81 protein-coding genes, 1 tRNA gene and 1 riboswitch are annotated in these 90,488 nt (G+C 47.8%); of the genes, 40 read left to right on the top strand and 42 right to left on the bottom strand.

From position 1 onward, the window contains the following. The first annotated feature begins 540 nt into the window (after positions 1-540). The 11 genes from QNJ26_08370 to QNJ26_08320 all read left to right on the top strand — a co-directional run bounded on the left by QNJ26_08370 (position 541) and on the right by QNJ26_08320 (position 12,567). The gene (locus QNJ26_08370; GenBank protein ID MDJ0985546.1) at positions 541-1,578 is read left to right on the top strand and encodes an SDR family NAD(P)-dependent oxidoreductase; all 1,038 of its coding nucleotides are present in this window, start codon (positions 541-543) and stop codon (positions 1,576-1,578) included. 63 nt (positions 1,579-1,641) lie between these two features. Next, on the top strand, positions 1,642-2,790 hold the full coding sequence (locus QNJ26_08365) for an NAD-dependent epimerase/dehydratase family protein (GenBank protein ID MDJ0985545.1): 1,149 nt from the start codon (positions 1,642-1,644) through the stop codon (positions 2,788-2,790). A gap of 91 nt (positions 2,791-2,881) precedes the next feature. Further along, positions 2,882-3,925 (top strand): DUF2304 family protein, encoded by a 1,044-nt coding sequence (locus QNJ26_08360; protein MDJ0985544.1) that lies wholly within the window; start codon positions 2,882-2,884, stop codon positions 3,923-3,925. A gap of 22 nt (positions 3,926-3,947) precedes the next feature. Continuing rightward, complete coding sequence (locus QNJ26_08355; protein ID MDJ0985543.1) at positions 3,948-4,904, top strand: sulfotransferase; 957 nt, start codon at positions 3,948-3,950, stop codon at positions 4,902-4,904. Then, the gene (locus QNJ26_08350; protein MDJ0985542.1) at positions 4,886-5,833 is read left to right on the top strand and encodes a lysylphosphatidylglycerol synthase transmembrane domain-containing protein; all 948 of its coding nucleotides are present in this window, start codon (positions 4,886-4,888) and stop codon (positions 5,831-5,833) included. Before QNJ26_08355 ends, QNJ26_08350 begins: the two co-directional genes overlap by 19 nt. Positions 5,834-6,041: 208 nt before the next feature. Then, complete coding sequence (locus QNJ26_08345; protein ID MDJ0985541.1) at positions 6,042-8,330, top strand: tetratricopeptide repeat protein; 2,289 nt, start codon at positions 6,042-6,044, stop codon at positions 8,328-8,330. A 163-nt stretch (positions 8,331-8,493) separates the two neighbouring features. Then, complete coding sequence (locus QNJ26_08340; protein ID MDJ0985540.1) at positions 8,494-9,267, top strand: DUF4198 domain-containing protein; 774 nt, start codon at positions 8,494-8,496, stop codon at positions 9,265-9,267. 271 nt (positions 9,268-9,538) lie between these two features. Continuing rightward, positions 9,539-10,147: a cobalt transporter CbiM gene (gene cbiM, locus QNJ26_08335; protein MDJ0985539.1), complete on the top strand. Its 609-nt coding sequence runs from the start codon at positions 9,539-9,541 to the stop codon at positions 10,145-10,147. A gap of 46 nt (positions 10,148-10,193) precedes the next feature. Further along, entirely contained in the window at positions 10,194-10,700 is a 507-nt protein-coding gene (locus QNJ26_08330; protein MDJ0985538.1) for a hypothetical protein, read from the top strand. Positions 10,701-10,776: 76 nt separating this feature from the next. Beyond that, positions 10,777-11,535: a cobalt ECF transporter T component CbiQ gene (cbiQ, locus tag QNJ26_08325; GenBank protein ID MDJ0985537.1), complete on the top strand. Its 759-nt coding sequence runs from the start codon at positions 10,777-10,779 to the stop codon at positions 11,533-11,535. A 135-nt stretch (positions 11,536-11,670) separates the two neighbouring features. Then, complete coding sequence (locus QNJ26_08320; protein ID MDJ0985536.1) at positions 11,671-12,567, top strand: ABC transporter ATP-binding protein; 897 nt, start codon at positions 11,671-11,673, stop codon at positions 12,565-12,567. Between the two features lie 382 nt (positions 12,568-12,949). Here QNJ26_08320 and cobT read toward each other — a convergent pair whose 3' ends face one another. Continuing rightward, the gene (cobT, locus tag QNJ26_08315) at positions 12,950-14,038 is read right to left on the bottom strand and encodes a nicotinate-nucleotide--dimethylbenzimidazole phosphoribosyltransferase (protein MDJ0985535.1); all 1,089 of its coding nucleotides are present in this window, start codon (positions 14,036-14,038) and stop codon (positions 12,950-12,952) included. A 294-nt stretch (positions 14,039-14,332) separates the two neighbouring features. Next, positions 14,333-14,539, top strand: a riboswitch (cobalamin riboswitch). Between the two features lie 187 nt (positions 14,540-14,726). Here cobT and QNJ26_08310 point away from each other — a divergent pair. From QNJ26_08310 to QNJ26_08220, 19 genes are all read left to right on the top strand, one after another. After that, on the top strand, positions 14,727-15,785 hold the full coding sequence (locus QNJ26_08310; GenBank protein ID MDJ0985534.1) for an iron ABC transporter permease: 1,059 nt from the start codon (positions 14,727-14,729) through the stop codon (positions 15,783-15,785). Between the two features lie 3 nt (positions 15,786-15,788). Further along, a complete protein-coding gene (locus QNJ26_08305) occupies positions 15,789-16,562 on the top strand; it encodes an ABC transporter ATP-binding protein (GenBank protein ID MDJ0985533.1) in 774 nt (257 codons plus the stop codon). A 3-nt stretch (positions 16,563-16,565) separates the two neighbouring features. Then, positions 16,566-17,549, top strand: coding sequence for an ABC transporter substrate-binding protein (locus tag QNJ26_08300; GenBank protein ID MDJ0985532.1), 984 nt, complete (start codon positions 16,566-16,568; stop codon positions 17,547-17,549). A gap of 120 nt (positions 17,550-17,669) precedes the next feature. Further along, positions 17,670-19,049, top strand: coding sequence for a cobyrinate a,c-diamide synthase (locus QNJ26_08295; GenBank protein MDJ0985531.1), 1,380 nt, complete (start codon positions 17,670-17,672; stop codon positions 19,047-19,049). 5 nt (positions 19,050-19,054) lie between these two features. After that, complete coding sequence (locus QNJ26_08290; GenBank protein MDJ0985530.1) at positions 19,055-19,675, top strand: precorrin-8X methylmutase; 621 nt, start codon at positions 19,055-19,057, stop codon at positions 19,673-19,675. Positions 19,676-19,701: 26 nt separating this feature from the next. Next, positions 19,702-20,433: a precorrin-2 C(20)-methyltransferase gene (cobI, locus tag QNJ26_08285; protein MDJ0985529.1), complete on the top strand. Its 732-nt coding sequence runs from the start codon at positions 19,702-19,704 to the stop codon at positions 20,431-20,433. Beyond that, positions 20,420-21,475: a nucleoside recognition protein gene (locus QNJ26_08280; protein ID MDJ0985528.1), complete on the top strand. Its 1,056-nt coding sequence runs from the start codon at positions 20,420-20,422 to the stop codon at positions 21,473-21,475. Before cobI ends, QNJ26_08280 begins: the two co-directional genes overlap by 14 nt. Before the next feature lie 3 nt (positions 21,476-21,478). Beyond that, a complete protein-coding gene (gene cbiD, locus QNJ26_08275; GenBank protein MDJ0985527.1) occupies positions 21,479-22,591 on the top strand; it encodes a cobalt-precorrin-5B (C(1))-methyltransferase CbiD in 1,113 nt (370 codons plus the stop codon). Positions 22,592-22,617: 26 nt separating this feature from the next. Then, positions 22,618-23,859, top strand: coding sequence for a precorrin-6y C5,15-methyltransferase (decarboxylating) subunit CbiE (gene cbiE, locus QNJ26_08270; protein MDJ0985526.1), 1,242 nt, complete (start codon positions 22,618-22,620; stop codon positions 23,857-23,859). 3 nt (positions 23,860-23,862) lie between these two features. Then, on the top strand, positions 23,863-24,642 hold the full coding sequence (gene cobM / locus QNJ26_08265; GenBank protein ID MDJ0985525.1) for a precorrin-4 C(11)-methyltransferase: 780 nt from the start codon (positions 23,863-23,865) through the stop codon (positions 24,640-24,642). Then, positions 24,643-25,710: a cobalt-precorrin 5A hydrolase gene (locus QNJ26_08260; GenBank protein MDJ0985524.1), complete on the top strand. Its 1,068-nt coding sequence runs from the start codon at positions 24,643-24,645 to the stop codon at positions 25,708-25,710. Beyond that, complete coding sequence (gene cobJ, locus QNJ26_08255; protein ID MDJ0985523.1) at positions 25,602-26,495, top strand: precorrin-3B C(17)-methyltransferase; 894 nt, start codon at positions 25,602-25,604, stop codon at positions 26,493-26,495. The genes QNJ26_08260 and cobJ overlap by 109 nt, the downstream gene beginning before the upstream one ends. A gap of 15 nt (positions 26,496-26,510) precedes the next feature. Further along, positions 26,511-28,019 carry a cobyric acid synthase gene (locus QNJ26_08250; protein ID MDJ0985522.1) on the top strand — a complete coding sequence of 503 codons (1,509 nt, stop codon included), beginning with the start codon at positions 26,511-26,513 and terminating at the stop codon, positions 28,017-28,019. Positions 28,020-28,167: 148 nt separating this feature from the next. Continuing rightward, the gene (gene cobU / locus QNJ26_08245) at positions 28,168-28,698 is read left to right on the top strand and encodes a bifunctional adenosylcobinamide kinase/adenosylcobinamide-phosphate guanylyltransferase (protein ID MDJ0985521.1); all 531 of its coding nucleotides are present in this window, start codon (positions 28,168-28,170) and stop codon (positions 28,696-28,698) included. 189 nt (positions 28,699-28,887) lie between these two features. Continuing rightward, the gene (gene cobS, locus QNJ26_08240; protein MDJ0985520.1) at positions 28,888-29,616 is read left to right on the top strand and encodes an adenosylcobinamide-GDP ribazoletransferase; all 729 of its coding nucleotides are present in this window, start codon (positions 28,888-28,890) and stop codon (positions 29,614-29,616) included. Beyond that, the gene (locus QNJ26_08235) at positions 29,610-30,737 is read left to right on the top strand and encodes a pyridoxal phosphate-dependent class II aminotransferase (protein ID MDJ0985519.1); all 1,128 of its coding nucleotides are present in this window, start codon (positions 29,610-29,612) and stop codon (positions 30,735-30,737) included. Before cobS ends, QNJ26_08235 begins: the two co-directional genes overlap by 7 nt. Beyond that, positions 30,737-31,693 carry an adenosylcobinamide-phosphate synthase CbiB gene (gene cbiB / locus QNJ26_08230; GenBank protein ID MDJ0985518.1) on the top strand — a complete coding sequence of 319 codons (957 nt, stop codon included), beginning with the start codon at positions 30,737-30,739 and terminating at the stop codon, positions 31,691-31,693. The genes QNJ26_08235 and cbiB overlap by 1 nt, the downstream gene beginning before the upstream one ends. A gap of 452 nt (positions 31,694-32,145) precedes the next feature. After that, entirely contained in the window at positions 32,146-32,676 is a 531-nt protein-coding gene (locus QNJ26_08225) for a cob(I)yrinic acid a,c-diamide adenosyltransferase (protein ID MDJ0985517.1), read from the top strand. Beyond that, positions 32,676-33,974, top strand: a complete 1,299-nt coding sequence (locus QNJ26_08220; protein MDJ0985516.1) for an NADH:flavin oxidoreductase — start codon at positions 32,676-32,678, stop codon at positions 33,972-33,974. The genes QNJ26_08225 and QNJ26_08220 overlap by 1 nt, the downstream gene beginning before the upstream one ends. Positions 33,975-33,986: 12 nt before the next feature. Here the strand turns inward: QNJ26_08220 and QNJ26_08215 are convergent, their stop codons facing one another. Further along, a complete protein-coding gene (locus QNJ26_08215) occupies positions 33,987-34,217 on the bottom strand; it encodes a hypothetical protein (GenBank protein ID MDJ0985515.1) in 231 nt (76 codons plus the stop codon). A 73-nt stretch (positions 34,218-34,290) separates the two neighbouring features. Continuing rightward, the gene (locus tag QNJ26_08210; GenBank protein ID MDJ0985514.1) at positions 34,291-34,641 is read right to left on the bottom strand and encodes a hypothetical protein; all 351 of its coding nucleotides are present in this window, start codon (positions 34,639-34,641) and stop codon (positions 34,291-34,293) included. Between the two features lie 222 nt (positions 34,642-34,863). Between QNJ26_08210 and QNJ26_08205 the strand changes: the two genes are divergently transcribed. Together QNJ26_08205 and QNJ26_08200 are read left to right on the top strand one after the other, a co-directional pair. Further along, positions 34,864-35,316 carry a hypothetical protein gene (locus QNJ26_08205; protein MDJ0985513.1) on the top strand — a complete coding sequence of 151 codons (453 nt, stop codon included), beginning with the start codon at positions 34,864-34,866 and terminating at the stop codon, positions 35,314-35,316. Positions 35,317-35,730: 414 nt separating this feature from the next. Beyond that, complete coding sequence (locus QNJ26_08200) at positions 35,731-36,240, top strand: hypothetical protein (protein ID MDJ0985512.1); 510 nt, start codon at positions 35,731-35,733, stop codon at positions 36,238-36,240. 246 nt (positions 36,241-36,486) lie between these two features. Here the strand turns inward: QNJ26_08200 and QNJ26_08195 are convergent, their stop codons facing one another. The 17 genes from QNJ26_08195 to QNJ26_08115 form a co-directional block, all read right to left on the bottom strand. Continuing rightward, entirely contained in the window at positions 36,487-37,413 is a 927-nt protein-coding gene (locus QNJ26_08195; GenBank protein ID MDJ0985511.1) for an NAD(P)/FAD-dependent oxidoreductase, read from the bottom strand. Positions 37,414-37,479: 66 nt separating this feature from the next. After that, a complete protein-coding gene (locus tag QNJ26_08190) occupies positions 37,480-38,514 on the bottom strand; it encodes a GTP-binding protein (protein ID MDJ0985510.1) in 1,035 nt (344 codons plus the stop codon). Positions 38,515-38,517: 3 nt separating this feature from the next. Continuing rightward, entirely contained in the window at positions 38,518-38,763 is a 246-nt protein-coding gene (locus QNJ26_08185) for a thioredoxin family protein (GenBank protein MDJ0985509.1), read from the bottom strand. A gap of 353 nt (positions 38,764-39,116) precedes the next feature. Next, positions 39,117-39,413 carry a hypothetical protein gene (locus QNJ26_08180; protein MDJ0985508.1) on the bottom strand — a complete coding sequence of 99 codons (297 nt, stop codon included), beginning with the start codon at positions 39,411-39,413 and terminating at the stop codon, positions 39,117-39,119. 80 nt (positions 39,414-39,493) lie between these two features. After that, positions 39,494-39,895, bottom strand: a complete 402-nt coding sequence (locus QNJ26_08175; GenBank protein ID MDJ0985507.1) for a hypothetical protein — start codon at positions 39,893-39,895, stop codon at positions 39,494-39,496. 126 nt (positions 39,896-40,021) lie between these two features. Next, positions 40,022-40,957: a uroporphyrinogen decarboxylase family protein gene (locus QNJ26_08170; GenBank protein MDJ0985506.1), complete on the bottom strand. Its 936-nt coding sequence runs from the start codon at positions 40,955-40,957 to the stop codon at positions 40,022-40,024. Positions 40,958-41,184: 227 nt separating this feature from the next. Beyond that, entirely contained in the window at positions 41,185-41,781 is a 597-nt protein-coding gene (locus QNJ26_08165; protein ID MDJ0985505.1) for a DUF2284 domain-containing protein, read from the bottom strand. Positions 41,782-41,795: 14 nt separating this feature from the next. Then, positions 41,796-42,134, bottom strand: coding sequence for a hypothetical protein (locus tag QNJ26_08160; protein MDJ0985504.1), 339 nt, complete (start codon positions 42,132-42,134; stop codon positions 41,796-41,798). Positions 42,135-42,147: 13 nt separating this feature from the next. Beyond that, entirely contained in the window at positions 42,148-44,214 is a 2,067-nt protein-coding gene (locus QNJ26_08155; GenBank protein MDJ0985503.1) for an ASKHA domain-containing protein, read from the bottom strand. A gap of 172 nt (positions 44,215-44,386) precedes the next feature. Beyond that, complete coding sequence (locus QNJ26_08150; GenBank protein MDJ0985502.1) at positions 44,387-45,058, bottom strand: corrinoid protein; 672 nt, start codon at positions 45,056-45,058, stop codon at positions 44,387-44,389. Between the two features lie 30 nt (positions 45,059-45,088). After that, a complete protein-coding gene (locus QNJ26_08145; protein MDJ0985501.1) occupies positions 45,089-46,165 on the bottom strand; it encodes a uroporphyrinogen decarboxylase family protein in 1,077 nt (358 codons plus the stop codon). A gap of 461 nt (positions 46,166-46,626) precedes the next feature. Then, on the bottom strand, positions 46,627-48,513 hold the full coding sequence (locus tag QNJ26_08140) for a hypothetical protein (protein ID MDJ0985500.1): 1,887 nt from the start codon (positions 48,511-48,513) through the stop codon (positions 46,627-46,629). 80 nt (positions 48,514-48,593) lie between these two features. Further along, positions 48,594-49,256 (bottom strand): response regulator transcription factor, encoded by a 663-nt coding sequence (locus QNJ26_08135; GenBank protein MDJ0985499.1) that lies wholly within the window; start codon positions 49,254-49,256, stop codon positions 48,594-48,596. Continuing rightward, positions 49,249-51,507, bottom strand: a complete 2,259-nt coding sequence (locus tag QNJ26_08130; GenBank protein ID MDJ0985498.1) for a PAS domain S-box protein — start codon at positions 51,505-51,507, stop codon at positions 49,249-49,251. The genes QNJ26_08135 and QNJ26_08130 overlap by 8 nt, the downstream gene beginning before the upstream one ends. Further along, positions 51,476-52,078, bottom strand: coding sequence for a 4-vinyl reductase (locus QNJ26_08125; GenBank protein ID MDJ0985497.1), 603 nt, complete (start codon positions 52,076-52,078; stop codon positions 51,476-51,478). The genes QNJ26_08130 and QNJ26_08125 overlap by 32 nt, the downstream gene beginning before the upstream one ends. Then, positions 52,079-52,603 (bottom strand): 4-vinyl reductase, encoded by a 525-nt coding sequence (locus QNJ26_08120; GenBank protein MDJ0985496.1) that lies wholly within the window; start codon positions 52,601-52,603, stop codon positions 52,079-52,081. Between the two features lie 415 nt (positions 52,604-53,018). After that, positions 53,019-54,002 (bottom strand): hypothetical protein, encoded by a 984-nt coding sequence (locus tag QNJ26_08115; GenBank protein MDJ0985495.1) that lies wholly within the window; start codon positions 54,000-54,002, stop codon positions 53,019-53,021. Positions 54,003-54,326: 324 nt separating this feature from the next. Between QNJ26_08115 and QNJ26_08110 the strand changes: the two genes are divergently transcribed. Both QNJ26_08110 and QNJ26_08105 read left to right on the top strand, forming a co-directional pair. Continuing rightward, positions 54,327-56,285, top strand: a complete 1,959-nt coding sequence (locus QNJ26_08110) for an FAD-dependent oxidoreductase (GenBank protein ID MDJ0985494.1) — start codon at positions 54,327-54,329, stop codon at positions 56,283-56,285. Between the two features lie 159 nt (positions 56,286-56,444). Continuing rightward, complete coding sequence (locus tag QNJ26_08105; GenBank protein MDJ0985493.1) at positions 56,445-57,455, top strand: GTP-binding protein; 1,011 nt, start codon at positions 56,445-56,447, stop codon at positions 57,453-57,455. Between the two features lie 155 nt (positions 57,456-57,610). Here QNJ26_08105 and QNJ26_08100 read toward each other — a convergent pair whose 3' ends face one another. The 7 genes from QNJ26_08100 to QNJ26_08070 form a co-directional block, all read right to left on the bottom strand. Further along, a complete protein-coding gene (locus QNJ26_08100; protein MDJ0985492.1) occupies positions 57,611-58,189 on the bottom strand; it encodes a hypothetical protein in 579 nt (192 codons plus the stop codon). Positions 58,190-58,645: 456 nt separating this feature from the next. Beyond that, positions 58,646-59,635 carry an AAA family ATPase gene (locus tag QNJ26_08095; protein MDJ0985491.1) on the bottom strand — a complete coding sequence of 330 codons (990 nt, stop codon included), beginning with the start codon at positions 59,633-59,635 and terminating at the stop codon, positions 58,646-58,648. Continuing rightward, positions 59,628-59,858 (bottom strand): hypothetical protein, encoded by a 231-nt coding sequence (locus tag QNJ26_08090; GenBank protein MDJ0985490.1) that lies wholly within the window; start codon positions 59,856-59,858, stop codon positions 59,628-59,630. The genes QNJ26_08095 and QNJ26_08090 overlap by 8 nt, the downstream gene beginning before the upstream one ends. A 67-nt stretch (positions 59,859-59,925) precedes the next feature. Further along, positions 59,926-60,882, bottom strand: coding sequence for a TIGR03905 family TSCPD domain-containing protein (locus QNJ26_08085; protein MDJ0985489.1), 957 nt, complete (start codon positions 60,880-60,882; stop codon positions 59,926-59,928). A 207-nt stretch (positions 60,883-61,089) separates the two neighbouring features. Then, complete coding sequence (locus tag QNJ26_08080; GenBank protein MDJ0985488.1) at positions 61,090-61,857, bottom strand: DUF1638 domain-containing protein; 768 nt, start codon at positions 61,855-61,857, stop codon at positions 61,090-61,092. A 35-nt stretch (positions 61,858-61,892) separates the two neighbouring features. Then, the gene (gene cobO / locus QNJ26_08075; protein MDJ0985487.1) at positions 61,893-62,420 is read right to left on the bottom strand and encodes a cob(I)yrinic acid a,c-diamide adenosyltransferase; all 528 of its coding nucleotides are present in this window, start codon (positions 62,418-62,420) and stop codon (positions 61,893-61,895) included. A gap of 231 nt (positions 62,421-62,651) precedes the next feature. Further along, positions 62,652-63,347: an FAD-binding oxidoreductase gene (locus QNJ26_08070; protein ID MDJ0985486.1), complete on the bottom strand. Its 696-nt coding sequence runs from the start codon at positions 63,345-63,347 to the stop codon at positions 62,652-62,654. A 219-nt stretch (positions 63,348-63,566) separates the two neighbouring features. Between QNJ26_08070 and cbiR the strand changes: the two genes are divergently transcribed. The 3 genes from cbiR (at position 63,567) to QNJ26_08055 (ending at position 65,900) form a co-directional block, all read left to right on the top strand. Further along, entirely contained in the window at positions 63,567-64,382 is an 816-nt protein-coding gene (gene cbiR, locus QNJ26_08065; GenBank protein ID MDJ0985485.1) for a cobamide remodeling phosphodiesterase CbiR, read from the top strand. Between the two features lie 119 nt (positions 64,383-64,501). After that, the gene (locus tag QNJ26_08060; protein ID MDJ0985484.1) at positions 64,502-65,224 is read left to right on the top strand and encodes a DUF169 domain-containing protein; all 723 of its coding nucleotides are present in this window, start codon (positions 64,502-64,504) and stop codon (positions 65,222-65,224) included. Positions 65,225-65,246: 22 nt separating this feature from the next. Next, on the top strand, positions 65,247-65,900 hold the full coding sequence (locus QNJ26_08055; GenBank protein ID MDJ0985483.1) for an NAD-binding protein: 654 nt from the start codon (positions 65,247-65,249) through the stop codon (positions 65,898-65,900). 173 nt (positions 65,901-66,073) lie between these two features. Here QNJ26_08055 and QNJ26_08050 read toward each other — a convergent pair whose 3' ends face one another. The 13 genes from QNJ26_08050 to rimO form a co-directional block, all read right to left on the bottom strand. After that, positions 66,074-66,877: a heme ABC transporter ATP-binding protein gene (locus tag QNJ26_08050; GenBank protein ID MDJ0985482.1), complete on the bottom strand. Its 804-nt coding sequence runs from the start codon at positions 66,875-66,877 to the stop codon at positions 66,074-66,076. Next, positions 66,874-67,884 (bottom strand): iron ABC transporter permease, encoded by a 1,011-nt coding sequence (locus QNJ26_08045; GenBank protein ID MDJ0985481.1) that lies wholly within the window; start codon positions 67,882-67,884, stop codon positions 66,874-66,876. The genes QNJ26_08050 and QNJ26_08045 overlap by 4 nt, the downstream gene beginning before the upstream one ends. Further along, positions 67,881-68,801 (bottom strand): cobalamin-binding protein, encoded by a 921-nt coding sequence (locus QNJ26_08040; protein MDJ0985480.1) that lies wholly within the window; start codon positions 68,799-68,801, stop codon positions 67,881-67,883. The genes QNJ26_08045 and QNJ26_08040 overlap by 4 nt, the downstream gene beginning before the upstream one ends. Positions 68,802-69,049: 248 nt before the next feature. Then, on the bottom strand, positions 69,050-69,982 hold the full coding sequence (locus QNJ26_08035; protein MDJ0985479.1) for an alpha/beta hydrolase: 933 nt from the start codon (positions 69,980-69,982) through the stop codon (positions 69,050-69,052). Positions 69,983-70,067: 85 nt separating this feature from the next. Then, entirely contained in the window at positions 70,068-71,333 is a 1,266-nt protein-coding gene (locus tag QNJ26_08030; GenBank protein ID MDJ0985478.1) for a glycosyltransferase, read from the bottom strand. Positions 71,334-71,387: 54 nt separating this feature from the next. Continuing rightward, positions 71,388-72,380 carry a GNAT family N-acetyltransferase gene (locus tag QNJ26_08025; protein ID MDJ0985477.1) on the bottom strand — a complete coding sequence of 331 codons (993 nt, stop codon included), beginning with the start codon at positions 72,378-72,380 and terminating at the stop codon, positions 71,388-71,390. Positions 72,381-72,597: 217 nt separating this feature from the next. Continuing rightward, complete coding sequence (locus QNJ26_08020) at positions 72,598-73,608, bottom strand: Gfo/Idh/MocA family oxidoreductase (GenBank protein MDJ0985476.1); 1,011 nt, start codon at positions 73,606-73,608, stop codon at positions 72,598-72,600. Beyond that, the gene (locus tag QNJ26_08015) at positions 73,601-75,253 is read right to left on the bottom strand and encodes a Gfo/Idh/MocA family oxidoreductase (GenBank protein MDJ0985475.1); all 1,653 of its coding nucleotides are present in this window, start codon (positions 75,251-75,253) and stop codon (positions 73,601-73,603) included. Before QNJ26_08015 ends, QNJ26_08020 begins: the two co-directional genes overlap by 8 nt. Before the next feature lie 222 nt (positions 75,254-75,475). Beyond that, the gene (locus tag QNJ26_08010; protein MDJ0985474.1) at positions 75,476-76,729 is read right to left on the bottom strand and encodes a hypothetical protein; all 1,254 of its coding nucleotides are present in this window, start codon (positions 76,727-76,729) and stop codon (positions 75,476-75,478) included. Between the two features lie 359 nt (positions 76,730-77,088). Beyond that, positions 77,089-77,163: transfer RNA gene (locus QNJ26_08005), tRNA-Val, on the bottom strand. A gap of 65 nt (positions 77,164-77,228) precedes the next feature. After that, complete coding sequence (locus QNJ26_08000) at positions 77,229-78,434, bottom strand: hypothetical protein (protein MDJ0985473.1); 1,206 nt, start codon at positions 78,432-78,434, stop codon at positions 77,229-77,231. A gap of 409 nt (positions 78,435-78,843) precedes the next feature. After that, positions 78,844-79,824, bottom strand: a complete 981-nt coding sequence (locus QNJ26_07995) for a polyprenyl synthetase family protein (GenBank protein ID MDJ0985472.1) — start codon at positions 79,822-79,824, stop codon at positions 78,844-78,846. Further along, positions 79,821-81,167, bottom strand: coding sequence for a 30S ribosomal protein S12 methylthiotransferase RimO (rimO, locus tag QNJ26_07990; protein ID MDJ0985471.1), 1,347 nt, complete (start codon positions 81,165-81,167; stop codon positions 79,821-79,823). The genes QNJ26_07995 and rimO overlap by 4 nt, the downstream gene beginning before the upstream one ends. Before the next feature lie 859 nt (positions 81,168-82,026). Between rimO and QNJ26_07985 the strand changes: the two genes are divergently transcribed. Next, positions 82,027-85,329, top strand: a complete 3,303-nt coding sequence (locus QNJ26_07985; protein MDJ0985470.1) for a tetratricopeptide repeat protein — start codon at positions 82,027-82,029, stop codon at positions 85,327-85,329. A gap of 137 nt (positions 85,330-85,466) precedes the next feature. Next, the gene (locus tag QNJ26_07980; protein ID MDJ0985469.1) at positions 85,467-85,880 is read left to right on the top strand and encodes a hypothetical protein; all 414 of its coding nucleotides are present in this window, start codon (positions 85,467-85,469) and stop codon (positions 85,878-85,880) included. A 186-nt stretch (positions 85,881-86,066) separates the two neighbouring features. Here the strand turns inward: QNJ26_07980 and QNJ26_07975 are convergent, their stop codons facing one another. Continuing rightward, positions 86,067-86,276 (bottom strand): hypothetical protein, encoded by a 210-nt coding sequence (locus tag QNJ26_07975; protein MDJ0985468.1) that lies wholly within the window; start codon positions 86,274-86,276, stop codon positions 86,067-86,069. Positions 86,277-86,655: 379 nt separating this feature from the next. Here QNJ26_07975 and QNJ26_07970 point away from each other — a divergent pair, with 379 nt between their 5' ends. Next, the gene (locus QNJ26_07970) at positions 86,656-88,776 is read left to right on the top strand and encodes a SpoIIE family protein phosphatase (protein ID MDJ0985467.1); all 2,121 of its coding nucleotides are present in this window, start codon (positions 86,656-86,658) and stop codon (positions 88,774-88,776) included. A gap of 169 nt (positions 88,777-88,945) precedes the next feature. Here QNJ26_07970 and QNJ26_07965 read toward each other — a convergent pair whose 3' ends face one another. After that, a complete protein-coding gene (locus tag QNJ26_07965; protein MDJ0985466.1) occupies positions 88,946-90,232 on the bottom strand; it encodes an adenylate/guanylate cyclase domain-containing protein in 1,287 nt (428 codons plus the stop codon). Between the last annotated feature and the right edge of the window lie 256 nt (positions 90,233-90,488).

Genomic DNA, 90,488 nt, shown 5'->3' with positions numbered 1-90,488 from the left:
ATTTCTCCAATACGCCAACGGTGAGCGCAGCGAACGATATATTACCTGAATCTTGCACGAGTCGGAGGCTTTCATATGCAAGGCACTTAAGGGCGAAGCTATAGTGAGCTATGCTTCGCCCTTAATAACACAGCAGATGGAAGCCTCCGGCTCGCCGCGTTGTTCCAAGGGTGAAAATTAATGCGATAAAATGATTATCATCTTTTATACCTGATTAGTATTTTGAATGTCTTCTATAATTCGTCTAGCCAGCTATCATTAGACTATAATAAGAATTTCGCATTAATTTTCATGCAAGATTTAGGTAACGTGATAGATAGAGTCTTTTGCATATCAAGTCAAGCGGCTTTGCCCCATCATCGTGTCGGATGTCCGCGGCACCTAAAAAAACGGTTCGGCTTAAAATTCATTTGCCTGATATGGCTTTAAATGTTAAGTTTCGGCACTTTAAACGGCAAGCGGCTCTGTCGCCAAGGACGTCAGTCTTAATCAATTTAGCCGCAACCGAAGCGTTTTTCATCCCCGGAAAAGGATATCAAATTGGACCTAAAACATACGCGTATTTTGGTCACAGGCGCCTGCGGAACGGTCGGCAAAGAGTTGGTCCACCAACTGTTAAACAGGCAAAACGTGGCTGAATTGATCGCCCTTGACAACAATGAAAGTGATTTGTTCGACCTTGAGCAGCAATTTGGCGGCCACGATCAGGCGACCTTTTTCCTGGCGGATGTTCGCGATCGCGACAGACTCAACGACAAAATGAAAGGCATTGATTGGGTCTTTCATACGGCGGCCTTCAAGCATGTGCTCCAGTGTGAAAGATCCCCGTTTGAAGCAGTGCAGACCAACATCCTGGGTGTTCAAAACGTCATTTATGCAGCGATTGCCAAAAAGGTCGAGCGGGTTATTTTCACAAGCTCGGATAAAGCGGTCAACCCGACCAATGTGATGGGGACATCAAAATTAATGGGCGAACGCTTAATCACCGCCGCCAACAGCAGCCAGCGGGATGCAGGCCCTATTTTTGCCTCCACGCGATTCGGTAACGTCTTGGGCTCCAGCGGTTCGGTGATTCCCATTTTTCATGATCAAATCCGTCGCGGCGGACCGGTGACGCTGACCGATCCGGAAATGACCCGATTCATTATGAGCATCACAGAGGCGGTTCGATTGGTCATTGATTCGGGGATCTTGAGTCGGGGGGGCGAAGTATTCGTCACCAAGATGCCGGCCATCCGTATACAGGATTTGGCTGAAGTCATGATTGATAAACTGGCCCCTGTGTATGGCCACCGGGCCAGTGATATCGAAGTCAAAATTATTGGCCATCAGCCGGGTGAAAAGTTATATGAAGAGCTGTTAAACAGGGAAGAAACCAGGCGCTCATGGGAGCTTTCGCGCTATTTTGTCGTCCTGCCGGCTTTCAGGGAAATCTACCGAAATATCGATTTTGAATACCCGGACATCATATCTAAAGAAGTCACCAGCGCATACCACTCGGGTACTGAACAGCCACTATCAAAAGCCCAGTTGGCTGCGTTTCTCCAGAAACACCATCTTCTGGAACTGGATAAATAGGATAACATGTTAGCATGCATCCGATCATTAGGATGTTAAATAGGCAAGTATAAAGGATCGTTAATGCGTGTACTGATATTGGGCGGAGACGGCTACCTGGGATGGCCCACTGCCATGCACTTGAGCGCTCGCGGTCATGAGGTTGCCGTAGCGGATAATTATTTGCGCAGAAACTTGTGCCAGGAATTGCAGTTAGAGTTCCTGCATGATGTTCCTGATCTCACCAAACGTGCAGACCTCTGGCAATCGATTTCAGGGCATAAGATTGCCGTTCATGTCGGAGACCTCAACGATTGGGATTTTGTCGCCGAGGTGTTTCAAAAATCCAGCCCGCAGGCCATCATCCACTATGCCGAGCAGCCCGCAGCCCCTTATTCAATGCTCGATCGTCAGGCAGCCACCCTGACGCTGAGCAACAACTTAATGGTAACGGCCAATGTTATTTTTGCCGTGCGGGAATATTGCCCGGATGCCCATATCGTCAAACTGGGCACCATGGGTGAATACGGCACCCCCAATATCGATATCGAAGAAGGATGGCTGGAAGTTGCGCACAAGGGCCGCCAGCAAAAATTTTTATATCCGCGCCAGGCCAGCAGTCTTTACCACACCACCAAAATAATGGACACCGATTTGCTGTGGTTTTACGTGCGCACCTGGGGTTTGCGGGTCACCGACCTGATGCAGGGGCCGGTTTACGGCATGTTCACCGATGAATCTTCACAGGATGACCGCCTGCTGCCTTTTTTTAATTATGACGAAATCTTTGGAACGGTGTTAAACCGTTTTGTGGTTCAGGCCGTGGCCGGATACCCGCTGACGGTTTATGGTAAGGGCGGCCAAACCCGCGGCTATTTAAATATAAAAGACACCTTGAATTGTGTTCGCTTAGCAGTGGAAAATCCGGCTGACCTGGGCGAATTGCGCATTTTTAATCAGTTCACCGAAACCTTCAGCGTCAATGACCTGGCAGAAAAAGTCAGGGAGGCGGGCAAGCAGGTCCAATTAAATGTCCAAATCGAGCATATTGAAAATCCGCGCACAGAGGCTGAAGAACATTACTATAATCCGGTTCATACAGGCCTTTTAGACCTGGGATTGACACCGCATTATTTATCTGAAGAAGTCCTATTAGATATGATTGAATTTGTTATGCGGCATAAAAGTTCAATACAGACAGACCAGATGCTGCGAAATGTGAAATGGAATTAACAATTAATGATAAGTGATCCATCAAGATGCTCAAAGATTTCCCAAGTAACGCCAGAAGCAACACTTGTAGTTATCATTTAGGAATTTGAAGATGTCGACACTAAGATTACTGGGCTGCAGCATCGGCATTTTAGGGTTATTTGTAACCTTTTATGTCTATCGTGGGCACCGCTGGAATCGGCTCAATTTTATATTTTTTATGTTGTTAAATATAAGCCTGATTGCCGTGACCATTAACCCGGATATATTAAATGTGCTTCGCGATGCTCTGGCATTGCATAAGGCTTATCGGGGTAGAATAATTGCCCTGTTGATTGTCAGCAATATTTTCTTATTGTTCTACATTTTTTTTACAAAACTGAAGGTTGATAATATTCATTTTCAATTCGATCGGCTCGTCCGCTCTTTAGGATCCAGGGAAATCGAAAAAAGCGCAGACCTTACCGAGCATATCAAACCGATTATGGTCCTTATACCGGCGTATAATGAGGCGGAAAATTTAGAGATCTTGCTGCCCAGAATTCCGAAGCAAATTGAAGGCATGGATGTCGGAACGCTGGTGGTCGATGATGGCAGTGATGATCAAACGTTTTCCATCGCCCAAAGCAGTGGCGCGTGTGTGGTTAAAAATCTGATTAACAGGGGCGGTGGTGCCGCGCTGCGGCTGGGATACGATATTTTGCAAAAAGCAGATGTTCGCTATTGCATCACCATGGATGCCGATGGCCAGCATCTGCCCGAAGAAATCACCTATCTCCTATCGCCCATTATGGAAGACCAGTATGATTGTGTGATCGGCTCCAGAATTTTAGGCAACAGAGAATCCGCCAGCCGTTTAAGAATCGCAGGCGTTTATGTCTTCGGTCGTATTATCACTACGCTATTGGGCAAAAAAATTACCGATCCTTCGAGCGGTTTCAGGGCTTTTGGAATGGAGGCCGTCAGCTCCATCCGGCTGCACGAAGATCAATATCATACCAGTGAGCTCATTATTGAAGCCGTCAAACAGGGCTTGCGCATCGGTGAAGTACCCATAACCATCTTGAAACGCAAATTCGGCAAAAGCAAAAAGGGAAAAGATCTTATCTACGGCTTTCACTTTGCCCGCATCATTTTGAAAACATGGTGGCGATAAGATCTTTCTCACGGATGAATTTATGGTAGATAAAGTACCGCAAGATGCGTTTGTTTTTATTGTCGGTTCGCCAAGATCGGGGACGACCATTCTTGGAGAGTTGCTGGACAGACATCAGCATGTCAGCCAATGGTACGAGCCCTATTTCATCTGGGATCATTTTTTCAGAACAGCACCTGATGATGAAAGAACAGAGGCTGACGTAACACCGGAAATCAAGAATTGGATTTACCGCAACTTCACCCGGTATAAAAGACGGAGGAAATGCGCAGTTCTGGTTGATAAATCCCCCAGAAACAGTCTCAAGATACCCTTTATAATTGCCATATTTCCGCAAGCGAAATTTATTCATCTGTTGCGGGATGGCAGAGATGCAACTCTTTCGATAAACAAAAAATGGCTGCAACGACAAAATATCGTTCACAATCCACTGGCAAAAGGGCGCTTTGATTACGAAAAGGCCTTTCATATTGTGCATGAGTTTTTAAGATTTCAGCCCTATTTAACAGATAAGGTAAGGGCATTTTGGTTTGAAACGAACGGACACCTTATCAATAAGAAAATGCACCTAAATCGATTGCGCTGGAACGGAAAAGTCGGCTGGGGTCCTCGTTTTAAAGGTTGGACACATATTTATGAAAAATCCTCGTTATTAAAATTTAACGCCAGCCAATGGCTACATTGCGTACAACGCATTGAAGCGGATTGGAAATTAATTCGACAAAGCAATCGACTTGCCGTCCGTTATGAAGATCTGATCCAAACACCTCGTCCAAAAATTAGAGAAATATTAGACTTTTTAGGCTTAGATACCGACAATGCGTTTTACAGTTCACTCCCTAAGTTAAAGGCTGATAACTATAACAACTGGAAAACGGGATTCTCGAAAGAAAACTTAAAAGAAATTAGCCCCATTTTAACTCCCCAGCTTAAAAAGTGCGGGTATGCAAAAACAGATGAATGGATAGACGCTATCTAAAACTAATCTTAAAATTTACTATATCCTGTCTTTTTATCGGATATCTTTTTTTTAAGATCGATGCCTCTTTGGTGGTGACAGCCATCGGCAGTATCAACGTTGGCCTTTACGCGATTTCTACACTCCTTGCTCTGTTTTCTGGCATCATCGTGGCTGGTAAGTATTATTTTCTTATTAAAGGAAGCCCAATTAGCCATAGGTTATCATCACTAGTAAAAATAAATTTCATTGCGCTGTTTTATGCGCTCTTCCTGCCCTCAGCCATCGGAAGGGAAGCTGTCAGATGGCTAAAAGTCACCCGCAATAAAAAAGGCAGGGCACAATTTTTTGCAACGATTGTATTCGAACGGCTAACCTTTATTCTGGTACTTCTCATCTGCGGGATGATTCCGCTATTTTTCTATAGTTCAAATTCTGAGATCGAAATCTTAGGAAGTCGTGTCTTACCATTCGCTGCCATCGGGATATGTCTGGTGTTGTTCTGTATATTGTTTTATATTTTTTCACCAATACAGGATCTGATAAAATCGGTGGTTCACTCAATATTGCGAAAAATTCAGACACAAATAGATGTTGACGCCTATTTTGAGAAAAATCACCTCGATAGAATGAATGCCAACGCTTTTTTTTTGATTTTTGGGCTTAGCATTATCTGGCAGATATTCTTTATCTGCCGACTGCTGATTCTTTTCAGAGCCGCATCAATTCCGTTGGGCTTTATGGATGTTACCTGGATCGGTTCACTGGTACTGTTACTGCAAACAATCCCCATTTCTTTTGCCGGCATCGGCCTAAGAGAAGGCGCTTACGCCTATCTGTTTACGCTATTCAATTTGCCGCCTGAAAAAGGGGTGCTCATTGGGCTCTTATTTTTTTCCCAGATGCTGATCATTGCCTTTGTAGGGGGAATTTTTGAACTCTTTGAGTGACAGGTGAAGCCTATTTATTGAAATTGTATTCTATGTAAAACTTTAAGATAAAAAGAAAGAAGCAGGCGCAGCGGAAGGGCCTGTAGTTAGAATGATGACCCACTCCAACAAGTTAAACATAAAGCACTCTATTATATGGTTCGCGGGGGTAATTCTTGTTTTTTCCCTGATAGGATATTTTAGTTATTCCAACACACTTGAAAGCCCCATGGTGCTGGATGATATCGGCCGAATTGTAAAGAATCCTGACGTTCGGATAACCGAGCTGACTGCCGATAATTTAATAAAGGCTGCCATTGGTGAAAAATCAACCGAAGCCAGACCTGTTGGCAATATTAGCTTTGCCTTAAACTATTATTTTCATCATTATCAGCTCTGGGGCTATCATGTTGTTAATATTATCATTCATATTTTAACGGGTATCGTTCTCTATGTCTTTATTAAAATAACCATTAGCCTGCCATCTGCTAACATAGAAGATCATACCATTTACAGCATCGCTTTCTTTGGCGCTCTGCTCTGGCTGGTGCACCCGCTACAGACCCAATCGGTCACTTATATCGTGCAAAGGCTGAACAGCCTCGCGACCCTGTTTTATGTGCTTTCGTTCTGGCTTTATGTAAAAGGGCGGCTGGCGGAAACTAAAAAAGGAAAATTGTTCTGGTTCACATGCGCCGGTCTATCGTGGATTCTTTCACTGGGATGTAAGCAAAACACTGCCATCCTGCCATTTTTGATATTTCTCTATGAATGGTATTTTCTGCAGGACCGAAATTTAGATTGGTTAAAACGAAGCTTAAAATACGTTCTGGTTGTACTGGTTCTTTTTGGGATCTTATCTTTTATATATCTGGGAACGGATCCGGTCGAGAAATTATCTTCAATCGGAGATTATTCCAAAGGGGAATTTACCATCCTGCAAAGAGTGCTGACCCAGCCCCGGGTGGTCATCTATTATTTAAGTCTCATCTTTTTCCCCTATCCGTCCCGGCTTAATCTGGATTACGACTTTCCGCTTTCTTATTCTTTGGTCGATCCGGTTACCACGTTAATTTCATTAAGCCTGATCATTGGCCTGCTCATACTGAGTGTTTATCTGTCCCGCAAAGAGCGTTTGATCTCCTTTTGCATTTTATGGTTTTTCGGCAACCTGGTCATAGAGTCATCCGTTATACCCCTTGCCATTATTTTCGAACACCGCAATTATCTGCCCTCCATGTTGGTGTGTTTGATCCCGGTCCTAATTGCATATCGATATATAAAGTGGGAGTGGATCAGGGTAGGGATTCTTGGCGTATTTGTCATAATGCTATCGTTCTGGACCTACCAGCGAAACCAGGTATGGGAAAACGGCATAACCCTTTGGTCCGACGTAGTTAAAAAATCTCCCAACAAGGCCAGACCGCACTTTAATTTAGGTGCTGAGTATTCGCACCTGGACAAAATAGACGAAGCGATTCCATATTATCAAAAAGCCATAGAGATTAATCCGAATAAAGCCCAAGTCTATGTAAATCTGGGTGACGCCATGGAAAAGCAAGGCAAGCCGGATGAGGCTTTTGAGCACTATAAGAAGGCTTTGCAATTGAAACCCGATCTGGCGGAAGCGCACAACAATATGGGCGCCCTCCTGGCAGCAAAAGGTAGAGCAGATGAGGCCACAGAATTTTATAAAAACGCTTTGGAAATAAGACCATACTATGCTGTGGCGCATTTCAACTTAGGCGGCGTGTTGGTAGAGCAAGGTAAAATAGATCAGGGTATTTCACACTATTTTAAAGCCATTGATTTGCAACCTGATTATCCTGAAGCATACAGTAATCTGGGCAGCGTGTTTCTAAGTCGTGGTGATACAGAAAAAGCGATCAAATATTGCAGTATCGCTCTGCAAATGGACCCAAACCTGGTTGAAGCCAACAACAATCTGGGCATTGCCTTGATGCAGGAGGGCAAAATAGAAGCGGCGATCAGCCAATTTCAAAAAGCGTTGCAAATAAATTCAGACTTCGTGAAAGCCGAAAACAATCTTAAAAGAGCTCAAGCCATTAAGGAAGAAATCGAAACGGAAATTTCACGACTTCAGATATTGGTGAAAGATGTGCCGGACAATGCGGAATTGCACTTTCAACTGGGAAATCTTTATTTTCGCAAGGGCGACCCATCTCAAGCCGTGCAGCAGTATAATAAGGCGCTTCTGCTGGACCCTAAATTTTTGCAGGCCCTCAACAATTTGGCTTTGGTTACGGCGGCCAACAAGGAATATTACAAAGCATTGACGGTATTTTTAGATATACTGAATTACGCACCGGATGATGCCGAGACCCACTACAATATTGCCTGTATGTATTCGCGGTTAAGACACGTGGATGATTCGATTAAGTGGCTGCAAAAAGCGATTGAAAAGGGATACTCCAATTGGGAAAGCATCAAAAACGACGCTGACCTGGATAATATCAGAGGCTCTTTAGCGTACAAGGAACTCATACGAGGAAAATAATACCTGAATATTGCATCAAAATAGATGACAATATTTTTTTTGTGTTTAAATTAAATAACCCTTATTTAGATTTCTTATCTATTTTCACCCGGGGGGCGAGTCATCCAGGTGCTGCCTGAGTCTTGCATAAAAAATAACAAGGAAAATTATGAAAGGAAAGGAAATGAGCAAAAGATTGTTCTTCGTTGGTATTTTTTTCATGACACTTTTTTCCGCAAATGCCTCCTTGGCGCACTACGGCATGCTGATTCCATCTGATTCGATGGTGATGCAGCAAGACAAACGCACGATAGATATCACCCTTTCCTTTTCCCACCCTTTTGAAATGGTGGGTATGGAATTGGTTAAGCCAAAAGCATTTCAGGTATTTGTGGGCGACAAAAAGCAAGACCTATTGCAATTGCTGAAAGCAACCCGGGTAATGGGCCACAGCGGTTGGCAGGCAGCATTTCCGGTCAAACGCCCGGGCGTGTATGTGTTTTATATGGAACCGCAACCCTATTGGGAGCCGACCGAGGATTCATTTATCATCCATCATACCAAAACGGTAGTGACCGCCTTTGGCGACGATGACGGCTGGGATAGCGAAATCGGGTTAAAGACCGAGATTGTGCCGTTGGCCAAACCATTTGGTTTGTACGCCGGCAATGTCTTTCAGGGAATTGTTAAACTGAATGGCAAGCCCGTACCCTTTGCCGAGGTAGAAGTCGAATATTATAACCGCGACAATACATATTCGGCACCAACCGCGTATATGATTACCCAGACCATTAAAGCCGACGGCAACGGTGTATTCACCTACGCTGCACCGGTAGCCGGATGGTGGGGTTTTGCCGCTTTGAATCCTGCAGATTTTAAACTAAAACACAATGGACAGGAAAAAGACGTGGAGCTCGGGGCCGTCATCTGGGTGAAGTTTCACAACTGGCAAAAATGATCTTAAGCTTCTTGATTAAATTCCTCTTGGAAATCCAGCACCTGAACCTTCCGCAAGAAGACTTTGATACGTCGCATTCGGCTGGCTTGACCGACTGAACTCTGAACGCCGGCTCGTGTTGAAGGCAGTTAAAACGCCAGATATACAGTGCTTTCACACTCAGAGATTGACAAGTTGCTGATTCGTATCAATAGTGATTGTCAAAGAATACCATCTCTACAGTATGCCATCATCCCAATACAGCAATAGTTAAGTAATACGGAGCAATGTAATGCATATTTCAGAAGGGGTTTTATCCGGTCCTGTACTCATATCCGGAGGGGCACTGGCGGCAGTTGGTACGGCCATCGGGCTCAGAAAACTCGACTATGACCACATTGCCAAAGCCGGAATGCTGTCGGCCGCATTTTTTGTCGCTTCGCTGGTTCATGTGCCCATCGGACCTGCCAATGCTCACCTGGTTCTCAATGGTTTAGTGGGTTTGCTTCTCGGTTGGGCCGCTTTTCCAGCCATCCTGGTGGCGCTCGTTCTGCAGGCTGTGCTGTTTCAATTTGGCGGCATCACTGTTTTGGGGGTCAATACCATTATTACGGCGTTACCGGCGGTGCTGTGCTATCTGGTTTGCAGCCCCTTTCTTCATAAAAAATCAAAACTGGCACTGTCGGCAGCTTTTGCCTGTGGATTTTTATCTGTTATGTTGAGCGCCCTTGTGCTGGGGTTGGCGCTTGTGTTTACCGAAGAAAATTTTTTCGAAGTCTCGGCCATCGTTATTGCAGGTCACATTCCCGTAATGATTATTGAAGGCCTTATCACAGCCATGTGTGTGGCTTTTCTCAAGAAAGTTCAACCCACACTGCTACCCGGTTTTCCTGAAGAGTAGAAACCCTATCAACTTTTAAATTATAACAGGTGAGCGAAACATTCCGATGAAACCCAATTTCAGTAAACATAACTTGGCAAAGACGATTTTCTTCTTATTTTTTATTATCTGCTTGGCATGGATTTTACCCGCGCCTGGAACTGCCCACCGGGTGAATCTTTTCGCCTGGATCGAAGGCGATATGATCCATGTCGAGAGCAAATTCAGTGGTGGCAGACATGTAAATGCCGGTAAAATTACCGTCTTTGATTCTGAAGGAAGAGAGCTGCTGAGCGGCATGACCAATGAAACTGGTGAATTTTCGTTTAAGATACCAAAGAAGACCGATCTTAAAATTATTATAGATGCCGGCGAGGGCCATAGGGCTGAGTGGACAATAAGTGCCGCTGATATTGAGATGCCCGCCTCTAAAAATAGGCCAGCCGCAGAAAAAGGCCTGCCTGTTAAAAACATCCTTATCGGCTTAGGCTGTATCTTCACCTTGGCGGCTGTCGCTGCCGCAACCCGTAAACGTAAAATAAAAGAACAAAACCACGAAAGCACGACAAATTAAATGCTACGAAATCTTTCCCTTTACCATTATGATCTTTATCTTGTGCATATTTGTGGATAAGTAAAGCGATTGAAATATGATCAGTGAACCCTTTGCAACCGGCAGCTCAGTCATTCATCGGCTGGATCCCAGAATTCGTGTCGCTCTGACATGTGGCTATGCGTTTGTGGTTGCCTTGTCGTATCAATTCTCCGTTTTGATTGTCGCCCTGGTGGTCGCTGCGCTTTTGGTCGTCATTTCTCGCATCAGTCTCATCCAGGTCATCAAAAGGTTGCTTTTGGTCAATGTTTTCATCTTTTTGTTGTGGCTGTTATTGCCGTTTACTTTTCAAGGAGATGTTCTGACACATATCGGCTCTTTTGCTGTTTATCGGCCCGGGGTGGTGCTTGCCGCCCAGATCACATTAAAGTCGAATGCAATCCTGCTGGCACTAATTGCTTTAGTGGCAACCATGTCACTCGCCACACTGGGCCATTCGCTTTATCGTTTGCATGTTCCTGGAAAAATCGTGCAACTTCTACTGATGACCTACCGCTATGTGTTTGTCATCGAGCAGGAATATTCCCGCTTGGTAAGAGCGGCTAAAATCAGAGGGTTCCGTCCGGGCACCAATACCAATACATATCGAACCTACGCTTATGTTGTGGGCATGCTCTTTGTCCGCGCGGCCTCCCGGGCCGAACGCGTGCACCAGGCCATGCAGTGTCGGGGGTTTAAGGGTAAATTTCACAGTCTGCAGGAATTTCAGGTCAATTCGACAAGTTGGATTTTTGCCATAGCCATGACAGTTGTCATCGTCTGGCTGGCATTGATGGAATGGTCAAGTATTGTTTAGTAGCTTATGGTTGAAACCGTGAAATCTAAATATCTAAAATATTGAAATTATTATATTCTTTAGCAATTTCGGTCATTCGTATGTTTGTCGTAAAAAAACGAATCTCAAACTCCCATAGAAACAGGTTACATTGTCATGCAACAAAACAATTTACTGATAAATCTTGAAGGTATTTCTTTCAAATATCCGGGCGGCCCGCAGATACTCGACCAGCTCGATTTTCAATTGCATCAAGGCAGCCAGATCGGTTTAATTGCTCCTAATGGCAGCGGCAAGTCTACCTTATTGCACATTATAATGGGGCTGCTGAAGCCTATATCCGGTAAAGTGGAGATCTTCGGCCGGTCTGTTAAAGAAGATAGCGATTTTACCGACGTTCGCCGGCGCATCGGTCTTCTTTTTCAGGATGCTGATGATCAGCTGTTTAGCCCGACCGTACTCGAAGATGTTGCCTTTGGCCCCTTAAATCTGGGCAAATCAAAAAGCGATGCGGTTCAGATCGCGCGTAAAACACTGAATTTCTTAGGTTTGGATGAATTCGAGGACCGCATCACGTTTAAATTGTCAGGTGGTGAAAAGCGTCTTGTGTCTTTGGCCACTGTCCTGGCTATGGAACCTGAAATTCTGTTGCTCGACGAACCCATGAACGGCCTGGATATGAAGACCAAAGCAAAACTGACTGACATTTTGCGCGACATCGATCTTTCCTTCATTCTGATTTCTCATGATTTTGATTTATTATCCGCAACTGCCGGGGCCATATACACGATGCAAGACGGAAAAATCCTGGTAGATCAAGAATTACATCTGCACGAGCACGTACACGCACACGAACACGGGGTCTATCCGCATCAGCATGCGATATCAGAAGACGCTGAACCAACGCATGCCGCACATGATCACACCCATGACCGCAGATTCAGGACGGAAGATCGGCGACAGGGTTTGCCGGACAGAAGACAGAGAACAGACGACAGACGGCAGATTTCAGAGGTCAGAGGTCAGAAGTCAGAGGACCCGTCTTCGCTCTAAGGAGCTTCCGTCTTCGTTAAAACTTCGCCGGACAAGTCGCCGCGGCAAGCAGAAGACAGAAAACTAAATAGTAAAACCGGCTTTTAAGGGTCTTTGATTCGTCCGAAGGAAAAAAACCTAAACTCGTTTCAAAACGGTTAGGTTTTGGTTCAGGGTCCCGCATGGATACGGGATTTCACATCTATTTTTAATACACTAATGTATTCAACAAGCGCGAGGAATAAAGTTAAATTACGAAACCGGCTTTTAGGGCTTTAGATCTTGATCGAGGGCAAGGCTTGAGCCGCTTCAAAAGTGGAGTGTACACGTCAGTACTCGAGCATTTTGAAGCGGCTTATAACGCAGCCATTCGGTCAAGTGATGAGGCCTTAAAAGCCGGTATTTATTTGTTGGCGACACCGGCTTCTTCAAAAGTTAACACCTCCTTAAACATGCGAAGCGCACTTTCGATAACCCCCATTGCCAAGGCGGCACCGGTGCCTTCCCCCAGGCGCATGCCCAGATCCAGGATGGGCTCAAGGCCCAAAGTCTTTAACATGATGCGATGGCCGACCTCTGCAGAACAGTGCCCGGCAAACAGATAATCTTTTACCGTTGGACACAACGCGTGCGCAATCAGAGCTCCGGCGGTTGAGATAAATCCGTCGACAACGATGGCCCGTTGGTGATAGGCGCCGGCAAGGATGGTTCCGGCAATACCGCCGATTTCAAAGCCACCGACTTTGGCCAAAACATCCAGTCCGTTTTCAGGATCGGGGATATTAACCTCGATTGCCTGCCGCACGATGTCACGCTTGCGCGCCAATCCAGCATCATCAACGCCGGTGCCGCGGCCGACCATTTCATCCAGCGAGGCCCCACACAAAACGGCACCGATGGCCGCTGAGGGTGTGGTGTTACCAATGCCCATATCGCCGGTACCCATAATATCAGCACCCGCTTCAATCCGTTTGGAAGCCTGCTTAAAGCCAATGAGCATTGCTTTTTCCGCATCCGGCTGGGACATGGCCGGTTTTTTAATAAAATTATCCGTTCCGCTGCCAACCTTTTCAACAATTAAACGGTCGGCGCCAGGCATATCACTGACATCCAGCGAAGGTATGATCCCCATATCCACCACCCAAACATCTGCACCCACCTGACGGGAGATGGCATTTATGCCGGCCCCACCGACCAAAAAGGTCTGGACCATGGCGGGGGTCACCTCCTGGGGGTAGGCGCTGACACCCTCCGTCACCACGCCATGATCCCCAGCCATTATCAAAACTGCTTTTTTATCAATCGAGGGTTGCAATGTTTGCTGGATACCACAGAACCGTTCGGATATGTCATGCAGTCGCCCCAGGGCCCGGGTGGGCATCACCAGTTGTGCAGTCCGCTCTTGCGCTTTTTCAATCCATCCCTGATCAACCGGCTTAATTCCATCAATTATTTCATCCAGTTTCATCGTTCTTAAAATTTCCTTTCTCATGCATTCTTAACCACGAAAAGTGAATAATAATAAATTGGAGATTGGAAAACCAAATGGTTCTTCTTAATAAAAACTTAAAGGCCTTAGATTTTGTTTGATAGCTCCCGCATAATGCGGGATTTCACATCTATTTTTATTAAATTGAAGGTGTTCAAAAGGCGCGGAACGGCGAGAAAGCGGAGCGTACACGTCAGTACGTGAGCATTTCGAGACGTTGCGCAACGCAGCTATCGGACAAAATATGAGGCTTTGTCAAGTGAATTTTGTTGACTTAGAGCCGCTTTTCCCTTAATGGATACTGTCAGGGAATAAGGTGCGCAAGCTTAATAGGGAATCCCGTTAAATCCGGGAGCGGTCCCGCCGCTGTAACCCCGCTCTTTTCATCGCTGTTGAAAAGAGGACCCATTTAGCCGCGGACACCACTGTTTCGAATAATCGGGATGGGAAGGTTGCTAAATGGGCGGGGGAGCCAGAAGACCTGCCTTGCCAAATCGCCAATGATTTGAGACTGTTGTCAAGGGTTTATGTTTGCTGAGCACAACATATGGCAAATATGAACAACGTGCGACGGTTTCGCTCTGCGAACGACAGAGCTGGGGCAACATAAAATAAGGGTCAAGTAAACTGGGTGCAGCCCTTCAGGCATTTAACGCTTGAAGGGTTTTTTATTGGGAGCATGACCGCTTTAATGGATACACATTCAAACAGCTTTGGCAATTCCCTGCGAAACGCTACGATGTCACAAATTGTCGTTCTGGCAGCCATTTTAGGCGGGGCCATCGTGATATCCACTGGTATGGGATATATCCAACTGCCGGTACTGGATGTGATTAAGATTGTATTCGCCAAATTATCTGGTCAGACCCAACTGATCGAGGGGATGGATAAACTGTTTCCGGTGGTGGTATTGGATGTGCGCCTGCCGCGAATTCTATCGGCGGCCATTGTGGGCGCCGGTCTGGCCATATCCGGGGTGGTATTTCAGGGCATTTTACTAAATCCCCTGGCCGATCCCTATACACTGGGTGTTTCCGCCGGGGCAGCTTTCGGCGCATCAATGGCGATTTTACTGAATATTGGATTTATGGGAAGCGTATCCGTGCCCCTGTTCGCGTTTATCGGCGCGGTGATCACCCTTTTATTTGTCATGTACCTGTCAGCATCCGGCGGCGGTGTGTCGTCGACCAATTTAATATTATCCGGAATTATTGTCGCAGCCATCCTATCTGCCGGCATTAGTTTTTTAAAATATATTGCCGACGAACAGGTGGCGGTTATCATTTTCTGGCTGATGGGCAGTTTCGGCTCCAAAGCCTGGTCGGATGTGGGGCTGACGTTTTTATTTGTAGGCGGCGGCTTTTTAATCTTTATGTTTTTTGCGCGGGATTTAAACCTGATGTCCCTCGGTGATCGCTCGGCCGCTTCCTTGGGTGTGGATACCCAAAAAGTCACTTATATACTCCTGGTCATAGCTTCTTTGATTGCCGCCATCTGTGTGTCGGTTTCAGGTATTATCGGCTTTGTCGGGCTATTGGTCCCCCACATGATGCGTTTGCTCACCGGGCCCGATAATCGACGCTTGATTCCGATCTCTCTGCTGGCCGGAGCGATTTTGCTGTTGGCTGCAGACACCCTTACCCGCGCGGTGCTGCCTTCGGAAATACCGATCGGGGTATTGACGGCTTTAATCGGCGGGCCCTTTTTTTGTTACATTTTCCGCAAGCAACAAAAAGCCAAAAAGATCTGAGCCATGCCGTTTGAACTTGACCGTATCCAATTTTATTACGCCGATAAGAAAATTATCGACGACTTTACGATAAAACTGGAACCCGGAAAATTTTACGGCATCATCGGACCCAATGGCAGCGGCAAGACAACCATTCTGGATGTTTTGTGTAAACATCGCCGGCCGCAAGCGGGCGAGGTGCTTTACAATGGGAAAAATATCTCGCGATATTCAAAAAAACAATTGTCCAGAGAAATTGCTTTGGTGCCGCAAAATTTTTATATCAATTTTCCATTTATGGTCGAAGAGGTCGTCATGATGGGCCGTTATCCGCATATCGCCCGGTTTTCGGCCGCCTCAGTCCGGGACCAGGATATTGTTGCAGATATCATGGCACAAACCGAAATCGAAGGGTTCAAAGGCCGATTTATCACCGAGCTGAGCGGTGGCGAAAGACAGCGGGTGATCTTTGCGCGGGCCTTGGCCCAGGATACGCCAGTGCTGATTCTGGATGAGGCGACTTCTAATCTGGATATCAATTTTTCTCTTAGTTTGCTCAGTTTATCCGAACAGCGGGTTAAACAGCAGGGCCAAACCGTGATTGCGGTCATGCAGGATATTAACCTGGCCGCCATTTACTGCGATTACCTGATATTTATGAGACAGGGAAAGATCGCGGCTCACGGTTTGACGGCCGATGTCTTAAATCCGGAGACCATTGCAGCTGTTTTCGGTGTTTCGTCAAAAGTATATCAGGAAACATACAGCGGCGCCTTACAGGTGGTTTTTAAAAAATAACCGATGAATCAAATCCCTAAGATCATATACGCCCTATTGGCGGCAGCCATGATATTGGGCCCCAACATTGCCGTGGTGTGGGGCGGCCAGTTGAGAATTGAATCTGCAGATGCGGTCATTGATCAGGCCGGTCGCAAAATTACCTTCCAACGGCCCTATCATCGGATTATATCCTTATATGGCGCCCATACTGAAAACCTTTTCGCGTTGGGGCTTGATACGGAAATCATCGGCGTATCACGACATGAGGATTATCCACCGGGAGCATTGAACAAGCCGGTTTTTTCTTACCATGATGATTCAGAAAAATTTTTAGCCGCCCGCCCGGACCTGATTTTGGTGCGCCCCATGATCGATCGCGGCTATCCGCAGTTAATCGCCCGGCTCGAAAAAAGCGGTATTACGGTGGTTTCCCTGCAACCGGGCGCCATTGATGAGATGTTCATCTACTGGCAAATTTTAGGATCCCTGACGGGCAGATCCGAGAGTGCTGCCCGCATGGTTGCCAATTTTCAGAAAGCGATTTTTGATTTCAAGGCCTTGACCGCTTCGATTGCCCGCCGCAAAGGCGTTTATTTTGAAGCCATCCACAGCAAGATGAAAACGTTTTCACCGGATGCCATGGCGATATTCGCGCTGGAAACGGCCGGCGGCATCAATGTGGCCGCGGATGCCACGCCGGTTCGAAAAACCAATATCGCCTATTATGGCAAAGAACGCATATTGGCACGTGCGGCTGAAATTGACGTTTATCTGGCCCAGTCAGGTGCCATGAACCGTCCGAGTGTATCGCTGATTAAAAACGAGGCCGGCTTCCAGATTATAAAGGCCGTTCAGAACGACCAGATCTACATTGTTGATGAACGTATCGTTTCCCGGCCGACATATCGCTTGCTCAGCGGTATTGGTAAAATTGGTGAAATTTTGTACCCGGAAGTGTTCGATGAAAGGGCACACACTATAATGACGCAAGCCAGACGGTTTTAAAAATGGTGTTTGGTATTTCGTGTTTCGTGTTTTGTGTGGGATCATCAGTGTCGATGATTTCCTACCAAACAACAAATACCAAACACTAAATCCTAAATACCAAACACAAGGAGAACCCATATCAAAGGTATTGTCATCGCCGGCACCCAAAGCGGCTGCGGCAAAACAACTATCAGTCTGGGGTTGATGGCCGCATTGGTAAAACGGGGGTTAACGGTCGCACCATTTAAGGTGGGACCGGATTTTATCGACCCCGGCCACCATAGTCGGATCACCGGGGCCGTGAGCCGCAACCTGGACGGCTGGATGCTCTCAAAGACATATAATGTGGCCTGCTTTCAGGATGCCGCCCGGACTGCGGATGTTGCCGTCGTTGAGGGGGTTATGGGCCTGTTTGATGGCTATGATGGCAAAACCGAAGCTGGTTCCAGTGCCCAGATGGCCAAATGGTTGGGGTTACCGGTGGTGCTGGTTGTGGATGCACGCAGCATGGCCCGCAGCGCAGCCGCCCTTGTTTTGGGTTTTGAGAGATTCGACCGCGACCTGAACTATGCAGGGGTCATATTCAATAAACTCGGCAGTCAGCGGCATTTAAACTATTTGAAAGAAGCGTTGGAAGGCAAGGTTGGCATCCGGTGTCTGGGGGGTATCGGGCGAGATCAGCAAATCAGCATACCGGAAAGACACCTGGGGCTTTTTACGCCGGAAGATCATCCATTGACCGATGAGGCTGTCGCAAAGCTGGCGACCTCGATAGAGGATAATATCGACATTGACCGCTTGTTGGAAAATCTGCCGACAGTTGCGATTTCAGCTAAAGAGGCCGACCCGCAGCGCACAGCAGAAAAACCGTGTGTCCGTATCGGGGTGGCCAGAGATAGTGCGTTTTGTTTTTATTACGCAGACAACTTAGAGCTGCTGGAGGCCACCGGGGCTGAACTGGTTTTTTTTTCGCCGATGGTCGACACCCGCCTGCCGGCCAATCTGGACGGGCTCTATTTTGGCGGTGGTTATCCTGAACTGGCGGCCGAACGACTGGCGGATAACGCTAGTCTACGCATTCAGATTCTGGAGAAAAGCCGTGCGGGCATGCCGATTTATGCCGAATGCGGTGGATTCATGTATCTGTGTGGAGGGCTAATGGCCCAAAATCAAAAGCACTATGCCATGGTGGGGTGTTTTCCCTTTATCCCCCGGATGTATTCGCGCTTAAAAGCCCTGGGGTATCGCGAAATTACCTTAACCGCCGACACCATTATCGGGCCTGCCGGCAGTGTGATTCGCGGGCATGAATTTCATTACTCGGCTTTAGAGCAAATCGAAACGAAATACCAGTCCGTCTATAAATCATCGGACCGCGCTGGGGTTGATAAGCCACCGGGCGGATATGTGACGAATCGTACCCTCGGCAGCTACACCCATTTGCATTTCGGCAGTCAGCCGCAGGTCGCCGAACACCTTATAACCGCCTGCAGTGGGTATCAGAACGAAAGGAAATAGTGGCCATGAAACCGGGTGAAATCGAAGCCCTGAGTTTTAACATCATTGATCAGGAGGCCGGGCCCCATGGGTTTTCCACCCAGCAGTGGTCCGTAGTTCGGCGGATGATCCATACCAGCGCCGACTTTGATTATATCGATGGCGTCCGCTTCCACCCGGATGCGGTGGCCGCCGGCCTAGCGGCCATTCGGAACGGGAAATCGATTATAACCGATACGAATATGGCCAGAGTTGGCATCCGTCAGAGCGATTTGAATCCATTCGGCACAAGCGTTAAATGCTATATGACGGATACCGCCGTTGCGCAAAATGCAAAAAGCGCTGGAATAACACGGGCGCATGCTGCTGTCGATGCAGCAATTGCGGATATGGCGGGCGGCATTTATGTGATCGGCAACGCCCCCACCGCATTGCTGCGTCTGATCGAACAGGTTAAAGCTAAAAAGGCCCGACCGGCATTGGTCATCGGACTGCCGGTTGGATTTGTCAATGCCGCCGAGTCCAAAGCTGAATTGCTCAAACTGGACGAACCGCCCTATATTACCAATGTGGGGCGCAAAGGCGGCTCGAATATCGCGGCTGCCGTGGTCAATGCCTTGGCGATCCTGGCCACAAAGGCATCGTGATACCGACAGGAGAATAAGAGGAAAACATGAGCTCACAAACAGGAACATTATTTGGAATTGGCGTTGGGCCCGGAGATCCGGAACTGGTCACCATCAAAGCGGCCAAGATACTGGGCCGGGTGGACATTGTTTTTGCCGCCGCATCAACCCGCAATCACCACAGTCTGGCCAGAGACATCGCCAGACCCCACGTGCCTGAGACAACACCGATCAAATTACTCAAATTTCCCATGACACGGGATAAAAAGGAAACCCACTCGGCCTGGGAGATGCATGCCCGCACGATCATCAATGCGCTCGAAGAAGGCAAAGACGTGGCTTTTCTGACCTTGGGCGATGCCATGACTTACTCCACCCTGGGATATATTGTTCGATATATCAGCACTACGGCACCGCACCTCACAATTGAAACCATTCCGGGCATATCTTCTTATCAGGCCGCTGCGGCTAGGCTCAACACGCCCCTGGTGGAAGGGGAAGAGTCGCTGATGGTGGTTTCCGGCGCCAAGGGCGGCGATCGCTTGAGAGCGCTTGCCGGCGAACCGGAGAATATCGTTTTTTTAAAAGCCTATCGTAATGTCAAAGATATCACAGAGGCCATATCGGAGAGCGGCGCCTATCAACAATGTGTCGGGATTAAAAACTGCGGACATGAAAATGAAGAGATCATTTCGGATGTTGAAGAACTCAACAAACAGGCGCCAAATTACTGGACGCTAATCATTGCCAAAAAGAAACGGGAAGATGACCCATCATAAGGTTAAATCCGACTACAAACCGCTGCTGGTGTCGTTTTTCATTTCTGCGGTTATCCTTTCGATCGGGTTTTTCCTGATCGATGACCTGAGTGCTGACCGGATGATATCGCGGCTTTTATGGCCGCTGACCCGCTTGATGTTGTTTATCAGTCTCGGTTTAATGGCCGGACAAATCATCGAAGCCACCGGATGGACAAACACCCTGGCCGCATTTGCGAGACCGCTGTTTCGGTTCAGCCGCCTGGGCCATCGCTGCAGTGCCGCATTTACGGCTGCATTTCTCTCGGGTGTTACCGCCAATGCAATGCTGCTGGATTTTTACAAGGAAGGCAAAATAAGCCGCCATCAACTCTTTCTAGCCAATTTTATGAATCAGCTGCCGGCATTTTTTTTACATCTGCCAACCACATTTTTCATTGTCATCCCGCTGACCGGGTGGGCCGGTGGCCTTTATTTTCTGTTAACCTTTATCGCGGTTGTGCTGCGCACGCTCTGCCTGGCGGTTTACGGCCATTTCAGGCTTTCAAAAGATCATATCACTTCTGGAGAAGACAAGGATAATAAAATCACGCAGACGTCTAAAAAAGCCCAACACATCTGGCAGGGGGTTAAACAGAAATTTCCCGGTCGCATTAAAAAAATCGCAATTTATGTCGTCCCCATTTACATTCTGGTCTTCATTCTCAACGATATGGGACTATTTAAATTGGCGCGCCAATGGCTGGGGGGATATGTTGCCACATCATTTATTCCGATGGAAGCATTATCCGTAGTGATATTGAGTTTCACCGCCGAGTTTACATCGGGTTTTGCCGCCGCTGGGGCGTTGCTGGATGCCGGCATTTTAACAGTCAAGCAAACCACCATTGCCCTGCTGATCGGAAACATCGTGGCCTTTCCCATCCGAGCGCTGCGGCATCAGCTGCCGCGCTATATTGGCATATTTTCGCCCAAAATGGGTGTCCAATTACTGGCAATAGGGCAGTCGTTAAGAATTAGCAGTATCATACTGGTTGGAATACTGTATTATTTGATGGCTTGATGAATGAGACGCAAATTAAAAAGTGGCTTTACTACTGGAACCGCCGCTGCAGCAGCGGCAAAAGGCGCCTTGGTTTATCTGCTGAAAAACAAAGCGCCGAAAAGCGTCAAGATCGAGCTGTTAACCGGTCAACAAATGACCATTGCCATCCACGATTGCGAACGACTGTCAAAACATAGCGCCCGATGCACGGTGATTAAAGATGCCGGTGATGATCCGGATGTCACCCACAAGGCTGAAATTGGCGCAATGGTGACGCTGGAGAAGCCGCCTTCGGACAGCAGTTTGGCAAGCAAAGGCCATACGGCTGTTCAGATAACCGGCGGCACCGGAGTCGGCAAAATAACAAAACCGGGGCTGGAGATGCCGCCAGGGGAGCCGGCGATTAATTCCGGCCCTCGCAAGATGATCCATCAGGCCATTCACGAAACATTAAGCGAACATAATATTCAGCGTGCGGCGGCGGTTGAGGTTTTTGTGCCCAAAGGAGAGGAAATTGCCAAAAAAACCCTGAATGCGCGCCTGGGCATTTTGGGCGGAATTTCCATTTTGGGAACCACCGGGCTTGTTCGCCCCATGTCCCATGATGCATTTATCGCCACCATTGAGTCCGCTCTGTCGGTTGCGCGCGCGTCGGGAAACAAGCGGGTGGTGCTAACAACCGGGCGGCGCAGCGAGCGGTATGCCCAGCAGTTATGGCCGCATTTAGCGGAAGAAGCCTTCGTCCAAATTGGAGATTTTTTCAAACAGTCTCTGGAAATGGCTGCCGGCTTAGACATTGTGCAGATCACGCTGGGCGTCTTTTTTGGCAAGGCGGTAAAAATGGCCCAGGGTGTCCCGCATACCCATGCTGCAAAATCAAGACTGACGCTCGATAAACTTGCAAATTGGACGCTGCAGGTCACCCAGGATTCAATGCTGAGCGCCGGTATTTCAGCCGCCAATACAGCGCGGCATGCGTTTGATATGATTTACCCAAATTACCCTGTGGTAGTCGCTCATGTGGGCAAAAAAGCTATTTCAGCAGCAAAAATGTTTGCAGGCCAGACGGCTCAAATTCAGTGTGTCATTTTTGATTATAGTGGAAAGGTGGCGTTTGACTCGACCAAAGATTAGAGGATTGTATTCTTAGGAAGAAAACTATGAAGCGCATCAACATTATCGGTATGGGTATGGGCCCTGAAGATTTAACCGCCCGGCATCGCCGCATTATTGCAAAGGCCGATATTTTAGTAGGCGGTCGACGACTGTTGGCGCACTTTAAGGATCTGCCCACCCAAAAAAAACCGATCCGCAAAAACATCGACAGTATCATCGCGTTTATCAAGAGAAAATGCAAAAACCAAAAAATAGTGGTTCTGGCATCCGGTGATCCGCTGTTTTATGGTATCGGCCACCGGTTGACAGATGCCCTGGGCGCCCGAAACATTCGTATATTTCCCAATATCAATTCTGTGGCAGCGGCTTTTGCACGCATCAAAGAATCATGGAACGATGCGCGGGTCATCAGCCTGCACGGCCGGCCAAACGAAGGCGAGCTATTTCGGGCCCTGGAAAGCGAAAATAAAATTGCGGTTTTCACCGATCCCATTAAAAATCCGGCCTGGCTGGCAAAGCGCCTGATTGAAAAGGAGTTTTTAAATTTTAAGATGTGCGTGCTCGAAGCTCTGGGCAGCGATGCTGAACGCTTTCGCTGGTACCCTCTGGATAAAGCGGCCGGGATGGTATTTATTGATCCCAATATGGTCGTGCTCAAGCGCCGCCCTCTGAAACCCGGCGCCCGTCGGCCAGTTTGCCTTGGCGCACCGGAAGCCCGCTACGACCATCACGGGGGGCTGATCACCAAATCGGAAATAAGAGTCATTGCGCTTTCAAAATTAAGGCTGGCAACAGACCACACCCTCTGGGATCTGGGGGCCGGCAGTGGCGCGATCTCGATCGAGGCCTCCCTGTTCATTAAGAAGGGAAAAATTATTGCTGTCGAAAAAAATCCTGTTCGGGTTAAACACATTCAAGATAATAAAAAACAATTCAACGTGCAAAACCTTGAAATTGTGCAATCGGTTTTGCCCAGAGGTCTGTCGACTTTACCACGGCCCGACCGCATTTTTATCGGCGGGGGCGGCCAGGATATCAAGGCCATTGTATCGGCTGCGGCCAAATACATTAAATCCGGCGGGCGCATGGTCATCAATACGGTTTTGATCCCCAACCTGCAGGATGTGCTAACGGTACTGGACCAGCTCAAATTTGAAACCGATGTCATTCAGGTACAAATTAACCGCAGTCAACAGATGCCATGGGCCCAGCGGTTTGAAGCCCAGAATCCGGTCTGGATCATCTCCGGAATTCGCCCAGCCAGAAACAGCAAACGAAAGAAATAGGTAATGCCAACTCCCTCCCAAAAGCATCCTGTATTATTCGTTGGTGCCGGCCCAGGTGATCCGGAGTTGATAACGGTCAAGGGCCAAAAAGCATTGGCCGAAGCCGATGTGGTAATATATGCTGGGTCTCTGGTCCCCGAAGCAATCCTCAAATGGACTCGAACGCAAACCGAAAAAATCAACAGCGCCTCACAGCATCTTGAGGAGATCATCGCCGAAGTAGAAAATGCGCATGCCGCCGGCAAGCGGGTGGTGCGGTTGCACACCGGCGACCCCAGTTTATATGGCGCCATCCTGGAACAGATGGCAGCGCTGCAAAAAAAATCGATCCCTTACAAGGTCATCCCCGGTGTGACGGCGGCCTTTGCAGCGGCGGCGGCCATGGGGATCGAATATACGCTGCCGGATATATCCCAGACGCTTATCTTAACGCGCATGGCCGGCAGAACGCCCGTCCCGGAATCTGAAAATCTGGCCGCTCTGGCGCAACACCAATCGTCGATGGCGATTTATCTGAGCATCTCTTTAACCGAAAAGGTCGCGGCAATTTTATCCGAAGCGTATGGCCCGGATGCCAGCTGCGCGGTGGTGCACTGTGTCAGCCAGCCTGAAGAACGGATCATTTTAACCCGCTTAAAAGATCTGGTGAAAACAGTTCAAAAAGAAAAGATTACCCGCAATGCGCTCATCATCGTCGGCAAGGTATTAGATGTTGACCGCAGCAAATTGAGGCATAAGTCCAAATTATACGATAAAAATTTCAAACACCAATATCGCAAATAAATGACGCCCACAGATGAACATAAAGCGGCCATTTGGGCCATTACCCCCAACGGCGTCGCCATCGCAAAGCAACTCACAGCTGAGCTGTCGCGGGCAGATCTTTACACATCCGCTAACATTCGCCCGCATAAACAGCCAGCTTTGACCTTTGATAAATTGTCAGAAGCAGTGGCTCAGAATTTTCATCAATACACCGCCCATATTTTTATTATGGCCACGGGTATCGTCGTCAGAATGATTGCGCCGCTTATCGAACATAAAACCGAAGATCCGGCAGTGGTGGTTATCGATGACCGGGGCCGGCATGCGATCAGTCTGCTGGCCGGGCATATTGGCGGAGCCAATGATTTAACTGGCCGGGTGGCTGGGATCATTGACGCCCACCCGGTGATCACCACTGCCACCGATGTCAATGCCAAACCGGCTATCGATGTTTTGGCCAAAACAAAAAAACTGGCCATCGAAAATCCAGCGGCCATAAAAGCGGTCAATATGGCGTTGTTGACCGATCAGAAAATCGGTTTGCATGATCCTTTTGGTATTATGCAAAATGACATACCGAATGCCATTCAGTTGGATGAAACCGATCTCATCAAGTGGGAAACGCATGCCGACCGTGCTGCAGCAGTCTATATCGGCGACCGGCAAATCGATCTGGCATCCAATGTGTTGCGCTTGCGTCCGGCTAGCCTGGTTGCGGGCATTGGCTGTAATCGCAACACACCCATGCATGAGATCAAAGCCCTGTTGGATGATACCTTTAACAAGTATCATCTGGCCGGTAACAGTTTAGCGCGCCTGGCCAGTATAGATGTCAAAGCGGATGAAGCCGGTCTACTCGATCTGGCAAAGGCCCTTAAGGTGGCGCTTGATTTTTTCAGTCGCGACGAACTCAACCGGGTAAAGGACATTCAGACACCTTCAAAAATGGTTGAAAAACATGTTGGAGTCAAAAGCGTATGCGAAGCAGCAGCAATTCTGACATCACAGAGGGGAACCCTGATCGTTCCCAAACAAACCACCCCGAACGTCACCGTGGCCATCGCCAGAAAAACCTTTTTATCGTAGGGATCGGCCCTGGCAGCCTGGAACACTTGACGGGCCGGGCCGTTGAGGTGCTCAAATCGGTCAGCACAGTGGCCGGCTATAAAACTTACGTTGAGTTGGTTCAACCACTGATTGCTGACAAGCAAATCATCAGCACGGCCATGACCCAGGAAGTACAACGGGTTGAAGCGGCAATCGAGACGGCTTGCAGCGGCATTTCGTGCGCCATTATTTCCAGCGGCGATCCGGGGATCTATGCCATGGCAGGATTGGTCTTTGAAATCTGTCAGGCAAAAAAGATTGCGATTGTTCCGCCGGGAATGACCCCGGATGAAGAAGCACTGCAAATTGAAGTCATTCCCGGAGTACCTGCGCTGTGCGCCGGCGCTTCTTTGCTGGGAGCGCCTTTGACCCATGACTTTGCGGCTATCAGCTTAAGCGATCTATTGACCCCTTGGGAGGTGATTGAAAAACGAATTGAAGCTGCCGCCAAAGGGGATTTTGTGGTTGTTCTCTATAATCCTAAAAGTAAAAAAAGAACCTGGCAGCTGGAAAGAGCCCAGCAGATTCTGCTTCAATATCGAACAAAACACACACCGGTTGGCATTGTGGTCAGCGCCATGCGCAAACATCAGGATGTCCGAATCGTGGCGCTTGAAAAACTTCATGAAGCCCACGTGGATATGCAGACCACCGTCTTTATCGGTAACAGAGCATCCAGTCGATATCTCAATTTTATGATAACCCCAAGGGGATATGCACAAAAGTATGGTGTCGGCGCGGATAAGACAACACTCGACAAATAAGGGATATTTTAGAAATTGGCAGTCACAGGTAAAACAAAGGGACGCTGTCTGGCGGTTTTCGGAACCGGATCGGATGTCGGCAAAAGTGTCGTTGCTACGGCCTTATGTCGCATGTTTGCAAACCGGGGTATGCGCGTAGCGCCGTTTAAAGCCCAGAACATGTCCAACAACTCGGGGGTTACACCCGAGGGGTTGGAAATGGGTCGTGCCCAAATCGTGCAGGCGGAAGCAGCCAAAATTCCACCCCATGTCGACATGAATCCGATCCTGCTTAAACCCACCAGTGAAATTGGATCCCAGATCGTCTTATCCGGGATCGCCATTGAAAACAGTACTGCGGCTGCCTATCACCAAAAAAAAGACCAGCTATTTAAAGAAGCCTGTGCCGCCCTGGATCGATTACGTCAGGAATATGAGCTGATCATCCTGGAAGGCGCCGGTTCCTGTGCCGAAGTAAACCTCATGCCACACGATATTGTTAATTTCCGGATGGCCGAATATGCTCAAGCGCCTATTTTGCTGGTAGCCGACATCCACCGCGGCGGTGTCTTTGCCCAATTGGTCGGCACCCTTGAGTGTCTGAGGCAATCACAGCGCGCCCGGGTAAGCGGCTTTGTCATCAACCGCTTTCGCGGCGATATCTCTCTTTTTGAGAACGGGGTGCGTTGGATTGAAGAAAAGACCCGCAAACCGGTTTTCGGTGTCCTGCCCTGGTACAACCATATCCAGATTGAGCCTGAAGATTCGGTTGTCATCGAGAACCCCAAAAAAGCAAATGTTGAAAACAGTCATAATCCGGCGGTTGGGGTCATAAGACTGCCGCATATCTCTAACTTTACCGATTTTGATCCACTGATGACTTTAGATCAGCTGGACGTCCATTTCCTGGAAAAAATACAGCCCCTGACTGGATTTAAAGCGGTTATTCTGCCCGGTTCCAAAAATACCCGCTTTGATCTGGACTGGATCCAGACTTCCGGTTGGGCCAAAGCACTGTTGGAATATGTCAGCGCCGGCGGTCATGTGCTCGGAATTTGCGGTGGTTATCAGATGATGGGTAAGAGCGTGCATGATCCCACAGGCCTGGAAGGTCAACCTGGCTCCAGCGAAGGACTGGACCTGTTGCCGACTGAAACCATATTGAAAGCGCCCAAAACGACCACCCTGACGCAATTTTCCTGGGACGGTCGGTCCGGTGCGGGATATGAAATTCACATGGGTCAAACGGTTAGATCCGCTGGAACCCCGCTGTTTAGCGTCACGGAGCGTAACCAAATTCCATGCCATGACGAAGATGGATGTGTCTCTGACGATTTAAAGGTCATGGGCACCTATATTCACGGATTGTTTAACAATCCGGCCATCCTAGAATCCTGGCTCAACCATATCGGATTAAACGACATCGATGCCCTTAGTGTTGGCGGCATTGAAGTCCGCAACAAAGAATACAACCTGCTGGCCGAGCATTTTCAGAAGCATATCGATGTTGAAGGTATAATGAAGCTAATCGCAAATCAGGAATAAAAAAGGTGTCAAACTCTGGCTACTGGCTTCTGGTCACTGGCTTCGACTCGGCTGAGCTCGTCGCAGGCTGGCCAGGAGCAAGAGGCGAGTAGCCAGCAGCCGAAATATTGTTACCCGTAATCACTATTAAAAGATCGGAATTGGTAAAGTGAAAGACATTGTCTTTGTGATCGGCGGCTGCAGAAGCGGCAAAAGCGCTTATGCTTTGCAGGCAGCCGAAAAGATACCTGGAGATAGAAAAGTTTTTATTGCCACCTGTGTACCTCAGGATGAAGAAATGGCAACACGGGTGGCCAAACACCAAAAAGAACGCAGCCAAGATTGGACAACGGTTGAGGAGCCGCTCCATCTTTCGGAGGCCATTGAGGCAAACAGCCCGCAAGCAGATGTGCTGCTCGTCGACTGTCTGACCCTGTGGATGAGCAACCTGTTGCTGAAAATCGGGGATGAAAAACAAATCAAAGAATCTATTCACCGATTCATAGACTCACTCGAAAATGCTCCGCATCCGATTGTGCTGGTTTCCAATGAGGTTGGAACCGGCATCGTGCCGGAAAACAAACTGGCCCGACAATACAGAGATCTGGTAGGATCTTTAAATCAGGCGGCGGCTCAAACCGCTGACAAAGTGGTTTGGATGGCGGCGGGGATTCCGGTGATTATTAAACCGCCGGGGTAACTTTCTGGGATGGGATGCTTTAAGCTAGTATTCATTATTTTCTAAGATGATAGGTTTCAGGTGTCAGGTGTCAGGGTTGGTTAAAAGAGCTGACACCTGAAACCTGACACCTGAACAGCCAACGGCGGAACTGAAGAAACTGATATCTGATAAACGACAACCAACACCAAAAAGGTAGAAAACAGGCTGATGCGCAACCTGATAGCCGCCCTGCAATTTATGACCATACTGCCGCTGGGGAAGGCCCGCAGCTTTGAACCGCCCAAGATGGTGCCCTATTTCCCCCTCGTGGGCATCTTGCTGGGCCTGCTATTGGCGCTTTTCGATACGCTGATCGCCAAAATCTGGACACCGCCGGTGGTCGCCCTGTTGGATGTCATCTTACTGGCAGTGTTAACCGGTGCGTTTCACCTGGACGGTTTAGGCGATACGGCTGACGGTCTTTTTAGCCCCCGTTCAAAAGATCAGGCGCTTGAGATCATGAAAGACAGCCGCATCGGCGTTATGGGCCTGATTGCCATTTTGTTTGGATTGGCGCTTAAGTGGGGCGGCATTCTGAACTTGGATGCAAACAGAAGTCTGCTGCTGATCATTGTCCCAGCATACGCCAGAGCCGGCATCCTTTTTGGCATGCAGTTTCTGGATTATGGCCGCACGGACGGTACGGGCCTACCATTTTTCAAAGAGAGCTTAAAATGGACAACCCATTGGGGATTGCTCATCCCGGTCGGACTCTCATTTTTATTGGGTTGGAAGGCGATCTGGCTGAATCTCATGTTTGCAGTGATTGTCGGAGCCATTTTATTATTTTACCGCAAACGGATGGGGTGTATTACCGGTGACATGTTAGGCGCGATGACCGAGGTCACCGAAGCGGGGTTATTTTTAATGATGTCTATTGGAGGTTTATTATGCTAAAGGGTCATGGCGGTAATCGAATTGAACTGGCAAAACAACTGGGCTGCTCTCCACAACAAATCATTGACATGAGCAGCAATATCAACCCGCTTGGCCCTCCCCCGGGTTTAATCAGATACTTAACAAACCATATCGATGCCATCGGCAGATTCCCTGAAGTAGACAGCAGGGAAATATCAATGGTTTTTAGCGATCAGAACCATATTGATTCGGATCGGGTGTTAGCCGGTAACGGCACTACTCAGTTCATCTATACACTCCCGCAAGCGCTGGGGATAAAAAAAGCGCTAATCGTCGGTCCGACGTATTCCGATTATGCCGATGCCTGTCGGCTAAATCATGTCGAGACGTTTTTTATGATTGCAGAGGAATCACAAAATTTTCAGCCAAACCTGAATGCCATAGAAAAGGTTTTGGATGATGTCGATTGTGTATTTATTTGCAACCCCAACAACCCAACCGGTTCACTCATACCGGCAGATGACCTCAAGGCACTTTGCCGGGCCCATCCGGACACGATTTTTATCGTCGATGAATCCTATTTGTCATTTATAGAGGGCGCTGACGAAAAAAGCATTCGTCGGCAGAATCTGGCCAATCTGATTGTTTTGATTTCCATTTCCAAAATATTTGCCATCCCCGGTTTGAGGATTGGGTTTGTGGTATCATCTGGGCAACGGATTAGACAATTGAAGCGGTATCTGCAGCCATGGAGTGTCAACAGCCTTGCCCAATTGGCAACTGGTTATCTCATGGCCCAAAAAGATGAGATGGACGTGTTTCTGAAAAAAACAAACCAAATGATCAAGGTGGAACGAAACCGATTTTTGGCGGCATTCGAAGATATCGCCGGCATTACGGTATATCCAAGTAAAACAAATTATTTTGTTGCACGCTTACACCATAATTTAAATGCAGACGAGGTTTGCTGGCGTTTGGCCGAACACAGCATTATGATTCGAAATTGCAGCAATTTCAAAGGATTGTCTGAACGTCATATCCGTGTATCCTTGAAATTGCCGCAACACAATGCCATGCTCGCTCAAACGCTAGTCGAAATGCTTCAAGAAATAACAGGCCAAAGCCGGGCAACAGAAAAAAGAGTAGGTATTGGCGGATAATGGATTTTTTCCCTGCATGGGTGGTTTTGCCGGCTGCTTTTGCGCTGGACCTCTATTTGGGTGACCCAAGATTTTTACCGCACCCGGTACGATGGATGGGAAAGTCCATCGAAAGCCTTGAAGCGCCTTTCCGCAGACTGCCTCTGACCGTTACCCTTTCCGGTGCAGTTTTTACGGCAACACTGGTATTCGGCATCTGGGGCCTGACAGCATTGCTGCTTTTTGTGGCGCAGACCTTTCAACCCATGGTAAAAATCAGTATTGAAATTATTCTTATTTATTACTGCCTCTCGGCGCGATCTCTCCAGGATGCTGCCATGGAAGTCAGCCGCTGTCTCCAGCAGGAAAGGTTGGCGGACGCCAAATCGAAAGTGGCTTTGATTGTCGGCCGGGACGTAAATAATTATCGAGCAGACGGCGTTGCCCGGGCTGCTGTAGAAACAGTCGCTGAAAATCTGGTTGACGGCGTGATTGCACCTATCTTCTTTGCGGCCATTGGCGGCGCTCCTATGGCAATGGCCTATAAAATGGTCAACACACTAGACTCTATGATTGGTTATAAAAATGAAACATACGCGCATTTTGGAAAAACGGCGGCAAGGCTGGATGATATTTTAAACTATGTGCCGGCGCGACTCTCGATTCCAATCATTGCGCTGGCATCTGAGCTTCTTGCCGGTAAAGGCACACGCGCATTTAAAACCGCTGTGCGGGAAGGCCGCAATCACTCCAGCCCCAATGCCGGATTACCGGAGGCGGCATTTGCGGGCGCTCTGGCAGTTAAACTAAACGGACCCAACACATACAACGGCAAACTTGTCGACAAACCCTACATCGGTGTTCGTTTCGGCCAGACTAAAATTGAACACATTAAGCGATCTTGTGACATCATGATGCTGTCGTCGATACTGTGGCTGGGCATCGTCTGGGGAATAAAAGCCGTGTTTAGTGTTTAGCAATCAGACATGCTCATACAGAATCATATAACCAATACGACACACCAAACATGACACTCTTTATCGACGTGTATCTTTCGTTGAGCAAATGCTACAAAGGCCTATATCCGTTTAATATCGGAATGACTTCGTTTATCTATCCGGTTGATTTTGTGCCCGGTGTAAAAATGCAGGCACCATCAGCAAAAGGAAAATTTGATTAGAATTGGCGCCAAAGCCGCCGATAAGGTTCAAAGGCTAAAAGTGCCTAAAGTGAACTAAAATGCCACAACTTTAGTCACTTTAGATCACTTTAAACTTTAGCTCGCTTAATGATTTTGAGCATTTATCGGAGACCGTGTTGTACTCTAATTTAAAAAATCAGATGCGAATTCCGCTTGCGGGGCAAATCAGTTGCATGTTTCTGATGAAATGGTTATGTATCTTTAATCCTTGGAGCAGAGGAAACTCACATGGATAAAAACGAAACGAGAGGATACATTCAGGTTTACACGGGGAATGGCAAAGGTAAAACGACGGCCGCCATCGGCCTCTCCATTCGGGCGGCAGGTGCCGGATTAAAGGTTTATATTGCGCAGTTTATCAAAAGGGGGGACTACAGCGAAATTAAAGCACTCAGACGCTATTCCGATTTGATTACCGTCGAGCAATTCGGACTGGGCCGTTTCACGGACGGGAAGCCTTTGCCCGAGGATATTGCAGCGGCTCAGAAAGGTCTCAAGCAGGTTAAATCCATCCTGGCTTCAGAAGAATACAAAGTCATCATCCTGGAGGAGGCCAATGTGGCCGTCAAATATGGACTCCTCCGGGAACAGGACCTCCTCGGACTTATGGTAAATAAACCTTATGATGTAGAGATGGTGATCACCGGAAGACATGCTTCTTCGCGAGTGATTGAAATCGCCGATCTGGTTACCGAGATGTTGCCCGTAAAGCACTATTTCGAAAAAGGTGTCCCTGCCAGAGTGGGGATAGAAAAGTAATGACGAGGTTTTTTGAACAAAGCGAAATAAATGGCATGGTGTTAGACAACCGATTTGTACGCTCGGCAACCTGGGCAGGTCTGGCATCGGATGATGGTGCCAGCACTTCCAAATTAGTTGATTTAATGGCAAGACTGGCGGCCGGCGGTGTCGGGCTGATTATAACCGGCCATGCCTATGTTCGCCCGGATGGGCAGCACTCTCCCTGGCAGTTGGGTATTCACAATGATGAGATGATCCCTGGGCTTAAGGCCGTGACGCAAGCAGTCCATGAAAACGGCGCTAAGATTGTCTTACAGCTGGGGTATGGCGGCGCCTACCTGTCGAAATCGCGGATCAGGAAAATGACCGTTGTCGATTATAAAGAGCTGGCTGCCGCCTACGGCATCGCTGCGATGAGAGCCAAAACAGCGGGTTTCGACGGTGTGCAGATTTTTGCAGCCCACGGATTTTTTCTGAGCCAGCTGCTCTGCCCCCGCTATAACGACCGCAGCGATGCATACGGCGGCAATATCCGCAATCGCGCCAGAGCGCTTTTGGAAGTCCTGCAGTCCGTCCGTCATCACACCGGTGAAGACTATCCGGTTTTGGTGAAACTCAATTGCCAGGATTTCGTCGAGAACGGCCTTACTTTGGAAGATTCTCTGCAGGTGGGGATGATGCTCGAGGAAGAAGGAATTGATGCGATTGAATTAAGCGGCGGGCTCTTAAACAATCCGAATATCATGCAGAGTAAAATAGATACGGATGCGGTCGAAGCTTATTTTGAGAATGAGGCCCGGGCCTTTAAGGGAAAAATCACGGTCCCGTTGATCCTGGTCGGTGGCATAAGATCTTTAGCGGTTGCCACGCGTCTTTTAGAAGACGGCGTGGCCGATTATATTTCCATGTCACGCCCATTTATCCGGGATCCCGACCTGATTAATCGTTGGAAGGCCGGCGATTTACTGGAGGCAGAATGCATTTCATGCAATAACTGCTTTGAACAAATCAAGCAGGGTAAGGGCGTATCCTGCGTGCCACTTGAGGCAGAGCCGGTGGAATCGTTTTTCCCGCAGATTTCAAAAACGGTCCCGGCCAGCCTGCCGCATCCACCCGGTACCGGCTATCAAGTATCCATCGGCCTGGAACAATGGGATGCCAGCTTTATCCCGGTGGTCAAGATTCAAATTGTTCAGGAAGAAAAAATAATGGATCGCGGCCCGTCCTTTCCGCTGGGTTCAGAAGATCACTTAAAAGTTAGTAAGGCCATATCCGAGCTTTTGAAGGAATACGCGGCCGATGCCACAAAAAAATAAATCTGCAGTGGTTCAAGCCGTTTTTAAAAATCGATCGATACAGGCTTTTAACGCCTCGGTGCTGGGCGTAGCGTCAAAAACCAGCTTGCCCTCTATGACAATGCAGGGGACGGGCGCCGGTCTGCCGAGGGCCTTTGAAAAATCTTGGTATCTCTTAGCACCCGCTAAATCCTTGGTGACAATTTTTTCCCAGTTCAAGCTGTCGCCATATTCTAACGCTACCGCTTCGACCACACGGGTCATGTAAACACAGGGGACTCAGTGCTCGCCTTCGTGGAAGACCTCCAGGTGAATTTTGTCAGCAGCCATCTGATTGCTAATTTTCCTCGGAATTGATTTGTTTGTTGAGTACTTCATCAAGGGCCTCTTCCAGTTCAAACTGCGGGGGTATTGCGTCAAAGAAGAGCTCCCCGTTTATCCACAGAGAAGGAACCGGTGCCAGTCGGAGATTTTTGTGAACGCCTTCTTCGCCAAAAAGCATATAGGAAAGCTCCAAAAAACGCTTTTTGCCTTCACCTTTGAGGATATCGACCCGATGATAGGTGACCCGGTCGGAATAAGCCGGCAACACCTCTTGAACCATTTCGTCCATATAAAAACAGGGCAGACAGTAAACGGCTTTGTACATCACTTCTATCACAATTTTCGCTTTGCCTTTAGATGGCATGATCGCCCTTATATATGATCATTGTTATTACTAAATACGTACGCAAAAAACGGTCGGTCATCCACTGCGATGGATGGCTAAATAGATATCACAGGCGGTCAGCATTTTCAATGCGACCGTATCGTAAGAATTACGTCTCGGATCGGTGGATGCTGGCATTTGTTTGACATCAGACGCCCTTTTAAATAAATTGATGTACCTGCTAAAATTAAGGTAAACACCATGAATACCAGTCAAATCGAAAACAGAATACATACCCTAGTTCAGCAGGAGGGCAGAAGACCGCGAATCCTTCTGGCGCCTCTGGAAGGTGAACCCTTCAGCCGTTGGACAAAACCGCTGGCCGCTTATTTGGCCGAATGCGGATTTGATGTTGATATCGGTCCAGCGAACCAGGCTCCCTTACAAGCCGCCCGATTGGCAATTGACAATGATGTCCATATTATGTGCGTCTGTGTAAGCGATGTCACCTTTCAGCCGTTGGTCATCAAGCTGGCCGAGACACTTCAGGCAGACGAGGGTGGAGATATTCGACTGGTGGTGGGCAGCACAGGCTTACCGCCAAATCACGAAGAATTATATCGAGCTGGTGTGGATTTAATTGCTAATTTGGATAAAGCCGATATCCATCTGATTGATCAAATACTTGATCTCATTGAAATATCCAAAGGATAACCCAAGCACTCATTTAGGATCCGATATCTTCATCAGATTTTTGGATTTTTTTCTATCGTATCGACTCCAAAATTCAGCCGCTTCACAACCCAGCATAGCTGCTGCCGCCAGATCTTCAGTCGCCTGCCGGGTATTGCCCAGTTTATAAAAACATACACCTCTTGCAAAACCGGATCGTCAGTATCCGTAATGAACTATGCTAAATTGTATAATATTAATCTTGGAATGTGGTCAATAAACTTAAAGCTGATTTTAGGAATCAAACCATCGAATCACAGAATCCAATGGCAGCGCCAATAGGACACCGTTCAAATGCCAGCTCCTTGACATTTATAGATTTAAAGCGCTAATTAAAACAGGCAGAGGATATAAATTCACGGTCAAGCCCTGATGGCATCCTAATGCGGAGGGAAAATGGCAGTCATTGAAAAGTTTCTAGGTCAGCGTGTCGAGATCCCGGAGGATCGAAGATATCATTTAAAACAGGGTTTATGGGCCCAGGCGCAAGATCAGGACCTTGTTTTCGGCCTGACCCAACCCGCATTGATTCTGGCCGGCGGCGTCAATGATCTGGACTGGCTGGTCGAAGATCAGGTCTCCGTCACGGATGGTCAGGATGTGGTATTTGCGATTACCGGTAAGATTTTATACATCTCTACCCCCGTTGCGGGAATTGTTTTTTTTAACCCGGAAGCAAAACAAAGCCCTTCACTGGCTTTAGCAGATCCATACGGCAACGGATGGTTATTTCGTATCCGACCCGATGCCGATAGAAATGATGCCTGGCAGACTTTGGCAGATGCGCAAGCCTATATCGAGAATTTAAAGGGCACAGAGGGATTTAAAAACCCGGATGGGCTGCAAGGGGGTGTTTCAGGAATTTGCAAGGCGGTTTATTCAGGCATCCGGGAGCAAAAATTCTAGGAGCGGTCTTAAAAAGGTATCTAACGCCCAAGGGCATTGTTAAAAACCGATTCAAAATACTCAAATACTAACGTGTATACTCCGTTTTTGAATCGGTTTTGCGCCGCGCCCTTGGACGTGATCTACTATTTTTAAGACCGCTCCTAATTCTTACGGATATGGAGGCATTAGCAGGAGCCGTTCGCAATGTCCAGGGCCTGCCGGCTTAACTGGTTAAAGCGGTATAAAAATGAAAGCCGTACGCGATTAGGCTTGGTTTAATTTTTCTAGATATTCGGCTGCATATTTGGCAGTCCGGGCACCATCGGCACAGGCGGTCAGCACCTGCCACATATCGGTGTCCCGTATGTCACCGGCTGCAAAAAGCCCGGGAACTGATGTCATGAGTTGATCATTGGTAACCAGATAGCCTTCTGCCGTTTTTTCAACCTCCAGTTTAAGTACCGATATGTTCGGCCGCCATCCGATGGCGAGGAAAATCCCATCAACCGCCAAGTCCTGCTGTCCTTTTTCCTTTGATGCCACCGCAATCGTTTCGACAAACTCCTGACCGTCGTATCCGCAAACCTCCGTGTCTGTCATCAAGGTAATATTGCTTTGCTCCTCGATCTGGTCTTTATGAACGGCATCCATTTTAAGGGTATTGCTGCGGCAGATGAGAAGAACTTTATCGGCAGTCCGAGCGAGGGTGATCGCATGCTGGGCAGCAGTATTATCGCTGCCGACAACCGCCAGGGTGGCATTTTTCCCTCTGTATAAAGGACCGTCACAAATCGAACAAAAATGAACGCCTCTTAAAGTGGCATTGGCAACCGCCAATCTTTTGGGCACCCGCCCGGTGGCAACAATTGCGCTCCAAGCCGTATATTCGTTGCCATCAACATCGACACCGACAAAGACATTATCCTTATGGCTGAAGTTTTCCAAACGCGTCAATGTAAAGTTAGCCCCTTCTTTCTGGGCCTGCTGGAATGCCCTCGTGCCAAACTGCGTGCCGGTAGCCCCTTCCATCAGTCCGGGGAAATTCGCCAGATGTTCGATCATATACGAACTGCCCCCCGGTATATCGCCAAAAACTATTGTTTTTAATCCCAGGCGTTGTCCGTATAATGCGGCCGCAATACCGGCGGGCCCTGCACCCAATATCATCAAGTCATAAGGGTTTTCAGACATTGTTAGTCCTTTGTTATTTAAACTGGCAACAATTGCTGTGATCGTAAAAATTAAGTTGCTGCTTACTCAGGATTGCGTGTACGGTTGAAACACGCCCTTGCCAGTCCAATCACCTGTTTTGGACGCCTCTTCGATGCCTTCCATCGATTCGGGCGGACCGATAAAAACAACCATGTTTTTGTGTTTGATGCGATCCCTGGGCACTTTGGTTTTTTCCATGGACCAATCGCCCATGACATAGCTGAATAAATACATATCCCCTTTTTCTTCCACAAATCCTTTGGCTCTGATAACTGAAGGCGGCAAAGCCTCTGCCAAGGCGCTGATCTGCTTCAGATCATTTCCGTTCCAGGAATAGGTCACAGACATGAGCGTATCTGGCGGCGTAATTTCAAGATCCGGGCTGTCCAGGAGATCATCAATAAATTGGTCCAGGGCATTCTCCGAAAGAACAGGCATTGCTGCCTTTTCGGGTTCCGGTGCTAGTGTTTCAAATGGTTCCTGAACGGCGAAATCAAAAAATTCTTCCAAGGGGATGTCGGCGTAGGTCGTGTCAAAAAATGAGGGATCGGGATGAAACTGCCGAATAACATTTTTCGTTTCCTGGATCGTTTCCGGCGAGGCGTTATCAATCTTATTCATGATAAATACAGTGGAAGAAGCAATCTGTTTTTCCAAAGAGGCATAGACGCCGTAAGCATCTAGAAAGTGGGCCGCATCGATCACGCAAAATTGTTCCATGAATTCAAAGCGGTCATTAAATATGGGCAGTTTCAAATCTCTTTTTAAATCAGAGGGGTTAGCCACACCCGTTGATTCTATCAGCATTACATCCGGTTGTATTTTGGTGTTGAGCTCATAAAGACCTTTTATAAAATCGGTTTTGACACAAACGCAGAAAATCGAGCCCTTGCTGATTTCCATCATATCAATATCATCGCCTTCCACCAGGGTACCATCCACGCCAACTTCACCAAATTCATTAACCAGCAGGGTCAGTTTTTTATCCTTGGGAAACTGCTGAATAATGCGATTCAGAAAGGTGGTCTTACCACTGCCTAAAAAACCGGTAATCAAATATACACGGGTGACATCGGACATGCTTTACATCTTCTCCGTAATCTTTTGCTTGATTTGGTTGGGGCTCAGCACTTTGCCGGTTGAAATCACCTCGCCATCAATCACCAGCCCTGGTGTCATGAACACCCCCATTTTGGCAAAGTAATTGACATCTCCTATTTTTATAACTTCGATATCCCCTGGGGAATCCAATTCGGCCACCGCATTTTGGGCGTTTTCATACAACTGGTCACAGCGCTTGCAGCCGGGCCCTAATACTTCGACTTTCATGTAAATCTCCTCTTTGATCGTGTTACGTCCATTAAAAATGCTACAAAAGTTGTAACAATTATGGTTTCAGTGTTCAGGGGTCAGGTTCAAAGGTTCAGGGTTCAGTGTTTCTGGCAGCTACAGCATACGACGTGCTTCTTTCGGCCTGCCTTCGACATGAGCTCATACAGAATGTAGCTCCAGTCGAAGGTAGTCGAGCCGAGGGCTGCCCGATTCGCCGGTTTTCATCTGTCATCTGACCTCTGATATCTGTCTTCTGTTAAACAACTTTCGAATCTTTGAACGCTGAACCTTTGAACCAAGCGTTGTTTAAAAAACTCAACTATCCAAAATATAATACCGCCGCTAATGGGTCACTCATACAAAGGTACTGCACTAGCCTTATCTTGCAGCAGTAGAAGATTCTGGCAAAATTTACAGACACCCAGTGATCCGTTAGCGCGGGTGAGTTTTTCCCAAAGACTGAAATAGATTGCCATATTTTCTGAATCTATCTTCTCGTTCAATGCATCCGGTTCTTCCAACTGCCGGATGCGATCGGATTTTCCGCAATAGGGGCACATGATGCCAAATAGTGCCATATCCGTTTGGGGCAAGCCGTGTTTGAGGACAAACGTTTTCAGTTCTTCAACCGCTTCATTTATTTCCAATATGAATACATCTCCCCTTCTTAAAAATTAAACAAGCCGGGCCTTTTGCAGGGCCCGGCTTGCACATGTTTATGCGGTTATCATTCGACTTTGGAATCGGTGCGTGTCGCCAACCCGGCGCCTGCTTTTTTCAGATTCTCCTGAATTTTATCGAACTCAAATCCTTTTTCGCGCAGGGACTGGATACGATCACGCATGTCGTCATTGGGCGCCCGTTTGGCCATCTCATCGATCAATTCCTCATATTGCGGAATGATACTCTCAAAAACCAGATCCCGCTCGATACAGATGGTCGGCAACACTTTACCCTGAAGCTCCATAAACTTGCCGATGCCGTCTTTGTTTTTGATCGACCACTCTTTGTATACGATCATATCCTGTACATCAGATGGCAAGGCGGCTATGGACTCCATCATGTAGCCGCAGGCAGCGCACTGCACACTGTCCAGTGTCAGAACATCAATGGTAATTTTGTCTGCCATGATCCGAATCCTCCTTTCTATGAGTGTTTACCAAGATTCCGGATACTTGGCATAATATTGTTCAAACCATTCTTTGGCTTCGATTGCCTGATCCATATGTTCCACCGGAACATCGTAAGGCATATCTCAGCCAGGGGCGAAGGTATAACCTTCTTGCCCACCTGCAGCCAAGCTGACAATCGCATCCTCTCGGGGAGACAACAATCCGAGGCTCAGGGCCAGCGTCAGCTTTAGATTGCCGCCAAAGCCAACCCCGTGTTTGCGCGCCAGGTCCCTCACAAAATTCATATTGAGCTGTTCATCAATGGCAAAACCGTGGGTACCAATCTTACAGACATCTTCCATGACTTTGGTACAGTCGCCACAAATGAAAAATGATGAGGTCGCTCCGGCATCATGAATCGCTTTAATGGCGGGTTGCGAATTGGGGGTGACAAATTGCTGGAAGGTCTCGGATTTAATCTGGGAGGCCACCGGATCGACGATGGCAATTATCTCTGCACCCATTTCGGCATAGAACTTTGCAGCTTCCGCGCCGACTTCACCGGCAAATTTGATCACATCGGCGGCAAATTCTGGATTCTTGTAAACATCGGTAAAGATGCGCACACCGGCCAGATGGGAAGCCAGGGTCAAAGGACCGCAAAAAAGACCCATAAAGACGCAATCGAGTTCATCCAGTTGGGGTTTGGCAATTCTGGCGGCTTCATAAAGCACCGGCCAACGACCCGATTCTTTGGTGGGCATTTGGAGCCCGGCATCTTTGGGAGTCTTATCGGAACAGGGGTGATTCGTAACAGAGGGTACATTGTCGGGCCACCATTTCAGGTCACAACCAATGGAATTGGCTTCGACGGAAAGATCGAATACCAGAGGAATCCCGTCCGCTTTGTATCTCTTGGCGGCATTAACGACTCCTTTCGCCAGCAGTTCGGGATCCTGTAGCATTTTGTCAGCAGGTTCATTGATCAAAAAGGCGCAGTGAACCCCTGCGTATGGCACCCAGGGTGGCTTTTCCGTTCTTTTCCCCCGATAGGCGTCGATCAACAATTGTTTGGCCATTGGGAATCTCCTTTCTTTTTAATTAGGGGTCACGTTTCTACATAAAATTGTATAAACGTTTTATTCATCACCTCCTTTCATGGTCTAATTGCCATTGTTAGGTAAAAATCCCAGACATCGTTAGTTGCAGATTCTCTGCAGTGATCATGAATGTTGGACAATTAATACTTAACATCATTCTCGATCAAAATTGTCAAGAATCATTTTCGGTTATTACCGCCAGGGGCTTATTCTAAAAGAATTATGCCGTAGTAGCTGTAGGTTTCACATGTTTTGGCGGCAACCGTTGAAGTCGTTCCCAAATTTTTTAAGGTGCCAATGACATCAATGGAAAATGATTCCACCGACGGTCTCTTTTCCTGCGGAAACCGGCAATCATCCGGGTATGCGCATTCCTTACAAAGCGCGCAGCACTCCCCTACAAGACTAAACGCCTTGTAATAGCCCTCAAGAAACAACATGCGCTCCAGGCTGATGGTACCCTTCCAGCAGCGAACTTGAGAGGTTCGCTTGCGTTCATTGTTCATGTAAAAGTCCGAACAATTGGTGGTTCCCACCAGAAGCAACGCGGTGGAATACTCAGACAGAATCGCACGAACTTTATCCGGATCCGGTGTGGCCGGGGGGCAGCACCAGTTCGTATTATACTGGTTACAGCCGTAACGGCATTTCAGATGGACCCATTCGGCTACCTTTATTTTATCGATACTGAACGGGAATATTGCATTGAGGCCATAAGACCGGCCTTTTTCCAGCAGGCGTTCGGTTAAGGCCTGAGAAATACCTTCACCGGCTTTAAACGGTACCACTTTTGATTTAGGCATTACTTGTTGCACTCCTAACACGCTTCGAATTTGATATGAACTTCCTGCGGAAGTGCCAGCTCCAGCGCCACTTCAGCCACTTTGATGATCGCCGCCGGAATCGCACAGGACAGGTGGCAGCCCGACTTTTCAGTTGCGACATAAACCGGATTGCGGCTCAGCGGTGTGAAAAGCTCTTTAATCGATAAAGTTGTTAGGCGCTCGGCCAGTCTTTGAATCTGCTCGCAATCCGAACCGGTAATTTCGAGCGAAACCTGGCGAGCACCTGTTTTGCGGGCCTTGATAACACACGCAAAGCCGCAGATGCCCGGTTCAACTGTTACACATATCCATTTCGGTTTTTGAGAAGCCAAGGTGCACCGCAATCTATTGTTTTAGAATTTCCTCGGGAACAACACCTGCCAGATGTGGAAATTCGTCCGTCATATGCGGTATCTGCATAGCCTCCATGAATTCGGTCTGGAAGTCGCCTTCGACAGTCAGCTCAATATATTCCACATTACGCGCTACCCAGTTGGCTTCCTTGCGCTTGTCTTTATTTAACAATGCCGCGCGACATCCATCACCGGCAGCATTACCCACACTTTCGATCATTTCGATCTCGCAGTCCGGAAAAAGCCCCATAATCAGGGCCTTTTCCCGATCGACATGGGTGCCAAAGGCACCGGCGATTTTGATCGTATCCACCTTCTCCATACCCATGCGTCGCATCATGAGCTTACAGCCGGCATATAAGGCGCCTTTGGCCAGCTGAATCTGGCGGACATCTTTTTGGGTAACCACGATGTCCTTATCGATGCTCGATTCCTCCGCCCAGGCCAGAACAAATTCCGGCTGGTTGGTATCCGGATTTAATCGGTAACGGGGATGTCCGTCTAAGGCTTCTTTATTAAATGCGCCACTTTTAATAATCACCCCAGCACAGTAAAGCTCGGACAGCAGGTCGAGAATACCGGAACCGCATATGCCTTTGGCCTTCATATCCTTGGCTTCCGAATATTTGCGCCAGGCATCTCGACCGATGACTTTATAATCCACCTCTTTTGTATCAGGATCAATGGTGATCCGTTCCATGGCCCCGGGCGCCGCCCGCATACCGAAAGCAATCTGGGCCCCCTCCAAGGCCGGACCGGTGGCACAGGAAGAGGAGATCAACTTCTCTTTGTTCCCCAGCACCAGCTCGCCATTGGTGCCGATATCAATAATCAGTGCGATTTCGTCTTTTTTGTACGGCTCTTCGGCCAGCATCACACCGACGTTGTCCGCCCCCACAAATCCGGCTTCATTGGGAAGCACAAATACATAGGAAGCGGGATTGATGTTGATGCCCATGTCACGCGCCTTGATATCCAGACTGTGATGGATCACCGGGGGAAAAGGGGCCAGGCCCACGTGCTCGGGATTGAGATTTAAAAAAATATGATGCATGGCGGTGTTACCCCCAATGGTCACATCCTCAATATCTTCTTTGGTCAGGCGCAGATAGGTCTTGCCCTCCTCGGGCACTTCCACAAATTCATCCGGCCCTTCTTCACCTTTCTTCTTCTTGATTTTCTTCTTGGGCGGATAGGTGTTCTGGATGGCCTTATCGACCAACGAGTTCAGTCCCTCGATGATGTCATCGTTCATGCGCTGCAGCCCATCGGTGGAGGTCATATGGTAGGTGATGCGCGCCATGACGTCCTCGCCATATTTGCACTGCGGATTCATCATGGAGACCGTATCGACGACCTCCATCGTGGTCAGATCACAAAAATAGGCCGCCACGGTGGTGGTGCCCACATCGATCGCCAGTCCGTAAGTTTTCTCGGCCTTACCGGGTCTGAAGCGCACAACTTCTTTGTCGTTCCAGACACTGACCGTCACACTCCAATCGCCGTCACGCAGTGCCGCGGGCAACTGCCTTAGGGCAAATATGTCAACCGCCAGATCCTTAAGCCCATGCTCTTTTTCCAGTACCCGGCAGACGCGTTCAAAATCCGCCGTGGGTTCTTCAAATGTCGGTGGTTCCACTGTTACCGTGTAGATTCTTACGGCCGGGTTATGCTCAATATGAATGTCTCGGGCCGCTTTGCTGACCACCTGTTTGCCAGCGCGAGATTCCTCCGGCACGAAGACCAAAAGATCGCCCTGAATTTCAGTGACGCAGGCCAATCGATGACCGGTCTCTTTTTCTTTGGGGACGATAAATTTTTCTTCCTCTTCCTGCCAGCCGCTCACGTTGGACATTTGGGACTCGATTCCGTATTTCTCAAAACGACCTTCTTCGATGCGGACTTTACACTTGCCACAAACTTTCTTTTCACCGCACAGGGCCTCGATGTCCACCCCTAGCAACCGGGACGCTTCTATCAAATTGATGCCCTTAGGCACCTCTCCTCTTCGCCCGGACGGTTGAAAAATAACCATCGCGTTGTTATCCTTGTCTCCCATGCGCTCAAATCCTCCTTCATTTTGAAATTAGCAGGCTGTCAGCACGACTGACGGCTATCTGATCTGAATATAGGGCAATCCCCTTGCGGAACATATCTCGGGTATGGGAACCCCGGCAGAGCGCCCCGATAATGGCGGATGCCCGCCGGGATTTCCAAACGGAAGCGATGAATTATCCTTCCTTCTTTTTTTCAAATTCCCGCAGGCGACCGATCATCTTGATGCCTTCCGCCACCGCATTTCCGGCAGATTCGGCATATCCATCCGCACCAAATAGGTTGGCGACATCCTGGGTCACCGGCGCCCCGCCTAACATGATGGCCACATCCGGGTTCTTATCTTTGATCATCTTGATCACTTTTTTCATACCCAGCATGGTCGTCGTCATCATGGCTGACATGGCCACGACTTCGGCGTCCGTCCGCAACTGCTCCTCCACAAAATTCTCGAGGGGCACATCCCGGCCAAGGTCGTAAACCTCCCAACCGGCGACATCAAACATCATTTTAACCAGATTTTTGCCGATGTCGTGCACATCTCCCTGAATGCTGCCAATCACCACCTGCGCCACCGAACCTGCATCTGTCTTGGGGACATGGGGTCGCAGTATGTCCAGACCCAGATATAAGGCATCGGCGCACATAAGCACCTCGGGGACAAAATATTCGTGGCGTTCATAAAGATCTCCGACGACCTCCATTCCGGCAGCCAAACCATCCATGATCATCTCTAGCGCCGGGAGTCCATCATCAACAGCCTGCTGTGAGGCTTCCTTCACCTGTTCCTCTTTGTAATTGATCACACCGTCTTTCAGTGCTTCCAATAATTCTTCTTTGCTCGGCATTTTTATTCTCCTTATCGGTCTATTTTAAATTTAAAGCCGCCCAACAGCTGGTGTCGGTCCGACATTATACTCGCGGGCCGTCTTTTCCATTGCCCTAAAGTTTTCTTCTTTGATATCCGGCCAGAGATCGCAACCCGGCCAGACCGCATCGACTTTGCCGTCAATATTGGTCCTGATACCCTCAATAGCCTGCTCGACGGTTGTTTCTTCCGCACAGGGTAGTCCGAAAACATCGTAATTACCGAGGATCAGGGCATCATCACCTAATTTCTGACGTGCTTCTAAAAGATTGTTTTTGACGTCGAAACTGACCGCCTGAGCGCCCGAGTCAGTCACAATCTTCCACATCATCTCCACCAGCGGATCGGTGGAACCGCAAATATGCAACACTTTCGGTGACTCCCAGGCCGACAAAATCCGTGTGAGTCGAGGTGCGATCATCTCCTTGAAGGTCTTGGGACTCAAAAGGTCTGCAGCCACCCCGGGCTCCCTCAATGTGATAAAATCCGCTCCAGCAGCCTGGAGTGCTTTTCCGATATTAATGATCATATCCGAAAGCTTGTCCAGAATGTCCTCTACGCGGGCTGTGTCTTTGAAAACCGCTTTCAGAACCTTGTCCAGTTCAATGGTCTGGCCGCACTGGGTAAAGGGACCCAATTGCCAGGCACCCAGGGCCAGATCCGGTGCTTCCTTTTTGACAATCGCGATGGCCTCGGGTATCAAATTCATTGGATATTTATCCATGATATTGTCGATGTCATCCTGGGAAATTTCGACTTGATCCACTTCCGTCCAATTTTTATAAGGAATGGTCGGATAAAGGATATCCTCCGAATCTTCGTATAAACTGATTTCATTACCCAGGGCTTCGGATTCCCAGCACATATCAAAGGGAACCACCACAGAATCCAAATTGAACATACGGGCGGATTCAATTGCAGAACGAGCCATCCGCTCTGCATCCCGGTGGACCGATGGAAAGTTGTAGCCCAATTTTTTGATGGCAGGCAGCAGGACCATACCCATCCCAGAAAAAAATGGCATCTTGTCTACGGGTTCACGATTAAAAAATCGCTGTACTCGTTCTATGGGAGTCAGCTCAGCCATAATTAAAGCTCCTTTCTTTGTTAAATGTTAAATTTAGCTTTATAGTGGTTATCAAAAAAACGTTCCGATATTGAATGGTTTTTTTCTACAACCGTACACGCTTTTATGCCGCACTTCCGTATTTAGGAACATTATTATGGAAAGCGATATAAATTCGCTTTTTTAGCAAAGGCTCCCAAAATTATCTCATCTTCTTAACCGATTTAAACATATCTTGAAAATCGTCTAAAAGATGATTTTTATGGTGATAGGAGATGATTTTCATTTGAAATCTAAAACTTACATCAAAATTGAAACCGAAATACTGCGGCGGGTTTCAGGAATCTGGCATGGCAAAACAAAGCAGATCGGAGGGATCGGCCAGCCGATCTAAATGGAAAGGCACCAGATCCTTTTTTTCAGGGGGATTGCATTGAAAGAGGCCGGAACATTTTTCAAAAATCACTGCCCATTACCCATTATTAACCATCGGCGATACGCGCCAGCAAATCGTTAGCGGTTATGACACCATATGCGGCAATAGGAAAAGAAGCGGTCTGGTCTGCTTTAATCAGCGATTCCAATTTGTTTATCCCGGCCGGGGTCAGACGATATTTGGTCTTTTTATTTTTTTTTACCCATTTGTTTTTTACGAGGATGGCCATGACCTCGTTAAACGTTCTGGCCAATGTGTACCGGTAACCGAAATTGCCAAAAGTTTTTCTTAAATGCTGTGGCACTAGCACATCCGGTTCATTTTTCGACAGGCAATCGATTAACTCCGTTTTGCTGAGACCCCCATTTTGATTTTCTACAAAAAGGATAATCAAATACCAGAGTGATTTGATGGCGTGAGACTTTTTAACATCTAAACACCAGCTTCTGACCTGGTTTAGAATTTCCTTGAGTGCCTGGGCATCAACGGTATCACCGGGATAGGTTCGAACATAAAATGAGGTTTCAATATTCAAAAGTTTAAATATTTTCTGCTTTATTTTTTCAACATCAGGATCATAGTTCATATAGTCATAGGCAATTAAATACGGCTCAAAACCGCTATTTTTATCTAATTTTAACAGGGGAGACGGAATTTTTTTTAGATTATCCCTGGCGGCAAGCAGTTTTTGGATGTCCGATCCATACAAGGGATAAGTATAGAGGTGGACATGAACCGTTGATTCCCCATTTTTAATGCACCCCAGCGCCAGTGTGGATGTAATGCCAACATCATCGATCGTTGACTCAGGCGAAAATAGCTGAACGCTTAGTCGGGGCTGGATTTTTCCCTTTGCCAGCAATGCGATCGAGGTGTTCATTTCCGAAATGGTGCAACCCCTTCGCAGGCGCCGCGATAGTTCATCGGTCATTGCATCTGCGCCGATAAAGGCCGTCCGAATATTGGCCTCAGCCATTTGTGCGACGAGTTGCTCGGTTAAGCCCTTGGGTCTCAGGAAACAGGAATATCTGATTTTTCGACCGGCTTTTCTACTTAAGGTTTGCAAATAACGACAAATTTTAACCGCCCATTCCGGATTGATATTAAAGGTATCATCCCAGATATCGACATATTTAACCTGGGGATTTTTTCTTAAAAACCGGCTAAGATCGTCTACAAAAAAATCACTTTGAACCGCACAATGAAAATGATTTCCGAACTGACTCGCAATTGCGCAGAATAAACATCCTCCGCGGGATTTTTTGGCCCAGACACAGGCTCTTTGCAGCGTCACCGCAATAGATTTCTCCCCATATTTCACAAAGGAAAAAATATCTTTTTCAGATAAATCTTCAGCGCAAAAATCAGTGGCAACCAGCGCCTTTCTCCGAGGCAGCCAAAAGACAATATTGGGGATTTTGAGCAACTGTTTCAGGAAATCTCGATTCCAGTTGTTGGCCATGGTGCGCTTATCCAGCAAGGGCAAAAGGTCGGGCAATACGTTTTCAGCGGCTCCTCGGACGATGAAATCAGGAGCGACGTCGATCACCTCGTTCACAAAAGTGGAGAATCTAAAATCCATCAGGTTTTTGTAATTGTTGGAGGCTTCATTGCCCCCCAGGATGATGGGAGCCTCAGATATGGTTCTCAAGCAATGAACGACCTTCGGTAACATAAACCAGTTAACGGTATAAGGCGCTGAAATTAAGATAACATCCGCATCTGACAGCTTTGCCTTGTTAAAAAAATCAGCTAAAAAATCATACCCCACCAGATTGATTTCTTCTAACGGAAAAAAGATACAGTCGGACCCGATCGCCTCACCACAAATGGGTTCGTATGCCAGGTCCTCAACAATCCCTTTGAGCGCTGAATAGGCTAAACTCGTCTGCCGGGTAAGGGTGATGATGCCTATTTTTTTATTTTTATTCATATCATTATGTTGGGGTTTTCAGGGCAATAGACCAGGAAACATCGCCGGATGTGAAACCATATGACTGAAAGGGACGATCTCTATAATTCCGGGTCAACCAATCCGAGCTGGATGGCAAAATGGACCAGTTTGACCGGCGAATAGATTTCGAGTTTTTCCATGATTTTGGCCCGATGGGATTTGATCGTACTGATGCTGACACACAGCATATCAGCGATTTGCCGGGTGGAATGCCCTTCGGCAATCAACTGGAAAACCTCCCGTTCTCTATTGGACAGGCGTTTATAACGCTCCGCACTGGCGGTTCCTTTACGGGGGGATCGATAGGTGTCCACAACCACTTTGGAGATCGAAGGGCTTAAAAAGGTCTCGTTGTTCATGGCAGCGTGAATCGCAGTGATAATATCCCGGCCGCTGGAATCTTTGAGAAGATAGCCGGACACACCCGTTTCTAAAAGTTCATGGATATAATGTTCATGGGAATACATGGACAGAATCAAAACCTTCGATTTCGGAATCTTTTTCTTTATACGCTTTACGGCCTCAATGCCATTCATCTGGGGCATGGCGATATCCATAATGATGATATCAGGCTTTAGCTCCAGCGTTTTGTCTACCGCTGATCTGCCATTGTCCGCCTGGCCGACGACCTTCAAATCAGGCTGGTCGTTCAGCAAACTCGCTAAACCCTGGCGCACAATCGTATGATCATCAGCGATAAGTATGCGAACTGGATTAGCCATGACTCAATGACTCAGTAAAAGGTATCTCAATCCGGATTCGGGTTCCTTCTCCCGGTTGACTGCGCAGCTGGAATTTCCCTCCCAGATGAGAAGTCCGCTCCCTCATGCCCAGCAGGCCCAGATTGCGTTTATCGGTTCCAATGATCTGGGTGTCAAAACCAACACCGTCATCCTCTGCCCGGAAAATGATCTTGGGATAGCTTTTGATAATGGAAAGCCGGAAGTTATACGAACCGGAATGCTTCAGGGAATTGGTCAGGGCTTCCTGGCTGAAACGGTAGAAAACCGTTTCCATGTCAGGATCCAGGCGGTGATCAAATCCCACCATGCTAAAATCGATATTGTGGCCTGTATGATTTTTGATTTCCTTGAAATACAGATCCAGCGCCGGTTCAAGACCCAGATCACTTAACAGGGTCGGGTGCAGATGGTATGAAAGGTGCCTGATTTCCGAAGAAGTTCGCCGCACCATCGTAATGATTTCGCCGATGGCTTCCCGGAGACCTTCTTCTTGCGGTGGCACATTTTCTTCCAGTCGTTCCAGGGACAGTTTCACGGCGGTCAGAGATTGCCCGGATTCATCATGCAACTCTCGAGCAATACGACGTCGTTCCTCCTCCTGGCTTTGAAATAGTTTTGCCGTCAACCGTCTTAACTCATGCCGGTCGCGACGGATCGTCTCCCGCATCTGGGCATTCACGATGGCCCCCCCCAGAAAGTTGCCCAGCGAACCCATCAAATGGAACTCATATTGGGTCAGTCTGCGGGATGCGGGGATGTCGAGTCCCAAAAACCCCACCCCTTTGCCTTTGAAGGTAATCAGAAAAGAGGTCAGCCAGGGTGAAAAGTTTAGTGCTTTGGACTCAAAACGGGCTTTAAAGGTCGGGAAGATGGGTTCTGGTTTTAAAATCATATCATCTTCAAGAAGGGCTTTGCTCAATAGCGGATCTTTAAAAAATACCGCTGGGTTGGCTTCAGTGTCTTCCGCATTAAAACCATATTTGGCAATGACCTCGGTTTTTTCTTTTTCGCGATTGATCAAAAAAATGGCCCCTCGATTGAGTTCTAAGACCTTCAATACGTTTTTGAGCGCCTCGCGCAAAATCAGGTTCAAGGCCATATTGTGATTTAAGGCCACCGCGATGCTGTTTAAAATCGAAAGCTCCCGGTTGCGCTGCTTAAGCGCTTCTTCAGTGCGTTTACGATGGGTAATATCCTTGATGATCCCCTCATACTCGACATCGCCGGTTTCAGGATTTTGGTATCTTCGGCTGGAAATCAGGGCATGCATCGCAGCGCCATCCCGTTTTTTAAATTCAACTTCATAATCTTTTACCTGGCCCCGCCGGTTGATGGTCGCCAGAAATCGATCTCTATCCAGAGAGTTGCGATAAAAATTCTGGGCCGATATCGTTTTCAGCATTTCTTTTTTGGATGGAAAGTTTAGCATTTCGACACCGGCTTGATTAATATCCAGAATCTGGCCCTGCTCGTTGGTGGTATAGATCATATCGTGGCTGCCTTCAAAGATGCGACGATATTTTTTCTCACGCTTGGCGACCTCTTCCTGAAGTTGTTTCAGCTCGGATATATCTTTAAATATTTCAAGACCTCCGGTAACACGCCCGGCAGTGTCTCGAAACGCCGAGGTTGAGCAAATAATGGGTATCTGCTGGCCGTCGATGTTGGTGATCTCATATTCCCGATTGTGGATATCCCTGCCTTTTACGATCGCCTCCTTTAGGGCACAGTCAGACTCGCAGATCGAGTTTTTGAACACATCTTTACAGTACATTCCCACTGCATCATCGGCCGAAAAACCGGTAATTTTTTCGGCCGCCGGGTTGAAGTAAGTAATACGCCATTCTTCATCGGTGGTGAAGAGTCCGTCCGGAATCCGGTTGAATATCTCCACAAAGCTTTCTTCTTTCTGATAGATATGCTCAAGGGCCATGGCATTGTATTGACGGATTTGTTCTGAAAGAAAAAAATGCCAGCCCTCGGGGTGCATTCCCCCCTGCTTCTTGAAATAGCTGCAGGCAATGCATGAGGATATTTTTTGAAAAAAATCGTCTTTAACATCTTCCGCACAGTGGGTTCTGGGAATCAGCCAGCACTCTACCGACTCTTTCCCATGAGCCGGGCACAACACTTTGGAACAGGATAAGTATTTCCAACAGGTCTGCTTTTTTATAAGCTTTTTATCCTTAACTGTGACCTCAATCAGATGATCTTCGAGCAATAAACTCACAATACGGGTCTCCTTTCACCCGGCAACTCGGCTCTTGAGCTGCGAAGGCAAAACAGCCATCCGGATAATCACCGCCGTAAACCAGGTCCATGAAAGCAGCGGTGACTCCGCGCAGCATGTAGCATTTTTCCGATTTTGCAGCACCGTATTGCTCCAGGTAGCCGCTGGCCTCATAAGAGTCGCTGGCGCGAATGATCAGTTTTTCACCCGGAACCAACTCCTCGACTGCCAGGTCCCCCCAGCCAAACGCTACGGCCACGGCCACAAAACCGAAAATCTGATCTTTTTTATTTTCAACCATGGGCGCAACAACCTGCTGCCACTCCCAGGAATCTCGTATGCCTTGAAACGTCGCATAGCCGCACTCCTGGGCAGCTGCAATCAAAAGTGCCTTTGCTTCAGTTTCACGCTGTTTACCCATTTTGATTTCGAAGTCAAAGCTCAGCCGGTTGTAATAGTTCACCGAAAATAGCGAGAGATAGACCCCGAAAAGAGGGATGATCCCTTTGGATTCCCTTATTTTGCTGCCTTCCATGACCGCATGGATAATCTTGCTGACATCTATGGCCACTTAACGCTCCTTAACATGAAAGACACACTCCGCATCCCGCTTCATTTTGCAGTGGCGTTCCGCCACGCTATAAAAACCAAGGGGGCGCTGGTAAATCGCCTCCAGCGCGCCGGCAATCCATCCCCGCGTAAAGTGGCAGCCCGGCGTTTCGCGCCGCCCGTGTTTGGCGAGCCACCCGGTGACATGATGGCTGGAGGTACTCGCAATATAAGCCGCATGGGGTCTGACCTTCCTGAAATGGATGATCCCCAAACCGCAATTCTGATAGAGCAAAGAGGCCATTTCCAGCTTCGACTTAAGGGTTCTGATTTTTTCATATTGGCTAGAAAGATGCTGCAAACTATTATAATTGGTTTCCTCAGCCGAACGGTACAGAAGCTCGACACCTTCGGCGCCCAGTGTCTCTTCCAGCGTTTTCTGTAAATTGATATTGTAGTGATGGCAGTGCAAGGCAACGGGTTGCCCCGAGATCACGACCCGGTGCCCGTCCCGGTTAAATTCGTTTTGCCAGTTAAAAATAGTCATTTCCCACCTGAGTGAAGGATAATGAAAGATGGCATCATTTTATGTCACGCTGATATCAGGCAAGGTCTTCCTGCAGAACGATAATCAGTGCAAAATATGCCGGCTCGCGCCAAATCCTTATTAACACTGATAATGTTAATCGGCAAGCCGATTTTCATCCAAACGGAAAATTGGCTGTCCCTCCATTCCATAGAGGAACATGTGCCGCTGTTTGCAGATCAAGTCCTGGTTTCGGGAATTATCTGCTCTTCGGGTGAAGAGGGCTCTGAGCAGCGCCCGAAGGTGACATTATGGTGAGGGTGAAAAGGGCGAGGATCTCAAGAAATTTGCTAATCGATCCTCGCCCGACACGACTGAAGAAGGTATGCAACTGAGGGTCACAAACGCATCATTCCATATTCCACATCCCCGGCGCCTACAATTTTTCCAGGTCACTGGGTTTTTCCCAGGCCAGCTTGAGCTGTTCGGCAAACTCCGGAAACAGCTTGAGCAATGGATGGTTTGGATCTTTGGGCAGCTCTTTGGTTTCATTAAAAACCGAGGTGGCTAAAAATGCATCAGCCGCCGCAACTGCTGATACGACCCGTGGTGCACCTGCCATGGGCCCGGTAAAAATTAAATCGTTGTAATAAAATGCCGAAAGGGCTTCCACAGCAGCATCAAAACCGGCCCAACCCTTAAATTCAAACATATCCTTAAACCGCTGCAATTCCATATAGGAACCGTTGCTGGGCGCACTGGCGGTCGCAAAACCCCATTTTTCCTTTATTAACTGATTCGAAATTCCGCACAACGCATTGGCGGGCGCATTGAGGGTTGTCGTGTCGACAATGATGCTTTCAAATTTAGCGTCGGCCTTTTCGATGGCATCGAGCAATTTTTGGGCGCCCTTAATCCTGCCATTGGGCGTCTGATCATCCTGATCAAAGGCAACCAGAAGGACGTGCTTGACGCCTATCTGGGCTAATTCCTTGACTTCCGTTTCTAAGTCTTCCTCCCAGACGGTAATGCTGTTGTAGAACATCCGATCCAGCAGCCCCTTCTCGGCACAATAGGCTGCGCCTTCCAGTTTGGCCGGCATCATAATGGCGTCCACGCAAAAAGGCATGTCGCTTACCGAGGAAACAAAATCCACATATTTTTTAAATTTTTCACCCGGGCTGGCGACAATGTCAGCCATAACGGGCACTCCCGTTTCCTTCCACAGTTTTTCGGCCCCTTTCAGCAATTCTTCTCCGCGCTTTTCATTAAAGCCTTTTCTGCGGCTGCCCTTGTCAAACAACTTATCGCTTTCCTGAAAAATGGAGAAGCAGCAGACTGTGGGGTATTCTCCCGGCTGACCGCCGACTTTCACTCCACCGACGTCATAAATCTCTGGCTCTTTTTTAAAACGTTGCATTGCCCACCTCCTTTGGTCTTTAAAAAAAAAATTCTGAAAACCACCCCGTAGGGCCCTGTTACGTTAAGCGAAATATGAACGCAACGCGTACTGGAATATACCCCGGGGGTCATCCTCCCCACTGAATTCAAAAAACCTTGTATTGTACGTCAATTATCTATTATCAAAACTTTTCCTTTTTTATATCGTCTAAAAGATGATTTTTAGAATGAATATAGATGATTTTATAAGCAAAAAAATCGAATGCATTGACATCGGTTATACGGTATGCGAAAAATTTTACCGGAAAATCGAGTGAGTTATTAATATTATGGAGGCAATAGCATGTCGGATATAATTTTTAGTTCATGGGGCGGAGAAATTGTTGAAAACCGCGGTGATGAAACGCAGGAACAGAAATCAATCAACGACCTGGATTTGCCCGAATATTTCAAGCAGGACGAAAAAATCAAAGCATTGATGGGCTGGAAAGGAATTGTCCTGCGTTCCCGTGAAGTGGATATCATTGATCTGTGCCGGGAGTATTTTGAGGCCGTTCTGGCGCATTCAAAAACCTGTGACAAATGCAACTACTGCAAAACGGGCTGGGAGGAGATGCTCGAGGTCTTTGAGGATATGGCCAACGGGGAAGCCACCGAAGAAGATCTTGAGTTTTTGCAGTCGGCTGCTGAAGCAATCGTCAGCAATGCAAAATGCAGCATCGGCAAATCCGGACCGGCGCCATTGTTTGATGCCCTCAAATATTTTGCCGATGATTTTTCGCAGGTCATCAGCGGCGAAAAACAGATGGCAAAGGGAGACTATTATTCAAAACTGACGGCCCCCTGTCTGGACGCCTGCCCGATTCATCTCGATATTCCCAAATACGTCGAGTTGATCAAAGATGCCAAATTTGCAGAATCCCTCACGGTCATTCGCGAACGTCTGCCCATAGCGGGCATCGTGGGGCGTGTCTGTTTCAGACCCTGTGAAAAGCATTGCCGCCGCGGGAATCTGGATGAACCCATTTCGATAAAAGCGCTCAAACGCTTTGTGGCGGATCATGAACTTTCCGAACAAAAGGAACCCGAATACGAAATCACACCCTCCGAAAAAACCGGGAAAGTGGCCATTGTGGGCGCCGGGCCCGCTGGAATTACCTGTGCCTTTCACCTGGCCCGCAAAGGACATCAGGTGACGATTTACGAGCGCCTCGATGAGCCCGGCGGCATGTCAGCTGTGGGGATCCCCGACTACCGTCTGCCCCGCAATATCCTGCAGGTTGAGGTGCTGCAAATTCAAAAAATGGGGGTCGTCATCAACTACGGTCAAACCATCGGAAATGATCTGACACTTTCAGAGCTTGATAATCAGTTTGATGCGGTATTTATCGGTATGGGCGCGCAGCACAGCACTCAAATGGGTATCGAGGGAGAAAGCGATGAATATCAGGGATTTATCCCAGGGCTTAGTTACCTGCGAGAAGTGAATGCCGGCCGCGATCCGTATCCACAAGGCAAAAAAGCCGTAGTGATCGGCGGCGGCAATGTTGCCATTGATTGTGTTCGCTGTTGCCTGCGAACCGACAATGAAGATATTCATCTGGTGTACCGACGGACCCGCAACGAGATGCCGGCCGATGAAGTCGAGATTCACGATGCCGAACAAGAACAGGTGCAATTTCACTTCCTGACTGCGCCGGTGCGGATTCTGGCTGAAGCGGGTAAAGTGGTCGGCCTCGAATGCATCAAAATGGAACTGGGAGAACCGGATGACAGCGGCAGACCACGACCGGTTCCGGTTGAAGGTTCGGAGTTTGTTTTCGATTGCGATACCATCATTTCGGCTATCGGGCAGCAGGTCGATCTTTCAATGCTTGCCGGAATGGACGATGTTGAAACAACAAAATGGAATACCATTGTCGTTGACGAGTACACCAAGCAGAGCAGCCGTCCAAAAATTTTCGTTGCCGGTGACTGTGAAACCGGACCGGATGCTTTGATTACCGCCTGTGCTGGTGGCCGCCGGGCAGCATACAGCATCGATCGATTTATTAATGGGCAGCCTCTCGATTACGATAACAATCACTATTTTGATAAGCTTTTCGAAACTGTAAAAGTCTATGACCCGGATGAAGAAATTCTTAAGGTTGAGAGCAAACCGGGATTCAAGCCAAATATGCTCCCACCGGACGAGCGAAAATCAACCTTTGATGAAATCGAGCAAGGCCTCTCGGCCCAAGAAGCCGTGGCCGAAGCCGAGCGATGTTTGCGGTGCTACCAGGTTGCAACCATCGCTGTCTAATGTTGTGTCCTATAATTAATTCACAAAGCCCAGATTGATTTTATCAATTTATTTCAACACTAAAGGTGTCAGGCTCTTGTTATCAGAGGACAGTGTTCAGATGACACCTAAACCGCCACCGGCGGAACTTATGAAGGATTGATATAGCGGAAAATGTCAATGAGCACACCGCTTAGCCCTCGGTCAGACGATAAAGCCGATATTCTACTTTTATCGGGCTTTTTAGGTGCCGGCAAAACCACCTTACTCAAAAGAATCCTTTCCTGGGAAGCTGACCTATCCGATACCGTTGTCATGGTCAATGAGTTTGGCGACGTCGGGATCGATGGCGCCTTGCTTAAAGATTCCGGTTCTGACGTGATCGAACTGACCAGCGGATGCATCTGCTGCACGCTTAGCGCCGATCTCCATCAGTCGCTGACGCGCATATGGACCCAATTCAAACCCCGCCGCATTATAGTAGAAGCCTCAGGCGTAGCGGACCCCAAATCGATCACAGCGGTTTTGCAGGACCCCCAGATCGGTCGATATATGGAGTTGAAAAAAATTATTACGGTGTTGGAAGCCGATATTTGGGCCGCGCGCGACGTATTCGGCCAACTTTTTTACAACCAGCTTGAAATGGCCCATTTAATCCTTTTAAATAAAATCGATTTAATGGCAGCCGAAAAAATTCCGCAGTTTCTGGAAGAAATCCATAAGGCCATACCCGACTCCCAGGTGGTGCCCACGATACACTGTGGAATCGATCCCGAAACCCTTTGGACTCAAGCGCAACCGAAAATGCCCGCATTAAAGCCGATTGATTTTTTCCAGCCGGCTTCGTTAAACGCCGAGTCCCATCTATATGATCCTCATGCGCCCAGCGAAGCGCACGACAGCCATGAGGCCAAGTCGGTTGACTTTGTAACCTTTTCTTTCCGGGATTCAAGAATCTTCGACGAGATCCGCTTTAAAAATTTTATCCGCCAATTACCTTGGGAGTTATTCCGGATTAAAGGCACGGTGCGTTTTGCCGATCGCTTGGAAATGCTCAATTTTGTCGGCGGTAAGAGCGAATGGTCCCCATGGGAAGGTGAAGTCGAAACCCGGCTGGCCTTTATCGGATGGAAAATCGATAAACAAAAAACCCTCAAAAACCTAAAACGCTGTTTGGTTGAAGCTTCCTAGTAATGACGATGGTTTCAGGTGTCAGGTGTCGGGTGTCAGGGAGCATAAGTCTAAAATTTGAATACAACGAAAACATTCGGCCGTTGTGGCTACTGATAGCAAGGGTACGACATTGGCCACCGAAGGCCTGACACCTGAACACTGAAACCTGAAACCTATTTAAAAAGCACCCCTGCCGCAGCCTTGCCCAGCATTTGCTCAAGCCTTTCCTCGGTTCCCTGCTGAACAATTTCCTTGATGACCGCAAATTTCCCGAGTACCGCTTTGCGGTAGCCCAGCGCCAAAGATGCGATCAAAAAACTAAAATCGGAATGATATTCAGCCTCAAATTTAGTTTGCAGGTCTGGTAGGGCCTGATCCAGTTGATAAATTTGCTGTAAAATATCCATGAGCTGACTATCGGACATCTTTTTTTCAGTTATGCAACGGACCTGATCACAATAGTTGATTTCAGAGACCACCCGCTGGGGTGGGACCTTCACCCCAAATCGCTGCCATTGCTGCAGCAATGCTTCACGTGAGCGACGATTTTCCATAGTACGCTTAACACCTATTTTTTGACTCCAGAGACCATAGGCACGGCATGCAAAACCGCGGTAAGGATAGATGCCGCAATGGCCATCGCTCAAAAATGAACATCCGGTGTGGCGCAGGGGTGTTGTCAAATAGAATTCAACGAATTTTCGCAGAATATCACGTCTGGCTGCTTCAGGCAGATCATTGATAACCGCCACCCACTGTATCGCCTCCAAGCCTGTTATTTGGGGTAGAAAAGTACAGCAGACACCAGGTTGATCGCAGCGACATTGGGTCTCAGGTAAACTGTCGTATAAATTCTGCAGATCTGCAAACAGGGGTTTCACTTCATTTATAGCAGCGTTTATTTCTTCGATCGTAATCATTTTCAACTATTTTTGATTATCAATACAGATCAGATGCTATCAATCATCTGAAGATAGTTTTATTTCAAATGAATATTAATTTTTAGTTTTTAACCCCACTTATTTCGCCTCGGTTATTTTTGAACTGATAGAAGCTATCTCAAAAATAGTAGATTACGCCCAAGGGCGCGACAAAAATCGATTCAAAAACGGAGCATACACGTTAGTATTCGAGTATTTTGAATCGGTTTTTAATCCGCCACGAATATTGGCGGACCATTGGGTGCTAGATGCATTTTTGAGATAGCTTCAACAGCATTTATATAGCCTAAGCAGCCTCTCGTCCATCACAAAATAAAACTTCATGAACGAGGATCCATCCCAGCGGGTTCTGACGCCGTGCACTGTATTCGCCAGGGCGATTGTGCTACGCAGGTGCGTAATCATAATCAGCTGTTTGCTGTCGGCCACGTCTTTGAGAAAAGCCTGCATCGACTTGTGGTTGGTATAGTCCAAAGAGGGCTCTACTTCATCCAGCAGAAAAAAGGGGCTTTCAAGTTGATGAAATATCGCCAGCTTCAGTGCCAGACTGGTAATTGATTTTTCACCGCCGGATAATTGATGTGCCCGGCGCAGGCGATTGCCAGGGAGGTTGACTTCGATCTCCAATCCCTTTTGCCCATCTTTTGAAATCACTTCCAGCCCAACGTCTCCAAGCGGAATCAGATAAGCCATATAGCGCTGAAATAAAGGACCAATAACATCTTGCAGGCAGCCAAGAATTTCGGCTTCGGATGGCAGATTCAGCATTTGCCGAATGTTGTCAAACCGCTGCCAGGGGTCCAGCTGCAGGATGTCATTAATTTGTTCCTGCCGGATGATGGTCGATAGACAGTGCTTCAGATGATAGGCATCTAATTTTTGCCGATAGGCATCGCGTTCATAGCGGGTTTTATTAATCCAGTAACGATCTTCCCCATTTTGGGTTCTTTCGCGGGCCAGTCGGATGCCGGAGGCGTCCTTATTGTCTCCCTCTTTAAGAAACAGCTCCACTCGAATTTTGGGTGCCGGCGGATAGTCCTTGCTACCGGCAAAAAACAACTCTTGCTGTTCATAACAGCGGATGCGGTCCAGATCATTTTCGCCCAGTGCCCAAACAATCGCATCCAGAATATTAGATTTTCCGACACCGTTATTTCCGATAATAACACCGATGCCGGGCTGAAAGCTCATGTTGGTTTCTTCGGAAAAGGATTTAAAGCCTTCAATGTTCACATCTTCTAAATAGATATTATTCATTTTGATTCTTGTCCTTATACCGTCTGCGAATTTCATCGATGAGCTCTTCCTGCATGGGGATAAGGGATTCATAAACCAGTTCGCCATCCAAAGCAACGCTGGGCAGGGACTTGGCCTTCAGTTCCCGAAAGCGCTGCACCCCTTCACGGGTGCGCAAATCCCATTCATGCACTTCGATGATGTCTTGGATGTCTTGTGGTAAAACCTTTACCGATTCCGCCATATAGACGCAGGCCGCTCATTGGCGAAAATCGGTCAATAGCACATCCACCAGCACGGGTTGTGTCAAATCATCCTCCTTGGATTTCAGCCTGCATGATCTTAAATTCGATCAATTCATCAGAAACTTCCAGCAAACCCCAGGATAGGCCCTTTGCGTCCATAGCCGGCCCGAGACTGATGAAGTCTTTGCCGGCAATATGCCAATGTCCCCAGCGTTTGAGCTGGCTAAAAATAATAATATCGGCTTGAAATTGGGGTACCATCGCCTCCAGTGCCGGAAAAACGGTTTCATCCTGCATGAAATCGGTCAATCCACACACCATGTTCATTTCCAGGGCAAAGGGTTCAAAGTCAGAATAATCGGGTAGTCCTTGAATGTAATCGCCGAAAAAGACAATCCCTTTTTTTTGCTTCATTTGAAAGCGCAGCACCTGAGGCAACCGCAGCAGCCAATCCCTTTGCTTTTGTTCGAGTGGCGGCATGTTCTTTTGTTCTTGAACCTGGGCATAGCGCCAGTCGTTTTCCCCCTGGATCGCTATCATTTTGTGTCGACGTATTTTCTGAATTAATGCTTTGTTTTGATCAGAATTCCCGGTCAAGTTACCAACGCAATAAAGTGTCTCTATTCTGTTGGCTTGGGTGTGATCAATAAATTTCTGTAAAATAACGGGATTGCCATCTGTAGCACTGATCAGGCCGATCCGATCCCTGTCGGCAGGATCTATATGTACTCGAAAAGATTCGGCGGGGTTCAGGTTGCCGTTTTTAGCGGCAGTTAGGGCAGTGGCTAGTTGATCGGGGCAGGATGTTCCATTGCGACAGTCAATTCCGATCAAGTATTCCAAGGCTTCTGCCAATGGTTTTCCTTCTAAAAGACGTGCCACCAGCTGAGCGTTGCCCGGGCAGCCACCCCCCACAAAACGAATTTCCTCAAGATGGTCGTTGTTAAGCTTAAAATGAATCTCAGGTGGGCAAACACCCTGAGTTGGATAGATAAAACGTTTTGTTCTGGTTTTCTCAGGCATATCGGACACCATACAAGCTGGGGGTTTCGCCCCAATTGGAATGGGTGCTAAATGATCGGTTTGATTTTTTTACACGACACCCAGTAAGATGGAAATCGTCTAATAGTTGATTTTTTTACAGAAAAAAGATAGTTTTAGCAAGAGACAAAGCATGGGGGGATACACAGAGGGATCTCATAAATTGATACATAACGAAGCGAATCTGAGTCAATCGATTTTAGAAAGCAGGCAGGTCTTAGCCGAATCCCAGGTCTTGTGGAGGATGCTGAGCGTGCCCTTGCACACTTCGGTACGCAAATCGAACAAATCATTAAAGGCCTCTGAATTTTGTTTCATCTCTTCGAGGGACATAATGGGTGTCGAAATCAAAAGCGATCGTTCATAGTGTTTGAATATCCTTTTGGCCATTTCAGGGCTCAGATTGCCAAACTCCTGTTCAAACATGCGCTTCCAATGGGTAGTCCAGCCTGGTATCATAAAAAATGTCCCCGCTACCTGGCATTGTTCCTCATAATAGCGTTCACGCCCGCCAATCAGCAGACCAATACAATCGTCAACCGGATGATCTTCATCCATGGGAATAAAGATCGGAACACCGGCATCCGACAGCAGCTCATCAGGTTTTTCCAAAGCATTGCCGCACAGGCCGTATCCCAGCATCAGGGCGTCCACGTGGGCACCAAATGCAAGCGCTGCTTCAATTAAGCCCTGCTGGAGGGTGTCTTTGCGATTGTGCAAAGCCAGTTCCAGCACGCCGACCAGGACTTCAAGCTGATGGTTGCCGGCAGCTTTAAACTGGTCCAGACTGCTGATCCGTTCTAAGCGGTCGCCGATTTGGGATTCCAAGGACGCGATCAAATGCTGGGAGCGCAGATCATCCAAAATACTAATCCGGCCCACGTCGCTGTCTTTGCCAAGCAGATCGGCAAATTCCAGCTCCAGAATTTCACAGGTCAGAATCCCTAAAATGCCCATACCCGGGTATCCCCTGATAATAGTATCTGTTTAAATTAATATTCGATCCCTTTTTGGGCCTGGATGCCCCGATCATAATGATGCTTGATGGGGTGCATTTCGGTCACCAGGTCGGCCATCTCCAATAGCGCCTGCGGGGCATTACCACCAGTAAGAATTAAATGAAGTTCCGGATACTTCAGTGTGATGGCTTTTTTGACCGCAGTTAGGTTGAGAATATGAAAATTAATGGCAGTAATAATTTCATCCAGTATGATCAAATCAAATACACGACTTTCGATAGCTTCGCGGAATGCCCACAGGCCTTGATAAGCCAGATAGATGTCAATGAGTTCGCAGGCCCGGCTCTTAAAAAACACACCTCGGCCAAACTGCTTTAATTCAATCGGCAAATTGATAGACCTTAAAGCCTTTAATTCACCCAGGTCTTTTCGCCCTTTCATAAACTGCAAAATCAACACATTCATCCCATGTCCTGCCGCGCGAAAGGCGGCTCCAAATGCCGCGGTGGTTTTTCCTTTTCCGTTGCCCGTATGAATTAAAATTAATCCTTTACGTTGCATGTAGATGCCCTCTATTTACCGCTCCGATCCGTACCGATGATGTCAGCTTGACGATCGACCGATTTTGAGGATGACCACTGCAGATTTGTGATGGGAAATCAATTCGCCACAGTGCTTTTACCGCCACCGGTATATCACGGCCGTCCCGGATCGGAAAGCGATTATTTATATTTAATAAAAGGGAAGATGGTAGGATTTTAGCCGGTATGCAGGATTCCGTTAACCCCTGAATTAAAAGAATACCTCAGTAAAAACATAAGAGCCCGTATATAGTTCATCGACCAGCAAAGTGACTTCACGGATCATTTCACGTTCTCCGCACAGATAAAAATCATATGTTTTGTGTGGCAGATTCGCTTTGATGCAGTCGGCTACATGACCCTGAAACATTCCCTCGGGTTTCGGTCTCGCGTTTTCAGGCGATGGCAAACACGGAAAATAGGTTGATTGAATTTCTTCAAAAAAAGATTGATAGTAAAGTTCATCAGCGATTCTGGCTTCATGAAACAGGGTAAAGTTCTTAATGCCGGACCGCGCGAGAGACACAAACGGGGCAATCCCGGTGCCGGTGGCAACAAAGATGGGCTTGCGCGGAGAGGGTTTAAAGGTGAAATATCCGTGCGGACCGGTAAATTCAAATCGGGCGCCTATCTCGGCATTGGCAAGAATCGGAGAAAATTGGCCTTGCGGCACATGAAAGACGCAAAGGGCCAAATGGGGGTCTTGCGGTGTGGAAAGCAAAGAATAATATCTTTCGATTGATTGGTGGATAAAACAGATGGTGTGACCGGCTTCAAACTCAAATGATTCCGGTCGGCTCAGTTCGATTTCAAAAACATTCTTTGATAACCAACGACGGTTTAACAATTCGGTGGACAGAACCGGATTGGCATTTTGTGGCGATGCTGTTTCGATTTCTTTACCCATGGCGCATATCTCCTAAATGGCGGAAATTGAAACAAATGCGATTGAACAGATCGCTTCTTGCATTTTATATGCATCCCTCGTTTAAGTGTCAAGTGTTATGGTATGGATACTGAACCGTTTGCTTTGCATAATAAGATCAGGAATGGTAAGGATGCGCTTGCTGATAGCCATGGACGATGTTATTTTGGTTTTAGAAGCTAGCACCAGACGAGTTTACCCATGATGTCGTATCCTGCATTAAAAAAATCGTATAAAGGGCTGTACCCATTTAGACTGGGAACGACGTCGTATATATATCCGGCTGATTATATCCCAAATATCAAAATGCTGGGGCCCTATCTGGATGAGATCGAGCTGCTCTTATTTGAAAGTTTGCCACCGCAATCACTGCCCACCAAGGCCGTCATCGATGAACTCTGCCAAATTGGCGGAGAACACGATCTGCGTTATAATATTCATCTGCCAATCGATGTATCCATCAGTCATTCAGACCCTAAAAAACAACAACAGGCTGTCGATACCCTATTGGCAGTTATAAATCTTGTCAGACCTCTTTCTCCCACGACCTGCACGCTGCATATTCCATATTATCAAAATTCATATATCAGAAATCATCTAAATAAATGGCAGAAAAGAGTGCAGCGGAATCTGATCAAGATACTAGAAAGCGGAGCGCAACCGGAATTAATCGCAATTGAAACTCTGGATTATCCATTTAATTTGCTTGAACCCATCATTGAGAATTTAAATTTAAGCGTTTGCCTGGATCTCGGGCATCTCATGGCTGGTGCGTATGATATGAAAACCGTATTTAATGCCTATGGTCACAATACGGTAATCATCCATCTTCACGCTTTTGCCAAAAACCGCGACCACATGGCCTTGAACCATTTATCCCCGAAACATGCTCAAACGATATTCTGGATATTAAATAATTTCCAAAAAACAGTATCCATAGAGGTATTTTCGTTCGAAGACCTGCAGGCCTCTCTGGATTATTTAGATCAATTTTGCCATATTGACAACAGGCAGTAGCGTTGGGGCAAGGAATGCCGATTCCATTTTAGATCCTTTGGCTGGTTGTGTGTTATATGATTATTTGATATTAGATCTAAATCTATTTTGAATTAAATTTTACTTAAGAGGAATCCGGCATGCATGATTTCCAAACCATTTCTCAAAACTTGATTAACAGTTTATCGCTGCAATATGAGCCTGTCGGTGTCAATCTGTATAATGAAACAGGCACCCTACCCGCAGATCTGACCTTCACCCAAAAGGAGTACAAAAGCTATTGCCATGCCCTGGTGGCCGCCGGTGAGGGTGAAGTCTTGCTTCTCAAAAAGGAACAGATGGGCTGTAAATTAGGGACCTCCGTTTTGGGTATGGAAGAAGACATGGAGGCCTACCTGGATGACGGCGTTCTGGAAAAATACGGTGTGGGTCTTTTTGAGACCGAGGAAGCATCGGCTGAAACCATTTTAAAATCATCGTATCTGGAAAAGGGTAAAACCAAAACGGCCCTAATAGCGCCCCTGTCATATCTTAAACAAGCGCCACAAGTAGCGGTTTTTACTGCCAACAGCGAACAAGTGATGTGGCTGCTTTACGCATTGAACTATGAAAAAGGCGGACACATGAACCTGCCTCAATCCGGGGGCGCTTTGGGCGGCTGCGCCGATATCACAGCCATGCCTCTTTTGGAAGGGGTGGCGAACATAACGTTTTTGGGATTGGGGTGCAGACTAAAATCTTCCGTGGACCCCTGCGACTTGATGTTGGGCGCACCCGGGGATCAGCTGGAAATGATTCATAATCATGTTCTGGATATGGCCAAACCGATCGCCATGCTTAAAAAACAAGGCGCCAGTTCTTGAAAATAAGCCGGGACAATCAATCGTGGACAAATTTTGGATCATCGGCGGCGGTAAATTTGGCTTTAGAGCGGCCCAAGAACTCCGCAAAATTGATTCCACCCATCAAATAACAATCGTCGATAAACAAAAAGCCGTTTGTAGGCAGTCGGACCGCTTGGGATTTGAGACTGTTTGTACAGACGGCGTAAAATACCTTGAATACCATTTGACGCGCACCCATTCTCCGGACTGGATTGTCCCGGCCATCCCTTTGCATGTGGCCTATGAATGGATCAGGGCCAAAATGTCCGCAAGGTTCATAATAGAAGATGATAGCGTACCATATGTCATCGTCAGCGAATTGCCAAATCCCATCCAGGGCGTAACCGGGCAATTTTTTATCAGCATCGCCGATTTTAAATGCCCAGCTGGCTGCCTTGAGCCACAAAAAATTTGCACCTATACCAACAAACGGCGCCCTATGATCTTGCATGAATTTTTGAAATCCATTCAACTCAAAGATTTCACATCCATCGTCATCCAAAGCCATCAGTTGGCGCCCGGTGTGGGGGGGTACACACCCCGCACTTTATTTAAGACGCTGGATAGGATTCAAACCACCCAAAAACCGGTATTGCTGAGTACCGCTTGTAGCTGTCACGGCATTATTCAAACATTCAAGCACCGGCCAAAATGATTAGAAGTGGTTTCAAAATACCCTTGGGATTCATCTTGCGGCCTTTTTCTAAAAGCTGCAAACAAACCGAAAAGGGGTTTTGAAACAGATTCTAATTATGAGTTTGAAACCTGCCCATGCGGGAATGATGATTCAATCAGCAGCCCAATGGTGAAAACGTTTCGTCCCCTCAACTATTTGGGACCGCTTAGAAATTTTCTCGGTACCAATGTAATTCGGGGGGATTTGTCAAGGGGGCTTTCATCGACCAGAAGCCGGCAGCTGTAGGCCGCTTCCAGATTCTGAAAAGTTAGAACCTCTCGGGGTGATCCAAGGCTGAGAATTTGGCCATCTTTAAGCAAGAGGAGTTGATCGGCATACATCGCCGCGATGTTGATATCATGGGAGACCATAATGACTGTTACCTGTTTTTCGGTTTTGAGCCTTTCCATTAAATCCATAGTTCGCACCTGATGGGCCAGATCCAAAGACGCGGTGGGTTCATCCAAAAGCATGATCTGGGGCTCCTGGCAAATCGCCCGGGCAATAAAAACACGTTGCTGTTCGCCGCCGCTTAACTGGTCAAGGCGACGATCCGCCAGATGCTCCACTTCGGTAAATGCCATCGCCTGCGTTGCAACCGCAAAATCCTTTTTATTTTCAATTCCCAAAGCCCCTTGATGGGGCGCGCGGCCCATCAATACAGACTCTGCTACAGTGAACGGAAAATCCAACGGCAATTGTTGCGGAACCATCGCAATGGTCCTGGCCAACGATTTCTGTTTGTAATCTGTGACGTGACGACCAAAAATTTGAATATGGCCCTTCTGGAGTTTGAGCAGGCCAGCAAAAATTTTCAATAGGGTGGTTTTGCCGGACCCATTTGGACCAATGATGATGAAGAAATCACCTTCGGCAACAGAAAAGGAAAGATTCCTGATGACCGTCCGGTTGGCAAAGGCATAGCTGACATTTATGGTGTTGATTGCAGAACTCATCTGTTTGATTTTTTCAAGAGTAAAATAAACAAAGGTGCACCAATGATGGCCGTAACCACGCCGGCGGGCATCTCACCTTGAGGCGTAAATACTCGCGCTATCATATCACAAATAACCAAATAGGCACCGCCGCCCAGAATGCAGGCCGGAACCAATATACGGTGGTCGGCACCCAATAGCCGCCTGAACAAATGTGGAATGACCAGCCCCACGAATCCCACCAGCCCGCAATAGCTAACCGTCGCACTCACCATAAAAGAAGATACCACCAGCAATATAAGCGTAACGATTTTGATGTTGACACCCATGGTTTGAGCCATTTCCTTGCCCATTAACAGCAGGTTCATTTTATGGGAAAACCAGAATAATAAAACAAAACAGGGTGCCAGCATAAGGGCCAAAAGTCCTGCCTGTGGAATGTCGGCCGAAGACAGATCACCCATGAGCCAAAAGATGATATTGTGCAGGCGGGCATCCTGGGTGACTGAAATCAAAAACATTATCACTGCCGAACAAAACGCGTTGACCATCACACCGGATAAAAGCAGGGATTCCTTTTTTACCATTGTTTGACCGGTGATTAAAAAAAGAATCAGGGCCAGCGTTCCGCTACTACCTAAGAAGGCGGCCAAGCCAACGCCCGGAAAACGCGACAGACCCATCAGGATACCGATGATCGCCCCAATCGCTGCGCCGCCGGAGACACCCAGGATAAAGGGTTCGGCTAACGGATTTCTCAGCAAGGCCTGAAAAACAAGTCCTCCTAAAGAAAGTGTCGCACCCACCATAGCCGCTAAAAGCACCCTGGGCAATCGAATCTTCAATATAATGGCAGCAAGGGTGGCATCCACCTCTCCTTTGCCTACCAACAGTTGATATAACGGCTCCCATCCGCTGCCGGCCGGCCCGATCGCAACCCCGACCCACATGACAAGTGCAAGGCCGAAAAACAAAATGGCTGAAATTCCAAGAACATGTCTAATCAAAAATGGGGCTTTGGATTTCACTCGTCTTTCCTAAATAGTTCGGGATGAATCAATTTGGCCAGGACTTCAAGTGCCTCAACCAGCCGCGGTGAAGGACGATCAAAAAGGTTTGAATCCACCAGATGGATGCGTCGGTTATGGACAGCCGGCATATTCGGCCATTGATTCCAGTCTGCTTTCACTTTTTCAAAGAGCACATCACGGGCCATGGAGGAGATAATGAAAACATCGGGAGATAGCGCCAATACCTGTTCCCGGCTGAAACGAGGGTAGGCAATGTCTCCGGCCGCAACATTTATACCACCAGCAAGCGAAATCAGCTCATTGATGAATGAATCATTCCCAACAGATACGATCGGCGAAATCCCAATTTGGAAAAAAACCCGTGGTTGAAATCGTGCGGTTTTGATGACTGATTTAATCATCTCAATCCTTGAGCGCATACTATCAGCCAACGATTTGGCTTTTTCAGTTGCTTCCAAAAGGGTGCCGATGTCAAGAATCGTTAACATCACTGTGTCTAAGTTGCGGGGATCAACCGCATAGACCGGAATATTTAGTGATCGAAGCCGGTCGATCACGCTTTTGGGATTTCCGTCTTTGGTGGCAATGCAAAGGTCCGGATTTAACGCCACAATCCGTTCAAGATTCGGTTGGGTATAAGAACCAACTTTAGGAAGCATTGATGCGGCGTGCGGATAATCACTGAAGCGACTGACGCCTTTTAGGCGTTTTTCCTGGCCGACAGCAAAAATAATTTCAGTGATGCTGGGTGCCAATGAGATAACGCGCTGGGGCGTCTGCGGCAACGTAACCCGATATCCCAGTTGATCGGTTAGGACCTTTGCAATTGCTTGAGAGGTCATCCCCTGGAGAATTAATATACCGGCTACTGTCACAAGCCAGATTATTTGGCGAATGTTCAGTTGCACAATCATAAGCAGAATTTCAGAAATTATTGCTACAGGGAGCAGAGTTCACATAATACCATTTTGGATCCAAATTTAAAATGGATTTGAAAAGTAGATGGGCATGCAACCGATACTCCAATACATACGGTCAATTAGTTCGCAAAAGAATTTGTTTATAAACTTACTTTTGACCTTCAGGGTAATGAAGCCGATTCAGATATTAGAGAAATTTACCCGTCAGGGGTCGCAAGGTTCGATGATATTTGAGGCCTGTTTTAATTTGACTTTATTTTTCGATCGACAAAATCTAATATCAAATCGGCGCATTCCTGTGGTTTTTCCATTGGCGGGAAGTGGCCTGAATGGGGTATGGTTTGCAGTTCAATGTCAGCGATACTGGTCTTTAGACGATTGGCCGCATCTTCATAAAAAACATCTGATGATTCTCCACGAATCGCCAGCACGGGGCAATTGATTTTGCTGGCATAACGCCAGACATTTTGCGGGATGGATTCAAAAATCTGGGCTTCAAGTTCCGGGTCACATTGCAGAATCGCGGTTTTTTCATCTTTTTCAAGAAGCCCGCACTCCAAATAGGCGTGTACAAATTCTTTTGACCAATTTTTAAAAATACCCCGGCCAGCGGCAAAGAGCCTCAATGCTTCCTGTTTGCCCTTAAAGAGCCTTCGTCGTCGTCGTGCCATTTTTGCCAAAGGGATAATCCCTCTGAGTCCCAGCAATTTAACAATCGCCAGCAACCACAGCAGTCGCCGCGGCAAAATAACCGGGTCGATCAAAATAATTCCATCAAAAAGGTGCGGATATTTTGCGGCGGCGATATAGGTCGTGACGGCGCCCAGCGAATGGCCGATGCCAATAACCGGCGCAGTCATCTTTTCCTCGATCAGAATTCTTAAATCCTCGGCAAAGATGTCCCAGTGACGAATACGTTCGACCCTGGGTTGATCAGATCCCCCGTGGCCGCGCACATCACTGGCCAGAATGTGAAGATCGTCGACAAGGTATTGAATGAAGGGGGTATAAGTACCCGCACAAAAACCGTTTCCGTGCAAAAAATGAGCTTGTAGACCGTCACCCCCCCAGTCCAGGTAGTGAATGCGCCCGTCGTGTAAATTTAAAAAGTGCTCGGTGGGTTCGGGAAATAGGTCGGTTTCAGCAAAGGCTTTGGTTTCCACGTCTGAATTCATGTTGCCACTTTTTTAATGCGACTCAGCAAATCACTTCAGCTTGAGAGTCCATTCTAGCTCTTAAAAATCAAAATAATCCATCAGGTTATTGGCATGAAACCCGGGATGGCACTTTCGAAAACGCTTCCGGTGGCATTCCATTGACAACAGCGGCATATTCGTTAATGATGCTTGAGGCAACATTTTTCCAGCCGAATTGACAAACCGATTGGCGCAGGCGGGAGGTCGAAAATCCCTGGGTGCGCTGCTGCTCGAAAACCTTGGCGATACGGTTTGCAAGCGAGTCTGGCTCGTTATTATCGACCAGAAATCCGATCTGGTTATTTTGCAAGACAGCACTCATTGCCCCTACCCGAGTTGATACCACCGGTGTGCCACAGGCCAGGGATTCGAGTCCTACCAATCCAAAGCTTTCGTAGTAGGAGGGAATCACCACAACATCAGCGGCGCTGTAATACAGCGGCAGCTGTTTTTGCTCTATGCGGCCCAGGAATGTGACCGATTGCTGAATACCCAACTCGTTTATCAAATGTTGTAAATGATGGAATTCTTCGGTTTGCGGTCCATCACCGCCGATGATCAGCAGTTGTACGCGTTGACGGCGCCGCAGGTGAACAATCGCTTTTAGCAAGCGTTCAATGCCTTTGATCGGATCAAAGCGACCAACGTATAAAGCAATCGGTGTGTCTTCATCTAAGTCCAGCAATTGACGTGCGGTTTTTTTATCCTGGGGCTGAAAAAGATCGAGATTGACACCGCAGGGAATCACAGCGATTTTTTCGTCAGCCGCATGATAATATTTCATCAGGTTCTGTTTTTCCATTGCGGTGGGTGCCAAGATCCGCTGGCAGGACTGCACCAATTTTCGTTCGGTGGCCAGGCGCAAATCCGGTTCCTGCTCAGCCAGTCCGACAATGTTTTTGACAACGCCCAGGGTATGGAACATAACGATATGGGGTATGTGCCAACGCTCCTGCACCCAACTGCCCAGTCGCCCGGACAGCCAGTAATGGCTGTGAACCAAATCGTAACGAAGATTTTGCTGGCTTTTGAATTTTTCAAGCGCCCGCAAAAAATCAGCCAGGTAATAGTAAAGCTTAAGTTTTTTTACCTGGCCATTGTTGCCCGCACTCAGGTGAATTAAACGTACATTTTCGTAAAGATCGACAAGGTGGTCATGCCGGGTGCCATTCAACCGGGTATAAATGTCCACCTTATGACCACGACGACCCAACTCACGAGCTAATTCCCGAATATAAACACTCATCCCGCCGGTGTTTTTGGTTCCCAATTCACCGATCGGGCTCGAATGAATGCTGAACATTGCCAGCTGCAACGGGTCTGTTTTCAAATCTAACCCCTTCCTTGAATCTGCTGTTCCGAAGCTAAAAACCGGAAAGCTGGATTATTCGAAATGAACCCGGCAGCGATAAAGCGGGATCTGTCTGCCCCCCAGTCGATGTTTATAAACTTCAGTTCCTTTGAGGAAATCATATTTTTTTTTGCCCTGCTGTATGCTTTCTTTTATCGTCAATAGTTTGCTGAGCAACCCCACGCTTAAAGAATAATACCTTTGATCATAACCATTATTATACAAATGAAAAGTGCCATCATAGTCAAAGATCATGGCGGCTGCAGTGACGGCATCATCGAGCGTCAGAAAGAAAAGCTTGAGAATTTGTTCGGCTGTCATTTCAGATGCCAGCAATTGAAAAAAAGACGCCATTTGTTCGGTCATAAAATGTGCTTTATCTGCTCGATTGCGTTTAAAAAGCGTTAAAAAGGTATCCATTTCCCTTTTTACGCCTGAAACATCATCGACGGCATCTAAGTACACCCGTCCGCTCTCTTCAAGCCGTCTAAGCTTACGTCTGACTTCGTGCCGCTGCTTGCCGGTTAGTTGCTGTAAATAGGCGTCCCAGGAGGATGGCAGTTCCAACATCATGGTGGCATCCACCATCTGGCAAGCTATCGAATTGTGTTGACCGGCGGCCGGGGCTGACAGGTGGCGATAGAACGTTGAATCTGCGCGCACGGCCTCCAGATCCAGCTGACGGATGCCCTGCTGTCTGAGATGATCAAAAAGGGCGTTGAAAAACACCGTTTCTTTGCCGGGCACAACGACAACATCCAGAAAGTCGCATACATCCGTATCCCCCATAAGGTAGCCCGTTTCGCCGCGGACCATCAAAGGTGCAATTCCGATCAATTCTCCACGGCTGCGGATCGAGCACAAGTAGGATGTCTGGCCTTCGCCAAAGGTCTGCCACCAGGCTTTTAACCACCCCGGCAATACAAACATACAATCCCATTTCAGACGGTTGGTGGGGTCATGCCAGAGCTCAGTGAGAGACTCAATCGACTCTTGATTTATGGTGTATGTTTTGTTTGCTGCCATCAACATTTGGGGTAATTTTTAAACATTAGGTTACGGGTGTCGCTATCGGGTTTAGTCATCCGGTTCCAGGGTTCAAGGTTCAGCGTTCCGCGGTTCTGGAGTTTGAGGCTCAAACTGCCGCCGCTGGGACTCCTGCCGCTGGTGGTCTGAGACTCGAAGACGCAACGTGCACCCCTAAACCCTGAACCTTTGAACCTTTGAACCCTGAACCTTTATGCTACAGCTTTACCGTTTTCCCTGTTTGGGCCGCCTGTGCCAGAGCATCAAGCACCCGCATATTTTCAATGCTGTCTGCTGTCGAAAAAATCAGTTCGGTTTGTCCCATGGCGGCATCGGCAAAGTGCTCAACCATCAGCTGATATTCATCAGCCCCGGGGATTGTGTGTTTTTCACCCGCCTCTTGATCGCTGGTCCGTAGATAGAAAACCGCCTCATTTTCCCAGGGCACAAAGGCATTGTGGGGCAATTCGATGGCACCATCCGGGCCGACGATACAGTATGTTTGCTGTAACGCTGTAATAAAACTGGCCTCAAAACAAGCTAGGCGATGATCCCCGAAATCCAGGGTGCCGACCACATGCACATCGACGCCGCCTTGATGATATTTGGCCTGGGCCTGAACCTGCGAGGGTTCGGCACCCATAAACCAGCGCGCCACACTGACACTGTAACAGCCAACATCCAGCAAAGCACCGCCCCCCATTTCCGGTCTCAAACGGACGTTTGGCGGATCGCCCCATTCCGTGTCGGACATCCGGAAACAAAAGGCGGATCTGACCAACCGCGGTAGGCCGATTGCGCCTTCCACCACCAGCTGTTTGATTCGCTGACTGCGCGGATGAAAGCGATACATAAAGGCTTCCATCAGCAGCCGCCCGCTGCGTTTGGCAACTGCGACCATCTCGCTGGCTTCCTTGGCATTGCAGGCCAGGGGCTTTTCACACAAAACATGTTTGCCGGCCTCAAGCGCCTTTATCGTCCAAGGGTGGTGAAGGTGGTTGGGCAGCGGAATATATACAAGATCCACTTGCGGGTCAACCAGCAGGGCTTCATAATCGTCGTAGACCTGATCGATTTGATGCTCAGCTGCCAGAGGGGCCGCCTCTGCCGGCAAACGTGTGGCCAGTGCGTAAATTTCACCATTGCATGATTTGCCGATAGCCGGAATCACACACTTGCGGGCAATGTTGGCATTGCCCATTATGCCCCATTTAACCGCTTCAGTCATGCAGTGTCTCCAGACTTCCGCCATTGGCGGCCGATCTGGCTGCAGCCTCAAGGATGGCCACCACCTTTACAGAATGCGCCAGCGGAGCTGCAATGGGTTCGCCGAGCAGCAGGTGATCGGCAATGTTTTGGTGGAAAAGAAAATGCTGGCGCTCGGGCACCGCCAGATTCTGGGCGATTATCTGGCCCGAGGAATGGCGCCGGTGTAAAATTAAATCCGGCGGCATTTCAGTGGCCGGTATATCAAGCTGTTCAAAATAAACCAGGGGATCAGGCGTATATTCAACCACATCTTTCCAGTGACCGCTGATCGCGCCCTGAGTTCCCAGCAAGTACCATTTGGGTTTGCGCACAGCAGCAATATCTGAATGCATAAACTCCGCTTCCTGACCGCCTGCAAAGCGGAGCAGAATACGTTCCTGATCCGCATTGGTTACGTCGTGCCAGACACGTTTGTGACGATGACACATCACCGATTGGACGCGCTCTGGCATCAGACTGACGATCCAATCCAGATAGTGCGCTCCCCAGTCGTATGTCAGTCCGCCGGAGATCTTATCATGGGAATGCCAATACCCGCAGGGATGATGATAACCGCCCACAAAGGTTTCTATGAAATACAGCTCCCCGATCAATTCTTCTCTCAATGCCTGTTTGATCGCCAGATAATCGACATCCCAGCGTCGGTTTTGATGACAGCTTAAATGGACGCCTTGTTTTTCTGCCATGTCAATCATGGCATCGGTTTCTCGTTGTGATATTGCCAGAGGTTTTTCACAAACCACATGTTTGCCGGCCGCCATCATCTGGATGGCAAGCTCCGCATGGGTACTGGGAGGGGTGGCAATAATCACCAAATCAATGTCATTATCCGCTGCAAATTCATCAGTGCTTGTATACGTCTGTAATTGTGTAAAATCCTGCCGAGCCTGGTCTAACCGCTCAAGATTTAGATCGCAGGCCGCCCGCAAATCCAATCCACTGGTTACCTTGGCGCCCTGGCCATGGATTTGACCCACCGACGGGGCGTAACCCAACAAACCGATTCCTAAAGTTTGACCGTTATGACGTCTCCCCGCCAAGTCGCGAATGAGGCGATAGAGGATTTGCTGAAAGACCGGGTTGCGGTAGTCCTGCAGGGAGGTACAGGCAACTTTGCCTTTCCCGGCAGTGCGTGCAACCAGCATCGCATGGTGCGCGTAATGCCAGTCGGCGTATAAAATCATCTCCGTATCATCTGCAGACGGTCTTAATGGCTGGTAGACACCCTGGAGGTATACCGCATCAGGAAGACGTTGAGCCAGCACATGGTTCGGGTCATCGAATAATATCCGCAATTCAGCGACCGGCCCTATTTTATCGGGTCGGACGCCAAAAATCTCAGGCAGCGGCTCAGTGGACCGGTGCACCAGCCCCAGCCATCCACCGCCGGCATTCACGTATTGCTCAAGCGGGTGGTTATTTTGATTGTGCTCTGAGCTTTGAGCTGTAATGACCACATCAAAGGGACTCAGGTCGGCCGGGATGTCGGAGCTGATATTCAGAGACACATGCGGCATGGATTGCAAATATTCTAAAAAGGAAGCCAGATCGGTCTTTTCTTGTCTGACAATCGCTAATACAGATAATGAAGGATGTTTAAACATAATCGCCAATCTATGCTTTTGTAATGGTAAATATTTATGTTGCTGGTGTTTTGCTGCTGGATGATAATTAGATGTCAGTGTTCAGGTGTCAAGTGTCAGTAAAAACAAGACTGAAGCAGAACTTACAAAAAACAAAGTGACCGTAGTGGTAACAAGGTTGAAAGGACTCAAAATTCTCTACCTATGGCCTGAAACCTGACACCTGACACCTGCAACCTTTACTTACGACAACAACCGCCAGCGAGACCCCTTTTTGTCGTCTTCGATAACGATGTTTACTTTTTGCAAGCAGTCCCGAATGGTATCTGCTTCTTCAAACTGTTTGCGCCTTCTGAATGTTTCTCTGGCCACCAGTAGTTGTTCAACCACTGGCGTCAGGCAATCTATCTGGCTGCGCGGCAAGGTCGCCAGCCGGGTCCCCAGAACGGCAATGCGCTCTCTGAGCGTATCGCGTGCCTGAATAATCGATTCCTCATTTTCGACACTCTGCTGTGCCTGCCAGATAATACGGTCCAGCTCAAGCAGAGCGTTGGTAGCTTTCTGCGCGTCATGGGCATCGAGGCCGCTGTTAAACTCATTTTCCAGCTGATGAATTTGATCCCAGAAGTCATCACCGCTGGCCGTATCTGTTACTACGGCGTCATTTGGTGTTGAAGGGGGATGCTCCCAGAGTTGCCCAAAGTCCGAACCCCGCAGTAGGTCGAGCGAAAAGCGGCGACCACTTTCAAAAACGGCCTGTTGCCCTGCCCGCTGGAGAGTGACCTGACCGATGCCCTTGATGATCGCTTGATCGCTTTCAAAGTCAAGGATACAGGCCGTGTGCTCATCCAAACCGAAAACTGCAACATCCTGCGGTAAAGATGCGATCAATTGCTCAAAACGCGGTTGTCCCATAAAACAAAACCGCGTGTCATGATTGCCCCCTTCTGCATTGTTCCAATGCGGTACCACCACCAGGTTAAAGCCAAAGTCCTTCAGTAGGTCCATTCCGTCAACCCAGTGCAATTCCTGGCCGACCTTGTATATTTCATAAACCGGAAGCGTGAAGCGACCAACGGTCAGAGCAGCTGCGCTGGCGGCTACTAAACATCCACCGCCCTTGACGAGGTCGGTCAGGATTTTGGGAATAGCGGATGGTATCCACTGCCGAACCGCATAAGTCGGACTGCCGGGGCCAATCAAAACATAATCAGCATCTCGCAGTGTTTGATAGGCTTGCTCAGCGTCAAATGGGGAAATGGAATCATTGGATTTAAACGACGCAATTTTGAGGGCTTGCTGAATATGAGAACGGAAGTAATCCTGGGCTTTTTCAGAAATTTGATCAACATTAAGCTGAAAACCCGCCGGCGTGTCCAAAAAAACCGCGCTAGGCGCACCTGCCAGACGCTTCAGCAATTCCTTATGAACTTCAACCATGGTGGCGGTCAGCTCACCGGACCCCATCAATACGATCATGCCTTTACCAGACGGCATGGCAAAACCTTTCAAATTGGATCATTTTTAACAGTGGGCTATAAAGAAAAGGATAGAAATTTAATTACAGTCCTGTCCCCTCAAAGCACGTGTCTTTCCTATACAAAATTATAATGTAATATAAGAAATAATTTATGTTAATCAAACAGTATTTTTTTTCTGAATCACTTTCGATCTCAAAAATAGATTTGCACATCATTGTAAATATTGCGTTAAGTGACAGGTGAAACGCGATGGATTGGAGCGGTTTTGCTGTAACGATTGATCCTTATGCGGTTTCGCTATTGAATTTGTTACGAAAATTAAAGAAGCCAAAAAGCAGAAAGGGTTACAGCTTCTGCTGCAACCCTTTGATTTCATGGTAGGCACGGTGAGATTTGAACTCACGACCTCTACCGTGTCAGGGTAGCGCTCTCCCCCTGAGCTACGTGCCTTAAAATTTTATTGTCACCTAACATTGGTGCAGTATGGTGTCAAGAGCTAATCAGTTGGTCCTTTTTTAGCCTGAAACCAGCGTAATTTTAAGGTTTTGATTGCTGATCTCGTAGATGTTAATACCGAAATTCTCAAAATTCTGCCGCATCAGGGCTTCAGCCAGCTCCTCGGCTTTGCCTTTATAATCAACGATCAGAGTTGTCTCATTGGGCTTGATTTCTTTTACCCGAATTCCTTCGACACCGGAAACGCTGCTCAATGCACGACGAAATTTTACGAAATGAGCCAGATTCCCCGTCCCTTCCACAAAAACCTCCACCTGGGAGGGTCGCTCGGCCAAACGGCGCCAGGCAGCGTCCAATTGAGTGGCCAGGTCATCGCCGGCCAGGGTGGCGACCATGGTAAGGGCTTCTCTGCCACCCACAGCCTCATTGATGTTGGCGGTCACCGATGTTCGCGAAATGTTAAGCAGCTCTTCACCATTTTGGGTCCGCAAAACGCGCGCCTGCAGTATGGCTTTAAACGACTTTAAATCATCGCCCATGATACTGGCCGTTGGGCTGGCAACAGAAGAGCCCATGATAATCAAATCGGCCTGCAAACGGGTACCAATGTTAATGGCGGCTTCATCGGTTAATACCGGTGTCAGACCGTCACCGAGACCAGTCGTTTTTCCGATGCCCACACCGCGATGATTGACAATTGGAAAACCCCTGGTTTTTAAGATATCTGCCATGGTTTCTTCGCTAATTGCCTCAAAGCCCCCCATTTGTTTTCCCCACCAGTATCGCGGTGCATCCTCCTGAAGATTCTGTTCTGATATAAAGAAAAGGATTGCTGGCAGATCGACTTTGGTTCTCAAAATATCCGCATTTGACAGCTGTTTGGCAATTTTTTTGCCCGCCACCCGGGCTTTGACCAGGACGCGATAGTTCTTATCAGACTCTGTTTCGGTCAACACTTTGTAATCCAGGACAAAGGCATTGGGCTTTGCGAAAATGATTTGATTCACCTCTGGGAAATACTCAATCAGCGAATTCACCTCAAGCACTTCTTTGGTCATCAAGGCAACGGCTGCCACCAGGCCCTCAGATATGGCAGCTTCCCGGGCAGCCTGGATATTGCCGCCTTGAATTACGCTCGTTCCGACAACCACAAAGGTTTTATTCTGCACCTTCTTCTGAGCGTAGGCCGCAACAGAAAATGACAGCATCAGGACCATCGCACTTGCAACAACCCGCCGGTACCATTTGAAGGACATCCTGAACATTTTAAGGCTCCCGTTTCATCAATTGAATAGTGGTAATATCCCTTAATTGAATTTTAAAATAAATTCAAGATTTAAACCATCGATTTGAAGCGCAATTCACAAACACCAAAATTTTCTGAGCATGAATTTAACGATTTTAGGATATATTACGGGGTTTCACGTCTATTTTTGTAATAATGATGGGGTTCAAAAGGCAGATTACAATGCGGTTTCGTGGTTATATAAAACGTAAAACTGGCTTCAAAACGATATGCTTTAAGAATATTTAGTTTCCATCCATAAATGAGATAGTTTTTCGATGAGCTCGGCCGCACAAGTTTTTTTGCCTTCGGCGTACTTGAAGTACGTCGAAGGCAGAAAAACGCGGAGAACACAGCTCATCGGAAAAATAGCCATTTAGGGGTGGAAACTACAGGTGGCGGGCAAGCGAGTAGTCCGCAATATCAAACAATGAATTCTTGTATCTCGAATCTTCAAATAGCGCCAGGGCTTCTTTGGCCTTATCAATGTACAGCGAGGCTGTTTCTACCGTGTAGTCGATCCCGTTATTTTTGTGCAAAAGTGTCACCAGGGTCTTAAATTCATCGATCGTAAAATCTTCATTTTGTATGATGTTAACCATCTGATCATGCTCAGAAGGATCGGCCTCTTTTAAAGCCTGTATGATGGGCAGGGTCAGCTTGCCCTCTCTGAGATCGGCCCCGACCTCTTTGCCCAAAGCTGCCGTATCCTTGGTATAATCGAATAAATCGTCCACCATCTGAAAAGCCAATCCAAGATTGAAGCCGTATTCTGACAGCGCTTGTTCTTCTTCAGGGGATGCTTCAGCGATGACCGCACTTACCTTGCAGGCGGCCTCAAAAAGAACGGCGGTTTTACGACGGATCACCTCCATATATTCATCCTCGGTCAGAGAGACATCACCCTTGCGCATCAATTGGTGGACTTCGCCGGTGGACATGTGCTCGGTTAGATCGGCAACGATGCGCATAACTTCTATTTTTCCGGAATCCGCACATATGGACAACGCACGTGAAAGCAGGAAATCACCCACTAATATGGTAATCGCATTACCATATACCGAATGGGCGACGGTTTTGCCGCGTCGCAGAGCTGCATCGTCAATGACGTCATCGTGCAGAAGCGTAGCGGCATGCAGGTATTCCATCGCTGAAGCAACGTTTTTGGCGTATGTTTCTTTATAGCCACAAATTTTAGCAGCAAGAACCAGCAGCAAAGGCCGCAGCCGCTTACCACCGGCAAACAGAATATGATGGGCGACTTCAGACACTAGATCCAGGTAAGGTTTTAAATTCTCTGCCAACTGCGTTTCAATTTCAGTCAGGTCTTGTTTGTTTTCCGCCAGAATCCGCTTCTTGAGGTCTTTCATATGGCATCTCCTATGAGGTCATATTCCATTGCATCGCTTACCTTGATTTTTGAAAATGATCCAATGGCCGGATCCGGCTGATCAGGACCAAATTTAACGTAAGTCATACCATCGACTTCAGGAGCCTGAAAGGGCGCACGTCCGGCATATAATCTATTCTCCACAGACTCTTCGACTAAAACCGACAGTGTTTGACCAATATATTGTTGATACTTTTGAGCCGAGATATCCAGCTGACTGGACATCAGCTGATCATAGCGCTCCTGAGCCACTTCAGCCGGAACGTGGCCAGGCAAACGGTGCGATTGAAGATCCTCAGAATCGGAATACAAAAAAACACCCAGATGATCAAACTGTGTGCTTTCAATGAAACGCAGCAGGGTTTTAAAATCCTTTTCACTTTCCCCGGGAAACCCAACGATAAGGGTTGTCCTCAGCGAGGCGCCTGGCACTTCTTTACGAATTTTATCAAAAAGCCGTTGGAGGTCATCCTGATTGTAATTACGGCCCATCCTTTTTAAAATGGGCCTGCTGACATGCTGAATTGGGATGTCGAAGTAAGAGCATATATTGGGATACGATGCAACAGTTTTAATGAAAGCATCATCAATGCTTTCCGGATGCCCGTAAAGTACACGGATCCAGGCTTCGGGACCGGCTGCCGTTTTTACAGGCAGGCTGGCCAAGTCTTCGACCAACTGACTTAAAGAAGCCGTCGGTTGTAAATCCTTACCGTAAGATGTTGTGTCCTGCGCCACAAGAACCAATTCCTTGACACCGTCTGCAAACAATGCCTGCGCTTCGGAAATAACTTCTTGCGGCGGCCGACTTCGTTTTTTGCCGCGCAATTTGGGGATAATGCAATAGGTACAATGCTGACTGCAACCCTCGGCAACCTTAAGGTAGGCCATGTGTGAAGTACTCAGCGCCCGGGGCGCATTTTTATCCTGGGGTGAAATGGTTACCGGATCGGGCAGCAAACATCCACTGGAAATAGTTGACCCTTCTAAGGCTTCAACTATACGGTCAAAAGCCCCAGTACCGATAAAAGCGTCCACTTCGGGTAGCTGATCGACAATTTGATCGCGGTAGCGCTCCGGCAGGCAACCGGCAACAACCAGCCTTTGACACTTGCCGGATTGTTTGTAATGAGCCAGCTCCAGGATCATTTCGATACTTTCATCGGCGGCATCTTCGATGAAACTGCAAGTGTTGACCACAATGGCGTCTGCATCTTCGGGATCTTCAACAATTGCCCAGCCGGCCTTTTTAATACGACCGAGCATAATTTCGCTGTCCACCTGATTTCTGGCACATCCAAGACTGAGTAAGAAAAGGTTCATTATTCTTATCAATTAACTATTACGATATGATGCATGTGCAGGGACACATTGTTCAAAAGGTAGTGATACGGTCCAATTTAGTGAAAAAGTAGGTATTTATCAGGGGTTGTCAATGCAGCCTGTGGACTGATGTTTGTGGGTTGAAAAGCTATAGGCCTACGGATCAGGTTTATGGGTGATGCATGGGGGTTGGCCGGGTTTTTAACCAATACATGAATTTTTCGAGCCTCACGATGAACACAGGTAATGCACCTCCACGAATGTTGCTTTAAATGCCTGAAATAATCTAAAAAGTCCTTGACAATATATCTATATTACAACATTGTAGCCTTAATACCGTAAAATGCCACTATGTCGAATTCAAGAGAACCAATAAACTTAATCCCCTGAAATGCGAATGGAAGTATTTGGAGTGGGTTATGAATCACTGGTTCCCAATTATGACGGTACAAAGCCTCTGCGGGGTCTAGCCAACCTCAGTGGAGGCTTTTTTGTTTAGGCGCCGTAAAACCGTCCTGTGCGCAACTCAGAAGCGGGAAAAAGCGGTTTAAGCAAACCACCCCCTTGTGAGATTTCAAGCGTAACTACATCCGATAGAAGATTGCCAAATCGCCAGCTCTTGCTGAGTACCTGAATTTTGCACGAGTCGGAGGCTTTCATATGCAAGGCATTTCATGCAAAATTTAGGCAGTATACTCTGGAGCCATCTCTAATCGTTAAGGGCATCATCTAGTACCCCCTTAGGTTAGGATGAACAGGTTACCGAACACCGATACACGACACTCTATCAAGCCATAGATTTGTTGGGATCAAATTCAAGCCGGGGGGATTCAAGGTGCTCCAAAAAAGGAGGCAGGTAATGAAACGTATGTTTTCATGTTGGCTTAGCGTTATCCTATGTTTAAGCTGCATGATCGTGTTGCTCGTTCCCTGCGCTTCAATTGCCGCAAGTTGCGAGCAATGGGTCGCCAAAGCAGTCTCTGTACAAGGAAGTGTGGAGGCACGCAAGGTTGGCGAAACGCAATGGCAAAAGGTCGAATTAAATGACACCTTCTGCCCGGGTGATAAAATTCGCGTCAATGACAGAAGCCGCGCTGGTCTTTCTTTGGTGAATCAGCCTCTGCTGCGTCTGGATCAAAACACAACCATCACCCTTGGCGGAATAAAGCAGAAGAAAACATCGGTTGTCGAGCTGGCCAAGGGCGCTGTCCATTTTTTCAGCCGCATTCGCCGCAATCTTGAAGTCATAACCGGATTTGTAAATGCCGGTGTGGAAGGAACAGAAGGATTTATCAGGGTCGAGACAGACAGAACCTTCATATCCATTTTTGAAGGCCAGGTACTGGCTTCAAACACCGCCGGTAGCCTCACGCTAACCAGCGGTCAATCGGCTGTGGCCGAAGCAGGCAAAGCCCCGGTGCTGCGGGTTGTGGTGCGACCCCGGGATGCTGTCCATTGGGCCCTATATTACCTGCCGGTCTTGTTTGTGTCTCCCGGCACAGCCCCGAAAGAAAATCCGGCTGACCCACGCTTTTTGGCCTATCGCGCCTCACAACTGCTGGCGGTGGGCCGCGTGGACGATGCCAACACTGATATCCAGCGCGCCCTTAGTTTAGACCCGGGGTTCAGCGATGCGCATGCCCTTCAAGCCATTATATTCGTCGTGCAAAATGAAAGAGACAAAGCTTCTATTTCTGCTCAAAAAGCCGTCGATACGGACCCAAGCTCAGCCACGGCCCGCATCGCCATGTCTTATGCCCTGCAGGCCAGCTTTGATCTTGAGGGCGCTCGTGCCAGTATCGAAGAGGCGCTGAAGCTGGATCCGAGGAATGCGCTGGCATGGGCGCGCCTGGCGGAGCTGTGGTCATCATTTGGCAGACTGGGCAAGGCCCTGGAAGCGGCCAAAAAGGCCGTTGATTTAGAGCCGAACCTTTCGCGTACACAGATGGTTTTGGGCTTTGCTTATCTGACCCAGGTGCGAACCACCGCATCGCGCGAAGCCTTTGAAAAAGCCATCGCGCTTGATCAGGCCGACCCGCTGGCGAGACTGGGACTGGGTCTGGCCATCATCCGGGATGGGGATCTGACTGCCGGCGGCCGGCAGATTGAAATTGCCGCCAGCCTCGATCCCAACAATTCATTGGTCAGAAGTTACCTGGGCAAGGTATACTTTGAAAAGAAGAACATCGGATTGGATGAGCGCGAGTTCGCCATCGCCAAGGAGCTTGATCCCAACGACCCCACCCCCTGGTTTTACGATGCCATTGCCAAGCAGACCACCAACCGCCCGGTTGAGGCCCTGAAGAATCTGCAAAAGGCCAGAGCACTTAACGATAACCGTGCCGTTTACCGTTCCAGGCTCCTGCTCGATTCGGATTTAGCAGCTCGCAGCGCCGCACTGGCACGAATCTACAGTGACTTGGGTTTCCAGGAGCGTGCTCTATTTGAAGGCTGGACGGCGGTTAACACCGATCCAACCAACTTTTCGGCGCACCGGTTTCTCGCTGATTCTTACTCCATTCGACCCCGTCATGAGATTGCGAGGGTCAGCGAGCTGCTCCAATCCCAGCTGCTGCAGCCCCTCAACATCACCCCTGTTCAGCCCCGCCTGGGCGAAAGCAACCAGTTTCTGATCAGCGCCAGCGGCCCTGAAACGCTTGCGTTCAACGAGTTTAATCCCATTTTCAACCGCAATCGCATTGCCGCTCAGGGTGCCGGACTGGTCGGTGAAAATGAAACATCTGGCGGGGAAGGCGTGGTTTCCGGCATCTACAAAAAATTTTCCTTCAGCAGCGGTTATACCTACTTTGATACCGACGGTTGGCGGAAAAACGCCGACCAAACAGATAAAATTGCCAATGCTTTCGGCCAACTGCAACTTTCTTATAAAACAAGCATTCAGGCTGAATACCGTTACCGGGATACCGAAAGCGGCGATCTTCAGCTGAGGTTCTTTGAGGATGACTTTCTGCCAAACAAAGATGAAAATAACGAAAGCAAATTGATCCGGGCAGGCTTTCGACATGCTTTTTCGCCGGCCAATGTTCTCATTGGCAATTTTGCGTACCAGGATGTGGACCGCAATATAAAAGACAGTCCCGTACCGGTATTCGTACCGCTGGCAAAAATTGACGGCGATGATGATGCCTATAGCTATGAATTACAACATCTGTTCCGCTCCAAATTTATCAACATTGTGACGGGCGCAGGGTATTTTGATATCGATGCACAAGATACCATTACAGAAGAGGTATTTTTTGATCCCCCAGGTGTGACTGTGCGGGACGTAACAGAAGATGACCTCGATGTCCATCACGCTAATCTTTATCTGTATTCCTATATCAAGCTGCCTGTCAATCTGGCACTGACCGTCGGCGCCAGTGGTGATTTCTTCGATCCTGATAGTGATGCCGAAGATGATACCAATCAATTTAACCCCAAGTTTGGAATTACCTGGAATCCTTTTACAAATACCACGCTACGGGCTGCGGCATTCAGAACGTTGAAAAGAACGCTGATTACCGACCAGACGCTTGAGCCGACCCAGGTCGCCGGATTCAACCAGTTCTTTGACGATAATAATGCAACCGATGCCTGGCGCTATGGGGGCGCAATCGATCAAAAATTTTCAGAAAGTTTATTTGCAGGGGCAGAGTATACGTATAGGGATCTGGACACACCGTTTTTTAGCGACACGGTGGAGGAAGCCAACTGGGAAGAAAAGATTTTCCGCGCCTATCTTTTCTGGACACCGCATGAATGGCTTGCGCTTAGCGCTGAATATCTATATGAAGATTTCGACCGAGATGAAGATAACGCGGAAGGCGCCAAAGACCTCGAGACCCATTATCTTCCCCTGGGGATTAATTTTTTTCACCCCAGTGGGTTGAGTGTCTCACTCAAAGGCACCTATATCGATCAGGACGGCAAATTTGAGCGGCAAGGAGCGGCTGCAACCGGCGAATTTGAAAATGGTGATGATAATTTCTGGTTATTCGATGCCGCCATCCGCTATCGCTTACCCAAACGGTATGGTTTTATAACGGTCGGCGCGACAAATTTATTTGACGAAGATTTCGAGCATTTCGATACTGACGTCGATAACCCCCGAATACAACCGGATAGAACTATCTTCGGTAGAGTCACACTCGCTTTTCCATGAAAATCGGAACTGCATTTATGTTTGAAGGAAAGGAATGTGGCTAAAACCGTTTACAACTATAGCTTAAGACAGCATTTAGCAATCCATTAAGCCATTTTTCTAAAAAACTTTAAGGCGAATATCGAAAGGAGGATAAAATGCTAAAAAGAAGATCCATGATATTTTACGTGCTGTTAATCGCTGCTTTGGGCTGCACGCATGCATCGAATAGGGTTGAAGCAGAAGAACCACCAATTAAAATAAAATTGCTTCCAGGCGATAATACTGTAGAATGTAAATTTTTAAAAAAAGATCCCCCTACGTACATTGAAATTATAAGAGGAGGAAATTTGTGCGCTGATAGGGTATTCCATCGGATCACTAAAGATTGCTCGGATGAGAAGTATAAGGAACCTATTAAACCAGTTGAAGAAGGAAAAATCCCTATTCCCAAAACCGCATCGGGTACTGGAAATCAATACTGTCCAGAAGCTATTGTGCATTATGAAAATAGTCCATACTGCTTTCAGTATACCTCTGGAGGACGTACACGCTATATACCGCGAGGCTGAAATAATTAATAATTCAACAGCGGTCTGCTGTTAATCCAAAAATCAAAACTTCTAATCTATACTGATCAAATTAAAGGCAAGGCCATCTCCGGCCTTGCCTTTTTAACGTGCCTACTGTCAATTTGCATTTACGTGTGGGCTCTAAAAACAGATCCGGCGACACCTGCCGCCTGAATAATAATAGACTCACCCGGGGCTTGAATGACTATGAAATATAGCTCCGACGTACTTTAAATTACCTAAACCATTTAACCGTTCTTCTATCTCGGCGGGACTGATATCCGGCTTATCTAAATCAGGTACCGGTTGGTTATCACCTTGTACATATTCCACCTTACCATCTTTTGCTTTCAATTTGATTTTCATTTTTTTTGCTTTAAATTCTTCTCTTCCCATTTCTTCACCTCCTTGCTTTAAAACAAAAATTTTATGAAAACTGGCCTCCCATAATCAAAAAAAACCCGATATAGCCCGTTCACCTCCTTTCACCGCATTCATTTCATGACGTTGGCAAAAAAGCAAGTCTTATAGTTTGGGGCAAAAAATTGGGATTTTATCCACAAGCTCAAACCCGAAGCAAGGCAGCTTCTTAGATGGCCATGCTTGACACCCAGGGTCCCTTCAGCCTATATTTATTTTCATTGAAATGGAATGCCATCCACATTTTATGAATTTCAAACGTTTCCAACACTGCAGGCTATGATACTGTCTTGACAGGATTTTCCTTTAGTTTTTCTTTTTACGACATCGCTCAGAAAACGGGAGTCGTTTCATTATGTCCCGCCTATTTAAAGCGCTGATCCTAGGTCTTATCATTGGCGTCGTGGGGCTTTTGATCAGCCCTTTTCGCTTCGCTCTCGATCTTGAGGAAAATACAGGTCTGGGCTTGTTATTCAAATTAAGGGGCACCCGGCCGGCACCATCTGATGTTGTCATCGTCAGCATCGAAAAAGACTCTTCTGAACATCTGGGCTTGCCCAATAACCCCGATAAATGGCCGCGCTCCCTGCATGCCCGTTTAGTTGAAAATTTGGTTAAAGCGGGCGCTGAGGTGATTGCCTTTGACTTGCATTTCATTGAACCGCGCTCCGCAGAAGATGATCTTTTATTCGCCGAGGCGATCAAACAGGCGCAAAATGTTTTACTGGCGGAACCGCTCATCGCCAAGGAAGTGCCTTTGTCCAGCCAGGGTGGGTCTGGTACAGACGCCCATCGTATCGTCAAAATTGTGAAACCGGTCGCTCTTTTTTCAAAATCTGCCGCTGCTACAGCGCCTTTTTCTTTGCCCAGAATACCGTTTAAAGTAAACCGGTATTGGGCTTTCCAGACGGAAGCCGGAGATTCGCCCACATTGCCGATCATTGCCTTCCAGTTTTTCACCTTACCGGTGTATGAAAAGTTTATCCAACTGATTGAATCTGTGTCCCCCGATCAGGCGTCCATGCTTCCAAAAGACAGTGATAGCGCCATTTTAGCCAGAGGCCCAAAAAGATTAATCAGAGACATCAGGGAAATATTTGAAAGCGATCCGATGATGGCTGTAAAAATGCTCGCACAATTAGAGCGATCGCAGGCAGATGAAAGAACCCATCGATGGCTTAAATCCCTCATAAAGATGTATGCTGCACCCAATAGCCGCTACATTAATTATTATGGCCCGCCTCGCACCATGACCACCCTACCCTATCATCAGGCCCTGCAACTGAGTGCCGAAAAAGAACAGATGGATCTTAATGGCAAGGTGGTGTTTGTAGGGCTCTCGGAGATCCTGCTGGCCGATAGAAAAGACAGCTTCTATACGGTTTTTTCGCAGGCCAACGGCATATTTATCAGTGGCGTCGAAATTGCCGCAACAGCATTTGCCAATATTCTCGAAGATAGTCCTGTACGACCGATCCCCTTGGGTGTCCATATTACATTTATTTTTCTATGGGGCGTTCTGATGGGCGTCATCTGCCGTATTTCTTCGTTAAAAATAGGGGCTTTGGGAACTATGGGGTTAAGCATTCTTTACCTTATTGTGGCCGTTTTTGTGTTTAAAACCAGTGGCAAGTGGGTTCCAATCGTGATCCCGTTATTTTTCCAGGCCCCTCTGGCATTTATCGGCGCGGTTTCCATTGAGCATGCCAGTCTTTTCAAAGAGGCCCTGATAAAACTGCGTATGGAAAAGGATCTGTCAGTGGCACGCGATGTTCAGATGAGCATGCTGCCGACCACCTGCCCGCAGATAGAAGGGTTTCGGATTGCTGCCAGCTCAACCCCCGCCAGAGAGGTGGGCGGAGATTTTTATGATTTCATGGTAATGGGCCAGGATAACACCGGTGTGATCATTGGTGATGTGACCGGAAAAAGTGTCTCGGGTGCCTTGATCATGTCGGCTTCGCGCAGCGTCTTCCGAATTTTATCTGAAGAAGAACAGCTGTCGGTGCGTGAAAGCATGATGCGCGCCAACCGGAGATTAAAAAAAGATGTCAAGTCCGGAATGTTTGTGGCATTGCTGTTTGCGGTTTTAAATTCAGCTGACCGGAAGCTGACCCTCTGCAATGCCGGGCAAACCCAGCCAATATATTTTTGCGCACAAACCGGTAAAACCAAACTATTGGGGTCTGAAGGCGATACCTTCCCGCTGGGCATTATGGCAGATGTGGACTATCGGGAAACCCAGTTGCAGCTTTCGCCGGGCGACCGCCTGTTGTTTTACACCGATGGTGTGGTCGAGGCCATGAATGATAAGGAAGAAATTTTTGGGTTTCAAAGACTGATAGATGTGGTCCAGGGGGCAGCATTTATGGATGCGGATTCACTCCTGAAAGATGTTCTCAACAAGGTGCAGGCATTTACGGGCAAAGCAGCCCAGCATGACGACCAGACAATGATCGCGATCAGTGTCGAATAATGAATCGCGAACCCAATTTCATTTTTTTGACAGATCCAGTTAAATGCCGACCTGGTTTCCTGCACGTAAACCCAGCAAGTAAGGTGCGTTATAAAAGCCCTCGCAATGAGATCTTCTCGGCGTGCTGTGTTTGTTCAACCGTCAAACGCTGGCCTTAGCTGTTTTGAATTCATACCTGGAAAATCTGGATTTCTTTGGAAAGGTTCTTCAATTTGAAGCTGCCTAGCGGGGTTAAGGTGAATTGATCCTTAATACGTTCAGCTGTGGATCCAGACAGAAAGATTTTGCCATGGGTGGCCTGGGCGCCGATTCTGGCCGCCACGTTTGTCACCAGTCCCCGGGCAGTATAGGTCCAGCGTGACCCGGTGTAGCTCTCAAATTTAGCCGCTCCCACCAGAGCCCTCCCGGAATTAATGCCCATATTGATCGTCAGCGGTTCCGAAAGCGCTTTGAATTCGCTCTTGATGCGGGCGGCTTCTTCTCGGATCTTCAGTGCCGTTTGCACCGCCTCTATTGCATTGGTCTGTTTGTCTTCATTGAGAAAAAGGACCATCAATCCGTCGCCGGCGGTTTCATTGACATCACCGTTGTTGGCAAAAATCGCATCCATAAAGGCCGAGAAACAATTTTCGATCACCTTATTGACTTCAGCACCCTGAAGCTGCTCGCACATTTTGGTGTAGCCCTCAATATCCAAAAAAAGCACCGAAACGTCCTGCTCTTTGCTCTCCGGGATGACGCCGTCCGGGGATTTTTCAATCAGCCGGCTGACCGTATTGGGGACAAATTTGCTCAATTGCACTTTGACGTCTTCCAAAATTTCAACTTTGCGCAGCGCTTTTTTTAAGTCATTCAGGGCTTCTTCGAGCTGTTCATTTTTGGCCACCAGCTCTTCATTCAATTCGCTGATCTCTTCAAATGATCGAGCATTTTTCAAGGCAATAGCCAGATTGTTGACCAGCGTATCCAGTAATTCCTTATCATCGTCATTAAACGGTTCTTTAATCAATTTGGCGCCCAGACCCAAAAAGGCAATACATCCGTATTCAACCCTGATGGGCATTGAAAAACCCATGCTGTTGTCACAGAGATTGGCATTTGCCAGACTCTTTCCGCCATCTGTCCAGACCGCCATGCCTTTGCGGGCAAGGAGCTCAATGACTTTTTTCCGCAGAGCAGCCACATCGCCTTCCTGCATGCCGATGGAAACCAGCTGCCCAATGCTTTGAGAAGGTGCATCCAGCAGGATAATAAAGCCTTCCATTAAACCGAAATTGCCCATGGTCATCAACAAGAAGTTGCGCAGAATCGTCTCGGATTGAACACTACCGTATATATCCTTGCTGACATCGTATAGGGTTTTGAGGTGAAAAACCCGCCGATCCAGCTCGGATTGGACGTTTTCGGCATCCCGTAAACAGGCCTTGAGTTTTTCTATTTCTTCTGAATTGCTCATAATCATACATTTCGTTTTCCACCGCCCGCTACGCTCGAGGCGCAGAGTTCGCAGAGAGATTATTTTTCATTTGTCGCTGAGAGGGCGACAAATGAAAATCCTCAGCCGCTTCGCGGCGGGATAATTATTCAAAGAACAAGCCTATGCATTATTGGCAGCATCTTGCTTTTACTGCTAGATGTAAAATAGATTTGCCCGTGCCCGAAGGGCTTGGGTTTATTTCTTTTCGGCGTCCCTGCCAGGCCATAGCTGAAAG

Source organism: Desulfobacterales bacterium, from assembly GCA_030066985.1.
Lineage (GTDB): Bacteria > Desulfobacterota > Desulfobacteria > Desulfobacterales > JAHEIW01 > JAHEIW01.
Note: the sequence above shows the minus strand (reverse complement) of the source record. Positions and strands in the feature narration are given on the sequence as shown.

What these genes read in the sequence shown, in the direction of transcription:
- cobS (MDJ0985520.1), top strand. Translation starts at nt 28,888, where the DNA reads ATGCGCAACCTGATAGCCGCCCTGCAATTTATGACCATACTGCCGCTG.
- QNJ26_08025 (MDJ0985477.1), bottom strand. Translation starts at nt 72,380, where the DNA reads ATGGCAGCAAACAAAACATACACCATAAATCAAGAGTCGATTGAGTCT.
- QNJ26_07985 (MDJ0985470.1), top strand. Translation starts at nt 82,027, where the DNA reads ATGAAACGTATGTTTTCATGTTGGCTTAGCGTTATCCTATGTTTAAGC.
- QNJ26_08040 (MDJ0985480.1), bottom strand. Translation starts at nt 68,801, where the DNA reads ATGATTGTGCAACTGAACATTCGCCAAATAATCTGGCTTGTGACAGTA.
- QNJ26_08340 (MDJ0985540.1), top strand. Translation starts at nt 8,494, where the DNA reads ATGAGCAAAAGATTGTTCTTCGTTGGTATTTTTTTCATGACACTTTTT.
- QNJ26_08235 (MDJ0985519.1), top strand. Translation starts at nt 29,610, where the DNA reads ATGCTAAAGGGTCATGGCGGTAATCGAATTGAACTGGCAAAACAACTG.
- rimO (MDJ0985471.1), bottom strand. Translation starts at nt 81,167, where the DNA reads ATGAACCTTTTCTTACTCAGTCTTGGATGTGCCAGAAATCAGGTGGAC.
- QNJ26_08200 (MDJ0985512.1), top strand. Translation starts at nt 35,731, where the DNA reads ATGGCAGTCATTGAAAAGTTTCTAGGTCAGCGTGTCGAGATCCCGGAG.
- QNJ26_08345 (MDJ0985541.1), top strand. Translation starts at nt 6,042, where the DNA reads ATGGTGCTGGATGATATCGGCCGAATTGTAAAGAATCCTGACGTTCGG.
- cbiR (MDJ0985485.1), top strand. Translation starts at nt 63,567, where the DNA reads ATGATGTCGTATCCTGCATTAAAAAAATCGTATAAAGGGCTGTACCCA.
- QNJ26_08185 (MDJ0985509.1), bottom strand. Translation starts at nt 38,763, where the DNA reads ATGAAAGTCGAAGTATTAGGGCCCGGCTGCAAGCGCTGTGACCAGTTG.
- cbiQ (MDJ0985537.1), top strand. Translation starts at nt 10,777, where the DNA reads ATGATCAGTGAACCCTTTGCAACCGGCAGCTCAGTCATTCATCGGCTG.
- QNJ26_08110 (MDJ0985494.1), top strand. Translation starts at nt 54,327, where the DNA reads ATGTCGGATATAATTTTTAGTTCATGGGGCGGAGAAATTGTTGAAAAC.
- QNJ26_08010 (MDJ0985474.1), bottom strand. Translation starts at nt 76,729, where the DNA reads ATGCCGTCTGGTAAAGGCATGATCGTATTGATGGGGTCCGGTGAGCTG.
- QNJ26_08215 (MDJ0985515.1), bottom strand. Translation starts at nt 34,217, where the DNA reads ATGACCCGTGTGGTCGAAGCGGTAGCGTTAGAATATGGCGACAGCTTG.
- cbiM (MDJ0985539.1), top strand. Translation starts at nt 9,539, where the DNA reads ATGCATATTTCAGAAGGGGTTTTATCCGGTCCTGTACTCATATCCGGA.
- QNJ26_08050 (MDJ0985482.1), bottom strand. Translation starts at nt 66,877, where the DNA reads ATGAGTTCTGCAATCAACACCATAAATGTCAGCTATGCCTTTGCCAAC.
- QNJ26_08225 (MDJ0985517.1), top strand. Translation starts at nt 32,146, where the DNA reads ATGGATAAAAACGAAACGAGAGGATACATTCAGGTTTACACGGGGAAT.
- QNJ26_07970 (MDJ0985467.1), top strand. Translation starts at nt 86,656, where the DNA reads ATGTCCCGCCTATTTAAAGCGCTGATCCTAGGTCTTATCATTGGCGTC.
- QNJ26_08360 (MDJ0985544.1), top strand. Translation starts at nt 2,882, where the DNA reads ATGTCGACACTAAGATTACTGGGCTGCAGCATCGGCATTTTAGGGTTA.
- cbiB (MDJ0985518.1), top strand. Translation starts at nt 30,737, where the DNA reads ATGGATTTTTTCCCTGCATGGGTGGTTTTGCCGGCTGCTTTTGCGCTG.
- cobM (MDJ0985525.1), top strand. Translation starts at nt 23,863, where the DNA reads ATGCCAACTCCCTCCCAAAAGCATCCTGTATTATTCGTTGGTGCCGGC.
- QNJ26_08300 (MDJ0985532.1), top strand. Translation starts at nt 16,566, where the DNA reads ATGAATCAAATCCCTAAGATCATATACGCCCTATTGGCGGCAGCCATG.
- QNJ26_08170 (MDJ0985506.1), bottom strand. Translation starts at nt 40,957, where the DNA reads ATGGCCAAACAATTGTTGATCGACGCCTATCGGGGGAAAAGAACGGAA.
- QNJ26_08015 (MDJ0985475.1), bottom strand. Translation starts at nt 75,253, where the DNA reads ATGTTTAAACATCCTTCATTATCTGTATTAGCGATTGTCAGACAAGAA.
- QNJ26_08165 (MDJ0985505.1), bottom strand. Translation starts at nt 41,781, where the DNA reads ATGCCTAAATCAAAAGTGGTACCGTTTAAAGCCGGTGAAGGTATTTCT.
- QNJ26_08220 (MDJ0985516.1), top strand. Translation starts at nt 32,676, where the DNA reads ATGACGAGGTTTTTTGAACAAAGCGAAATAAATGGCATGGTGTTAGAC.
- QNJ26_08365 (MDJ0985545.1), top strand. Translation starts at nt 1,642, where the DNA reads ATGCGTGTACTGATATTGGGCGGAGACGGCTACCTGGGATGGCCCACT.
- QNJ26_08070 (MDJ0985486.1), bottom strand. Translation starts at nt 63,347, where the DNA reads ATGGGTAAAGAAATCGAAACAGCATCGCCACAAAATGCCAATCCGGTT.
- QNJ26_08260 (MDJ0985524.1), top strand. Translation starts at nt 24,643, where the DNA reads ATGACGCCCACAGATGAACATAAAGCGGCCATTTGGGCCATTACCCCC.
- QNJ26_08115 (MDJ0985495.1), bottom strand. Translation starts at nt 54,002, where the DNA reads ATGCAACGTTTTAAAAAAGAGCCAGAGATTTATGACGTCGGTGGAGTG.
- QNJ26_08350 (MDJ0985542.1), top strand. Translation starts at nt 4,886, where the DNA reads ATGGATAGACGCTATCTAAAACTAATCTTAAAATTTACTATATCCTGT.
- QNJ26_08085 (MDJ0985489.1), bottom strand. Translation starts at nt 60,882, where the DNA reads ATGCCTGAGAAAACCAGAACAAAACGTTTTATCTATCCAACTCAGGGT.
- QNJ26_08320 (MDJ0985536.1), top strand. Translation starts at nt 11,671, where the DNA reads ATGCAACAAAACAATTTACTGATAAATCTTGAAGGTATTTCTTTCAAA.
- QNJ26_08135 (MDJ0985499.1), bottom strand. Translation starts at nt 49,256, where the DNA reads ATGGCTAATCCAGTTCGCATACTTATCGCTGATGATCATACGATTGTG.
- QNJ26_08205 (MDJ0985513.1), top strand. Translation starts at nt 34,864, where the DNA reads ATGAATACCAGTCAAATCGAAAACAGAATACATACCCTAGTTCAGCAG.
- QNJ26_08280 (MDJ0985528.1), top strand. Translation starts at nt 20,420, where the DNA reads ATGACCCATCATAAGGTTAAATCCGACTACAAACCGCTGCTGGTGTCG.
- QNJ26_08035 (MDJ0985479.1), bottom strand. Translation starts at nt 69,982, where the DNA reads ATGAATTCAGACGTGGAAACCAAAGCCTTTGCTGAAACCGACCTATTT.
- QNJ26_08155 (MDJ0985503.1), bottom strand. Translation starts at nt 44,214, where the DNA reads ATGGGAGACAAGGATAACAACGCGATGGTTATTTTTCAACCGTCCGGG.
- QNJ26_08080 (MDJ0985488.1), bottom strand. Translation starts at nt 61,857, where the DNA reads ATGGGCATTTTAGGGATTCTGACCTGTGAAATTCTGGAGCTGGAATTT.
- QNJ26_08310 (MDJ0985534.1), top strand. Translation starts at nt 14,727, where the DNA reads ATGGATACACATTCAAACAGCTTTGGCAATTCCCTGCGAAACGCTACG.
- cobT (MDJ0985535.1), bottom strand. Translation starts at nt 14,038, where the DNA reads ATGAGAAAGGAAATTTTAAGAACGATGAAACTGGATGAAATAATTGAT.
- QNJ26_08195 (MDJ0985511.1), bottom strand. Translation starts at nt 37,413, where the DNA reads ATGTCTGAAAACCCTTATGACTTGATGATATTGGGTGCAGGGCCCGCC.
- QNJ26_08060 (MDJ0985484.1), top strand. Translation starts at nt 64,502, where the DNA reads ATGCATGATTTCCAAACCATTTCTCAAAACTTGATTAACAGTTTATCG.
- QNJ26_08355 (MDJ0985543.1), top strand. Translation starts at nt 3,948, where the DNA reads ATGGTAGATAAAGTACCGCAAGATGCGTTTGTTTTTATTGTCGGTTCG.
- QNJ26_08020 (MDJ0985476.1), bottom strand. Translation starts at nt 73,608, where the DNA reads ATGACTGAAGCGGTTAAATGGGGCATAATGGGCAATGCCAACATTGCC.
- QNJ26_08190 (MDJ0985510.1), bottom strand. Translation starts at nt 38,514, where the DNA reads ATGTCCGATGTCACCCGTGTATATTTGATTACCGGTTTTTTAGGCAGT.
- QNJ26_08105 (MDJ0985493.1), top strand. Translation starts at nt 56,445, where the DNA reads ATGAGCACACCGCTTAGCCCTCGGTCAGACGATAAAGCCGATATTCTA.
- QNJ26_07965 (MDJ0985466.1), bottom strand. Translation starts at nt 90,232, where the DNA reads ATGAGCAATTCAGAAGAAATAGAAAAACTCAAGGCCTGTTTACGGGAT.
- QNJ26_08305 (MDJ0985533.1), top strand. Translation starts at nt 15,789, where the DNA reads ATGCCGTTTGAACTTGACCGTATCCAATTTTATTACGCCGATAAGAAA.
- cbiD (MDJ0985527.1), top strand. Translation starts at nt 21,479, where the DNA reads ATGAGACGCAAATTAAAAAGTGGCTTTACTACTGGAACCGCCGCTGCA.
- cobI (MDJ0985529.1), top strand. Translation starts at nt 19,702, where the DNA reads ATGAGCTCACAAACAGGAACATTATTTGGAATTGGCGTTGGGCCCGGA.
- QNJ26_08210 (MDJ0985514.1), bottom strand. Translation starts at nt 34,641, where the DNA reads ATGCCATCTAAAGGCAAAGCGAAAATTGTGATAGAAGTGATGTACAAA.
- QNJ26_07980 (MDJ0985469.1), top strand. Translation starts at nt 85,467, where the DNA reads ATGCTAAAAAGAAGATCCATGATATTTTACGTGCTGTTAATCGCTGCT.
- cobO (MDJ0985487.1), bottom strand. Translation starts at nt 62,420, where the DNA reads ATGCAACGTAAAGGATTAATTTTAATTCATACGGGCAACGGAAAAGGA.
- QNJ26_07995 (MDJ0985472.1), bottom strand. Translation starts at nt 79,824, where the DNA reads ATGAAAGACCTCAAGAAGCGGATTCTGGCGGAAAACAAACAAGACCTG.
- QNJ26_08140 (MDJ0985500.1), bottom strand. Translation starts at nt 48,513, where the DNA reads ATGAATAAAAATAAAAAAATAGGCATCATCACCCTTACCCGGCAGACG.
- QNJ26_08145 (MDJ0985501.1), bottom strand. Translation starts at nt 46,165, where the DNA reads ATGGCTGAGCTGACTCCCATAGAACGAGTACAGCGATTTTTTAATCGT.
- cbiE (MDJ0985526.1), top strand. Translation starts at nt 22,618, where the DNA reads ATGAAGCGCATCAACATTATCGGTATGGGTATGGGCCCTGAAGATTTA.
- QNJ26_08090 (MDJ0985490.1), bottom strand. Translation starts at nt 59,858, where the DNA reads ATGGCGGAATCGGTAAAGGTTTTACCACAAGACATCCAAGACATCATC.
- cobJ (MDJ0985523.1), top strand. Translation starts at nt 25,602, where the DNA reads ATGCGAAGCAGCAGCAATTCTGACATCACAGAGGGGAACCCTGATCGT.
- QNJ26_08150 (MDJ0985502.1), bottom strand. Translation starts at nt 45,058, where the DNA reads ATGCCGAGCAAAGAAGAATTATTGGAAGCACTGAAAGACGGTGTGATC.
- QNJ26_08000 (MDJ0985473.1), bottom strand. Translation starts at nt 78,434, where the DNA reads ATGTTCAGGATGTCCTTCAAATGGTACCGGCGGGTTGTTGCAAGTGCG.
- QNJ26_08290 (MDJ0985530.1), top strand. Translation starts at nt 19,055, where the DNA reads ATGAAACCGGGTGAAATCGAAGCCCTGAGTTTTAACATCATTGATCAG.
- QNJ26_08175 (MDJ0985507.1), bottom strand. Translation starts at nt 39,895, where the DNA reads ATGGCAGACAAAATTACCATTGATGTTCTGACACTGGACAGTGTGCAG.
- QNJ26_08120 (MDJ0985496.1), bottom strand. Translation starts at nt 52,603, where the DNA reads ATGACTATTTTTAACTGGCAAAACGAATTTAACCGGGACGGGCACCGG.
- QNJ26_08330 (MDJ0985538.1), top strand. Translation starts at nt 10,194, where the DNA reads ATGAAACCCAATTTCAGTAAACATAACTTGGCAAAGACGATTTTCTTC.
- QNJ26_08095 (MDJ0985491.1), bottom strand. Translation starts at nt 59,635, where the DNA reads ATGAATAATATCTATTTAGAAGATGTGAACATTGAAGGCTTTAAATCC.
- QNJ26_07975 (MDJ0985468.1), bottom strand. Translation starts at nt 86,276, where the DNA reads ATGGGAAGAGAAGAATTTAAAGCAAAAAAAATGAAAATCAAATTGAAA.